Origin of the sequence: Chitinophaga sp. RCC_12, from assembly GCF_041360695.1 — a bacterium.
Lineage (GTDB): Bacteria > Bacteroidota > Bacteroidia > Chitinophagales > Chitinophagaceae > Chitinophaga.
In genome coordinates, this window is sequence record NZ_JBFUPS010000009.1 from 115,344 (window position 1) to 230,686 (window position 115,343).

General features: G+C 48.0%; 90 protein-coding genes and 1 riboswitch (2 of these 91 cut by a window edge). Of the genes, 66 read left to right on the plus strand and 24 right to left on the minus strand.

All coding sequences use genetic code 11. The annotated features are described in order from the left end of the window. On the minus strand, positions 1-779 hold the 5' portion of the coding sequence (locus AB6805_RS23900) for an SDR family NAD(P)-dependent oxidoreductase (protein ID WP_370911975.1). It extends 244 nt beyond the left edge of the window; the window shows 779 of its 1,023 coding nt (coding positions 1-779); the start codon lies at positions 777-779; the stop codon falls past the left edge of the window. A 379-nt stretch (positions 780-1,158) separates the two neighbouring features. On the opposite strand from AB6805_RS23900, the gene AB6805_RS23905 reads away from it, so the two are divergent. Then, positions 1,159-1,911 (plus strand): DUF2314 domain-containing protein, encoded by a 753-nt coding sequence (locus AB6805_RS23905; protein WP_370911976.1) that lies wholly within the window; start codon positions 1,159-1,161, stop codon positions 1,909-1,911. Positions 1,912-1,931: 20 nt separating this feature from the next. After that, positions 1,932-2,564, plus strand: a complete 633-nt coding sequence (locus AB6805_RS23910; protein WP_370911977.1) for an ankyrin repeat domain-containing protein — start codon at positions 1,932-1,934, stop codon at positions 2,562-2,564. 6 nt (positions 2,565-2,570) lie between these two features. On the opposite strand, the gene AB6805_RS23915 is transcribed toward AB6805_RS23910, so the two are convergent. Then, positions 2,571-3,380, minus strand: coding sequence for a class I SAM-dependent methyltransferase (locus tag AB6805_RS23915; RefSeq protein WP_370911978.1), 810 nt, complete (start codon positions 3,378-3,380; stop codon positions 2,571-2,573). 141 nt (positions 3,381-3,521) lie between these two features. Between AB6805_RS23915 and AB6805_RS23920 the strand changes: the two genes are divergently transcribed. From AB6805_RS23920 to AB6805_RS23950, 7 genes are all read left to right on the plus strand, one after another. After that, positions 3,522-4,058: an RNA polymerase sigma factor gene (locus tag AB6805_RS23920; RefSeq protein ID WP_370912162.1), complete on the plus strand. Its 537-nt coding sequence runs from the start codon at positions 3,522-3,524 to the stop codon at positions 4,056-4,058. A 78-nt stretch (positions 4,059-4,136) separates the two neighbouring features. Further along, entirely contained in the window at positions 4,137-5,309 is a 1,173-nt protein-coding gene (locus tag AB6805_RS23925) for a FecR family protein (RefSeq protein WP_370911979.1), read from the plus strand. Between the two features lie 401 nt (positions 5,310-5,710). Continuing rightward, positions 5,711-8,941: a SusC/RagA family TonB-linked outer membrane protein gene (locus AB6805_RS23930; RefSeq protein ID WP_370911980.1), complete on the plus strand. Its 3,231-nt coding sequence runs from the start codon at positions 5,711-5,713 to the stop codon at positions 8,939-8,941. Positions 8,942-8,954: 13 nt separating this feature from the next. Beyond that, positions 8,955-10,367 carry a RagB/SusD family nutrient uptake outer membrane protein gene (locus AB6805_RS23935; protein ID WP_370911981.1) on the plus strand — a complete coding sequence of 471 codons (1,413 nt, stop codon included), beginning with the start codon at positions 8,955-8,957 and terminating at the stop codon, positions 10,365-10,367. A gap of 92 nt (positions 10,368-10,459) precedes the next feature. Beyond that, the gene (locus tag AB6805_RS23940; protein WP_370911982.1) at positions 10,460-11,392 is read left to right on the plus strand and encodes an ABC transporter ATP-binding protein; all 933 of its coding nucleotides are present in this window, start codon (positions 10,460-10,462) and stop codon (positions 11,390-11,392) included. A 9-nt stretch (positions 11,393-11,401) separates the two neighbouring features. Continuing rightward, positions 11,402-13,690, plus strand: a complete 2,289-nt coding sequence (locus tag AB6805_RS23945) for a Gldg family protein (RefSeq protein ID WP_370911983.1) — start codon at positions 11,402-11,404, stop codon at positions 13,688-13,690. Between the two features lie 242 nt (positions 13,691-13,932). Continuing rightward, on the plus strand, positions 13,933-15,801 hold the full coding sequence (locus AB6805_RS23950; protein ID WP_370911984.1) for a tetratricopeptide repeat protein: 1,869 nt from the start codon (positions 13,933-13,935) through the stop codon (positions 15,799-15,801). A 30-nt stretch (positions 15,802-15,831) separates the two neighbouring features. On the opposite strand, the gene AB6805_RS23955 is transcribed toward AB6805_RS23950, so the two are convergent. Then, complete coding sequence (locus AB6805_RS23955) at positions 15,832-16,677, minus strand: class I SAM-dependent methyltransferase (protein WP_370911985.1); 846 nt, start codon at positions 16,675-16,677, stop codon at positions 15,832-15,834. 340 nt (positions 16,678-17,017) lie between these two features. On the opposite strand from AB6805_RS23955, the gene AB6805_RS23960 reads away from it, so the two are divergent. The 6 genes from AB6805_RS23960 to AB6805_RS23985 all read left to right on the plus strand — a co-directional run bounded on the left by AB6805_RS23960 (position 17,018) and on the right by AB6805_RS23985 (position 23,747). Next, complete coding sequence (locus AB6805_RS23960; RefSeq protein WP_370911986.1) at positions 17,018-19,366, plus strand: TonB-dependent siderophore receptor; 2,349 nt, start codon at positions 17,018-17,020, stop codon at positions 19,364-19,366. Positions 19,367-19,566: 200 nt separating this feature from the next. Continuing rightward, entirely contained in the window at positions 19,567-20,346 is a 780-nt protein-coding gene (locus AB6805_RS23965; protein ID WP_370911987.1) for a pseudouridylate synthase, read from the plus strand. Between the two features lie 26 nt (positions 20,347-20,372). Further along, complete coding sequence (locus AB6805_RS23970) at positions 20,373-21,221, plus strand: oxaloacetate decarboxylase (protein ID WP_370911988.1); 849 nt, start codon at positions 20,373-20,375, stop codon at positions 21,219-21,221. Between the two features lie 55 nt (positions 21,222-21,276). Then, positions 21,277-22,362: an NADH:flavin oxidoreductase gene (locus tag AB6805_RS23975; RefSeq protein WP_370911989.1), complete on the plus strand. Its 1,086-nt coding sequence runs from the start codon at positions 21,277-21,279 to the stop codon at positions 22,360-22,362. A 147-nt stretch (positions 22,363-22,509) separates the two neighbouring features. Further along, positions 22,510-22,641 carry a hypothetical protein gene (locus AB6805_RS23980; protein WP_370911990.1) on the plus strand — a complete coding sequence of 44 codons (132 nt, stop codon included), beginning with the start codon at positions 22,510-22,512 and terminating at the stop codon, positions 22,639-22,641. A 98-nt stretch (positions 22,642-22,739) separates the two neighbouring features. Further along, a complete protein-coding gene (locus tag AB6805_RS23985; protein ID WP_370911991.1) occupies positions 22,740-23,747 on the plus strand; it encodes a cyclase family protein in 1,008 nt (335 codons plus the stop codon). Here the strand turns inward: AB6805_RS23985 and AB6805_RS23990 are convergent. The 3 genes from AB6805_RS23990 to AB6805_RS24000 all read right to left on the minus strand — a co-directional run bounded on the left by AB6805_RS23990 (position 23,697) and on the right by AB6805_RS24000 (position 29,757). Next, positions 23,697-24,518 (minus strand): nuclear transport factor 2 family protein, encoded by an 822-nt coding sequence (locus AB6805_RS23990; RefSeq protein WP_370911992.1) that lies wholly within the window; start codon positions 24,516-24,518, stop codon positions 23,697-23,699. The two genes, AB6805_RS23985 and AB6805_RS23990, sit on opposite strands and share 51 nt — an antisense overlap. Before the next feature lie 170 nt (positions 24,519-24,688). Then, on the minus strand, positions 24,689-28,453 hold the full coding sequence (locus AB6805_RS23995) for a glycosyltransferase family 2 protein (RefSeq protein WP_370911993.1): 3,765 nt from the start codon (positions 28,451-28,453) through the stop codon (positions 24,689-24,691). Further along, entirely contained in the window at positions 28,453-29,757 is a 1,305-nt protein-coding gene (locus AB6805_RS24000; RefSeq protein ID WP_370911994.1) for a glycoside hydrolase family 2 TIM barrel-domain containing protein, read from the minus strand. Before AB6805_RS24000 ends, AB6805_RS23995 begins: the two co-directional genes overlap by 1 nt. 139 nt (positions 29,758-29,896) lie before the next feature. On the opposite strand from AB6805_RS24000, the gene AB6805_RS24005 reads away from it, so the two are divergent. Further along, the gene (locus tag AB6805_RS24005; RefSeq protein WP_370911995.1) at positions 29,897-30,490 is read left to right on the plus strand and encodes a hypothetical protein; all 594 of its coding nucleotides are present in this window, start codon (positions 29,897-29,899) and stop codon (positions 30,488-30,490) included. Positions 30,491-30,493: 3 nt separating this feature from the next. Here AB6805_RS24005 and AB6805_RS24010 read toward each other — a convergent pair whose 3' ends face one another. Further along, the gene (locus AB6805_RS24010; RefSeq protein WP_370911996.1) at positions 30,494-31,096 is read right to left on the minus strand and encodes a DNA-3-methyladenine glycosylase; all 603 of its coding nucleotides are present in this window, start codon (positions 31,094-31,096) and stop codon (positions 30,494-30,496) included. 63 nt (positions 31,097-31,159) lie between these two features. On the opposite strand from AB6805_RS24010, the gene AB6805_RS24015 reads away from it, so the two are divergent. The 3 genes from AB6805_RS24015 (at position 31,160) to AB6805_RS24025 (ending at position 37,206) form a co-directional block, all read left to right on the plus strand. Then, positions 31,160-32,155 (plus strand): Gfo/Idh/MocA family protein, encoded by a 996-nt coding sequence (locus tag AB6805_RS24015; RefSeq protein ID WP_370911997.1) that lies wholly within the window; start codon positions 31,160-31,162, stop codon positions 32,153-32,155. A gap of 974 nt (positions 32,156-33,129) precedes the next feature. After that, positions 33,130-36,297, plus strand: coding sequence for a carboxypeptidase regulatory-like domain-containing protein (locus AB6805_RS24020; RefSeq protein WP_370911998.1), 3,168 nt, complete (start codon positions 33,130-33,132; stop codon positions 36,295-36,297). A 147-nt stretch (positions 36,298-36,444) separates the two neighbouring features. After that, on the plus strand, positions 36,445-37,206 hold the full coding sequence (locus AB6805_RS24025; protein WP_370911999.1) for a MerR family transcriptional regulator: 762 nt from the start codon (positions 36,445-36,447) through the stop codon (positions 37,204-37,206). Positions 37,207-37,263: 57 nt separating this feature from the next. Here the strand turns inward: AB6805_RS24025 and AB6805_RS24030 are convergent, their stop codons facing one another. Next, entirely contained in the window at positions 37,264-38,832 is a 1,569-nt protein-coding gene (locus AB6805_RS24030) for a discoidin domain-containing protein (protein ID WP_370912000.1), read from the minus strand. Between the two features lie 204 nt (positions 38,833-39,036). Between AB6805_RS24030 and AB6805_RS24035 the strand changes: the two genes are divergently transcribed. From AB6805_RS24035 to AB6805_RS24065, 7 genes are all read left to right on the plus strand, one after another. Beyond that, positions 39,037-40,089, plus strand: coding sequence for a DUF2167 domain-containing protein (locus AB6805_RS24035; RefSeq protein ID WP_370912001.1), 1,053 nt, complete (start codon positions 39,037-39,039; stop codon positions 40,087-40,089). A 259-nt stretch (positions 40,090-40,348) separates the two neighbouring features. Beyond that, entirely contained in the window at positions 40,349-40,879 is a 531-nt protein-coding gene (locus tag AB6805_RS24040) for an RNA polymerase sigma-70 factor (protein ID WP_370912002.1), read from the plus strand. Between the two features lie 79 nt (positions 40,880-40,958). Further along, the gene (locus AB6805_RS24045) at positions 40,959-42,149 is read left to right on the plus strand and encodes a FecR domain-containing protein (RefSeq protein ID WP_370912003.1); all 1,191 of its coding nucleotides are present in this window, start codon (positions 40,959-40,961) and stop codon (positions 42,147-42,149) included. A 102-nt stretch (positions 42,150-42,251) separates the two neighbouring features. Continuing rightward, the gene (locus tag AB6805_RS24050) at positions 42,252-45,830 is read left to right on the plus strand and encodes a SusC/RagA family TonB-linked outer membrane protein (RefSeq protein ID WP_370912004.1); all 3,579 of its coding nucleotides are present in this window, start codon (positions 42,252-42,254) and stop codon (positions 45,828-45,830) included. A gap of 18 nt (positions 45,831-45,848) precedes the next feature. Further along, the gene (locus AB6805_RS24055; RefSeq protein ID WP_370912005.1) at positions 45,849-47,363 is read left to right on the plus strand and encodes a SusD/RagB family nutrient-binding outer membrane lipoprotein; all 1,515 of its coding nucleotides are present in this window, start codon (positions 45,849-45,851) and stop codon (positions 47,361-47,363) included. Positions 47,364-47,539: 176 nt separating this feature from the next. After that, positions 47,540-47,992: an SgcJ/EcaC family oxidoreductase gene (locus tag AB6805_RS24060; RefSeq protein WP_370912006.1), complete on the plus strand. Its 453-nt coding sequence runs from the start codon at positions 47,540-47,542 to the stop codon at positions 47,990-47,992. Between the two features lie 121 nt (positions 47,993-48,113). After that, positions 48,114-48,332: a DUF4287 domain-containing protein gene (locus AB6805_RS24065; protein WP_370912007.1), complete on the plus strand. Its 219-nt coding sequence runs from the start codon at positions 48,114-48,116 to the stop codon at positions 48,330-48,332. On the opposite strand, the gene AB6805_RS24070 is transcribed toward AB6805_RS24065, so the two are convergent. Next, a complete protein-coding gene (locus tag AB6805_RS24070) occupies positions 48,313-48,768 on the minus strand; it encodes a DoxX family protein (protein WP_370912008.1) in 456 nt (151 codons plus the stop codon). The genes AB6805_RS24065 and AB6805_RS24070 overlap by 20 nt on opposite strands. Positions 48,769-48,900: 132 nt before the next feature. On the opposite strand from AB6805_RS24070, the gene AB6805_RS24075 reads away from it, so the two are divergent. The 11 genes from AB6805_RS24075 (at position 48,901) to AB6805_RS24125 (ending at position 58,435) form a co-directional block, all read left to right on the plus strand. Then, positions 48,901-49,731 (plus strand): SGNH/GDSL hydrolase family protein, encoded by an 831-nt coding sequence (locus AB6805_RS24075; RefSeq protein WP_370912009.1) that lies wholly within the window; start codon positions 48,901-48,903, stop codon positions 49,729-49,731. 64 nt (positions 49,732-49,795) lie between these two features. After that, the gene (locus tag AB6805_RS24080) at positions 49,796-50,233 is read left to right on the plus strand and encodes a PepSY-like domain-containing protein (protein WP_370912010.1); all 438 of its coding nucleotides are present in this window, start codon (positions 49,796-49,798) and stop codon (positions 50,231-50,233) included. A gap of 76 nt (positions 50,234-50,309) precedes the next feature. Beyond that, positions 50,310-50,885: a TerD family protein gene (locus AB6805_RS24085; RefSeq protein WP_370912011.1), complete on the plus strand. Its 576-nt coding sequence runs from the start codon at positions 50,310-50,312 to the stop codon at positions 50,883-50,885. A 20-nt stretch (positions 50,886-50,905) separates the two neighbouring features. Continuing rightward, positions 50,906-51,589, plus strand: coding sequence for a TerD family protein (locus AB6805_RS24090; RefSeq protein WP_370912012.1), 684 nt, complete (start codon positions 50,906-50,908; stop codon positions 51,587-51,589). Between the two features lie 102 nt (positions 51,590-51,691). Next, a complete protein-coding gene (locus AB6805_RS24095; RefSeq protein ID WP_370912013.1) occupies positions 51,692-52,330 on the plus strand; it encodes a VWA domain-containing protein in 639 nt (212 codons plus the stop codon). A 17-nt stretch (positions 52,331-52,347) separates the two neighbouring features. Further along, positions 52,348-52,983: a VWA domain-containing protein gene (locus tag AB6805_RS24100; protein ID WP_370912014.1), complete on the plus strand. Its 636-nt coding sequence runs from the start codon at positions 52,348-52,350 to the stop codon at positions 52,981-52,983. 11 nt (positions 52,984-52,994) lie between these two features. Next, positions 52,995-53,624, plus strand: coding sequence for an AIM24 family protein (locus AB6805_RS24105; RefSeq protein WP_370912015.1), 630 nt, complete (start codon positions 52,995-52,997; stop codon positions 53,622-53,624). Continuing rightward, a complete protein-coding gene (locus AB6805_RS24110) occupies positions 53,624-54,679 on the plus strand; it encodes a TerY-C metal binding domain-containing protein (protein WP_370912016.1) in 1,056 nt (351 codons plus the stop codon). The genes AB6805_RS24105 and AB6805_RS24110 overlap by 1 nt, the downstream gene beginning before the upstream one ends. A 16-nt stretch (positions 54,680-54,695) precedes the next feature. After that, the gene (locus AB6805_RS24115) at positions 54,696-56,099 is read left to right on the plus strand and encodes a PP2C family serine/threonine-protein phosphatase (protein ID WP_370912017.1); all 1,404 of its coding nucleotides are present in this window, start codon (positions 54,696-54,698) and stop codon (positions 56,097-56,099) included. 13 nt (positions 56,100-56,112) lie between these two features. Further along, complete coding sequence (locus tag AB6805_RS24120; RefSeq protein WP_370912018.1) at positions 56,113-57,621, plus strand: helix-hairpin-helix domain-containing protein; 1,509 nt, start codon at positions 56,113-56,115, stop codon at positions 57,619-57,621. Positions 57,622-57,646: 25 nt separating this feature from the next. Continuing rightward, positions 57,647-58,435 carry a DUF475 domain-containing protein gene (locus AB6805_RS24125; protein WP_370912019.1) on the plus strand — a complete coding sequence of 263 codons (789 nt, stop codon included), beginning with the start codon at positions 57,647-57,649 and terminating at the stop codon, positions 58,433-58,435. 74 nt (positions 58,436-58,509) lie between these two features. Here the strand turns inward: AB6805_RS24125 and AB6805_RS24130 are convergent, their stop codons facing one another. From AB6805_RS24130 to AB6805_RS24160, 7 genes are all read right to left on the minus strand, one after another. Next, positions 58,510-59,418 carry a hypothetical protein gene (locus AB6805_RS24130; RefSeq protein ID WP_370912020.1) on the minus strand — a complete coding sequence of 303 codons (909 nt, stop codon included), beginning with the start codon at positions 59,416-59,418 and terminating at the stop codon, positions 58,510-58,512. 67 nt (positions 59,419-59,485) lie between these two features. After that, a complete protein-coding gene (locus AB6805_RS24135; RefSeq protein ID WP_370912021.1) occupies positions 59,486-60,586 on the minus strand; it encodes a toxic anion resistance protein in 1,101 nt (366 codons plus the stop codon). Between the two features lie 44 nt (positions 60,587-60,630). Then, entirely contained in the window at positions 60,631-61,245 is a 615-nt protein-coding gene (locus AB6805_RS24140) for a TerD family protein (protein ID WP_370912022.1), read from the minus strand. A 36-nt stretch (positions 61,246-61,281) separates the two neighbouring features. Next, complete coding sequence (locus tag AB6805_RS24145) at positions 61,282-61,836, minus strand: TerD family protein (protein ID WP_370912023.1); 555 nt, start codon at positions 61,834-61,836, stop codon at positions 61,282-61,284. Further along, positions 61,826-62,668 carry a phosphoribosyltransferase family protein gene (locus tag AB6805_RS24150; protein WP_370912024.1) on the minus strand — a complete coding sequence of 281 codons (843 nt, stop codon included), beginning with the start codon at positions 62,666-62,668 and terminating at the stop codon, positions 61,826-61,828. The genes AB6805_RS24145 and AB6805_RS24150 overlap by 11 nt, the downstream gene beginning before the upstream one ends. Beyond that, positions 62,668-63,366 (minus strand): HAD family hydrolase, encoded by a 699-nt coding sequence (locus AB6805_RS24155; RefSeq protein ID WP_370912025.1) that lies wholly within the window; start codon positions 63,364-63,366, stop codon positions 62,668-62,670. The genes AB6805_RS24150 and AB6805_RS24155 overlap by 1 nt, the downstream gene beginning before the upstream one ends. Positions 63,367-63,842: 476 nt before the next feature. Then, a complete protein-coding gene (locus tag AB6805_RS24160; RefSeq protein WP_370912026.1) occupies positions 63,843-66,266 on the minus strand; it encodes a TonB-dependent receptor domain-containing protein in 2,424 nt (807 codons plus the stop codon). Between the two features lie 152 nt (positions 66,267-66,418). Between AB6805_RS24160 and AB6805_RS24165 the strand changes: the two genes are divergently transcribed. Together AB6805_RS24165 and AB6805_RS24170 are read left to right on the plus strand one after the other, a co-directional pair. Then, on the plus strand, positions 66,419-67,261 hold the full coding sequence (locus AB6805_RS24165; protein WP_370912027.1) for an ester cyclase: 843 nt from the start codon (positions 66,419-66,421) through the stop codon (positions 67,259-67,261). A gap of 236 nt (positions 67,262-67,497) precedes the next feature. Then, entirely contained in the window at positions 67,498-68,898 is a 1,401-nt protein-coding gene (locus tag AB6805_RS24170) for a hypothetical protein (protein ID WP_370912028.1), read from the plus strand. A gap of 59 nt (positions 68,899-68,957) precedes the next feature. On the opposite strand, the gene AB6805_RS24175 is transcribed toward AB6805_RS24170, so the two are convergent. Then, entirely contained in the window at positions 68,958-69,611 is a 654-nt protein-coding gene (locus tag AB6805_RS24175) for a Crp/Fnr family transcriptional regulator (RefSeq protein ID WP_370912029.1), read from the minus strand. Positions 69,612-69,692: 81 nt separating this feature from the next. Here AB6805_RS24175 and AB6805_RS24180 point away from each other — a divergent pair, with 81 nt between their 5' ends. From AB6805_RS24180 to AB6805_RS24195, 4 genes are all read left to right on the plus strand, one after another. After that, entirely contained in the window at positions 69,693-70,388 is a 696-nt protein-coding gene (locus tag AB6805_RS24180) for an HAD family hydrolase (protein WP_370912030.1), read from the plus strand. After that, positions 70,385-71,017 carry a CatA-like O-acetyltransferase gene (locus AB6805_RS24185; RefSeq protein WP_370912031.1) on the plus strand — a complete coding sequence of 211 codons (633 nt, stop codon included), beginning with the start codon at positions 70,385-70,387 and terminating at the stop codon, positions 71,015-71,017. Before AB6805_RS24180 ends, AB6805_RS24185 begins: the two co-directional genes overlap by 4 nt. A 175-nt stretch (positions 71,018-71,192) precedes the next feature. After that, entirely contained in the window at positions 71,193-71,750 is a 558-nt protein-coding gene (locus tag AB6805_RS24190; protein ID WP_370912032.1) for a lipocalin family protein, read from the plus strand. 175 nt (positions 71,751-71,925) lie between these two features. After that, positions 71,926-72,417, plus strand: coding sequence for a hypothetical protein (locus tag AB6805_RS24195; protein ID WP_370912033.1), 492 nt, complete (start codon positions 71,926-71,928; stop codon positions 72,415-72,417). A gap of 45 nt (positions 72,418-72,462) precedes the next feature. On the opposite strand, the gene AB6805_RS24200 is transcribed toward AB6805_RS24195, so the two are convergent. Together AB6805_RS24200 and AB6805_RS24205 are read right to left on the minus strand one after the other, a co-directional pair. After that, entirely contained in the window at positions 72,463-72,603 is a 141-nt protein-coding gene (locus tag AB6805_RS24200; protein ID WP_370912034.1) for a hypothetical protein, read from the minus strand. Positions 72,604-72,615: 12 nt separating this feature from the next. Further along, on the minus strand, positions 72,616-75,729 hold the full coding sequence (locus AB6805_RS24205) for a lantibiotic dehydratase (RefSeq protein ID WP_370912035.1): 3,114 nt from the start codon (positions 75,727-75,729) through the stop codon (positions 72,616-72,618). A gap of 256 nt (positions 75,730-75,985) precedes the next feature. Here AB6805_RS24205 and AB6805_RS24210 point away from each other — a divergent pair, with 256 nt between their 5' ends. From AB6805_RS24210 to AB6805_RS24230, 5 genes are all read left to right on the plus strand, one after another. Beyond that, positions 75,986-76,147: a hypothetical protein gene (locus AB6805_RS24210; protein WP_159454461.1), complete on the plus strand. Its 162-nt coding sequence runs from the start codon at positions 75,986-75,988 to the stop codon at positions 76,145-76,147. Between the two features lie 15 nt (positions 76,148-76,162). Then, on the plus strand, positions 76,163-76,345 hold the full coding sequence (locus AB6805_RS24215) for a hypothetical protein (RefSeq protein ID WP_370912036.1): 183 nt from the start codon (positions 76,163-76,165) through the stop codon (positions 76,343-76,345). Between the two features lie 32 nt (positions 76,346-76,377). Continuing rightward, positions 76,378-76,563, plus strand: coding sequence for a hypothetical protein (locus tag AB6805_RS24220; RefSeq protein WP_370912037.1), 186 nt, complete (start codon positions 76,378-76,380; stop codon positions 76,561-76,563). A gap of 109 nt (positions 76,564-76,672) precedes the next feature. Next, positions 76,673-77,887, plus strand: coding sequence for a lanthionine synthetase C family protein (locus AB6805_RS24225; protein WP_370912038.1), 1,215 nt, complete (start codon positions 76,673-76,675; stop codon positions 77,885-77,887). A 111-nt stretch (positions 77,888-77,998) separates the two neighbouring features. After that, on the plus strand, positions 77,999-78,610 hold the full coding sequence (locus tag AB6805_RS24230) for a response regulator (RefSeq protein ID WP_370912039.1): 612 nt from the start codon (positions 77,999-78,001) through the stop codon (positions 78,608-78,610). 138 nt (positions 78,611-78,748) lie between these two features. Next, positions 78,749-78,845, plus strand: a riboswitch (TPP riboswitch). A gap of 25 nt (positions 78,846-78,870) precedes the next feature. On the opposite strand, the gene AB6805_RS24235 is transcribed toward AB6805_RS24230, so the two are convergent. Then, positions 78,871-79,713, minus strand: coding sequence for a universal stress protein (locus tag AB6805_RS24235; protein ID WP_370912040.1), 843 nt, complete (start codon positions 79,711-79,713; stop codon positions 78,871-78,873). 304 nt (positions 79,714-80,017) lie between these two features. Here AB6805_RS24235 and AB6805_RS24240 point away from each other — a divergent pair, with 304 nt between their 5' ends. Continuing rightward, positions 80,018-82,375, plus strand: a complete 2,358-nt coding sequence (locus tag AB6805_RS24240) for an ABC transporter permease (RefSeq protein WP_370912163.1) — start codon at positions 80,018-80,020, stop codon at positions 82,373-82,375. 9 nt (positions 82,376-82,384) lie between these two features. On the opposite strand, the gene AB6805_RS24245 is transcribed toward AB6805_RS24240, so the two are convergent. Next, positions 82,385-83,266, minus strand: coding sequence for a hypothetical protein (locus AB6805_RS24245; protein ID WP_370912041.1), 882 nt, complete (start codon positions 83,264-83,266; stop codon positions 82,385-82,387). 198 nt (positions 83,267-83,464) lie between these two features. Between AB6805_RS24245 and AB6805_RS24250 the strand changes: the two genes are divergently transcribed. The 6 genes from AB6805_RS24250 to AB6805_RS24275 all read left to right on the plus strand — a co-directional run bounded on the left by AB6805_RS24250 (position 83,465) and on the right by AB6805_RS24275 (position 89,206). After that, on the plus strand, positions 83,465-84,040 hold the full coding sequence (locus AB6805_RS24250) for a Crp/Fnr family transcriptional regulator (RefSeq protein WP_370912042.1): 576 nt from the start codon (positions 83,465-83,467) through the stop codon (positions 84,038-84,040). A gap of 450 nt (positions 84,041-84,490) precedes the next feature. Further along, positions 84,491-85,441, plus strand: a complete 951-nt coding sequence (locus tag AB6805_RS24255) for a DUF6515 family protein (RefSeq protein ID WP_370912043.1) — start codon at positions 84,491-84,493, stop codon at positions 85,439-85,441. Next, positions 85,438-86,028: a hypothetical protein gene (locus AB6805_RS24260; RefSeq protein ID WP_370912044.1), complete on the plus strand. Its 591-nt coding sequence runs from the start codon at positions 85,438-85,440 to the stop codon at positions 86,026-86,028. Before AB6805_RS24255 ends, AB6805_RS24260 begins: the two co-directional genes overlap by 4 nt. An 86-nt stretch (positions 86,029-86,114) precedes the next feature. Beyond that, positions 86,115-87,002, plus strand: coding sequence for an oxidoreductase (locus AB6805_RS24265; RefSeq protein WP_370912045.1), 888 nt, complete (start codon positions 86,115-86,117; stop codon positions 87,000-87,002). A gap of 1 nt (position 87,003) precedes the next feature. After that, entirely contained in the window at positions 87,004-88,419 is a 1,416-nt protein-coding gene (locus AB6805_RS24270) for an aldehyde dehydrogenase family protein (RefSeq protein ID WP_370912046.1), read from the plus strand. A 1-nt stretch (position 88,420) separates the two neighbouring features. After that, positions 88,421-89,206 carry a helix-turn-helix domain-containing protein gene (locus AB6805_RS24275; RefSeq protein WP_370912047.1) on the plus strand — a complete coding sequence of 262 codons (786 nt, stop codon included), beginning with the start codon at positions 88,421-88,423 and terminating at the stop codon, positions 89,204-89,206. A gap of 34 nt (positions 89,207-89,240) precedes the next feature. Here AB6805_RS24275 and AB6805_RS24280 read toward each other — a convergent pair whose 3' ends face one another. Further along, complete coding sequence (locus tag AB6805_RS24280) at positions 89,241-90,026, minus strand: SDR family NAD(P)-dependent oxidoreductase (protein WP_370912048.1); 786 nt, start codon at positions 90,024-90,026, stop codon at positions 89,241-89,243. A 69-nt stretch (positions 90,027-90,095) separates the two neighbouring features. Then, complete coding sequence (locus AB6805_RS24285; RefSeq protein ID WP_370912049.1) at positions 90,096-90,998, minus strand: helix-turn-helix domain-containing protein; 903 nt, start codon at positions 90,996-90,998, stop codon at positions 90,096-90,098. Between the two features lie 171 nt (positions 90,999-91,169). On the opposite strand from AB6805_RS24285, the gene AB6805_RS24290 reads away from it, so the two are divergent. The 11 genes from AB6805_RS24290 to AB6805_RS24340 all read left to right on the plus strand — a co-directional run bounded on the left by AB6805_RS24290 (position 91,170) and on the right by AB6805_RS24340 (position 115,253). Next, positions 91,170-91,775, plus strand: coding sequence for a sterol desaturase family protein (locus AB6805_RS24290; RefSeq protein WP_370912050.1), 606 nt, complete (start codon positions 91,170-91,172; stop codon positions 91,773-91,775). 164 nt (positions 91,776-91,939) lie between these two features. Continuing rightward, positions 91,940-95,962 carry a two-component regulator propeller domain-containing protein gene (locus tag AB6805_RS24295; protein ID WP_370912164.1) on the plus strand — a complete coding sequence of 1,341 codons (4,023 nt, stop codon included), beginning with the start codon at positions 91,940-91,942 and terminating at the stop codon, positions 95,960-95,962. 201 nt (positions 95,963-96,163) lie between these two features. After that, positions 96,164-99,289: a SusC/RagA family TonB-linked outer membrane protein gene (locus AB6805_RS24300; protein WP_370912051.1), complete on the plus strand. Its 3,126-nt coding sequence runs from the start codon at positions 96,164-96,166 to the stop codon at positions 99,287-99,289. 12 nt (positions 99,290-99,301) lie between these two features. Then, positions 99,302-101,029: a RagB/SusD family nutrient uptake outer membrane protein gene (locus tag AB6805_RS24305; protein ID WP_370912052.1), complete on the plus strand. Its 1,728-nt coding sequence runs from the start codon at positions 99,302-99,304 to the stop codon at positions 101,027-101,029. Positions 101,030-101,063: 34 nt separating this feature from the next. Then, on the plus strand, positions 101,064-103,859 hold the full coding sequence (locus AB6805_RS24310; protein ID WP_370912053.1) for a SusC/RagA family TonB-linked outer membrane protein: 2,796 nt from the start codon (positions 101,064-101,066) through the stop codon (positions 103,857-103,859). Positions 103,860-103,887: 28 nt separating this feature from the next. Beyond that, on the plus strand, positions 103,888-105,558 hold the full coding sequence (locus AB6805_RS24315; protein WP_370912054.1) for a RagB/SusD family nutrient uptake outer membrane protein: 1,671 nt from the start codon (positions 103,888-103,890) through the stop codon (positions 105,556-105,558). 23 nt (positions 105,559-105,581) lie between these two features. Next, positions 105,582-107,135, plus strand: coding sequence for a right-handed parallel beta-helix repeat-containing protein (locus tag AB6805_RS24320; RefSeq protein WP_370912055.1), 1,554 nt, complete (start codon positions 105,582-105,584; stop codon positions 107,133-107,135). Between the two features lie 37 nt (positions 107,136-107,172). Further along, complete coding sequence (locus AB6805_RS24325; RefSeq protein WP_370912056.1) at positions 107,173-108,018, plus strand: glycoside hydrolase; 846 nt, start codon at positions 107,173-107,175, stop codon at positions 108,016-108,018. Between the two features lie 72 nt (positions 108,019-108,090). Continuing rightward, positions 108,091-109,248, plus strand: coding sequence for a DUF4185 domain-containing protein (locus AB6805_RS24330; protein WP_370912057.1), 1,158 nt, complete (start codon positions 108,091-108,093; stop codon positions 109,246-109,248). Between the two features lie 99 nt (positions 109,249-109,347). Then, on the plus strand, positions 109,348-112,578 hold the full coding sequence (locus AB6805_RS24335) for a S41 family peptidase (RefSeq protein ID WP_370912058.1): 3,231 nt from the start codon (positions 109,348-109,350) through the stop codon (positions 112,576-112,578). 287 nt (positions 112,579-112,865) lie between these two features. After that, on the plus strand, positions 112,866-115,253 hold the full coding sequence (locus AB6805_RS24340; protein ID WP_370912059.1) for an ABC transporter permease: 2,388 nt from the start codon (positions 112,866-112,868) through the stop codon (positions 115,251-115,253). 46 nt (positions 115,254-115,299) lie between these two features. On the opposite strand, the gene AB6805_RS24345 is transcribed toward AB6805_RS24340, so the two are convergent. Further along, positions 115,300-115,343, minus strand: partial view of an RloB domain-containing protein gene (locus tag AB6805_RS24345; RefSeq protein ID WP_370912060.1) — the 3' end only. It continues 400 nt past the right edge of the window; the window shows 44 of its 444 coding nt (coding positions 401-444); the start codon falls outside the window, past its right edge; it ends in the stop codon at positions 115,300-115,302.

The following is a 115,343-nucleotide window of genomic DNA, read 5'->3' on the forward strand; positions in this document are numbered from 1 at the left end:
TTGAGTGTGGCCGCAACCTCCGGCCGGATATTTCCCGCTTCATCATGCGTGCCCATTTGCTGGAACAGGGCCATGGGCGCAACACGACCGAGGTCCGTCCCATTTACCGATCCGGGATGCACGGAAAAAGCGCGTACGCCAAACGCTTTGCTGCGATGATCAAGTTCCACCGTGAAAAGATTATTGGCAGTTTTTGATTGTCCATAGCCCTGCAATGTTTCATACTCACGGGCAATAAAATTCGGATCTTCAAAATTGAACGGCGCCATCTGGTGACCGTATGATGATACGTTCACCACACGCGTACCCCTGCTTCTTTTCAGGGCAGGCCAGAGTTTCGCTGTTAGCTGAAAATGGCCTAAGTGGTTGGTGGAAAGCTGTGATTCATAACCCCGTTTATCGCGCTGTAAAGGTACCCACATAATACCGGCGTTATTAACCAGTATATCGAGGGGCGCATTTGTAGCAAGGAATTTTTCGGCAAAAGCATTGATAGACGCAGGGCCCATAAGATCCATTGCTTCGATGGTTACGTTACTGATCCCTTGTAGATTATTGGCCGCTTTGCGGATATCACGGGCGGGTACTGTCACCTTTGCGCCGGCGGCAACAAATGTTTTAACGGTTTCTAGTCCTATGCCTGCATAGCCGCCGGTAACAATAGCTGTTTTACCGCTGAGGTCAATACCTTTGATCACGTCATGTACGGTGGAGGTGGCGTTAAACCCGGAGTGGATTGGTTGCTGAAGGGCGCCGTTATAATTGTCTTTTAAATTCATAGCTTTAAATTTTATGAAACAAAGCTAGCGACAGCCCGATGAAACCGTTTTGTTTAAAACGTCAAAGTACTTTGTTTAAAACGTCATTTATTATCCGATTTGGCAACAGTCATTAAGCATCTGCTCCGCAGTCTGATCATCGCGGAATTTCGGAATTAGTTCAAATCAATCTTTTCCTATATTGCAGTATGAAAATATTATTGATAGCCATAACGCTAACCGGTTTCTGCAGCTGCTACAATAGTAAGGAAGGTTATGATGAAAGCCGCGAATTGGTGCCCAATCCTGAGGGATATAAGAAAGATACCTTTATTCAATCATCCGCGGACACCGTTGCCCTAAAAGATACTGTTAGCAAGAAAAAATAAATATTTTAAATATGGCAGAGAAGACCATCTTTTATTCCGAATCAGATAATCCGGAAATGATTAAAGCCTTTCATAAAGCACAGGAAACATTTAAGTATTTCTGGAGAGAACTTTCCTGGGAGTACCGGAGAATTGTTCCTGCATTAGACCTGGCTTGTGTGAAAATAGCCTTCATGCAAAATGTGGCGCATCAAACAACTCCGCTGGTAGAGCATATGTGGATTAATGAAGTGGAATTTGATGGCGATATGATTAGCGGTGTACTTATAAATGATCCGACTGAGCTGACGAATGTCAAGAATGGGGACTTTGTGGAAGTACCGCTAAGTCAGGTCAGCGACTGGTTATTCAGTAGCCAGGGAGACACCTATGGAGGATTTACCATACAGCTGTTAAGGTCCACCATGGGCAAGGCGGAACGTAAGCAACATGATGAGGCCTGGGGATTGAATTTTGGAGACTACCAGGATATTCAGCTCGTTTATGGACAAAAGGGACACCCGGAACATCTTATTGAGCACCCTATGAGTATTAATATGAAGGATAGCTTAGTAAAATTTTTACATGAACATCCGGAGGAAATAACTAATCAGAACGAAGCCGGGTATACGCTTTTGCACAGGGAAACAATATCAGGCAACCGGAGTTCTGTTGAAATTTTGTTGCAGCTGGGGGCGGATAAAACCATTAAAACCGGTAAAGGAAAAACAGCATTGGATTTTGCAAAGCAGCTCGGTTGGGAACACCTGGTTCCATTGCTTTAGTAACCTTTATTTAAACTCCCATGAAAGAACTGATCAGCAATAAAGACTATGAAGGAATCGAAAAGGCGCTCTCTCAAAATCCTTCACTGGCTAATGAAGGGATTCCTTTTGATGAAAAAAACACCACCAAAGCCCATCCGTTGCATCGGATCTGCGATGGCGTATTTGCCCACACTTATACTGATAAAGAAGCGGTGGAGATGGCCCGGATATTTTTAGCGCATGGCGCAAACGTGAATGGCGATGCGTTGACCGAAGGACGCGACACGCCGCTGATTGCAGCGGCCAGTTTGCATGCGGAGGAAGTAGGTATCTTATACATAGAAAATGGCGCCGCTATTGACCATGCCGGTTGTCATGGCGGAACGGCTTTGCACTGGGCTGCCTGGACGGGGCAGGATAAGCTGGTAGCAAGACTGATCAGGGAAAACGCAGACATTCATAAACGGTGTATAGATTTTAAAGGAACCCCGCTTTTGTGGGCTGTTCACGGGCTCAAACATGGAGGCCCGGAAAACCGGCATCACCAGGTTGAATGCGTGCGGTTGCTGATAGCAGCGGGTGCCGACAAAACTGTTCCAAATATAGACGGCACCACCCCATTGGAATTTCTTGAGGAAGCCGATAAGGACTTAATTGACCTGTTAAAATAAACGGACTTACTTTTGCCCGATGCCTGCCAGCGCGCTTAATTCAAATTCAAAAGCCGCTGGTCCGAACCGTTGAATAAGCTGTTGCTCCAGTTCATTTGCCACGCGATCGTAGGAAGCAGGCGCCTTTTCCTTTGCCTGCCGGCCCAGCGGATGCTGGTGAAAATAACTGTTTACGACATATTTGGCAGAAGGGGCATGTCCTTTAATTTTCAGATACACGGCTTTATGGCTGGTAAAACCGGCTTCTTTAAGGTAGTTGTCCAGCACTTGCGGATCATGCAGCGCGAACGGTGTATGGAAGCGGCTTGTATCTTCTCCTTCAAATAAGGGAATAATTGTTTCGTCGATCAGCAGTTTAAACAATTCCATGCTGCCCGTATGATCCCAGGTGGTGAACACAAAATGACCGCCGGGCTTTAGTACACGGAATGCTTCATTTACGCCGCCCTGCTTATCCGGCAGGAACATTAATCCAAACTGGTTTACTACCAGGTCGAAAGACTGATCTCCGAAAGGTAATGCCTGCGCATCGGCCAGTTGAAATGTGATAGCAAAATGATTTAATTGCTGCTGCGCCAACTCCAGCATATCAGGATTAATATCGGTAGCCGTGATATGAGTAGATGCAGGAAAGTTTTCCCGGAGGTGTTTGGTGAGCCTGCCGCTTCCGGATGCTATTTCCAGGATAGCTGTTGCGGGAAGGGTAACAACATGTGGCAGCAACGCTTTGGCCGATGGTTCAAAAATGAGGGGACCCAGGTGTTCCTCATAGTTGGAAGCGTCGTTTCTTGTAATTTTATATACTTCTTTATTCATAACTGTGTATTTAAAAAGATGCCTGTTGAGGTTTTGAAGTAGTAAAATAACATTTTTTCTTACTTTTACCTTCTTACCTAGCTAAAGAAGGAAATCGCAGCCAACATCTACATAGAGCACGAAGCCGTTTATCTTCGGCGTATCGCCAATGGTGACCACCTGGCATTTGAAGTGGTGTTCCGTTTTTACCGCGACAAGGTATTCAACATTGCTTATAAGCTCACCGGTTCCCGAGGGATGGCGGATGACATTGTGCAGGATATCTTTTTGCAGGTATGGCTGAAACGGAGTATCATGGCAGATGTACAGCATTTTAAGGCTTATCTGTTTACGCTTTCCCGGAACTATATTGCCCGCTATATGAAACGCAATGCCCGTCTCATTTTTACCCAGGCGTCTGAAAACGATGGGGTAGCAGAGGAACCGGCCGACAGGCTGCTTCGTGAAAAAGAATATGATGGCATCCTGCAGCAGGCCATTGCAAAACTTCCGGCACAACAGGCGGAAGTATACCGCCTGAGCAAACAGGAAGGACTAAAAAGGGAAGAAGTAGCCGCCATCATGGGGATTTCCCCTGAAACGGTGAAAGCCTACCTGGCGCTGGCTATGCGCAGCATCAGGGCTTATTGCATGGTACGCCTTGGCATTCCCGTTCTGGTATACCTGCTTATTTCATAAATTTTTTTACACCTATACCCCCTTCTTTCTTTTTCCGGCCTCTCATATAGCAGAAGCACTAACGCTGCTCCTTTTTATATGAACGAAACCAGGTTATCATATCTGTTTAAAAAATTATTAGATCAGTCTTTGTCGCCGGCGGAAAAGCAGGAGTTGGGCATACTGATAGAGCAGCAACACGACGATGCGCCGCTCGGAGAGCTGATCGGGCAGGCATTGGAAGATGCCCCGGTAGAACACCGGATGGATGACCAGTCGACCCGGCAGGTGCTGGATGCTATCAGGTTTGCAGACAGTGAACCGGCGTTATACGTCCGCAGCAGGCGTGGCTGGCTGCGCACCGCAGTAGCCGCAGCTGTATTTACAGCCGTAGCGGCTACCGCATACTATTACTGGCCGGTGCGTACCGGCAGAACGCCGTTGGTGAAAGTGGAAGATGTACGGCCCGGCGGCAATAAAGCACTGCTTACACTGGCCGATGGCAGGGTAGTAGCGCTGGACAGCAACAGCACCCAAACCATGCAGCAAGGCGCCGCCTCCATACGGAAACAGGGCGGGCAGCTGGTATATACAGCCGGTAAGCATACCAGCCAGCCGGAATTTAATACACTCCGCACACCCCGTGGCGGACAGTTTAAAGTACAATTGCCGGATGGCACCAATGTATGGCTCAACGCCGCCAGCTCACTCAGGTACCCGACAGATTTCAACGGAACGGAACGACTGGTACAGGTATCGGGAGAAGCTTTTTTTGAAGTGGCAAAAGATGCCACCCGGCCATTCCGGGTTACAGTGAGTAAGCATCATTCCATTATAGTACTGGGTACAAGTTTTAATGTGAAAGCTTATGACGATGACCTGATCGCAAAAACCACTTTGCTTGATGGCGCCGTGAAGGTAATGTTCAGCGCGGGCAAGGTATCCGAAGTGCAGTTAAGGCCCGGGCAGCAGGCGCAGGTAAGCGCTGCGGAAGAAACGATGCAGCTGGTGAAACAGGTGAACCTCGACCAGGAAATGGCATGGCGTTCGGATGCCTTCAGTTTCGAGGGACAAACACTGGAAGAGATCATGAAAGAGATTTCCCGGTGGTATGACATCGATGTGGTTTTTCCCGGCAAAGTACCCGATATCACTTTTGGAGGTGGCATGAGCAGGGATGTAAATCTGAAAGAGGTACTCGACTTTCTCCGGGATTCGCGGGTACATTATAAGCTGGAAAGCAACGGAAAAAAACTAATCATCACACAATAGCCTATACTATTATTTATCAGATACCAACCATTATTTTTTTCAAACACTATCAACCAGATCTATGTATGATGAATGCAACGTAGTTAAAAGAATGCACCGGGATTTCCAATAAAAAACGGCGGCGATTGGACCCGCCACCGTTTAAAGAGATTGGGATTCAGTATCACAACAATTGGCTTAATCATTATTTACATCAACCCAAACATTGCAAATCTATGCAAATTAAACCACATTGCTACCAATGTGAGAAGGGGACTGCTCATGCCCATAGCGAGGCAACTCCGCCCCTTTTGTACAGGTGCTCAACCAAAATCGGATGCTCCACTGCAAGGCTTTTCCAAACAGTTCAGGGCCCGGCGAATAAAACAATAGGTAACGCAATGAAGTTAACTTTTGTACTCATGACTGTTGTCATCCTGAATGTTGCGGCAAAAGGTTATGGTCAGCTGGTTACATTGTCCGGTAAAAATATACCGGTAGAAAAGGTGTTAAACGCGGTGAGAAAGCAAACCAGCTTTATAGCGGCTTACTCCAGGGAAGTGCTGGCCGCAGCAAAGCCGGTTACCATAGATGTGCGTAATATGCCGCTGGAACAATTTATGCAGCTGCTGGTAAAGGACCAGCCATTGAAATTTAAGATACAGAATAACACCATCTTCATTACAGAAAATCCGCTTCCTGTTCCCGTAACCGCAGCAGCACCCGTAAACGTAGCAACGGAAATATCCGGTACGCTGGTACATGCACATACCAACCAGCCGCTGGAAGGCGCAACGGTGCATATTGTAGGGCAAAGGATCATTGTAACGGCGGATGTTAACGGAAGGTTTTCCATCAAAGCGGAAATAGGGGATGTGCTGATGATCACCTTCGTTGGATTTACTACCAAAGAAGTAAAGGTCACCAGCACCAACATGGGCATCATCGTGCTGGAACCATTTACCAGCAGGCTTTCCGAAGTTGTGATCAATAAAGGCTATTACACAGAATCACAGCGTTTATCTACCGGCAGCGTAACAAGGGTAACGTCTAAAATCATTGAGCAACAGCCGGTCACCAACGTATTACAGGCTTTGCAGGGCCGCATGCCCGGCGTATCCATTGTACAGAATAATGGTTACCCCGGCGCATCGATCGATGTACAGGTAAGGGGCGTAAACTCCCTGCTGCGTACTTCGCAGCCATTGTACATTGTAGACGGCGTACCGTTTTTATCTGATGCCATCAATGCACAAACGGGTAATGTGCTCAATGGCGCCAACGGGCCTACCAGTCCGTTAAACAGTATTAACCCGGCAGATCTGGAAAGCGTGGAAGTATTGAAGGATGGCGATGCCACCGCTATTTACGGTTCGCGTGGCGCTAACGGGGTGATATTGATCACCACAAAAAAAGGACGTGCAGGTAAAACCAGGATCGACATGAATCTCAATACCGGGATGTCGCAGGTAGCGCATTTCGTACCTACTTTAAATACAGAAGAGTTTCTGGCGCTTCGTAAACAGGGCTTTAAAAATTCCAATATTACGCCCACCACCGCCAATGCACAGGATTTGCTGGTATGGGACCAGCATGCTTATACAAATTTCCAGAAGCTGCTGATTGGGAACACCGCGAATTTTACAGATGCGAGTATGAGTATATCCGGTGGCGACGACAGAACAAACTTTCTGCTGGGAGGTACCTACCACAAGGAAACCACGGTGTATTACCTGGATAAATCTTACAAACGTGGTGCCGCTAACCTGAGCATTAACCACAGCAGTTTGGATAGAAAATTTAAACTTGGATTTTCAGCGATGTATGTGGCAGATAATAATACATTGGCGATAGAAGATCTTACGAGCCGTGCGTACCAGTTAGCGCCTAACTTTCCTTTATACAAGCCTGATGGCAGCCTGTACTGGTCCACCGATTTCTTTTCGCAAAACCCACTCGGTGTGATGATGCGGACCAACCGTAATAAATCGTCTAACCTGAACAGCGCCCTGAATCTGAGTTATACGCCGGTGAAGGGACTGGAGTTTAAAACACTGCTTGGTTTTGGCCGTTCCGATATGGACCAGGTACAGCTCACGCCGCAGTCGTCGCAGGATCAGACAAATGCCACCAACGCTGCCCGTGCTGCTTTTGTATATAGTTATACCAATAACTACATTATAGAGCCGCAGGTAAGCTATACTAAAATAGCAGGCGCCCACCATTTTTCCGGCCTAATAGGTGGCTCCTGGCAATACCGTATGTCACGCCAGCCTTATTATACCATTGCATCGGATTTTACTTCGGATGATTTTATCGAGAACCTGGCGTCTGCGGCGAGTATCTTTACCCGCTCCAGTTCTACCGATTATAAGTTTGCATCGGTTTTTGCCCGCCTGAATTATGTGTACAACGACCGCTACGTGATCAACGGTATCTTCCGCCGCGATGGCTCGTCCCGTTTTGGACCCAGCAGCCGCTTTGGTAACTTTGGTTCACTGGGCGCCGCCTGGTTGTTTACAGAAGAATCATTTTTCAAAAACCGCCTGAAATGGTTAAGCAGTGGTAAACTGCGCGGCAGTTATGGTATCACCGGCAGCGATAATATCGGCAACTATGCTTATCTCGATTCCTACAGCACCACCGGCTATGTATTTAACGGCGTTACAGGCCTGGTGCCTTCACGGATCGCCAACAGCGACTATCGCTGGGAGCAAACGGATAAACTGGAAGGGGCGCTGGAACTGGGTTTCCTGGACGACAAACTGCAGTTAACAGCCGCTTACTATAATAATATTACCAGTAACCAGCTTATCAGCTATACTATCAGTACACAGGCAGGCTTCAGCAACTACCAGGCAAATCTGCCGGCAGATGTGCAGAACAAAGGATGGGAGATCTCGTTGAATACCGTGAATATCCGGAACAAATATTTCAGCTGGACATCTAACTTTAATTTCTCCGCCAACAAAAATAAACTGAAAGCATTCCCCAATCTTCAGAAAACTTCCTACTACACCAGTTACGTAGTGGGCAACCCGGTAAGCAGTGTATACCTGTATAAATACGCCGGGTATGATCCTGCTACCGATCTTCCTATTGTAGCAGATTTAAATAATGATAAAGCCATCACCTTTGGGCTGCAGGCAATTGGCAGGGGAGACAGATATTATGTTGGTACCAGCTATCCCGACTTTTTCGGTGGCCTCACCAATACGCTCAGTTATAAAAACTTTACACTGGATTTCACTTTTCAGTTTGTAAAACAGAAAGGCCGCAGTCTCGGATCTTCTATGACGTATCCGCCTGGATTTAGTTATAATCTTTCCAGGGATGTACTGGATGATTACCTGGCCGATGGAGGCCCGGGTCAACGCCACGTGCTGGCTGCCTATAGCCCTGTTGCCAATAACTATTTTGGCTCCGATGCTACCTGGGTAGACGCATCTTTTGTGAGGTTGAAGAACCTTTCCTTTTCCTACGATTTTTCACCGTCACTGCTGAAACGTGCGCGGATTAATCAGGCCAGGTTGTTTATGCAGGCGCAGAACCTCTTTACGCTTACATCTTACAAAGGCTTCGACCCGGAATCAAGAGGTACTTCGCTGCCTCCTTTGCGCACGCTGTCTGCTGGTTTTAAACTTTCGCTTTAAAAAGATTGATGACATGTTAAGGAAAATACATTCTATAAAAATAATCGCAGGTTTGGTAACAACGTTGGCAATGGCTGGCTGTGAAAAGCTGATAGACATTCCTGCCCCGGTAACGGAGATTTCTTCTGCACGTGTTTTTACGTCTGATAAGCTGGCGCTGTCGGCTTTATCCGGCGCATTCAGCAGCACCTTCGGTTCACAAACGCTGGCTATTAACCTTACGTCCATGACGTCACTGGCATCCGACGATATGGTCTATCTCGCCAACACCAATTATGACGAGCTTACCAACAATACCTATGTACCCGCTTCCAGCACATCGGCGGTGAGTACGCTCAATGGGATCTGGATAGATCTGTACGCGGGTATTTACCGTTTTAACAGCCTCATAGAAGGAGCGGCGGCGAGTGCCGCTTTATCCGATTCGGTTAAACAACGGGTGGTGGCGGAATCGAAATTCATGCGCGCTTACTGTTACTTTTATCTTGTAAATCTTTATGGTGAAGTACCGTTGGTACTGCAAACAGATGTGAGCAAAACTGCGCTGCTGCCTAAAACCAATGTGGCGGCTATCAATACGCAGCTCATCACCGACCTGCTGGACGCCCGCGATCATTTGCCGCTTGATTACAGCGCAGCAGCAGGCTTCCGCACCAGTGTAACCCGGTGGGCCGCAAGCGCTTTGCTGGCAAGGGTTTACCTGTACAATAAACAGTGGGGCCTGGCAGAACAGGAAGCATCCAAAGTAATAGACAATGCCGGTTCGCTTTATGCGATGACACCCGCCGCTTCTTTGGAGAATACCTTTCTGAAAGCTTCCGCCGAAGCTATTTTCCAGTTCGGGCCTTATCTCAGTATCACCAGTGGTTATACTTACGAAGGCTACACTTTCGTTGCCAATACTTCTCAATATTCACTCACAGATGACCTGGCAGGTATTTTCGATGCTGCAGATGCACGCAGAACAAAATGGATAAGGGATACTACTTTCAGTGGCGTTTTAAATCACCAGTCCTATAAATACCGCCTGACGTCGATCGCTGCAGCAACAGCGGCCGGCAAACAGGAGGCGCCCACCGCATTACGGCTGGCAGAGCAATACCTGATCCGTGCAGAAGCCCGGCTTAATCAGCAGAACCTGTCTGATGCAAGGGCCGATCTGAACGTGGTGCGTGTACGCGCTAATACTGCTGCCAGTATTTCCACCGCAGAAAACGTACTCCGGCTTGAAATCGAAGACGAAAACCGGCGCGAGTTTTTTAATGAATTCGGTCACCGCTGGATGGACTTACGCCGCACCGGCCGGATCAATGCGGTGCTGGGCGCCAAAAAGAGTACCTGGCAGGCGCGCGCCGCTTATTTCCCGTTGCCGCAATCTGCCGTGGATGCCAATCCTAACCTGGTGCAAAACCCGGATTACAACTAACACCTGATACTGATCACTCCAAAGTATGTGCCTGTGGGCGGTTCCGGCCGCCCCTGTCCATACTTTGCCTTTACCATGCTAAGCAATCATTTATGAATACAAGTATTGTTAAAATCGAGCATTTATCGCACAGGTACAGTACCGCCTGGGCGATAAAAGACATTAACCTGGACATCAGGCATAAAGGAATAACGGGTTTGCTCGGCTCTAACGGCGCGGGGAAATCCACCACCATGAACATCCTTTGCGGTGTGCTCAATCAAACAGAAGGATCGGTGCTCATTGATAATATCAATCTGCGCGAACACCCGATCGCCGCCAAGAAGTTGATCGGTTTCCTGCCGCAGAATGCGCCGCTCTACCTGGATCTCACCGTAGATGAGTACCTCACACACTGCGCGCATATGCGGTTGATCCCCAAAGACCGTATCAAAGCGGCTATGACAGAGGCTAAGGAACGATGCGGGATTGCGCACTTCAGCAAACGGCTGATCAAAAACCTTTCCGGTGGGTATAAACAACGGGTGGGCATTGCACAGGCCATCATTCATAAACCCAAACTGGTGGTGCTGGATGAACCCACCAATGGCCTGGACCCTAACCAGATTGCGGAAGTACGCCTGCTCATCAAAGAAATCGGGGAGGAACGCTCGGTTATTTTTTCGTCGCACATTTTATCGGAGGTGCAGGCTACCTGCGATACCATCAAAATGATTGAGCAGGGCAGGGTGGTTTTTACCGGTACCGTAAACGACTTCAATAATTATATCGCTCCCAACTCCATGCTGCTGTACTTCAGCAATGCACCGGAGCTGTCTGTACTCAAAGCGATACCTGGTATTACCGGCGCATTGCCAACAGACAACGGCTGGTGGCGTTTGCATTTTGATACAGCGCCTGAAATCGCGGAAACAGTAGTGGAACTCAGCGCCCGCAACGGATGGAAGCTGCGGGAAATCCAGCTGGAAAGAAGTTCGCTGGAAGAAATCTTTGCAAAATTATCAAACAAGGTTAAATCATTATAATCAGTACTTATGAAACTTACATTCAGGATTGCAAAACTGGAACTAAGCAATCTGTTTTATTCCCCCGTTGCATGGGTTGTGCTGGTCATTTTTATGGTGCAGTCGGGGTGGGAGTTCACCAGCATGGTAGAACGTTTCGAAAGGGTACAGCAGTTGGGAATGAACCGCAGTGGGTTGACCCACACCTTTTTTGCAGGGTTTTCAGGTTTGTTTACAAAGATGCAGGAAAACCTGTACCTGTACATCCCGCTTTTAACGATGGGCCTTATCAGCCGGGAAACGGGCAGCGGCTCTATCAAACTGGTATATTCATCGCCCGTAAAATTAAGTGCAGTCGTATGGGGTAAGTACCTCGCCATGGTATTTTATTGTGTATTGCTGATGTGCTGTTTCGTGATCTTAGGTATTGTTGCTTCCTATATCGTGAAAGACGCGGACGGGTCATTTATTACTTCCGGTATCATTGGGCTGTTCCTGCTCATCTGCGCTTATTCGGCTATTGGACTGTTTATGTCGTCGCTGACTACCTACCAGGTGGTGGCGGCTATTAGTACGCTCGCGCTTTTAGGTGGATTGAACTATATAGGTAAGTTATGGCAGGACATGGATTTTATCCGCGACCTGACCTACTTCCTGTCCATCTCCGGCAGGGCAGAAAACTTTGTAGAAGGGTTAATTACCAGCAGGGATGTTTTCTATTTTATTATCGTGATACTTTTATTTGTGGGGTTAACGATATTAAAACTCCGCGCCGGTAAGGAATCGAAACCGCTGCTGGTGAAAGTGGCGCGCTATACCGCCCTGGTAGTATGCGCCTTGCTGGCCGGCTATGTTACCAGCCGCCCGGGTGTAGTGGCGTATAAGGACATGACCGCCAACAATGGCCGCACGTTAACAAAAGGCAGCCAGGATGTACTGAAACAGATGAAAGGCCCGCTGACGATCACGGCATATGTGAACCTGCTGGATGCCAACTACTTTTCTTTGGCGCCCATTTTCCGTAATTCGGACCTGGAAAGATTTGATAAGTACTTCCGTTTCAGACCGGATATCCGCATGAAATATATTTACTACTACGATAGCACCAGCAATCCTGACCTTTACAGCAGGAATAAAGGACTGAACACCGAACAGTTGGCCCAACGCGTAGCTTCGTCGTATAAACTGGATATCAACGATTTCCTTACGCCGGCGCAAATCCATAAAAAAATCGATCTGTCGGGAGAGGGGAACAGGACCCTGCGCCTGCTGGAATACAACGGTAAAACCACTTTCCTTAGAATTTATGAAGACCTGATGCGTCAGCCCGATGAAAAAGAAATTACCGCCGCTATAAAAAGGCTGGTAACAGAGCCGGCTAAAGTAGCTTTTGTAACAGGGCATAATGAAAGAAGCATTAAGCGCATGGCAGATAATGATTACAAACTTTCTACCATCGAAAAAACTTTCCGGTATGCCTTGCTGAACCAGGGCTTCTCTGTACAGGAAATTTACCTGGGAAAAGATAGTATCCCGTCAGATATAGCGGTGCTGGTAATTGCAGATCCCGGGATGCCTTATTCACCGGAGCAGCTGCAACAGGTAACAACGTTTATAAATGGCGGTGGTAACCTGCTGATTGCAGGGGAGCCTTCCAGGCGGGAATACCTCAATCCGCTGCTGTCAACACTGGGCATGAGCATTGAACCCGGCACTATATTGCAGAAAACAGAAGATCTGTCACCGCGGTTTGTTCAATGCGCGCTCTCCGCACCGGGATTGAAACTGTTAGGTAATTCACCTGCCTTCCAACAGGATGATATCGTTATTAGCTTTTCGGGTGCAGGCAGTATTGCCGGCAATGCCAACAATGATTATCACATCACGCCGCTGATTGTAAGCAACACCGCCAATACATTCAAACGCACGGCGCCTATCGACGACAGCCTGCGTACTGCGGTATTCACGCCTGAACTGAACGATGAGCGGGGCGCTTTCCCGATGACAGTCGCTTTAACAAGAGAACATAATGGCCGTCAGCAACGGATCATTGTTTCGGCAGATGCTGACTTTATGAGTAATGCCGAACTGCTGAGAAATAATATCCGCACCGCCAATTTTCTGTTTACCACGGAGTTGTTCCGTTGGTTCACTTATGGATTGTTCCCGGTGGATACTTCCCGCCCGCCGTTAACAGATAGCGACCTGCGGATCAGTGCCACCGGCGTTAATTATCTCAAAATAGGCCTGGTAGGATTCCTGCCGGCGCTGATTGTAGCAGGAGTAGTGATAATGATGATAAGAAGGAAAAGAAGATAATTGGTTTTTTAAGGGGGCCATCAGGTCCCCTTAATTTTTATTTTAATAATCAGTTAGTGCTTTCCAGGTACTTAAATATACCTGGTTCACGGTAGCCGCTTGTGGGTACTTTGGCGTTTAAGATTATGCATTATATTTGCCGGCAAAATGCCGTGCATTTTTGTTAATCATCGAACAACATTTATGTTATCATCACAACATGGTATTGTTGTTACCTACATACGTTACTTAAGCCAATGTATATGATCCGTTATTTCGTGAAAGGAATACCAGCCATCGTCTTTATTATCAGTGGAATGCTGTCCACCGCTTCCGGTCAGAATAGCTCAACAGCAGATAATGCGTTAACCCTGCTCATGGAAGGAAACTTTGCAAAAGCAAAAATCCTGGCTGGTGAAGCCATCAGCTCAGGGAAGAGCACTGGCCTGGCCTATGCCGTTCGCGGGCGGGCAAAGATTGCTACAAATGATGCGACTTCCGCACTGCAGGATATTAATGAAGCCATCAAACTTAGCCCGGATAACGGCGTCTATTACACTTTCCAGGCAATCGGTTATCAGCTTCAGAAGAATGACGGCCTGTCGGCAAAAACATTTGAAAAGGCACTGAGGTTACTGGCTTCACCAAAATCTGCTATTGAATACTATGCCCGCGCAATTGTTTATGAAAACACAAAGAATGAGGAAGCCGCGCTGGCAGATTATAGCAAGTCCATTGAGCTGAACCCGCGTTTTGCCCTTTCCTATGTAAAGCGGGGTTGGATTTATTCCGACAGGAAACAGCCAGATGCTGCTATCGCAGAGTTTACAAAAGCTATTACGGTGAACCCCACTTATACCAGCTGTTATTTTACACGCGGCAATGCCTATTACGGGCAGCAGCAGTACGATCAGGCAATAGCCGACTTCACAAAAGTAATTGAACTGGACCCTAAAGATGATAATGCCTATTTCAACCGGGGGGTGATGTATAAGAAGAAAGGAAAGTACGAAGAAGCGTTGGCCGACTACGCTAAAGTAATTGAGCTTTCCCCTAAAGATGCCTCCCTGTACGGCAATCGGGGGAATATTTATTTTATCCTGGAAAAAGGAGACCTGGCATTCAGCGATTACAACAAAGCAATTGAGCTGGACCCTAAGAATGCGCTTTACTACGTGAACCGCGGTAATACCTATGTTCGCTGGGAGCAATGGGATTCCGCACTGAACGACTATAACAAGGCCATTTCGCTGGATCCGAAATATGCCGATGCGTACCTGGAACGGGGTAATATTTATCTGAACAATAAAAAACAAAGTGACCTGGCCCTGGCCGATTTCAATAAGGTGGTTGAAATTAACCCGGGGTATTCCAATGGGTATCTGAATATTGGCGTTGTTCACCACGACAAACAAGCATATAGCCTGGCAATAGCCAGTTATACAAAAGCTATAGAAGCCGATCCGGCAAATCTCCTCGCTTACCTCAACCGCGCGGATGCTTACGATGCCATCGGCAGCAGGAAGCAGGCGGACCTCGACCGGAAGAAGTATGCTGACCTGGGTGGAAAGATCACGGCGTCTGCCGGGAAAACGCGGAGCGAAATATTTCCACAGGGAACGTTTGATGCTAAGCTGGCAGAAGCCGCACTAGGCCGGGGTTTATCAAGGATTGTAGGGAAAGCCTGCACCAAAAAAGACGGGCTGATATTCCCTGCTGCCGGGGTGATTGTAAAACTGTTCCCGGTTACGCCATACCTGGAAGAATGGCATAAGTTGCGCGACCAGAAAGAAGGCAAGAAAACGGGTGTTTATATGTCGAAAGAAGCAAACAAATACTCCATCGAAGCCGTTGCCAACTCAGACGGGAAGTTTGCTTTCGAGGGACTTAAACCCGGTAAATACTTCGTACAGCTGATCCACAGTTTCAATCAACGGAAAACCGCGCGGGTATATACTGGGTCTTATACCTCGCAGAACGGCCCTGTGCGAGAAACCACCAACTACTACTATGACGAGGATTATATAGTAGGCCGTTCACAACGACTCGAAAAGTTTATTGAAATTAAAGAGGACGGCGAAACAAAAAAGTTTACACTGGCCAATGGCTTGATTAAAACTTGCGAGTTTTAATAATTTTTTCATCAATATAAAAAAATACCATTATTTCTCTCCATAAATCACCAGCGCACTGGATTCAATCATCACCTCCCCGGAAGGATATTTCTGATCTACGGCAGCAAATACTTCTCTCTTTATTTTTTCTTTCATGGCCTCATCGCATTTGCTGAGCGCTGCCACAATGGGAGCGCCTATTTCGGTCATCATACTCCAATACACCTCCGTTGTTTTACAGTTCAGTTTTCCTGTAATTTCTTTTTGGGAGATGTTTTTTAATCCTGCCTGTGCAAACAAGCCGGCGATCAGCTGATCTTTCGCGCAGCGGAACATCCCCGGTGCGTCCGGAGGTGGCGGCGGCAATTCCATATTCCTGTTAATGGTGCCCATAATGGCGGTGATCCAGAAGTTTTTCTCCGGAACATTCCATACTGCGGTGGCTAATCTGCCGCCGGGTTTAAGTACCCGTACCATTTCATTCGCGGCCAGCCGCATGTCGGGAAAGAACATAAATCCAAACCGGCAGCTGATCGCATCAAATGTGTTGTCGGCAAAGGGAAGTTCACAAACATCGCAGGCAATTGTTTCCACGTTTTTGATGCCTCTTTTGGCGGCATTTTCCCGGGCTATTTCCAGCATGTGTTCAGCAAGATCGGTGATCACTACCTTGCCGTTCTTCAATTTTGAGGCAATGGTGAGCCCTGGCTCACCGGTTCCCGCGGCTATGTCCAGCACTGTATCGTCGTCTTTAAGTTGGAGCGCACGGATGATTTCATCGCCCATTGGCTGCAGGAAGTCCATGGTAAGTTCATCCCATTTTTTCCAGCCGGGAGAGAACTTATTCCAGGCGTCCTTTTGCTGATCACGGATTTGTTCAAGTACTTGTTCCATAATGTGGGGTTTAATTAAAAGATTACAATCATTCGCCTTAACTCCTTGTGACATTGATAGTGAAAGTGCCTGACGCCCGGCGTTTGCCGGCAATCAGTGTTTTGGGGTGCTGTGGCCTGGCGGTTGATTTGTTTACCAAAAGTAAGCTCTTTTGACGGGAATGTCCCGGACTTTTTTTTCTGATTTGAGCATTTGCAGTTTCCGGTTTCCGGCAAGGAATACCTTTACAGCATTGGTTTTCCGGCTATCTGTTCCCTCAAAGCTGTTCAGCTGTAAAATTCCGGATTACATAAACACATTGGCGCCACATGTATTCTCTTTGCAATACTAAATTTTAAATATGAAGCAACGCTACCAACCTTATATCTTTTTTTATATTTCCACCTTTCTTTTATTCCTGTTGCCGTTGTTCCTGCGGGCAGAAAATGGTGTTACCGGCATAAAGGGACAGGTGCTGTCGGCCGACGGCAAACCCGCGCCCGGCGTAACAGTGGGGTTAAAGTCCACCCGGTATTATACCGTTACCAACGAAAAAGGACATTTTGAAATAAAGGCGCCTGCCGGGAGTTATACATTAACTGTTTCTTTTATCGGCGCTAAAAGCCTGGAACAGCCGGTGGTGATCACCGATGCAGCGGTTACCGGTATTCCTGCTATAAAGCTGGAAGAAACAGCTTCGTCGCTGGGGGAAGTGGTAGTGGTGGGAAACCAGTACCGCGTAGCCGATAAGGAAAGTGAGTACGTAGCCAAAATGCAGCTGCGCAACCTTGAAAACCCACAGGTATATTCAGTGGCATCCAGGGCTTTATTGCAGGAGCAGGCCATCGTGGACTATGTATCTGCACTGAGAGCTATTCCCGGCGTTAGCGGTGCGTTAATAAGACCCGGATATAACAGCTGGGTATATCTCCGTGGATTTGTTGCCAGCGATAACTTCAGGGATGGCATGTATGTGGACCAGGGAGTGAACGCTGATCCGGTGAACACAGAACGAATAGAAGTGATCAAAGGCCCTTCCGGCACGCTGTTTGGCGCTAACGGGGTTTCTTATGGCGGGTTGATCAACCGCGTTACCAAAAAACCTTTCGACAGAAGAGCCGGCGAGATAGATGCCAATCTTGGCAGCTATGGTTACAGCCGCTTAACCGTGGATGTGAACACGCCGCTGAATGAAGATAAAACAGCACTCTTCCGCGTTAATGCCGCCGGCAGCTGGGACAACGGTTTCCAGGACTACGGGTTTAAAAAATCCTATACGATTGCACCGTCGTTTTCCTATAAACTGGATGACCGCACAGATGTTCTCTTCAGCACAGAATTCCTCAACATGAAAGCCAATTCACCGGTGCGGGTAAGCGGTATCGATGTGCCGGGTGTTACAAACATCAACCAGTTACAACGCGATTACTTTAAATCCTATGGCTCCAATAAGCTGAGTGGTACATTTAATATCCGGAGCTTTTATACAAAGATCACCCACCGCTTTTCGGATGACTGGAAGCTGGATGTGAATGTAAACTACTCCGACTACAATTACGAAATCGGTAACGTTTTCCTGAATTTTAAGAAAGATAGCCTCTGGCGCTATTACGGCGCTTTTTCCAACGCCACCAAATCACTGGCTATACAACCTAACCTGACGGGCGATTTTAAAATTGGTAAGCTGCGTAACCGCCTGCTGGTAGGCCTGGATTACCTGCACCGCGACACCCGTTATTCGCCCCTGGGAAATACAGTACTGGTAGACGGACTGGATTACACAAAATCCTTTGTGCCGCCGATCAATGCCGCCAAAGTGCTGGCAGATGGCGAAGCGGCAGCAGTAACCACCCTCAGCAAGCCGGTGAGTTATGCCGCCTATGTAACGGATGTTATTTCCCTGACCGACAGGTTAAATGTATTGCTCAGCTTACGGATCAACTACTTCGATAACAAAAAAGGAACAGAAGTACTGGAAACGGGTGAAACATCGGGCGATTACGACCAAACGTCGCTGTCGCCGAAGTTTGGCGCCACCTACGAGGTGATAAAAGACAAAGTTTCCCTGTTTGCCAACTACCAGACCGGGTTTAATAATGTGTATGGACAGGATATTTTTGGGATCAGTTTCAAACCGGAAAATGCACGGCAGGCAGAAGGCGGGGTGAAAATGGAGTTGTTGAACGGACGGCTCAGTAGTACCGTTAACTATTATAATATACTCGTGGAGAATGTGGTGCGCCAGGACCCTGGTAACCCGGCGGCGAGTATCCAGGATGGTACTAAAAAAAGCCGTGGAGTGGAAGCCGAAGTTACCGGCACCATATTGCCTGGTTTAAATGTAGTGGCAGGATATGCTTACAATGATATTTATTTCCTGAAAACCAACAAGGGATATGAGGGCAAGCGGCCGGCCGGCCCACCGGCGCATGCAGCCAACCTGTGGGTGAGCTATAGCTTTGTAAAAGGGCGTTTAAACGGCCTTGGTGCAGGTTTTGGCGGTAATTACAGCAGCAGTGCTTTCTGGAATGATCTTAACACCATTACAGTGCCGGGATACACCATTTTAAACGCCGTGGTGTTTTATAATACAAAACGTTACCGTTTTTCTGTGAAGGCAGATAACCTCTCGGATCAGCGCTACTGGGATGCCAGTGGTAACCCGCAGATGCCACGGCGGTTGATGCTTGGCATTGCCTTTAAATTTTAAAGAATCCATGTAGCCCGGCAGCCTGTATTTTTGTACCTTTGCGGCGATTAAAAGTTTTTTCAGGTCTGACCAGGTGACACTGGTCCGGGAGGCGATCCCGGAATGTTGCATTTAAGACATATATTATCCCGTAAGGGTCATAGATAAAAAAGCTTCAGATTATACTGAAGCTTTTTTTATTAAATTTTACAACGTTGGTAATGGATAGTGTGGGTTATGAGCCGTCGGCATTCAGCCCTTTCGACGAATCAACAACCGTTAGTGAATTAGCCGCAGGGCTTACTTTTTCATTGAACGATGCGCCGCACCCGCTTTGCCTGCTGGCAGCGGAGCATTTGCAGGCGCATTTGGAGCAGCAGGAGTGGGAGCATAACTTCGGTTTGCCGGGTAATGCGGCGGGTACCGTTATTGGCAAGATGTTCGGCGTATTGATCGTTAGGACCAAGGATAATGAGCTGGGTTACCTGGCGGCATTTTCAGGGAAACTGGCAGGTGGCAACCACCACGCGAAGTTTGTGCCGCCGGTTTTCGATGGACTGGAGCCAGGCGGGTTTGTGAATACCGGCATGTTAAAGCTCACCACCATCAACAAAGAAATCAGCCTCCTGGAATCGTTTACCGACGACGAAAGCGCAGCGCAGGTCCGTCTGCTCAAAATATTACGGAAAAACCATTCTACTGCACTGCAGCATAAAATTTTTGAACAGTATCACTTTCTGAACAAAGCCGGGACATCTAAAAGTTTAACAGAGATTTTTGCGCATACGCCTTCCGGAAAGCCACCGGCGGGCGCCGGCGAATGCGCCGCCCCGAAGTTGCTGCAATATGCTTTTCAGCATGGGATGGAGCCATTGGCACTGGCCGAATTCTGGTGGGGACAATCACCCAAATCCGACTATTGGCAACATGGCCATTTTTATGCTCCCTGCCGCGAAAAATGCGCAGCCATATTGGCGCATATGTTGGGAGAGCAGGAGTGATTATATTTACCGGGTAAATACCCGATATGAAACCATCAGCAGAAAACTCATTACGCGCCCGGGCCGAAGCATTTCAGGCACTCCACCAGCGCCCCGGTATTTTTATTGCGCCCAACCCCTGGGACGCAGGTTCCGCAAGGATACTGGAAACGCTTGGATTTAAAGCACTGGCTACTACAAGCGCCGGCCTCGCCTTTTCTTTGGGTAAACCCGATGGCCATGCGGCTGTTACCCGCGAAGAAACGCTGCAAAACGTCCGGGACATTATCAGCGCTACTGCTTTGCCGGTAGCTGCCGATCTGGAAAATGGATTTGGCGATGATCCCGCGGCATGTGCCGAAACAATATTGCTCGCCGCAAAAGCCGGGTTGGCCGGAGGTTCTATAGAGGATGCCACCGGTAAACCGGGAGATCCGATATATCCTTTTGATGTTGCTGTGGCGCGCGTGAAAGCCGCTGTAGCGGCAGCGCGGAGCTTACCTCATCCTTTTATGCTCACTGCGCGGGCGGAGAATCTCATTTATGGCCGCCCCGATCTGAAAGATACCATCAGGCGGCTGGAAGCTTTTGCAGACGCCGGCGCCGATGTGCTGTTTGCACCGGGACTGAAAACGCCGGAGGAAATAGCCGCTGTGGTAAAAGCGGTAGCACCCCGTCCTGTAAACGTGGTGATGGGACTTTCCGGCGGTAACTTTTCATTGCAGCAACTGGAAGACCTGGGCGTAAAACGTGTAAGCATTGGCTCCTCGCTGATAAGAGCGGCATATGGCGCCATTTTCCGGGCGGCGGAGGAAATACTCCACCAGGGCACCTTCAGCTATGCAGAGGAGGCAAAACCTTATGGAGAGATCAATAAAATGTTCGGCGAATATTAACATGCGTTGTCCCCCTTTGGCGATGCCGGTCGTCATAGGGTATAAACAACGCAATATGAATACCAGCAGCTTATTCAGGCCATTTGCCCTGAAATCATTGCATACAAAGAACCGCTTTGTAATGTCTCCTATGACCCGGTCCTGCTCTCCGGGCGGCGTTCCCACCGGCGACGTAGCAAATTATTATACACGACGGGCCGAAGGAGAAGTAGGTCTGATTATATCTGAAGGAACGGTGATCGACCGGCCTTCTTCCGCGAATGAAGCAAATGTTCCTAAATTTTATGGCGGGGAGTCGCTGGCCGGCTGGCAGCAGGTGATCAACCGCGTGCTGGCTGCCGGCGGCCAGATGGCGCCACAGCTCTGGCACTGCGGCATCCAGGAAAACCATGTTTCCGGATGGCTGCCGCCGGCGCCGTTTGAAGGTCCTTCCGCAATAGGCAACGGTGTGGCCATGACCGACGCCGCTATTGCGGATACGATCCTGGCCTTTGGCCGTGCCGCCGCCGATGCAAAACGCATGGGATTTAACAGCGTGGAAATACAGGGCGCCCACGGTTATTTAATCGACCAGTTTTTCCGCGATAACACCAATAAGCGGACAGATTTTTTCGGTGGTAAAACACTGGCAGAACGCAGCCGGTTTGCCGTTGCTATCACCAAAGAAATACGGCGGCAGGTAGGTGAGGACTTTGCCATCATGATGCGATTGTCGCAATGGAAACTCACCGACCTGCATAGTAAACTCGCCACTACGCCGGCGGAAATGGAAGCGTGGTTAACGCCACTGGCAGATGCAGGCATCGATATCTTCCATTGTTCCACACGCCGCTTCTGGGAACCGGAGTTTGAAGGATCTGGATTAAACTTCGCCGGCTGGGCAAAAAAACTGACCGGGAAAGCTACTATCACAGTGGGTTCCGTAGGTTTGGATAAAGATATTATTTCATTGCACAAGGGGGAGGACTCCGCGCCCGCATCTCTTGAAAACCTGGTGCGCAGGATGGACGATAACGAATTTGACCTGGTGGCAGTTGGGCGGTCTATTCTTACAGATCCTCACTGGGTGCAAAAGGTGAAAGAAAACCGGTTGGGTGAATTGCGGGGATTCAACAGGGAAGCGCTGTACAGTCTCGTGTAACCCGGTATCAGCAACGCGTTAACAATAGATAACAGTTCTCATTTCACTCTGGCATAGTTTTATCATTTATGTAGATGAACAAGAAGCTTAAACCGCCTGCAGTCGCTAAACTTCCATCTATTCATCACACATTCAAATTTTGCCATCATGAGAACGTTAAAATATCTTATCGTTACCATTTTACTTATAGCCGGATTAAGCAGTTGCCTGGTTGTGCGCGACAGGCCCGGGTATTATCCGCGTCATCATCATCATTATTATCATGGATATTACCGGTAAAACCAACCCCGGAAATTACAGCACAATCCCCGCATTGTACCTGCGGCGTGGTCACCTTCCCCTTTAATTTTGTGTGCGTAACATAAAAATTAACGAAGATGAATACACGAAACAGGTACAGCTGGTATAAGCGGTTACTGCTGGCGATGCCATTGGCAGGAACTATCACCGCAACAGGACAAAGCACGCATGCATCGGAACAGGCAGGGGTGAGCCCCTGGGGAAAATCAGACGAAATAGGCACGCTGAATATGATGAGCGACAGTAATAACCTTTCCCTGTTCTCCAACATCAGAACGGGAAAGGTTTATGATCTTGGGGTGGAATATTTTACGGGAATGCCGGGATTCACGGCACTGGGCGATCCTCCTTATCAATACTGGCTTACGCATACACCCCGCGGTACTGTTGTGGGCAACGTCACCAAACTGGGTGATGACATGAACAAAAAAGTAAGCTATACCGGTGATGCCATCTCCATGTACACGCATACCGGTACGCACATCGATGCGCTTTCCCACTTTGGTTTGAATGGTAAGATCTGGAACGGATACACCGCAGATGAACACCTGGGCGACCGTGGCTGGGATAAAGGCGGGGCAGAGAATATTCCGCCCATTATCGGAAGGGCTGTGCTGATCGACGTTCCCGCCTGGAAAGGAGTAGAGGTGCTTCCCGGAAATTATGTGATCACATTGGCCGAACTGCAGCAACTGGTACAGGCGCAGCACCTCGATATTCACAAAGGCGATATTGTGCTGATCAGAACAGGGCTCATGAAATATTTCTACAGCGATACCGAACGGTTTATGAGCAACACGCCGGGTATGAGTATGGAAGCCATAAAGTGGCTGATAGAAGAAAAAGGTGTGATGACGCTGGGCGCCGATAACCTGAGCGTAGAGGTGATGCCCTCCGGCAATAATCATAACTGGCTGCCGGGGCATACCTACCTGCTGGCCCAAAAAGGGGTAATGTTTATAGAGTTGTTATATCTCGAAGAATTATCTGCCGCAAAAATAAACACGTTCGTTTTTATCGGGCTGCCGCTGAAGTTAAGAGGCGCCAGCGGGGCGCCCGTCCGTCCCCTGGCTATCCCGTTGTAATTCTTCCGTTACGTCGTCACGTTCACGCACAATGAGCTTTATCACTTCATTTCCTTTTTTTATAAACTCAAAGGTGAGGTCCCGTTCTTTCGAAAAGAAAAGATTTTCTTTCTCCGCGTAAAGCGAAAACTTTTTATCGCCTATCAACATGATGAGTAAACCATTTTCCGTTTTTATTTCGGATGTGGTTTGAGGTCCCTTATATTTACCAACGTAGCTACGCAGTACATCCGCCGGTAATGTAAGGGCCTTTCTTTTATTGACATACGGCGCCGGACCGTGGTCGTAACTCAGTACCCGTGTCATTTTCCAGCTACCGTTTTTGAGCAGCCAGAGATGGGTGAACTTTGCCAACCCATCTGCATATTCTTTCTTTCCTTTATTGTGTATATAAAACAGGTGCGAACCTGTAAGTATAGCGCCGTATATCACGCCGTCTTTTTTGAGCGGGAATACTTTGATGCTGCTGTCGACCACCTCTCTTCTCAAAGTGAATTGCTCCTTGTTGCCGCAAACGCCCTTTTCAAATGATTGGGCCATAGCCGGTATTCCCAGGGTGATGCCGCCTTTGTCGTGATAGAACTCTATATCTTCTGAGAAATATTCCATCATCTTTGTTATATCACAGCTATTATACGCCTGCCAGAAAAGGCTATCGTTGTGCAGGATCACCGCAGATAGTTGCTGGTCGTTGTGCTGCGCTATGGAAATGCTGCGGAACGACAGCAGGCATGTTAATACCATAGTGGCAGTTATGAGTAGTTTTTTCATTAGAGTAATTGTTAATGTGATGAAATAATGGCTGATCTGGTACGAAGATAGATCATTGCATGGTACTATCCTATACATAGTACTATGTTATTTATAATAAACTTTACAAGTAGGGTGTTTTGAACCGGCTAAACCGGATGTATCTTATAAAACCATATGAAGGTGGAAGTCTATAGCGGGATATTCAGCTGCGATTGTACGGTAGCCACCTGATCATCTTTTGTTGCTTCCAGGTATAACCTGTAGTGTTCCGGGTTTTCAGGTATGGAGATAGTAACGTTGGCGCCGGCGCCCAGTTTCTTTAGAAAAATACTGTTGCCATAACTATCCGTTTTTACCAGGTACCATTCAAACTTTAAAGGGGTATCATTGGTAGCTGGTATCCATTCATTGTTGCTGTAAAGAAGCGCATGATACGTGAGCCGGCTGCCGGGATAATTAGTCCGGGCCGGCCGGAGTATATGAATACGCGGAATAGCAGGTTCACGGAAGGAATGCTGCCAGTAGCGTCCCAGCTGGTAAAAAGAGGATTTATATCTTCCCTGGTGGTCCGTGAGGCCATCAAATGTTACGTAGTCCCGTGTTTCCAGGTCCTGCCAGCTGGTAATGAAAGCAGATTGCCGGCGACCGGGTAAATGGGTGTAAGCGGTTACAGGTATCTGGCTGAAATAATGCGGAACGTTTACGGTGACCAGCTGCGATAAACCCGTGGTGTCGTTGCCTGTTACGATGCCAAAAGCGTCCACCTGCGGTAGTTGCTGGTGCAGTATTTCCAGTGTGCCGGCGATGTTGCTGTTAATGGCTACATCCATGGTCAGCGGCCGGGTAGTATCTATCGCTTTTATGGCGGCCATCAGGCTGCCTAACCAGGTAAGAAAGCTTTGTTGCTGATAGAGCAGCTCCGGTTTAAAATAATCTTTTGACAGCTGCTGCCATACCGTATCACCAATGTTCCAGGCTACTATGCTCCGGTCGTGTTTCAATTCTTCTACCCGTTTAAGAATAGTTTTCCGGAGATCCGAAAGCATGGTAGCATCTTTATCCATATCTGTTATGGCAGGTATCCAGAAGCCGTAATGGATGTGCAGATCCATTTCTTTTGCCACATGCAGGATGTTCCGGTCGTACACACCAGGGCCAAAGCGGCGGATGGTATTTACGCCAACGGCTTTCATCCCGGTGAAATCTTTAATGATTTCCCGCCGGGTAAGGGCATGTAAATTCCTGAACCAGTTTTCTCCTTTTTGGTAATTGATTCCCCTGATGGTATCCGGCAGCGGTATGGCTGCCGCCATCCGCCCGGCTGCAGGGGCGGTGATCATGCTGGCGTAAGCAATGGGTTTTTCAGACTCACGGATACGGATATACTTTTTTGCGGCGGCAAATACTTTCCCCGGTTCCTGTAATTTCCAGCGGAGCACATCTCCTGCAACAGGACGCAGTATGTTTTTATCCTGGTCGCTGTTAAATAATACGAAGGCATGTATTTCACTGAATGAATGGTCGATGGCGTTAAATGCATCATCCAGCCATAGTTGCTGGTTACCGGCAGCGGCCAGTGAGCCTATTTCTGCCACCATCACGGGCAGGCCTGAACGGAATACCGGCAGCTGATGGAACGGCGCATATAACTCCCGGAAAGCATAGGATTGCCCGTTCTCATTTTGTGGTCCGTAGTTAAGGCAGGTTACCCCGATCCAGTCGACATACGGCGTGCCCGGGAAGTATTGTTCCGCCGCGGCGGCACGCCACGGGTTCCACACCCAGATAACATTGCCGGCCCCGTTACGCCGGAAGAGGGCATGTACATATTTCCAGGCGGCCTTGAATTCTTCCGGCGTGTTGTTGCCGGCTGGTGACCATGGATAGGCGGGGTTATCCGCCTCATGCGCAAAGCGGAGGAACACCGGGCGGTTCAACGATTTCATCTGCGCAGCAAAATGCGCCAGGTATTGATCAAAGTCCCCTGCGCTGATGCGGGCAAAGACTTTTTGTTCTTTACTGGCTGCCGCGTTTTCAAACAATGAAGTCCAGGGCTCCCAGGTGATCATGGGCATTGATCCGTTGCGGTAAATGGTTGCTATCAGCGAGTCGGGCAGGTTGCATTGCGGCGCATCTCCCCAGGGCAGGTATAACGATATGATGTTGAAGCGGGTGTTAAACTGTTGCTGGTAATCCTTTACCTGTTGAATCGCCGTGAGGCCGTTTGTGTCAGCCGGACTGAATATCCCCGTATAAAATGTGGTTTGTTTATGTGTGGGCGGATGCATAACGACAGCCGGTTCCGGGTTGTTTGTCATCATGTACCCGGTTAATAACACCACCACGAGCAGTAAAGGCAACCCCAGTTTACGGAAACCGGCATACAAATGAAGATGCCGGAAAAGCCATAATTGTTTCTTTAACAGTAACGGGTATACGAGCACGATCCTCAGCCAGTGATATTTTACGGATAAGCGCCGGAGCCGGAGACTGGCAATAATATTAAAGCTCATGATCAGGCAGTTCACGCCTGCTATGCCGGCCATCACAAGGGAATAGGGGTTCCAGTCGTACGACAGCCCATAAACAATCGCCGTCAGCGAAGTAAGCAACACCAGCATATTAGGGATGTTCAGTTGCCAGTTGTCCTGCCCGGTATCATCTTTAGGGGTGGGAATATACGGCACCTTCTTCCGGATCATGGTATATACAAGTCCGAGGATATAGATCCACCAGGTACCGATCAGTAGCAGTCCGCCCACCACATGAAAGCCTCTTTCGGTTTCTTCCATCACCCATCGCTGCACAAAATGACGGATAAGGATAATCGCGGTAACAGCCGGTAATCCCAGCCATGCAAAGTTGATAAAGTCGACCCGCAACGGTATCAATCCGGTGAACAGGGAGAGAACGGGGATGAGAAAATTGATGAAGAAAACAATGCCGGACAAATAATGAAAGGGAATAGTGCCGTAATGCAGGCGTTGCCGCCAGGTAAAAGACCGGAACAATTTCGGGTAGGAAGTAACCAGTAATTCCAGGGTACCACGCGCCCATTTGAGCTGTTGCGCGTAATAGGCCGACATGGTGGCAGGCACCAGCCCCCTGCTGAGTACCGCCGGCACATACACCGATTTCCAACCTTTGGCATGCAGCTGCATGGCGGTATGCATGTCTTCCGCAAGACCGCTGGCATGTCCTCCGATAGCATCCAGCGCGCTTCTCCGGAAGGTGCAGTTGGCGCCTATGGCCAGTACGGTGCCATAACTATTCATGGTGGCCATAATAGGACCATAGAACTGAAACGTTTGCTGGGCGGCGCCTTTCGCTACGAGGCTGTCACCCAGGTTGCTGTACGCCTGAACAATCTGTACAAACCCCACTTCCGGGTTATTGAAATGTGATACGATCACGTCGAGGAAATCCGGCGAAGGAACGTGATCCGGGTCCATGACCACGCACAGCTCCCCGGTGGCCTGTCGCAATGCATTGTTGATGTTGCCGGCCTTGGCATTTTCACGTGTAAATCTTGTTACATGTTTTACCCCCAGTTGTTTACATACTTCTACCAGGTAAGGGTCATTGGCTTCGTCGCACAGGTAAGTGGTGTGCGGGTAGGTAATGGCTTGCATAGCCGTTAACGTTTCCACGATCATGGGATAGGGTTCACCTGCGCAAAAGGTAGTAAAGATGTCAACCGTAAATGGGTGTTCCATTTCCGGCGTTTCCGGTACTGAAATGGAAAAATAGTGATACCACTCATGGAGTACCGTGAGGCAGTTGAAAAAAAGACCCGCCATCAGGATCCAGTAAAAAGGAGCATACCCTATCTGCGCCCTGTTTAAAAGGCAAAACAGCAGATAAGCCATGCTGCATACACCCAGCAGGATCATCAGCCGTAGCGTAAAGCGTTCACGCCGGGAGGGTGGTAAAATAGGTGATGGACTACTCATTATTGACTGACTACGTAAAATGGTGTATTAGCAGTAGCAAAATGTCCTTTATTATCGGAAACAGTTGCAAAGATCCTGTAAGGTCCTTCTTTTAGGGGAGAACGGAATGCGATTTTATTTCCCTGGGCAGGCAGCAGCAGGTTGTTGTAAGCAACGGGTGGCTGCTGGTTGGACGCATCGTTATTGCTGGTGTACCAGTCTTCCGCCAGAATTTCCCAGGTGATATGTAACGGGCCGGTGGCGGTATCCTGCAACAGTATCTCCGCGGTTTGCAGGCTGTTGGGATTTAATAAGATGTTGTCCCCGGCTCCTTTGCCGTTCAGCAGCATATATTTTAACGCGGGCGCCCTGTTGGCCGGCCATTTGCCGGTCCACAGGTACTCCATAACGGATACCGTTTCCGAAGCGCTGCCTTCTTTTGAAAATAAGCTGAACCAGGTATGTGTTACCTCCTGTTTCTGGCCCCAGTAAAAAACGCAGGCGCCCAGGAACCGCGGGTCTTTCACCGGCATATATTGCCGGTATTGCTCCAGGTATTGTTGCGCCTTTTTGGTACTGGTTACCTCAATGGGCGCTCCCCAATTGGTGAACTGCGACTCCCACGGACCGTTAATCCCCCATTCTGTCACCAGGAAAGGACCATCCCAGTACCACGAAAATTTTTCGAGGTTATGTTGCAGGTCGTGCAGCTCGCCAAAAATATTCATGGAGATCAGGTCGAGCCCCTGCACCTTTAACCGGATATTATAAAGACACCGCCTGTTAAAGTTTATCAGCGCGGTAGTCACCGGGTGATCGGGATCATCCGTATGGATCATTTTCAGCAGGTGGTTATAGGCATTGTAAAAGCTGCTGTATGCCGGTTTGTAGGGAAAGTCGATTTCGTTGCCCAGGCACCACATCAGCAATGCAGGATGCGATTTATACCGGTTTACTACATTTTTGAAGGCTGTGTATTGCGCCGCTACTTTAGCGGTATCATTATAGTAGGGTAAGAATCCGCTCACCGGCATGGGGAAACCCGCTATCACCGCTATATGATTGGCATATGCGTCGTCCAGTATTTTATCCAGGTGTAAAGTATCCCAGGTACGGATGGTATTGCCACCTGCTGCATGTAGTTCCCGGAGATTTTCAAAACCGGCAGCGCCCTTTATGGCAAAGGGTTGTCCCTCGCGGTACAGCAGGTATTGCCCGCCCTCTTTGCTGACATAAACCTTGCCCTGATGCACGGGGGCAGGGGACGACAGGCAACCGGTAAGAACAATAAACAATGCGGCACGAAAACAGATCTTCTTGAACATTCACCAGGTATATTATATTACTCGCAACACGTGGCCGAATATAGCATAAAATCAGAAACTTATATGGTGGATGCGCTATCTCACTACAAATAATAAAAAATTGCTTATTTTCAGTGGCACAGGCTATTAACTCACTATAATGAAACTACGTAAAGTACTTGCGGGATCAGCACTTTGCTGTATGCTGTTCTTTTCCTTCAGCGCATTGGCACAATCAGAAAAACCGGGCGTTACAGATATCACTTTTCATATGCTCACCTGGGTGAAACACCTGGATAGTGATGTCGATAAATATTTCAAACGTGAAAAAGGAGAACAGCTGAATCAACAGTTGGAATCCCTGAAACAGGAACTGGATAATTACCGGAAAGCCCGGAAAACATTGTCGGATAGCTTGTTCAGGAACAATATTGCTCCCGGGAAAAAGGACGATTACAACCTGGAAGCGCTTAAAGTGAGGATGAGTGCAGTAATGGAAAAGCTGCGCGGGGTAACCGACCTGGTGAATCCTGCACTCCAGGCGGAAGGGGATAAGCTCAACGAAGAAATTTACAACGCGTTATACGGCGATCAGCCAAAGTATTTATCATACCTGGAAGCATTCCTCGGCGGTTTGGAGGTTACTAAAAAGGACCTGGCGCTGGATGGCAGCACGGCTTATTCGCGCCTGGGAGATTGTGTAAATATCATTTCATCGCTGGAAGGAAAAATTAATAAGAAGATGGGGCAATAATCTTTACAGCCCTTTTCCTTTGCTTACCCAATCATTATTTTTAATGCTGAAACGGTAGGGGAGATAAGCATCTTCCCCGGCGTATTGCACGCCCACACGGGTTGACACGGTCATCGCTTCCTCCGGGATGTCTTCGCCGGGTTCTATCCATACTTTCGTTCCCGTGAGGCTCTCGCCATTCAGGCTGGCATCAATACCCATGGCCTTGCAGAGACTACCGGGTCCTGCTGTGAGTTTGGCGGAGGGCTTGTTGTTGTACCGCTGCTTCATGACTTCTATACCATCTACAGGTTGCAGCGCCCTGATCAATACTGCATGGGGCGTATCTTCGATGTTAGTCACCACATTAAAGAGATAGTGAATGCCATAGCATAAGTATACATAGGCAAATCCTCCCGGCTTGTAGATCACTTCCGTACGTTTGGTACGGCGGTTATTCCACGCATGCGATGCCCTGTCCCCGGCGCCGGCATAGGCTTCTGTTTCCACAATCATACCGGCGGTGCGAACGCCATTGATACGCGTCACCAGTATTTTGCCCAGCAATTGTTTCGCGATAGTAGTTACCTCATGCTGCTGATAAAATTCCTTCTTTAGCTTGGCCATTGAAATAAATATCCCTGTTTTAAAAAATGAATTTATGTTATTTGCATAATTATAAGCACCATTATGGAAGAAATAAAATGGGGAATTATAGGTTGTGGAGATGTGACAGAAGTCAAAAGTGGCCCGGCTTTTAATAAAGTGCCGCATTCCTCCCTGGTGGCGGTCATGCGCAGGGACGCCGCAAAGGCGCAGGACTATGCCCTGCGGCATGGCGTACCCAAATGGTACGATAACGCGGAGCAACTGATCAACGACCCGGAGATCAACGCCATATACATTGCCACACCACCTTTGCAGCATGAGGAATACACCCTGCTGGCTTTATCGAAGGGCAAGCCGGTATACGTGGAAAAGCCAATGACGCTGAACGCAGTGTCGGCCATCAGGATGAAAGCCGCAGCAGATAAATACCATGTAAAATTAAGCGTGGCACACTACCGGCGCGAGCAGCCCGTATTTCTGAAAGTAAAAGAGCTGTTGTCGGAGAACGCCATCGGGGATATCCGTTTTGTATCCCTGCAGATGCTGCAACCGCCGGCCTCTGCCCTTATTGCAGATTCAGCGGTTAACTGGCGGATAGATCCCGCCATTTCCGGAGGCGGCCTGTTTCACGACCTGGCCCCGCATCAGCTGGACCTGATGATCTATTTCTTCGGCCAACCAAAACATGCTGCCGGCATTGCCGTAAACCAGGCCGGTGTAAACCAGGCAGACGACCTCGTTACCGGCCACATCTTATTTGAAAACGGGGTGGTGTTCAACGGCATGTGGTGCTTCACGGTATCGCCCGCTGATCAGCAGGACCGCTGCGAGATAACCGGATCATCCGGCACAATCAGCTTCCCCGTATTTGGCAGTAAAATAACCCTGCGCAAAGACGGACATACGGAAGAATTCATTTTTGATCCGCTGCAGCATGTGCAGCAACCCATGATAGAAAAGGTGACCGCCTTTTTCCTTGGTAAAGGCGCCAATCCCTGCTCTGCGGAGCAGGCTATACTCTCAATGGAGCTGATGGACCGGTTCACGCGGAGGTTGTCTTACTCAGGATTACGCTGATTACATTGATTACTTTGATTTGATCACTTTTGATTTTAATGGATTTGGGGAGATATAAGCGGAGGTTGTCTTACTCAGGATTAAACTTATTACACTGATTACGCTGATTTGACCACTTTTTGATTTTAATGGATTTGGGGAGATATAAGCGGAGGTTGTCTTTCTGCCTGATTAAACTTATTTCACTGATTACGCTGATTTGATCACTTTTGATTTTAAAGGATTTTACTTTTTGTGGGATATCTAAAAGATGACGCGAGATGGGATAGCCCCCGCTTTACACATACCTTACATATGCTTTACACCTGCTTTGCACCTGCTTTATACGTGCTTATAACCCGCTGTTGATGTGGAGATGACGTGGACTTGATCCGTAATGTATTGTGTATCAATTCGCTAGAGTGGGTTTTACAATATTGTTTAGACGCGTTGCATCAAAGAAGGGGTCTGGATATCAATGCTTTATGCACATCATAAAGATAAACATAATCAAGCAAAAAGACAACGGTTAAAAAACTCAGAAAATAAAATCAACCTCCGCTTACGTCTCCCCAAATCCTTTAAAATCAAAAGTGATCAAATCAGCGTAATCAATGTAATAAGTTTAATCAGGCAGAAAGACAACCTCCGTTTACGTCTCCCCAAATCTATTAAAATCAAAAGTGGTCAAATCAGCGTAATCAGTGAAATAAGTTTAATCAGGCAGTAAGACAACCTCCGCTTATATCTCCCCAAATCTATTAAAATCAAAAAGTGATCAAATCAGCGTAATCAGTGAAATAAGTTTAATCCTGAGTAAGACAAACTCCGCGTTGTGAATACCCAACTATTTGCGTATCTTAATATCAGCAGAGAGCAGCATTCAACCATATCGCTCGTAGTGTGACGCAGACATATCCTCCCGGATATGAACTTTATGTTACGAATGCAGTGAACACTTAATATTCAAATTATCCTGTAATATTTTCGCGCTCATGAAACCTATCTTCACACTTCTGTCAGTACTGTTATTATGCTGCATCATCAGGCAGCCATTGCTTGCACAAACAACGCAGGCTTCGATTTCAGGGATTGTCTCTGATAATGCCAAACAACTCATTCCCGGGGCATCCGTATTGGTGCGCAACGAATCAACCGGCTTTAGCAGCCGCACTATTTCAAACGCCAAAGGGGAATACCTTATTAAAGAGTTGCCACTCGGCGGACCATACACTATCCAGGTAACAGCGATGGGATATGCGGAACAAAGACGTACCGGCTACTCACTCAACCAGGGCGATGTAATCCGCGCTAACTTCCAGATGCAAACATCCGCGGTGGATATCAAGGAGATCACCGTGTCCGGCGCTGCACTCCGCAACAAAACGGAGAACTTTGGTGCAGCCACGACGGTATCGGCAAGGGATATCGCCCGCCTGCCGGTGAATGGCCGTAACTTCAGCAGCCTTATAGACCTTTCGCCGCTGAGCAGCGGAAGCAACCTGGCAGGACAGCTCGGTTCTTCTACCAACATCACCATTGATGGAACCTCTGCGAAGAATCCAACTTCCAGCAGTGGCACCAACACCCGTATCGGCGGCCCATATGCTATTTCAATGGAAGCCATCCGGGAATTTAAAGTGGTCACCAACCAGTATGATGTTACCTTTGGCCGCAGCGGCGGCGGTACCATCAGCACCGTAACCAAATCAGGTACCAACACCTTTTCAGGTAGCGCCTTCACCTTCGTAAGGGCCGATGCGTTGTCCAGTAAATACGACGCCCGCGGCAACAGGCGCCAGAACGACTTCTCCACCTATCAATATGGCTTCTCCCTGGGAGGTCCTATCATTAAAAATAAACTGCACTTCTTCCTGGCATGGGATCACCAGGCCGACTCACGCCCCTTGCAACTGGCGGATATCAAAACGCCGGCGGATGAAAAACGGTTCAACGTTACACAGTCTACGCTGGATACCTACCTCGATATTGCCCGCAGTAAATATGGAGTAGCCTCCACGCCGCAGTTTGGGTCGTTTAATAAGAAACGCGGTACAGATGCGGCTTTTGCACGTATCGACTGGCAGCTCAACGAGCGGAACCTCCTCACTATCCGCGATAACTATGTAAACGACCGCGCACCATTAGGCCGTGACGATAACACTGCCATCAACCTCTACGAGGTATATGCGGATGCCCATGCCGTTAACAACAGCTTGCTGGCTACGCTCCGTACGGTGGTGAATCCACGGATTACCAATGAGCTGAAATTGCAGCACCTGTATACTTTTGAAGAGAGTTCACCCGGCGATCAGCTGCCGGCGCAGAATATTCCACGCGCCATCGTGGAAAGAGTACAGTCGACCATTGACAACAAACCGGTATTTACCTCTATCCAGCTCGGCGGACAACGCTATTCACCGGAACACTTCTATAATAACGTATTCCAGCTGGTAGATAATCTTTATTATAATACCAATAAAGCCAACTATACATTCGGCGCAGATATAATGTACAGCCACATGAACTCACTGTATGGCAGTGAAATGAACGGGCGTTATTATTTCACCGGTATGGATAATTTCAATAACCTGAAACCATACCGTTATGCCCGCGAAGTAGCGCTGGCAGATGATCCCAGCGTGAACCAGAATATTCTCAGCGGTGCGTTGTACGCGCAGATGCAAACCTACCTGTTCCCGGGTTTTGAAATGATCGCCGGTATCCGTGCCGATTATACCACTTACCTGAACAAGCCAAACTTTAACCAAACGGTGTATGATGAGCTTGGACTGAGCACCGACAACTCGCTGAAAACTTTCCAGCTGCAGCCACGTATCCAGTTCAACTGGGATATCAAAGAAAAGCATACGGATTACCTGCGCTTCGGTGCAGCCATCTTTGGGTCAGACATAAACAACTATGCCATGATCAACAACATGCTGTTTGATGGCACCAAAGTACTCACCGTTGATATCCAGGGCGCCGGTGTGCCCGTTCCCGATTTCCCGGCATACCGTAAAGATCCCTCAACCGCACCAGGCAAGGAAATGTTCGACAAGCTCGGGCTGCCGCGCCAGGGTACCATTAATATGAACGGTAAGGATGCCAGGATCCCGGTAGTGTATAAAGCGAATATCTCCTATAATCACTTGTTCTCCGACCGCTTTAAAATGGGGGTGACTTTCTTCACCACTATTGCGCGTCACAATTATATGTATGTAGACAGGAACATGGCTGATCAGCCTTTCTTCCGTTTGTCGAATGAAGATAACCGCGGTGTATATGTACCCGCATCTACTATCAATGTAACCAATGGCGCTACCGACTGGACCAAAGGCCGTAAAACCACCAATGTGGGACGCGTGCTGGAACTGAACAGCGATGGTAAAGTGAACCAGTTTGCATTTGTGGTGGATGGTACCTTCCGTTATTTCAGAGACGGAGAGGTGTCTGTTAGCTATACCTGGAACGATGCAAAAGACAATACCTCTTACAACGGCGACGTGGCCAATACTGCTACGTTGTCGCTGATGGTAAAAGACGATCCGCGTAATCTCAGCACTATGAGTTATTCCGATAACCAGTTCCGTCATAAGGTAGTGGTATATGGTACCCTGCCTACTTTCTGGGGCATTAATGTGGGCGTGCGCTATTCCGGCATAGGCGGTACACGTTATTCGCTGGCAGTAGGTGGTAACGTGAATGGCGACTTTGTAAACTCAAACGACCTGGCCTACGTATTTGATGTGAATAATCCCAGCGTGCCGGAAAAGATGCGCACGGATCTCCAGGCGATTTTAGATAATCCCCTGGCGGATGAAAGCGTAAAAGATTATATCCACAAAAGCAGCGGGAAAGTAGCCGAAAGAAATGGCGGTGTAAATGGTTTCTATGGCGTATGGGATCTGAGGATTGCTACAAAGATCCGGTTTGGCAAGAAGCAATATCTTGAACCATCCTGCGATATCTTTAACCTCGCCAATGTGTTTAATAAAGAATGGGGTACCAGTAAATTACTGGGAAAACAGAATATTTATTCTTTAGGTGGTTTTGATCCCGTTACGTCTACTTACAAGTATAACGTAAACGTGAACTCGGGCGTGGTGGTACCAGGTGGTAACCCATGGCAGATCCAGCTGGGGCTCCGTTACGGGTTCTAGTAAAAAGAGGTAAGATATAATGAAAAGATAAAACAGCCGGCCAATGTGCCGGCTGTTTTTTTTGTCTCCCAAAAAAAATCCGGAAAAAGATTTGACTCTAACGCTACGTCATACCCTAACTTCGTTTTCAATCTAATAGTAACCAGGATGATGAAGCAATATGCGGTAAATAAACTGGCAAAACTGGCAGGTGTGAGTGTGCGCACGCTCCACTACTATGACCAGATTGGTTTGCTGACGCCCTCTGTGCGGACCTCCGCGGGGTACCGGGTGTATGGTGAAGCGGAATTGCTCCGGTTGCAGCAGATCCTGTTTTACCGTGAACTGGATGTAGAGCTGAAGGATATCGCCAGCATACTGGATGATCCCGGCTTTGACCTGATCCATGCATTGGAAGGGCACCGGCAAATGCTTTTGTCGAAGAAAGACCGCCTCCAAACCCTGGTGGCTACAGTAGAGAAAACCATCTCTCATCTAAAAAACAATGTAAACATGAACGTAGAAGATCTATATGCAGGACTGCCCAAAGAACAGGCAGCAGCCTGGCGGCGGGAAGCACAGGAAAAATGGCCCGGTCAGGTAGCGCATGCAGAAAAGCAATTACTGGAAATGGACAAAGACAGCTATGAACAGCTACAGGAAGGCTTTAAGGCCAACTGGGAAAAGCTGGCATCGCTCTCTCACCTGGACCCTGCCAGCCAACAGGTGCAACAGGAAATAGATTTGCATTACAGGTATATCCTGCAATTCTGGGGTAAAACCGGTAATCAGGCAGCAGCCTACAACGGGCTGGGCGATCTGCTTGCCACCGATGAACGGTATATGCAGGTGAATGGCCTGGCCAATCCGGCTTTTGGCAGTTTTATGCAACAGGCCATCCGGATATATGTGGAACGCCAACTGAAATAAAACAAACAGGGTACGGAAGTGATACCGTACCCTGTTTAAATTTTTCGGGAGATGTGATTACCACGCACCCAACTCTGACAGCACTGCATAGTGTGAGCCTGAGTAATTGGAAGCGGTCACGATTTTGATATATTTTGCAGAAACAGCTGCCCCGAAAGAGATATACTGCTTACTGTTTACATTCGCCAGTGTATAGTTTCCCCTCGATGTATACGTTACATTATCGGTACTGGTAAACACCGAAATGTCTTTCAGAGAACCATTGAGATTGGCCCGTTGAAGGAATGCCAGTCCCTGTATGGATCTGATGGCATTCATATTTACAATCACTGTATGCGGATGCGCCGGCTGTACTGTTTTCCACTGGGTATGCCATACGGTAGCCTGGTTGTTGTCGAGCAGGTTAGTGGCGGGGCCGTCGTCTTCCTGGCTGCTTACATACGTGATGCTCCAGGAGGATTTATTCAATTCATCTTTGGTGCTGATATCCAGTACGGGTTCATTATTTACAAAAGAATACGGGTAAGAGATTTCAGTAGAGGAGCCGTTGGTATACAGGAAGCGGATACGCAGGGCGTAGTTGCCTGTCTTCGTATGAAGTTCACTGATGGGCATACTCAGCTGGAAACTATCGCCGGAAGGCGCAGCCACCCATGGCACGGCATCATAATCATTTCCTCCTTCCGGATCATTATATACGTTTACGTTATTCACGGTTTGTGTGGAAGAGAATTTCACTTTCAGCACAATGTTGCCTCCGGTATAACTGGCTTTGATGATATCGATAGTGGTATTTCCACCGCCGTAAATACCTGTGGCGGTGCTGGTGCGGAATACCTGCGAGTTGTTGAGGATAGCAGCGCTGGCGGCAGTAAGGAAAGTAGGGTTTTTGCCGTAGGTATAATTACCGCTGCCCATGAGCGCCGTGCCCTTAGCCGGATCAGCGGCTTCCGATACTTTCTCTTTGTTATGCGGCAGGTTAAGTCCATGGCCCAGTTCGTGCATGAGGCCACCTATCCATTTGGTAGCGCGGTTGCCCAGCGTGGTGTTCTGACCGAGGTAACTGGTATCCATTTCGGCATAGTCCAGTGCAAAGCACCAGCGGCCCAAGCCGTAAAAGGGTACGCCACCGGGATCGCCATCGGAAGCATAGGTGCTGGCGGGCATAATAACAAGCGTGTGTTCACTGTGCTTATCTGCCGAATGCGCAGCAAACCAGGTGTTCAGTTCACCGATAGCAGTGTTGCCGCCTCCTTCATAAGGATAACCGGTTTTTGGCAGCGCGCCTTTTACTACGGTGATCTTTACTTTACCTGCGGAATCGAGCGCCAGGCCAAAGGAGCGGTCGCCATAACCGTAGTAGCTCATCCACTTTCCATAGAAGCGCTGCCCCTGCTGTAAAATACCGTTTAGCCGTGCCCGGTAGTTTGTGATGGTATCGCCATCGGAAGGCACAAAGTAAACAACGTTTAAAGCATACGCGCTGGGTACAAAATTTTCCAGACCGGATTTGGTTTTATCTTTCATGGGCTGCAATTCCCCGCCGGGAGATCGTTTACAGGCCATAAAAAGGGTAGGCAGCAATAGCATACCTGCTAACAGGGAATGAAGGTTTTTCATTTTCATTGTTCAGATTTATGATTAACAAAGACAGTAAGAATCGACAGATTTTGGTTTAAGGTTTTCCAGGTTACGCTGTTGGCGTTTCACATATTCAGGTGAACTAAATTAAGTAATTGTTTTATAAAGCAGAAAAATAATAATATTCCTCCCTTTCTTCCGGATATGGAATATTTATCGCAAATTGGTCCCCGTAAATATTAATAACTTATGTTCAAGTACCTGTACCTGTCAGGGTTGCTCTTTGCAGCCCTGGGTTTGTATGCAACCCCGGCTGTCCCTAAAGCCGTCCCCATTGAAGATTCAACGGAGCTTTATCAAAAAGAGCTTGATAATTATGTTGATTCTGTCAATAAGTCTTTTAAATATGAAACCGGCACTATTGTATTGCCGGGTGGAAAGGTGGAGATTAATGTGCCTGCGGGTTTCAAATTCCTGAACAAGGAAAAAAGCCAGTATGTGCTCACTACGCTTTGGGGCAATCCGCCGGAAAACGCCAACAATACGTTGGGAATGATTTTCCCGGCAAATTCTGATCCTTTTGCGGATAGCAGTTATGCCTTTATTATTGAATTCGAAGACATTGGTTATGTCAAGGATGATGACGCCGAAAAGATTGACTACAATGAAATGATGAAAAACATGCAGGAAGGCGAGAAGGAAACCAATGAGGAACGTGCCAAACAGGGTTACTCCGGTATTCACCTGATTGGATGGGCGCAACAACCTTTCTACGACAAAAAGAATAAGGTGCTGCACTGGGCAAAGGAAATCCGTTTCGATGACCAGGAAGGCGGTCATACGCTGAATTACGAGATCCGTATACTGGGGCGCCATGGTGTATTATCGCTGAATGCTGTTTGCAAGATGAGTGAACTCCCGCTGGTAAAGGCGGATATCGGCAAGGTGTTACACATGGCTACTTTCACACAGGGGAATACCTATTTCGATTTCGATCCGAAGGTGGATAACGTGGCAGCATGGTCTATTGGTGGTCTTGTAGCTGGTAAATTGCTGGCGAAAGTTGGGTTCTTTGCCATCCTGGTAAAATACCTTGCCGCCGGCTGGAAATTCATTGCCATTGGGTTTGTAGCGCTCATCGGATTCTTCAGACGCCTGTTCAGCCGCAAAAAAGCAGAGAAGGAAAATGTTGTTTTTAATACTGGTATAAACGAACCGGATACTGCAACACCCATGGCTGACGAAAACACAGATAACCATACTCCTCCCGCAGCAGAAAACAATCCTGAAAATAATCCCTAATAAAAAATCTTTTAAAATCAAAAAATAAAAGTTAATCAAATCAGCGTAATCAGCATAATCCGCCTAATCAGGCAGAAAGACAATTTCCATCGCCGAAGGCGATCCCCGATACCAGAAAGCCTGCGCACCCCGCAGGCTTTCTTTCTGCCCGAAATTTTGTTTTCCTATTTTTTTCCGAATAAATGTCTTATTTTTTCAAGTGAGATGCCATTATCTATGGTTTCCGGATTGTCAGAATTGATCACGAAAGGTATATTTTATGTCAACGCCATCCGACGCACTGGAGCCAGCCATACTTTTCAAAACTTACTATACCAGGCTTTGCTACTTTGCCTTTCAGTTTACCGGCGATAAGGACGCTGCCAGGGATATTGCCCAGGAAGCCTTTGTAAGCTACCTGGGGCAACAGGGGCAGGTGACTGCGCATCCGGTGGCCATCAAAAATTTCCTGTATACTACCGTCCGTAATGCCTGTTTAAATGCCATCCGGCATGAGAAAGTGGTGGAGAAATTTGCCGCCGCACAGGAAGGCGCGTCAGAAAACGATCCTTCTGTAATTTTAACGATGATCCGGTCGGAAGTGATCGGCGAAATTAACCGCGCACTGGAAACATTGCCCGAAGCCTGCCAGGTGATTATCAGGATGGGCTACATCTCCGGGCTTAAAAACCAGGAAATTGCCGACCAGCTGAACATCAGCATTAATACGGTTAAAACCCAGAAGAAAAGAGGACTGCACCTGTTAAGACAACGGCTTAACCCCGAAATTTACGCCGTATTATTCCTGTAAATCCTGCTCTCAAAAAAATATTCTTATTTCTTTCACCCTTTTTTCCGTCCCGCGTTTCTTTACCTGGTAAGCAACCTTTATGGAGCAAAACCAGGATCTGTATAAATACGCCGGCTTAATTTTAAAATATCTCCGGGAACAGGCTACGGCGGCCGAACGGCAAGAGCTGGAAGCCTGGCTGGAACACGATGTGCGGCATCAGCAGCTGCTGGAATCCCTGAAAGACCAGGAAACCCTGCGCGATGCGATCGCCTTTCATGATACCATTGATGTGGATGCCGACTGGCAGGCCGTACTGGCCCGCTCCACCCAGGCAACTCCGGGCAGGAGGGTAACATGGCGCCGGATCGCTGCATGGACGGCCGCCGCTGCCGCAGTATTAGGAGGCGTGATCGTCGCCTATAATTGGCGCACACCGGATACCAGGCCCGGAAAAATGATGGCCGGCACTTCTCCACAAATAAAAAATGATGTACTCCCCGGCAGCAACAGCGCCACCCTGCAACTGGGCAACGGGAAAACCGTACACCTGGGCAATCAGCCGGAAGGTGCCATTAAAGAGGCAGATGGAACCACTATTGCGCAGCAACCAGGCGGACTTGTATACAATAAATCAAATGAACCGCACGCGGCTGCGCTATTCAATACTTTGTCCACCGCAAAGGCGGGGCAATACCAGCTCACACTGGAAGACGGTACACGCGTATGGCTCAATGCCGCCTCCTCCCTGCGTTTCCCCGTACACTTTACTAATGGCGAACGCCGGGTGGAACTCACCGGGGAAGGATATTTTGAAGTAGCTGCCAGTCCTGGCAAACCTTTCCGGGTAATGGTGCAGCAGATGGAAGTACTGGTGCTGGGCACCCATTTTAATGTAGGCGCCTACAGTAAAGTGGTGAAAACCACGCTGATCACCGGCGCTGTAAAAATCCAGGTAAAGGATAATCGTTCCTGGCAGCTGGCGCCGGGCCAGCAAGCCAATGTGCAGGGCGACCAGGTACGTATCGCCGCAGCAGATACCGAAAAAGCTATCGCCTGGAAAGAAGGCATCTTCTTTTTTAAAGATGATGATTTCCGGGAAATTATGGAACAGGTAGCCCGCTGGTACGACCTGGACATTCATTACGAAGGCCCGCTGCCCGTAAAACGCATCAGCGGCAATATCAGCCGCCAGGCGAAGTTGTCGCAGGTGCTGGAAATGCTCAACTTCGTAAGCGGCGCCAACTTCAGGGTAAATGGAAAAGACGTCACTGTAACACTGTCGAAATGAAACAAGTATAACTGGAACGGATGCACGAAAGTAAATAAGTACCTGTAATAAACAAAGACCAGAATTTAAACGAATCAATCGCTATTAATTAAAAATTAACCGATGATGAAAAGATTTATTTCCGCTTCCGGGCGGGGTATACTACTCCCATTGCCTGTAAAAATGAAGGTGGCCCTGAAGCTGACCACCCTGCTGCTTTTTCTTTTTGCATTAAGTGCAGCAGCCACTGCTTATGCGCAGAAAGTTACGTTGTCGGTAAAGAAAGTGCCGCTGCAGCAGGTGTTTGACGCTATCAAACAACAAACCGGCTACTACTTTTTATACAACAACGATATCCTGAAAAACACCACTCCCGTTTCTTTGAACGTAAAGGACGCGGAAATAACGGCGGTGTTGAATCAATGCCTGGCAGGCCAGCCGCTGGAATATAAAATCATCGACCGCACCATCACCCTAAAGGAGGTGCCGGTGAAAAAAGCCGTTACGGAACTGGCCGCCGATACCTTGATCACCGGCAGGGTGACCGATGAAAAAGGTGTGCCGCTGCCTGGTGTAACCGTTACAGTGGAAGGCTCTGCGAGAGGCGCCGTAACAGATGCCACGGGAAAATACACCATCCAGCTGCCATCCGGCGCCAGCGCATTGTTGTTCTCCTTTATCGGGTTTAACAAACAGCGGGTGGAAACTGCCGGCAGCACCACGCTCGATGTAAAGTTAACGGAAAGCTCAAAGGGTTTGTCTGAAGTAGTGGTAACGGCACTTGGTATTAAGCGCGAAAGCAAATCGCTCGGATACACGGTAGCAGAGCTGAAAGGCGCGGACCTGTCGGAAGGAAAGGAAGTGAATGTGGCTAATGCGCTATCCGGTAAAGTGGCCGGCGTACAGGTAAGTCAGCCTGCCTCCGGCGCCGGCGGGTCTTCCAAGATCCTGATCCGCGGAAATAACTCCCTGCAGGGTAACAGTCAACCGCTATATGTAGTTGACGGAGTGCCCCTCGATAACCAGAACATCGGCGCTGCCGGCAGCACCGGCGGTGTGGACTATGGCGATGGCATCTCCAATATTAACCAGGAAGATATTGAAAGCATATCCATCCTGAAAGGCCCTAATGCCGCAGCATTGTACGGCCAGCGCGGCAGTAACGGTGTAGTGCTTATCACCACCAAATCGGGCAGCTCACGCAAAGGCATCGGGCTGAAGTTCAGCAGCGATTACGCCATCGGCAACGCACTGGTAACCCCCGATTTCCAGGATGAATACGGCCAGGGATTAAACGGTGATTTCACGCACTTCCGCGCCACCGACGGTAAAGTATATACGATGGCGCAAGCCAAAGCACAAGGGCTGCAGGGCATGCCTAAAATGAGCGCCGGCCGCGACAGGATTGCCCGCAGCAGCTGGGGCCCAAAAATGGAAGGGCAGGAGTATGAAGACCAGTGGGGAAATATTTTGAAGCTGACGCCGCAACCCAATACCTATAAAGACTTTTTCGACCAGGAAAAACAGTTCGTAAATAATATTGCCGCAGATGGTGGAAATGATAAAGTGAACTACCGCTTCTCTTATTCCAACACGCATGTAAACGGGTATGTGCCCACTAACACGCTTGACAGGAACACTTTTACCCTTCGCACACAGGCGTCTATTACGCCCAAATTACAGCTGGATGCGAAGCTCAACTACATCTCCCAGAAAGGTAAAAACAGGCCCACACTCTCCGATGCATCCGATAACCCGGCTTACCTGTTTATCAGTCAGCCGCGGAGCATGCCACTGAGCATCCTCGCAGATTACACCTGGACCGCCCAGGATGTGGCCCGGCAATTTGGCTACAGCGGCGTAACACCCGGACTGGAGAAAACATACGCTACCAACAGTTCTACCGCCAATCCTTACTGGACCATCCATAAAACGCAAAACACCGATCACCGCGACCGGCTCCTGGGGATGCTGCGGCTGTCGTACGATTTTAATAAATGGTTGAAATTAACTGCCCGCGGCGGTACCGATTTTTATACAGAAGAACGCCTGCGCTGGAGAGCCAAAGGCACGTACCAGAGCCAGAACAGGAATGGTGATATTGAAGACCGGATAATAAGGGTCCGGGAAGATAACTATGATGTATTGCTGGCCGGCAACCTGGAGCTGAGCAAGGACTTCACCCTGGGGCTGAATGCAGGCGCCAGTCACCAGAAAAAGTTTATGCGCATGACCGGCAATACCGGGAAAGAGTTTATTGTGCCGGACCTGCATGTGATCAATAACACGCTTACCAATTCCTATCTTTTCGATTTACAGGAATCTGAGATCAACTCCGTATACGGCTTCGGGCAGCTGGCTTTCCGGAACTACTGGTTCGTGGATTTCTCCGCACGGAACGACTGGTCATCTACCTTGTCTGCAAGTAACAATTCTTTCTTTTATCCTTCTGTAAGCACCAGTTTAATCATGACCGACCTGCTGAAGATGAACAGCAACATCGTTAGTTTCTGGAAGCTGCGCGGATCGCTGGCGCAGGCTGGCAGCTCTGGTAATCCTTACCAGCTCACCGGCGCCTACAGCCTGGATCAGTTCACACATGGGGGTCAGCCGCTGGCATCTTTTACTTCTATTATTCCCGATCCTAACCTGAAAAATGAACTGACTACCTCGGTGGAATTTGGTACCGACGTACGTCTCCTGAACAACCGCCTGGGCATCAGCTTTACTTACTATAACGCCGCTACGAAAAACCAGATCCTGGATGTGCCCTTACCGCCTTCCAGCAAATTTGAAGCGCGCAGGATCAATGCCGGCGAAATCCGCAACAAGGGAATTGAACTGTCGTTAAACGGAACACCCGTGAAGCTGGCCAATGGATTTACCTGGGAAAGCACCTTTACATTTTCCCGCAACAAAAATGAAGTGGTATCACTCACCGAAGGTGTGGAAACATTTGTATTGGGAAGTGATAGGGGGATCAACGTAATAGCTGCACCAGGTAAGCCTTTCGGCACTATGATCGGAACAGGCTTCGCCTGGCTGAAAGATGAAGCCGGCAACCGGCTGATAGATCCTGCTACGGGCTTGCCATTGCGCACACAGGGGCGTCAGCTCACAGAGCTGGGAAATGCCATGCCCGACTGGACCGGCGGTTTTGCCAATACCTTCCGTTACAAAGGTTTTGCTTTAGCCGCATTAGTGGATATCCGCCAGGGCGGCCTGGTATATTCCCAAAGTAACCGGGAAGAACTGATTTATGGTACCACAACAAAAACACTGGCAGGCAGGGACGGCAGCTACGTAGCCTCCGGTATGATTGCGGAAAAAAACAGCAGTGGCAACTGGGTTAGCACCGGTAAAGAAAATACGATGAAAGTATTGGCGCAGGACTACTGGAACGTAGTCGCCAGCGATAAAGAAAATGTGGTATCGGAAGAAATGATGAATGACGCCAGCTACGTAGCCATGCGTGAAATCAGTTTGAGTTACGCGCTGCCATCGAAATTATTCTCCGGTAAAATTATCCGCAGAATGAATGTAGGCATCTATGGCAGGAACCTTTTTTACTTCCAGCGGAAAACGGATGGCTTCTCTCCCGAAGCGTCTTCCTTCAACGTAAACAACTCCTCTCTCGGCCTGGAATCAACGGCGCTGCCGATGATGCGGAGCTTTGGTGTGAACGTAAGCCTGGATCTTTAATCTGTAAAAACGAAGCATATGAAAAACAAATCATCGATATATAGAAAAGTGCTGGTGTTAACGGCGGGGTTGTTATTGGGTGGCTGTACCAAAGACTTCAGCGATCTGAACACGCCGCCAACAACGGTAACAAACATTGATCCCGCCCTGTTGTTATCAAAAGTACAAAAAGATGCGGCCTTTGCTGAAGGCACAGAAACCGCCAATATACAGGTAGGTTCCTGGGTGCAATACTGGGCCGGTGGCCTGGTGGCGCCTACTTCCCGTTATATCCAGCAGCCGGATAATAACATGTGGGCCGCACATTATACCTTGTTGAGAAACCTGGGCCAGATCCGGAACCAGGCATTGAAAGGAAAAGAAAATGATCCAACCGGGAGAACAAAGCTTGCCATTGCCCGCATCCTCGAAATATTTATATGGCAACGGTTAACGGATCTCTTTGGCGCCGTACCGTTTTCACAAACAACAGAAGATGCAACCGACGTAAATAACAAACCGGTGTACGACAGCCAGCAGTCGATCTATGAACACCTCATTGCCGACCTGGATGCCGCTATCGCCAATATCAACGCCAGCGATGTATCGTACGGCAACGCGGACTTCTACTACAAAGGCGCTACCGACAACTGGAAGAAATTCGGCAACTCACTGAAACTGCGTTTAGGCATGCGCATTAAGTATGCCGCGCCGCAGCTGGCGGAAAAAACCGTGCGGGAGGCGATGAGTCAGCCGCTTTTTTCAGATAATAAAGACAATGCGGCGGTACCTACTTTCAACGATGCACAAACCACCAACGCAAATCCTATCCTGGCGCAGTTTATCAGCGGCAGTCCCGATCTGCGTTACCTGGCATCGGCTTTTGTGGCCACACTGAATGATAAGCATGATCCCCGCCTTACGTTCATTGCCGCGCCCACGGTGAATTCAAAAAACAGCGGCACGCCTGTGTACAAAGGTATTGGTGTGGCATTAACGGATGCGTTGTTGTCCGGTATCATCAAAGATGATTATTCCACCGCTTCTATGACCACCTACTTTAATAAAACATTGGCTACGCCTATCCCTGCTTATGTATTTACCTATGCAGATGTATGTTTCTTTAAAGCAGAAGCGGCGTTGATGGGATGGGGTGCTACGCCGGCAGAAGCGGAGAAATTTTACCAGGATGGCATCAGGGCAGCAATGGCCATGCAGCCGTATAACATTACCACCGTTCCGCAGGCGTACATTGATGCGGAGTTTTCACTCGCCGGACTTACATCAGAAAAGCAGCTGGAGAAGATCATGACCCAGAAATGGATCCTGCTGTTTGGCCGCGACTATGAAGCATATGCAGAATGGCGCCGCACCGGCTACCCCGTTTTAACGCCGGGCCCTAACCAGGGATCTACCAACGGTACCATTCCCCGCAGGGCGGTATACTCATCACTGGAAGCCCTGCTGAATACAGAAAATTATAAGACGGCCGTATCCGGCTTAACCAACGGGGATTCTTACCTTTCGAAGGTTTGGTGGGATCAAAAGAAATAGATGCTGAATAATGGAGAAAGGGTCGTCTTTTACAGGCGGCCCTTTTTTATTTCGCCCCGGTGCTTTACCGGTAAAAATGTTGTTTTTACCGGCATGATCGTGTCATTAACCCATTTGTACTATGCTGCCGTAGCGCGGCTCCCTATTTTCGTATTCATTCCTAAAACAACTATCGTATGAACCAGGTACATGAAATTAATGCGATCAGGCAGGCGAACAACGCCATCTATCATTCATTCCGGACACTGGATTTCCGCGGCGCTGCTGTTTATCTCACGGAAGATTGTGATTACATTACGTTTAACGGCATGCACTTAAAAGGGCGGGAGGAGTACATCACCCTGCACGAGCAGCTGATGAACAACTTTATGTTCAAAGGCGCACGGCTGCACGGACAGATTGAACAGGTACGTTTCCTGAATGAGAATGTAGCCATCGTGGTAGCCACCGGCGCTATCCGTTTCCGCTGGCAGAAAAAAGTGCCTGAAAGCCGTCAGTCGGTGAACACCACGGTTTGGGTAAAAAGCCCGGAAGGCCAATGGCAGATGTCTGCCTTTCACAATTGCCGCGTAAAGAAAATGAACTGGCTGGCCAGGTGGATCATGGGGTCTGTGAAAAAAGCCGCCTGAAAGAAGCCGCAAACCGCCCCTTAGTTTGTCGGAACCACCCCCCAGGAGTGTTCCCCGGAATGAATAATTTTGTTTTAAGAGATACATCTTACAAGATCATTCAAAATAAAAAACAAGTATTATGTCATTCCAGGCTTATTTAGACAATATCAAAGCGAAAACCGGCAAAACAGGTGAAGACTTTAAAAAGCTGGCAGAGAAGAAAAAGTTCTTACAAAACGGCGAGCTGGCCCCCAAGGTAAAAGCCGGCGACATTGTAAGCTGGCTGAAAGAAGAATATGAACTGGGCCACGGTCATGCAATGGCGATATTCGCGTATTTTAAAGGGAAGCGGGATTAGTTTTTTTCCGCCACTGGTCGGCACTCCAGCGATAGGCAGGTAAAGCAGACAATAAAAAGCTGCCGGCACTGGCAGTGAAAACAGAATAGTTCAATGGTGCGGCTATGCCCAGCGCCACGGTCATGGCCAGTGCAAAACCAAGTAGCAAAACACCGCTGCCGATGGCTGCCCACCGGGTCCAAAAGCCCGTGATAAGCATTACGGCAAAAAGTATTTCTGCACCCGACGCCAATGCAGCAAAAACTTCCGCCACTGCATAGGGGAAAAAGAACATCAGTTTATGTGCATACTGCATGAAATGTTGCCAGTCGCCCCACCCGATATTCGCTCCACCCGGAGGACCCCACACGCCGAACCGGTCGAGCCCCGCACACAGATAACTGGCGCCTAACGCCACCCGCAGAAAAAGCTGGATGATATCCTGTTTAATATTCATTGCCTGGTATTTTTGACAGGCAAAAATAGTACAGATATAGCTACTGCCGGTAGTCCAGTTTATAATCAGGAGATAGTCCAGCTTTGTTATTATCTATGCTATTTATTACTTTCATGAGCAAAATATTTTATCATGAAGAAATGGTTGTTGGGCCTGCTCATCGCCGCAATAGTGGCTGCTACGGCCTTTGCGCCCCGGAAAATCACCTGGGTGGCCATCGGGGATTCTATTACCTACCTGAATGATCATCCCGGTGAAACCGGCAACAGGATCACCAAAGGATACCTGACACGCGTAACCGAAAAGCTCCCGCACCTACAGTATATCAATAGAGGCTATAACGGCTGGACTTCCGGCGGTATCGCTGATGCCATAGAAAAACTGGATCTTGTAAAAGCGGATGTGTATTCTGTGTTTCTTGGTACCAACGACTGGTGGGGCGGGCGCCCTGTTGGTAATTTCTCCGACTATCTCCATAAAACGGGGAACAGCACCGTGTACGGCGCGTTCCGGACTATCATTGACAAGTTGAAATCACTGAATAAAAAGGCGCATATCATCCTGGTCACCCCGCTGCAACGTGGTGATTTTGTATACATCGCCGATATGAACAACAACGCCTGGGGCTCTTATAAAGAAAGAAAAGGGCAACAGCTTTCACAGGTGGTGGCCGCCATCGATTCTATTGCGGACTATGAACACTTCGATAAATTAGACCTGTATCATAACAGCGGCATCACCCTGGAAAATATGGTGAAGTATAAACGCCTGAAAGACCCTGCCACCGGTGAATACAAGGACTATCGCTGGCCGGATTATAAAGATATTCCTTTCCATCCGGACACAGATGAATACCCTTATCCGGTGTCAGCGATCGATATGACGTACGATGGCCTGCATCCCTCTGATAAAGGCTTTGCGGTTATTGCGGATATGTTGGTGGAGATCATGAAACGTTATTAAACGGGCCGTAGCCTAACAATAGGGACAGTGGAATTGTTATCATTATTCACTCAAATCCTGTTGTATGAAACTGCGTTTATTATTTGCCGCTATCTTTATTCCTGCTGCCGCCCTCGCACAGGACATTCCTGCGAGCCAGGTGCCCGCTGCTGTAACCACCGCCTTTAAAGCCAAATTTCCTAACACCAGCCACCTGGAGTGGGAGAAGAAGGGAACTCTTTATGAGGCAGAGTTCCATGTAAACAATGTGGACCATAAAGCGTTGCTGAGCGAACAGGGCCAGTTACAGCAATTTAAAGAAGATATCCCCGTTACAGATCTGCCGCAGGCAGTAAAACAAGCCATTAAAACAAATTACAAAGCATTCCGGATCGATGATGCGGAGAAAGTTACCAGGGGATCAGCGTCGTATTACCAGGTAGAGCTGGATGGTGAGCCGCATGACCAGAAAATAGTGATGACACCGGCAGGTAAAGTGGTGCAGGATATGCAGTACTGGTGACTTGAAAAGTTGAAGTTATCGCCATATATCCTCTGAAATAAATATGCTATATTACCCCTGGTTTAAATTCTGAATAATGGCGATTAACTTACAAAAGGGACAAAGGATCGATATCGGCCTCTCAAAAATCAGTATTGGTTTAGGCTGGCATCCTAATGAAGGAACAGGCTCCGCTTTCGACCTGGATGCTTCTGCATTTATGATCGATGAGAGCCGGCATATCCTCCAGGAAGAATATTTTATTTTCTACGGAAATACAGATTCTCCGGACGGCGCACTGCATCACACCGGCGATGACCCTACCGGCGGCAACAGCGCCGATGGCGATGATGAAACCATCCAGGTAGACCTCACCAAAATAGATCCCCGCATAAGGGAAATATTATTCGTGGTAACCATCCACGAAGCCATTAGTAGAAGACAAAACTTCGGACAGGTAAGAGATTCGTATATCCGTATCGTTGATGAAGGCACCGGCAACGAAATTGCAAAGTATGAACTGGGAGAAGATTTCTCCATTGAAACCGGCGTGGAGTTTGGCCGCCTTTACCTGAAAGATGGCAAATGGAAATTTGAAGCATCCGGGATTGGCTACAGGGAAGATCTGGCTTACTTCTTATCCAAATATTTCAAAGGTCAGATTATTAAATAACCCCTGATAAACCACTACCTATGGCTATCAATTTAGTAAAAGGTCAGACGATCGACCTCCGTAAAAACGACAAAGGAGAAGAATTCGATTTATCCACGGTCACGATTGGTTTGGGCTGGGATGTACGGCAAACCAAAAGCAACGAAGGCTTCTTTGGAAAATTATTCGGCGGAGAAAAAAAAGAAGCAGAATACGACCTCGATGCCGTAGCCATGCTGCTCGACAGCAGCGGCAAAGTGGCCAACCTCGGCAGAACCGTACAAACAAAGGATGGCAGATCAGTAGGATTGTTTGAGGGAGATGTGATCTTCTTCAATTCCATGCGCCACCCTTCCGGCAATATCTGGTTAACCGGCGACAACCGCACCGGCGCTGGGGATGGCGATGATGAACAAATCATCATCAAGCTGGATCAGCTGGAAAATAAATACGAAAAGATCCTGTTTATGGTCACCATTTACAATGGCCGCGCCACCAACCAGCATTTCGGTATGATCGATAATGCGTTCATCCGGGCGGTCGACAGCCGCGGAAAAGAGATCGCTAAATTCAGCCTGTCGGGCGACAGCACCTACAACGGGATGTGCTCCATGACATTTGCGGAAATTTATCGTAAAGATGGCGCCTGGAAGTTCAGGGCCATTGGTATTCCACATCAATCCGATAGCTTTGTGGATGAATTGAAAAAGTTAACCTATTCCTGATCACAAAAAACCTATATTCAGCATAACCTCATCCGGCGGAAAACGCTGGATGAAATGTTACCCATTTTCAACATGCCAACACTGGTATTAAATTAATGCAGTATGAGAAGATTACCCGTGTATCTTTTATTAGATACTTCCGGTTCTATGAATGGAGAACCTATTGAGGCAGTGAAAAATGGCGTACAGATAATGATTAACTCATTACGTCAGAATCCGCAGGCCATTGAAACCGCATTTATCAGCATCATCACTTTCGATAGCTCCGCACGGCAGGTAGTACCCCTTACCGACCTCGCGTCTTTCCAGATGGTGGATATAAAAGCTACCGGCACCACCGCACTGGGAGAAGCGCTGCAGCTGGTAAGCAACTGCATCGATCACGAAGTGGCCAAAACAACTACGGAGAAGAAAGGCGATTGGAAACCACTCGTGTTCATCATGACAGATGGCATTCCCACCGATAACTGGCAAAGTGGATTGACCGCATTTAAACAACGCAAAGTGGCTTATACGATCGCCTGTGCTGCCGGCTCTGGTGCAGATACCGCCATACTGAAACAAATCACCGAAAATGTACTCAGTCTTGATACCGCCGATAGTCAGAGTATCGCCCGCTTCTTTGCATGGGTAACCGCTTCCATTGGCGTTACTTCCACAAAAGTGGAAGATGCCGGCAAAGAATTAATAGGCTTAAACGAGCTGCCGCCACCACCGGCAGAACTGAATATCGTGGTGTAAGAAATTAAAATATTGATATGCGACGATTACCGGTATTTTTTTTATTGGATACCTCCGGATCTATGTACGGTGAACCTATTCAGGCGCTCAACAACGCCCTGAGCGGCATGGTAAACACTTTGCGGATGGACCCCCAGGCAATGGATTCGTTGTGGCTCAGCATCATCACTTTCGACCGGGAAGTAAAAGAACTGACCCCGCTGGTGGAACTGGCCAATTTCCAGCTGCCGGAAATTACCTGTCCGCAGAGTGGCCCCACACACACCGGCTATGCCCTGGAATTTCTCCATGCAAAAGTAAACAGCGAAGTACGCAAAGGTACGCCCACGCAAAAAGGCGACTGGCGCCCGTTGCTGTTCCTTTTCACTGATGGTAAACCCTCGGATCTGCAGCTGTACCGCAAAATGATCCCGCTGATAAAAGACCTGAACTTCGCCACCATTGTAGGTTGCGCGGCAGGAAAAGCAGCAGACAACGGCATGCTCAAGGAACTGACGGATACCGTGGTGCATCTCGATACGGCCGACAGTGCCACATTGAAACAATTTTTTAAGTGGGTATCCGACACCATAGAACAGGGAAATAAAAGTATGGGCACTACCGAACAGGTAGCACTGCCGCCGCCTCCCAACGAAGTGAATTTAGTCATCTGATAATAAAAAGAATGAACGTAAAATTGATCGGACACGATTTTAAATGCCTGGAAGTAGAATTATCCCAACAGGAAAAATTCTTCTGTGAAAAAGGCGCATTGATCTATCATGAAGAAGGAATCACTTCAAAGGTCAATGTATTCGATAAAGGCGTAGCCGGACTGATAAAAAGAAAACTCACCGGCGAAAGCATTTTCCAGGTAGAACTGTGCAATACCCATTTAAATCCGCGCAAACTGGTGGTAGCCGGCAAAGTAGGGCTGTTGCCCGTTAACCTCAAGCAGCTTACCTCTGGCATCGTTTGTAAAGCAGGCGCTTTTGTAGCCTCCTCCGACAAAATTGATATTGATGTGAAAATGAACCTGACCTCCCTCATCGGTGGTACAGGGCTGATCATGCAGAAAATAACAGGATTTTGTACGGTATTTTTAGATGTGGTAGGCACACCCCTTACGCTGGACCTCACACCCGGGCAAACCGTTTTTGTGGATGAAAAAAGCTTCATCTGCATGAATGCAGATATGGTAAACCGGATGTCATCCCATTTCTCCGGAAATAATCTCCTTGGAGGAGAAGGATTAAGTATGCTGAAAATTACCGGTCCGGGAACCGTATATATCACTTCTGTAAATTTTGGATAATGAGAAGACTACCGGTTTATTTCCTGATAGACGTCTCCGAATCAATGGTGGGAGAACCCATTCAACAGGTGGAAGAAGGCCTCGGACAAATCATACAGGCACTCAAAACAGATCCTTACGCTATTGAAACAGCATGGATCTCTATTATTGTTTTTGCCGGTCAGGCGAAAACACTGGTACCGCTGCAGGAAATCATCAACTTTTATCCGCCGCGTTTTCCTATTGGCGGAGGCACCTCTTTAAGCCGGGGACTGGGACACCTCATGTATGAACTGAGAAAAAACCAGGTGAAAACCACCTATGAAATAAAAGGCGACTGGAAACCAATCATCTTTCTTTTCACGGATGGCGTACCTACAGACGATACCAGCGCCGCCATCGCAGAATGGAAACAGAACTGGCAACGCACCGCCAATATGGTAGCCGTTTCCTTCGGCAATGAAGCAGATACCAACCTGCTGAAAGAACTGACGGAAAACGTAGTGCATTTTAAAAACAGCTCTCCCGCAGCCTATAAGCAGTTCTTCAAATGGATTACCGACTCTATCAAAACCAGCAGTGAAAGCGTAGAGAAAAACGCTTCCGGATTTGAACTGTCGAAAATACACGATACCGATACGTTGTCGAAAATAGATCTCTCAAAACCATCACCACCCCGCAGTTACACCGATAGCAACTACGTGGTAATGGTAGGGAAATGCCAGCACCTGCAACGCGACTACCTCATGAAATACCGCCGCGCGGAACAGGACGCAGAAATATACGGCCTGAACCTGAACAGGCTGTATTACCGGTTGGTAGGGGCCTTCCAGGTAGATAAAACCTATCACGAACTGTCCGATAGCAACACCAAACCGGCCGTTATCAACAGTGAAGAACTGATAGGCAATCCCACCTGCCCCTGCTGCGGCAACCAATGGGGATTCGCCCTGTGCTCCTGTGGCCAGATTCATTGCATCGGTGAAGAAAAGCTCAGTACCTGCCCCACCTGCGGAAACACCGCGGCATACGGCGCCAGCGACGGCGGTTTTGATGTAAACCGGGCACAAGGCTAACCGACAAAAGATAAACATGGACAAATCCTTTATCCGGGAATTATTTAAAGCAAATAATATTACGATCGGCACTAACCGGCAGCACCTGTTCGACGCTTTTGTGAATGAAGAGAAAAACAGGCAGGCGGTAAAGCAGATTATGGACAATAAAAAGCTACTAATGGATACCTGGCAGTTTAAAAACCGGTTGGCCGACATTCAGCAACAACCCGTCAGCATCCCGAATGCCACTGCAGGAAAGCCTTACGAGGTGGCGCTGGATTTCGGGCTGCTGCAATGGAACGACTTCACCTATTTTGATATCGAGGGGCTCGAAGAATCCGGTCTGCAATACGATCCGGAAACAAAAGTGATCCGGGGTACCCCCGTTAAAAGCGGCGATTTTAAACTAACATTGAAATACCGCATCAACGGCGAAGATGACGCCACCGCGCCCAACGAAAAAAAGGTGCCGCTGGTCATCAACCCCAATCCCAGATCGCTCTGGAAAAATATTGACAGCGATAAAAACGATCCTTACTGGAAAGAAGACAACGTAGCCGAATATGCTCCACTGGGTGACCGGCACCTGCTGGTAGCCTCCAAAAGAGGCCGCTCGCACGCTAATACCGGTGGCTTCCGGGAAGATGATTTCGCCTTTAAACATTTCGGTGACACCGGATGGAGCGTCATGGCCGTTTCTGACGGCGCCGGCAGCGCAAGGCTGTCCCGCGCAGGGTCAAGGATGGCGTGCACCGGCATCGTGGAATACTTTGAACAGCACTTTACACCAGCGCTAAGAAGCGCATTTGATGCGCTGATTGCTGCACATGCCACCGCCGGAAGCGACAAAACACAAAAAGAACTCACCCGCTTTGTATATGATAACCTCGGCAAAGCAGCATTCACCGTACATAAAAAGCTGGAAGAATTTGCTGCCGCCTGCGCAGCACCAGTAAAAGATCTTCATTCCACACTTATATTTGTACTTTTAAAAAAGTACGAATCCGGCTATGTAGTCATGAGCTTTGGCGTAGGCGACTGCCCCATTGCTTTGATTAATAAGGATTTTACAGACATTGCACTGCTGAACCGGCTGGATGTAGGAGAATTTAGCGGGGGAACCCGGTTTATTACCATGCAGGAAATCTTTAAAAGTGATACATTTGCAACCCGCTTCGGGTTCAGGCTGGTGCCTGATTTCTCGTACCTGATGCTGATGACCGACGGTATTTACGATCCCAAGTTTGAAGTAGAAGCCAACCTGGAGAAGCTGACAGCCTGGAAAGCACTGCTGGAAGACCTCGGCGGTAAAAATGATGACAATGCAAAAGTAGACCTGGCCAGCCATACATTGGAAACCGCCAACCAGCTATCTGCCTGGATGGACTTCTGGAGCCCCGGGAATCATGACGACAGAACTTTAATGATCATCAGTTAAGTATGCGGACTATATGAGTACAAAAACGGTGAATTCCGTCATCAATGCAGGGAAAAGTTATCAATACGTTGATAACGGAGAACCTATGCGGGGCGGCATGAAGGACGTTTACTTCAGTCCGGATAAATCATACGTGGTGGCATTTTACCGGGACACACAGGACTACGCTTCGAAAGAGCGGTTGCGGAAAATTGTGACGGACTACTACAACAGCTTCTTTAACCGGGAAGGCGGCGACTACTACCGGGATCTTTATTGCTGGCCAACAGACATGGTGGAAGCAGATAAAAAGGTAGGCCTCGTAGTACCGTGTTACCATGCTAACTTTTTTTTCAAGAAGGGATACGCATCAAACGACCTGATTAAAGGAAAGGAGAAGGAAGGGAAATGGTTTGCTTCACCCAAATTCAGGAACAGGCAGTTTACCCTGCGCCTGGATGAAGCAGAACTGGGCAACTGGTTAAGCTATTTCCAGATCTGTGTAAATATTTCAAGAGGTGTGAAACGCCTCCATGCAGCCGGACTCGCTCATTCCGACTTGTCGTATAAAAATGTGCTGGTAGACCCGGTAAGTAAATCGGCGACCATCATCGATATAGATGGCCTCGTGGTACCGGGCCTGTTTCCACCGGATGTAATTGGCACCGCCGATTTCATCGCACCGGAAGTACTGGCTACCAAACACCTGGGCCTGAAAGATCCGGGCAGAAAGCTGCCCAACCGTCTTACCGACCTGCATGCACTGGCGGTAATGATCTACATGTATCTTTTATACCGTCATCCCTTAAAAGGAGGGAAGATCCATGATCTCGATGCAGAAAAAGACGACCTGCTGGCAATGGGAGAGAAGGCGCTGTTTATTGAACATCCGCAGGATACTTCCAACCGGCCAAAACTGAATCACATTAATCCGAAGGAATTGCCCTGGGCAGATGTAAATAAGTTACCATACACCATTACAGGGCCTTACCTGAAGGAACTGTTCTACCAGGCGTTTGTAACCGGTTTGCACCAGCCAACGGAGCGGCCGCCGGCAGAAATGTGGGAGCAGGCGTTATTAAAAACAACAGACCTCATGCAGCCCTGCAGCAATGCCGCCTGCGAACAGAAATGGTACGTTTTTGATAACACCCATTCTCCCAAATGCCCTTTCTGTGGTACGCCGCATAAAGGCACCCTGCCGGTGCTGGACCTGTATTACGAGTTTAAGCCAACCGTATGGAAACCGGAAAACCACCGGCTGATGGTGTATAATAATCAATACCTGTTCCAATGGCATGTAAACAGGAATATTATCCGCAATGAACGGATCACCGCCGCGCAAAAAGTGCCGGTCGGGTATTTTGTTTTTCACCAGGGTAAATGGGTGCTGGTCAACCAGCAGCTCACTTCTTTAAAAGATCTTACAGAAGATAAAGAAATTCCCATCGGTGAGATGGTGGAACTAACGGATGGAAAAAGACTATTGCTGTCAAGGGAAGAGGGCGGAAGAGTAGTAATTATAACGATTGCCAACAAGTAGAAACCTATATAAAAAATAAAGTGAAATGAATGAATTAATCCAACAAATTATTGACAACCCAATACCTTCGGCCATCATTGTCGGGAATCTCGTTATTATTGAAAGTTTATTGTCAGTAGATAACGCCGCTGTACTGGCTACCATGGTAATGGACCTGCCCGAAAAACAACGTGACCGCGCCCTTAAATACGGGATTTTCGGCGCTTACCTGTTCCGTGGTCTGGCTATGGTGTTCGCGTCTTTCCTGATCAAGATCTGGTGGCTGAAACCATTGGGCGGTTTATATCTCCTGTACCTGGTATTCAGCTGGTGGAAAAATAAGAAAACAGAAGGAGAGAAAGAAGAAGAGAGCATCGACAAAGGCCAGAACTGGCTATACAAGGCCACAGTGGGGGCTATCGGGCCTTTCTGGGCTACGGTGGCACTGGTGGAATTAATGGATATGGCTTTCTCTATAGATAATATTTTTGCCGCGGTAGCTTTTACCGATAATATACTGCTGGTTTGCCTGGGTGTGTTTATCGGTATCCTCGCCATGCGTTTTGTGGCACAGGCTTTCGTGAAACTGATGACGAAGTTTACCTTCCTGGAAGCAGCGGCGTACATCGTTATTGCGATCCTGGGTATTAAACTGACGTTGTCTATCTACGAACATTTCTTCCCGGAATCACCTGTTACCCATTTCCTGGAAAGTTCAAAAGCAGACATCATTACGTCGATCATCACCGTGGGCGTGTTTATCGTTCCGATCATTACATCGGCGCTGTTAAATGTTCCTAAAAGAACCTCTACTGCAGAGTTGGAGAAAAAATGATGCCGGTAACAAACCGGCTCAGCTTAATAAAGGTTTCTATGGCGCCAGTTTGCGGACTGGCGTCTTTTTTATGCCTAAATCACATTGGTGTTCAGCATAGTTTTGAGGATGTTGGTCTGCACATCAAAGCGACCAATCTGTTGCAGGAAATCGACGTCGGAAATTTTTTCATAGTATTCTTTCAGGAGGGCATGCACGTTATCCGGGATCACCGTTTTCAGTACGTTGGCGCGGCTCATCAGGTTATCATTCTTATCTGTTAACTCCTGTACAATCCTTGTTTTTTTGGAGAGGGTATTGGACCAGTCAACGTCTGTGATTTTTGAAAGATCGCAGAACAGGAATAAATTTTTAGCGGGGAAGAAGAGAAAATAACGGTCCATGTTAAGGAAGCGGTACACTTCCAGGATCAGGTTACCGGCACTGAGTCCGCAAAAGAACTCGGTTTTAAAATCCATTTTGCACAACAATCCCATCAGCTTGCGCTGTATGATGGCGGAGTTGTTGCGGTACACTTCTGCCGGGTTGAATTTAATCAGTTCATTGAGCGCTTCGGTGGAAATATCGAAATAAAAATCCTGGGAGAAGCGTGCGCTGAAAGCGTTGATGTTTTTGGAAAAGGGGTAGTCTTCGGAGTTGTCAGACAGCACCTGGTATAGCTTCCGCAAAGATAAATTGATCTTCAGGGACTGCTTTTGTTTATCCTGCTGGTAATTTTTTTCTGAAAAAACGGAGTCGTTGATATTGGCGATCAGGTCTTTGTTGATCTGTATTTCGTCGTATAAAATACTCACGTTCCTTTCGTTGCTGGCTTTTATTTTCCGCAACAGGTCAATCACCGTGGCAGTGTATTGCAGGTGAAAGAGTTCCAGCTTATTGACATCGAGTTCCGGATTGGTTTCAAATAATTTATGGACAACCTGGCTTCGGAGATAAATCTTGTATATTATCTCTTCTTCAAAAAAAGTGGACAGCAATTGCAACTTGCTGATAGTTTTATTTGAGTCATTTAATATTATTGCCAGGTTATCCTCCATTACTTATCCTCCGTTAGCTAACGTTTGTTACATTTTTCTTCAACTCTGTTTCCAGCGTCTGCAATTCACCATTCAGCACTTTCCGGCTTTCGGTGCCCTGATCGTGGATCTTCTTCACTTCATGTAAAGTTTCAATCAGCGACTGGGTAGTTCTCTTCAATGTTTCAATAGATACTACTGTTTTCTCATTCTCTTTCGCTACCTCGATGCTGTTTTGTTTCAGCAGGTCGGCATTTTTCTGGAGAATGGTATTAGTGGTATCAGAAATCTTCTTTTGCATTTCCACGTTGGCTTTCTGTCTTTGCAGCGCTACCGCAATGGTGAGCTGGTTTTTCCAGACAGGGATCGTGGTGGAAATGATCGACTGCGCCTTTTCCGCAATGGAAGTATTGTTGTTTTGTACCAGCCTGATCTGGGCTAAAGACTGCAGCATAATAAAGCGCACAATCTTCATGTCCGCCAGTCTTTTATCCAGGCGGGTAATGAAATCCCTTAAATCAGCGATTTCATAGTCGTTGTAATTGGCGGCATTCACTTCCATTTCGGCCAGCTTCTGGCTGAGCTCATTGAATTTCAGCTGACCTGAAATAATGAGATCTTCCATTTGTTTGATGTAAGATACGTTACTATCAAACATGGTTTGCAAAGAACTGTTGTCTTTCAGTGAATTGATGCGGCCCGCTTTGATCTTGTTGGTGATCTTATCAATGTTACTGATAACGGTATCGTACTTCTGGAAAAGCTTCTTGGCATCAAATACCAGTTTTTTCAGGAAAGGTATTTTGGAGATAAAGCTCTGTACGGCGCCCTGGTTCAGTTCATCTACGTCGATATAATTCAGTTCTGTAAGCAGATCGTTGATCAGCCCGCCTACTTCGCCTGAGTTATAGGTACGTACAGAAGTGAGGAACTCATTACTGTATTTTTCCATTGAATTCTGTACATCGGTACCATAATTCAGGATGGAATTTACATCGGTGGTTACCAATGTTTTACTTATTTCCCCGTATTTCTTTGCATCGTCCGGCGTAATAACTGCCAGATCCACATTTCCCTCTTTGTCGAGCCTTACCGCGGGAAGGGTTTGGTCGGTGATATTTGGGTTTGCTTCCATAAGGTATCTGATTATAAATTGATATTATCTTATCAAAAGTGATCCTACAGGTAGTTCTGCGCAACGGTGCTTACGGTTTCCTGCAGTTTTTTATCTTTTGTAGGTTCACCGATCGCATTAAATTTCCATTCGCCGTTCTTTTTGTAGAAAACGCCCATCACCATAGATACGTGTCCTGCAAAGCCGGGGCCGCTGGCGATATCATAGGTGGCAAATACTTCGTTCACACGGGCAGGGGTACCTTCATAAATGCGGATAGACGCAAAAGGAATTGTACCAAAGTCGTGTCCGCGGAAGCTGTTCAGCACAAACGCTACGTAGTTTGTGTTAGCGTCCAGCCTTGAGAAATCGAGCGTGATCACTTCATTGTCCAGGCCGTCGTTGCCGTTCAGGTCACCGGTCAGATCATCGCCGCTGTGTTTTACCGCGTTGTCTTTTGATTTCAGGTTACCGAAGTAAACCACTTCCTGCAGTTGTTTCTGTTCGGTGAACATTGCGCAGCTGCCGTCCAGGTCTACCGCTTCTTTGGTTTTAGACAGGCCAAACAGGCCTTTCTTTTCAATAGCGCCCCAGTTGATCCCTACACAGATATTCTGAAGTTTGGCGCCATTGCTTTTTTCGAGATTTATACGCTGACCTTTTTGAAGATTGATTGCCATGTTGATCTTATATTTTTAGATATAGTGGTGTATAGATTAGTTGTATTTGTTCAGGTAGTCCTGCAGGCCGCCTTTCATGCCAACGCCTACTGCTTCAAACTTCCATTCGTCGTTGCGTTTGTAAATTCTTCCGAATTCCACCGCTGTTTCAATGGAGAAATCTTCTTCCAGCTCGTATTTCAGCAGCACTTCGTTGGTAACCGGGTCGAATATACGCACAAAGGAATTCCTTACCTGGCCAAAGTTCTGGCGGCGTGCTTCCGCGTCATGGATGGTTACCACCACGCATATTTCGGTAATTTTAGGATCTGCTTTGGACAGGTCAATTTTAATCTGTTCGTCGTCGCCGCCGCCATCGCCGGTGAGGTTATCGCCGGTATGCTCTACGCTGCCATCGGGTGATACGAGGTTATTATAAAAAATAAAGTGCTGCTCAGATAATATCTTTTTATTCTCTCCCATTACGAACAGGGAAGCATCCAGATCGAAGCTGGTGCCGGTAGATGAAGCATTAGCGTCCCAGCCCAGGCCAATTACGAATTTGGGCGCATTAATCGTTTGCCGCTGACCTTTTTGCAAATTAATTGCCATGTTGTATGCTTTTATGTTTTCTGTTAAATAAGTAATTATTAATAAAATTCAGATTTTTCTGGTAAACTTCTATCGTATGATAACCGTTTCCCAGGGCCATATTATACAAAAGATTCACAAATTTATCGGATTGATTTTGCAGGAAAATACAAAATGAATCGAAATCGTAATTCAAGATATACTTTACAATCCGTGTATTAATGAAAAATTGTTCCCCCTGGATGATTTTTTCCAGGTGGAAGATGGACTTTACAAAATGATAGTTCAGGTGGTTTTCAATGTTGGGATGAATGCTTTTATTCTGCAGTTCTGCATAATAGAGCAGGTACACATCATTAGACAGGTCGTAGGCATCCACCATTTTCAGGATCATTCTTTCATGGCCTCCCGTAATTTTGATGTCATCCAGGAAAATCACTTTCTTCCCGGTCAGGAAGTGGCGGTCGATATGGAAGCTGTCGTTGCCGATCAGCTTTAACCGTTGCTCCGCATCCAGTTCGCCGTAATCCTCCTTGTAAGTAATGGTACGGTGTACTTTGGTTTCCTGTAAAACCGGGTGCCCGTGCGCCGCCAGCCACCTGTTCAAATGAAAAACGAAATAGTTTTTCATCGCAAAGGTAGCCGTGGGGATAAAGGAATACGGACTGGACACTACCACAAACTGCGGCACTTCCTGTCCTTTGAGGTGATGCTCAATAAATCCTTCCGCCAGGCTGGTCCCGAATTTTTCGGCAACGGCGTCGTCCCCGAACTTGAAACGGCTGTAGTCATCGGGGCTAAACCCGAAATGGCCGGCATGGGTGATCTTATGAAGTGAATAGGTTGTTGTCATCAGTTAAGTAAACTTGAAATACATTGATTATTGGAGTTGACCAGTAAAGTACGAATGCCTGTCACCTGCGCCCCGTTGATATCTGCTTTTACATTATCGCCAATATGTATGATGTTACTTAGCGGGATTGCCGTATCATTTCTAACCATCGCCACGTTTTCCAGCATCAGGCGAAACATTTTTTCATTGGGTTTCGACATGCCGGTTTCATCTGAATACAGCTGGAAATCGAAAAAATGCTCCAGCTCCAGCTCCTGTAGTACCCGTCTTAATGTGCTGCCTTTTATAAAAGCGGTGTTACTGAGTAAACTGATGGTACTATCGGACGATGCTTTTATCCTGCGCAATGTTTTCACTGTTTCCGAACAATAAATAACCGGGAGGTATTTGAGCACCAGGGCATCCATTTCCTGGTAAAGTCCTGCCAGATCAATGCTCCCGAAGGCATTGTCATCATCATTTATTTCACTGATCACCATGAGGTACATTTCTTCCGCATCAATATTACCGCCTGTTTTTTCATTGATGGCATTGCATAGCAGATCTGTTTTGCGGAATATGCGGCCTACCTCTTCCAGTGTTTTTTGGTGTTGATTGAAATGGTTGTAAAAAAAGCGCGTCCTTTCCTGTTTAAATAAAGGATTCGATTTTATTAAAGTTAACCATAGATCAAAAGAATAATGTTGGTATATGTTCATGTACTTTTTAATCATTTACGTCACTCCGGCAATTGTTAGTCGGCCCGGTTCCCTGTACCAGCATACCTGTAAGGGTTAATATAAGTAATATTTAGCAGCTCCTGTTTAATCTTTTTGTTACCAAAATCAGTTTGTTATGGGTTAATACTAAAAAAGCCTGCATCCCGCTTTTTTTCAAGGTCCTAATATAGGATTTTATCTTTCATATAAACCCAAAACCACCTGTTAATGTATTGGTAATAAAGTAAGTTGGTTTTTTAACTTATCTAGCTTTCCTGCCCGGGTGTTACAAGCCCGGATATGCAGTTCCCGGCCGCTAAGCTACCAAAAAGCAGCCATTCTGCACCTGTGGAAATTCTCAGGTTGCAAGTGCTGTTTCTGGCATGCTCTATGCGCTGGCCCGCAGGCCAGCGCTGAATCGGTGTAGGAATCTGTGCAAAAAAGGGATGCGTATAAATTTCCGGTTTTATCATCATTTAATGAACCCGGCCTCTCTCTTCCTGGTTGCCGGTGTCACCGGCCGGCTGTTTAGTGGCCCTGCTGCCAAAGCGGTAACTGATGCCCAGCTGCAGGTAACGGTTCAACTGGAAGTTGCTCAGCTGCTGCCGCGCGCCGTTGATGGTGGAGTTAATGGTCATGGCGCTGCTCTGGCAAATATCATTCATGGTTAACACGATGTCTACTTTCTTCTTCATCACCGACGCCTTCAGCCCTATATCCAGTTTAAAATAAGCATCTGATCTGCCAATATGATTTATTTCGGGAAACTGGTACCAGCAGTTGATGGCCCCTGCAAAAGTTTTATCGCGGTTGAAATAGATATTATTATTTGTGGCAAGATACATTCCCCAGCCACGGATACTACTCACCTGCGGAATGTCGGAATGTGCGTCGGTATGGTAAAGGGTTACCTGGTTATTGTTGTCGAGCCAGTCAAAAACAGTAAACGACACACTTTCCGAGATGCCATACCGGTAAGTCCGGATAAAGTTTAACGGAACCGTATACACGAGGTTGGTGTCTGCACTGGCGATGGTAACGTTGTTAAATCCATCATCTGTTTTATTAAAAAATAAGGAAGAAGTAAACCTGTTCCTGAAAGTATGTGATAATTCGATATTGGTGTTATACTCCGGGTTTAACGCAGGATTCCCTTCGCCATAACTATAAGCGGTATACAACGATTTGAAAGGGTTCAGGTTCCAGAACGACGGGCGGTTAATACGCCGGCCTGCTGTAAAAGCCAGGCTGTTGTCTTTATTGGCCTGCCATGATACCGACAGCGACGGGAATAACCGGAAATATTTATGTTGAGTGCGCTGATCCAGCGTATAGGAGTAACCGGTAGTTTGCGTAAGTTCCCCTCTCAAACCAGCTTCATACTTCCAGTTGTCCTGTTCCTTGTTCATGCTCACATACAGCGCCTGCGTGTTTTCCTGGTAATCAAACTCGTTGCTGAGATTTTTGTCGTATTCCAATCCGCCGGAAGAATCCTTGTTATAATAAAAAGCATTGCTGTAGTTATCGATAAAGCTCAGCTTGCCGCCTACCAGGAACTTTGCAAAACGGGTAGGGAGTTCCATATCTGCTTTCAGCGTGTAAATATGAATGCGTTGCTTGTTATCGTCGTAGTAACGGGTGGTGCCGGAAGGGTGGGTGGTGTTATCACCCAGGTAGTTATTGCTTTCAAAATCGGACCGGTCGGTGCGGTAGTAGCTGAAGTAGTCTGCATTCAGCAGCAGCCTGCGGCCGGTGGTATCAAAGTTGATCGCGGAATGCAGGTTGATAGAATGATTATCGGCGATAGGGCGGTAGGTGGCGTGTGTTTTCATGATAGAATCCTGTTTGCCGGTGGCATTGTCAAATACCGGGTTGTTCACGCGGTCGCCGCCATCATACACATTTTTACCGCCCTGGTAATTCAGCCCGATGGTGGCCTTCCGGCTGATCCTGTAATCAGCGCCGGCGATTACATTCGCATTGAGATAGGTATATTTACCGGTGTCCGACTGTATCCAGGTTTGCTTCGGGTAATAGATGGTGGTCCGGAAGCCTTCCAGGTGCTGATCCTGGTCGAGGTTAATACTCCCGTAAGCCGACCACCGCGCGGCGTTGTAGTTCAGCGTGGCGTTTACATTCAACGCCTCATAGTTACGGGTGCCATACACTACGGCGGGGTTGTGAAGCCATCCTTTGGCATTGGCCTGCACGGTGCCGGAGTAGCCTTCGTTTTTACGCTGACGGGTAGTGATATTGATTAGTCCTGCATTTCCTTCTGCGTCATACTGTGCGGAAGGATTTTTGATCAGCTCAATTTTCGAGATCTGGCTGGCAGACATAGATTTTAAGTAGCGTACCAGGTCGATGCCGGCCAGTTGCACCAGGCGGTCATTTACCATCACTTTTACCGCTCCCTTACCGGTAATGCTGATTTCATTGTCGTTCACTTTTATGCCGGGCACTTTGCCAATGGCTTCCAGCACATTGCTGCCGGCAGCGGTAATGTTAGACGCCACATTGTACACCAGTTTATCCGGGTTGTTTTCAATAGCGGGTTTGCCGGCCGTAACGGTCACTTCACCCAACCGGGTATTGGAAGGTTGTAAGGTGATGTTTACCACTGTATCACGGCGAATGCTGAAATGCAGCGTGGCGGCCTGGTAGCCGGTAACAACGGCATTCAGCGTGTATTCGCCTGCAGACAGCCTGGTAAAGCGGAAGCTGCCGCTGCTGTCTGTTTGCAATACCTGCTGCGGATCCCCGGGTAACCGTTGAAGGCGTACAATGGCATAAGCAGCGGGCGTATGAGATGAATTGTTCACTGTGCCTGTAAGTACCGCCTGCGCATAAACGCCGCTGCTGATAATACTTATCAGGAAAAAATTAATCAGAAATTTCAAAGACGTGGGTTTTATTGGTAATAGATCGGGGCTAAGATAGAAAAACTGGCCGTAATGAAAAACATGAATAAGGACAAGTGGTTTTGGTAAATCAATGATTTTTTACAATTCCGGGTTTTGGGGGAGAGATACTTTTGTAAAAAGAAAAACAAATGAAAACCGTTCATCTTACGATATACCTGGTCACTACACTGCTACCAGCGATGTCATTTTCACAGGGAAAAAGTATTCATCAACAAAAGGAATTTAAAATAACAGATATGGAAAAGAACAAAGCCATTATACAGGAACTATATGAAAATGTCATGAACAAAAAAGACATGCGCCTGTTGCCGTCCATTGTATCCGAAGCGTATACCGGTCCGGAAGGACACAAGGGCGTGGCGGGGTTTACTGCGCCCATTGCACCACTCATCGCCGCCTTCCCGGACATTCAGTGGAAATTATCGTCACTGGTATCAGATGGGAATAAGGTAGTGGCGAAATGGACCTGGTATGGCACACAAACAGGGCCGTACAAAAACATTCCTGCTACCGGCAAAGCTATTCATATCAACGGCGTAGCCATCTATGAATTTAAAGATGGAAAAATCATCGCATCAGAAGTACAGACCGACCGCCTCGGGTTTTTAACCTCGCTGGGCGTATTACCCGCGGATATTGCCACGGCGCCGGTAAAAGAACAGGTACAGTTCATTGATAAATTTCTGGTGCCTGCTGCGGGCATCGCGGAATTCAAGCAGCGGGTGGCGGTGAACCGGCGCCTCATTAAAACGCTCCCCGGCTTTATTTCAGATGCTGCCTATGAATATTTTGATGAGCAGGGCAACCTGGTGTATGTTACCATTGCACAGTGGGAAAACAAAGCGGCGGTAGCCAGCGCCAAAGAACAGGTGCAGGCGGAATACAAAAAAGAAGGGTTTGATATGCCGGGCATGATGAAACGCCTGGGGGTGACTATGGACAGGGGATTGTACACCCGCGCAACAGAATAGCCGCGGCAATAAAAAGTAAAAAAGGTGTGCAGCGTACTGCGCACCTTTTTTTATGTGTCCTTTAATATCTGTTTACAATTGTTTAAAATCCGTTGACAGGTTACTGTAAAAAGATGTGTTAACTTATCTACCTGAACAACCAAAACTGCATTGATTAGTAACTGCTTCACCAGGAGCAGTTGCGCATGATTGAAAACCCGAAACCCCCTTCATTCACTCATCTTAAAAAAAAACGTATGAAAACTTCATTGTTTGCTGCGGCATTTATTGTGCTGGGCATACTGCCGGGATGCGAAAAGAAAAGCACTTCCGGCGGTGATCTTCAACCCGTTGCCGGAAAAAATAACCTGCAGGTGTTAGCCACGCCACCCGCCACCTGGCAGGAACATTGGTTTGAACACCAACAGCTGCTTAACCGCGTTTTTTATGATACCAGCGTAGCAGTGTATTTTGATAATGATGTAAACAGCAGCATTACCTGGCCCAACACCTACCTCGCGCAGGTATGGAACTATACCAAAAGCACTTACGGCGCTTTTGGCGACGATTCCCGCCTCTTTGTAATCCTGCACTCCGGCAAATATTCCGGTGGGCATCCTTCTACGTATATGGATGCCAGTCATGATTACCGCAACGTAATAGATGTAGGCTCCTCTGATCCCAATGCTTGGATCTCCGGCGCCGGCAACGACATTGACCTGACTACCCATGAAGTGGGGCATATTGTGGAAGGCGCTTCCAAAGGCGTACACGGCTCCCCGGCGTTTGGCATCTGGCACGACAGCAAATGGATGGAAATCTACCAGTACGACGTGTACCTGGCCCTGGGCCGCAGTGCCGATGTAACCCGCTGGTATAACATGAAGATCACCCAAACAGATGCTTATCCCCGCGCAGGCACTTACTGGTTCCGGGATTGGTTTTATCCAATCTATCACAACTACGGCGGTGTGGCAGCACTGAATAAATTCTTCGCACTGCTGGCGCAGCATTTCCCCAAACAAACGTACAACAACGGCATCACTACTTATCCCGAATACACCCGCGGCCTTAACTTCGGGGAATTTGTACATTACTGGAGCGGTGCTGCCAATAAAGATCTGAAGCAATTAGCCCTCACTGCCTTTGGCAATAAAGATGAAGGGGGCAACGACTGGACAGCACAGCTGAAGCAGGCAAAAACGGATTTCCCGGGTATCACTTATCCGTCGGACGACATCACCGGTTCAGGCACTATTACGGTGAGTAAAGAGAATAATGGCGGCGCCTCCGCGGCAGAAGGCTCCTTGAAGCTCACCGATAATGTATACAGCACCAAACTGTTTGTAAATGCGGTGCCTGCTGATTTTAAAATGCAGCTGCAGTTTGCCACCGCGCAAACCGTGAAATCATATACCCTCACTTCCGGTAACGACGCTGTAGACCGCGATCCTAAAAACTGGCAGCTGAAAGGCTCCAATAATGGTACTACGTGGACGGTACTCGATACGCAAACAAACCAGGTGTTTGGCGCCAGGAATCAGACCAGGCAGTTTGCCATTTCCAATACTACGGCGTATAAATACTATGCCGTGTATGTAACCGCCACCAATGGCAGTGCGGATTTCCAGCTAAGTGAGTGGAGATTATTTAAATAGATAAATTGGGCTGTTGCTGTAAAAAGGAACAGCCTTTTATTTTCGTATGCTGATGGCCGTTATCCCATATCCTCAAACCGGCGCAATATTTCTTCCAGTTGCTTCCTGCTGAGATCAATGTTCATCCCCTGCGGATCCAGGATATTTTTGGATCTCAGTTCTTTCAAGGTCCTGTTAAAACTCCGGATCGTAATACCCAGGTAAGATGCCATATCCTTTTTGGGAATCACAATGTCCTGTTCTGCTTCCAGCGCCAGTAACCGGAGCAATGCATATTCCACCGGGTATAGTTGCTGGTAAGACGCGCGGATACAGGTTTGGCGGATACGGATCACCAGTTCTTCCAACATCAGCCTGTTAAACTCCGTATTGTTGACCAGCAGCCAGCTAAACAAGGTATGCGGAATGGCATATGCTGTTACGGGCGTAATGGCTTCAATATTACACAGGCATTTTTCTTTCCTGATGCCTTCCAGGTCGCCGGTAATTTCACCCTTTCCCAGGAATTCGAAAATATAGTCTTTCCCGTTATCTTCTTCAATATAACATTTTGTAATACCTTCCCGGATAATATAAACATGACTGATGGTATCGCCCTGGCGGATGAGCCGCGTGCCGGCAGCAAAGGTTTTAATGGCCACTGCTTCGCCCTCCGCGCTGCTGGCGGTGAATTGTTCCATGAAATGAAGAAAAGCAGGATTGGTCCGTAACATACTTTTAAGAAGTGGGACAAATGTCCCGTTTTATAAACTGCCGGGTTCTATTTTTGCATCCGGAAAAACGTAAAAATAACAATGATCTCTGACATTAGCGTGATTGCATTCGATGCCGACGACACCCTTTGGGTAAATGAGCCTTACTTCCAGGAAACAGAAGCCCTTTTTTGCAGCCTGCTGGAAGATTACCTGCCGCATCATACCGTATCGCAGGAGCTGTTTAAAACGGAGATGGCCAACCTGGAACTCTATGGTTATGGCATAAAATCTTTTATGCTTTGCATGATAGAAACCGTGTTGCGCGTATCCGAAAATACGGCCAGCCCGGAAGTTTTGCATAAGGTGCTCCAGTATGGAAAAGAAATGCTGGATAAGCCTATTGTGCTGCTCGATGGGGTAGAAGAGGTGCTGCAGGCGCTCTCCGGCAAGTATCGCCTGGTAGTGGCCACAAAAGGCGACTTGCTGGACCAGGAACGCAAACTGCGAAAATCGGGCCTGGAGCATTATTTCCATCATATTGAAATAATGAGCGATAAAAAGGAACGCGACTATCTTAAATTAATAAAGCACCTCGACTGCAAGCCGGAAGAATTCCTCATGATGGGCAATTCCCTGAAATCGGATGTATTGCCGGTGCTGGCACTGGGCGGTCATGCTATCCATATTCCGTATCATACCACCTGGCAGCATGAACACATCGATCATACGATCGAAGATCCCCGTTTTTATGAGTTTACAACAATGGCAGATATCCTGCCGCACCTGATATTATGAAACAATTATTAGATCTGGACACCTGGGCGAGAAAGGAACACTTTAACTTCTTCCGCCAGTTCGAAGAACCTTTTTTCGGGATCACCACCGACATCGACTGCACTGCTGCCTTTAACAACGCCAAAGCCAGCGGGGATTCCTTCTTTTTAAGCTACCTGCATAAGTCGCTGGCAGCCGCCAATGAGGTTACCCCTTTCCGTTACCGTATCGCCGGCGATGAAGTATGGGTGTATGACCAGGTACATGCGTCACCTACCATTAACCGGCCCGACGGTACTTTTGGTTTTGCATATATGAATTTTTATGAAGATGCAGCGGCGTTTGAAGCCAGCAGCAAAGCGGAAATTGAAAGGGTCCGTCAGAGTACGGGGCTGATACCGGCTGTGTCGGGCGAGAATGTGATCCATTATTCCTCACTGCCCTGGATTAACTTTACCGCCGTATCCCATGCGCGGAGTTTTTCATTTAAAGATAGCTGCCCTAAAATTACTTTCGGCAAGGTGAAAGAGGCGGGCGACCGGAAAATGATGCCTGTATCTGTGCATGTGCATCATGCGCTGATGGATGGGTTCCATGTGGCGCAGTTCCTGGAAGGGTTTCAGCGAAGGATGGAAATGTCTGCCCCGTAGGCGGGCTCATTTTCCTTGCCTTCTCAATTTCTTACCTCTATTTGTAGCAATTTAGCAACACTCCCGGTCCATCTTTTATTTTAAAACTCCCTGCCAGCAGTCACTTCCGGTCAGGCAGCCTTTTTGCGGTACCTCCCGCAAAATTCAGACACATCATTTTGAAAAATCATGCTTTATGAATAAAAAATTGCTGGTCCTGGGAGCAGCTGCGTCTGCTGCCGCCGCATATTTGTTGTATAATAATACCAAAGTGTCCATTCCCAAAGGGGCCAAAGCCGTTTCTCCTTTTGACATACAAAAATTCCTGGGCACCTGGTATGAAATTGCCCGGCTGGATTACCGGTTTGAACATTATCTCAGCAATGTTTCTGCCACCTATTCATTAAAGGAAAACGGGGAAATAAAAGTGGACAACAAGGGTTATGATACTAAGAAATACCGTTGGAAAGAAAGTGAAGGTAAAGCTGTGTTTGTGAGTACACCGGATGAAGCCCGGTTAAAAGTATCTTTCTCAAGACCGTTTTACGCCGGGTATAATGTCATTGATATCGATGAAAAATATCAATATGCCCTGGTGGCCGGCAACAACCTGAACTATATCTGGATTTTATCGCGTACCCGGACTATCCCCGAAGATATTAAAATCCGTTTCCTGGCAACGGCCGCCGCGCTGGGATATGATACCGGTGCACTCATATGGACCAAACATGATAGTTATGTGGGACCCAGTTGAGGCCGTGGATAAAATAAATTAGGATTTACTAAAAATATTAGTATTTTTGTTTCAGAAAGCAAATGAATAATGTAAAAAAGCCTTGAGAACCATGCTGTAGTGGCCATCAGGGCTTTTTTATTTTATATAGGTACTAACTATCTTAGTATCTTTCCTGGAATGTTAAATTCAGTTCATGCATAATCCCCTGGCGCTGCTCTCTCCGGAATTAGTGATGTCTTTGGCAAAGCATGGTTTTGTTGCTTTTGTAAGACAAAGCTATCCGCGTGGAAAAGATCATTTTGATACGGATACCATTGAAACTTTTCTCATTACCCCCTATAAGCAACTTGCACTGGCAAATGAGCACCTGCAACATATTTCAGCGGATTATAGAAAAAGCATTTACCATACCGCTAACCAGGAAGAGATGATGAAACTGATGACTGCCGCTTCACAACCTAAAGGATATAAAGTGTATGTAGCGTTACTGAAAGTCCGGAAATGGAAAGGAACCGCGCAGCTGGAGGAGAAATTAAAACGCTACCTGCAAACAAACACCAAATGGAAAGTAAAAGATGGCGCCATAGTGGCCGATCTCTACCTGCATTATGGAGAACTGATGCTGAAGGTGGTAAACCCGGTCGGGGAAATCAGGTTGCCCTTGAGTGAAGTAGAAAGACTTTAAAAGAGGGTACCGGTGTAAAAAATAGCCGGCACCCCGGTGAAACAGCTAGCAGTCGAAAGTCCTGATTACCGTAGTGGTAGGATGAGTGATCTTTTTCTGCTGTTGATCTGTGGATGTAATACCAGCACTTAACCTGGCCACTTTAATAGTGCCGAGCTTCATTTTTTGCTCATTCTTCTTTTTCATACCAATATGTATTTAGTGAGTAATTGCCTTGAGCTGTTTTTTAGAGATGGCCACCATGGATTCATAGTACCTGCTGAGGAAATGATAGATCACCAGTTCATGTTTACGCTGATTGGATAACAGGATCCTGTTAAGGAACATATGGATGTAGCTGCAAAGGAGATCGTCGCGGTTGGCGAGCTGTATGCCCGCAAGCTGTTCCTGTATATGAGTTGAGCGGGTTTGAAAGCAAGCCACGGCCGCTTCAATACCATGTTCGCTGTCCTGCATAGGATCAAGAATACTGCTCACTTTCCGCATTTCTTCCCGGTATTTGTCGTTGAGTTGTACCAGTAAGGGTTTTTCACCGCCAAATTCTTCGAAGAAGCTTTTCTGAAGCATTTTCAATAAGGCCGATTTAGCTGGCAGCGTATACCCGAAATCGTTCAGCAGCATGTCCACACCTCTCAACGCCAGCATCCAGCGGTAGTTTTCACCTTCTTCTTCTTCCAGGAGATCCAGGATACTGATAACGCATGTACTGTCGTAATGAAACACCGCTTCGCTAAACAGCATGGTATCCGCGCCATAGCGTTCAATTTCCCTTTCGTAGGTATCTGTTTGAAGCCGGTGTATGCTATCGGTGGGTAGTGCGGCGTGCAATCTTTCCAATACGGTACTCCAGAAATGCGGATTAGTGCTGTGGTGGAACCTGATCCGCAGGTGATGTTCGGGATCGGTGTACCGGATAAAAAACCATTGGTCAATGATGTTTTCCTGCATCAGTTCCTGTGTTAACGGGAGGATCTTTTCTTTCAGGATATTTTCTGCACTCCGCGTACCTGCGTATAGTTTCACATACAGCCATTCACTGCCGGTACTGAATTTTCGTACAGGCGTAGTGGTAGGTGTGGTAATTATTTCGTTTGTTTGTTTTTTCTCTTTTTCGGAAGATATATTCCTGAGTGGAATAATAAATTCGTTGGTATGTGCGCCATCGGGGCCGTTGATCCAGCAGTTTCCGGGGGTATGGAGGAACTCCTGCAGGGTTACCTGTTCTTTTTTCAGCAGGGTGGTTACCAGCAGATGCACCGCCACTTCGTTTTCAAGATCGGCCGGCAGTTCATTGTCGCCTTCCTTTACCACTACATAACGGGGAAGCCCCAGCTGCGCGCTGATCTCCCGGAAAATTTCCATATACTTTTCCGGGGTTGCTTTAGCCAGTGCCGGGTATGTTTTTTTGTGCAGCATCCAGGTTCCTTTGCTGAGGATGATGTTGCCATACTGTATGCGTGGATAAAAGGATACCTCGCCGGGTACCTGCCAGTGCCAGCCAATGCCGGTATGGTAGTCCTGGAATTGCAGATCACAGAGGAATTTATAAACCGGTAGTCCCTGCCGGTAATTATGCGCGGTGCTGAGGCGCGGGACAATAATTTTATTCAGTTTCCTGGAACGCAGCACTACCTTATTACGTTGCACACTCACCATCAGATCGGAAAGGTGCAGCTGGTACGCTTCCGGGGCGAGGCTATTGGCCAGGTACACAATTTCGTACTCCCGTAACCGTGGCCGCATAAGAATGTTGCCTGTCCGTGATTCCGGGAGGTGAATAATTTCTGCATAGATTTTTTCCGGGTCGCTGGCTTCCTCTGCTTTTAAACAGGCTTTTACATGGGTGGCCAGTTCTTCATCACCGTGACAAAACCTTCCCAGCAGGTTGGCGGCGGAAGGGCCGCTGCAGCCATTCATATCGAAGAGGTAGTCGCCGTTATCGATGGCTTCGGCGCTGTTGCTCAGTATACTCCCCATGAGGTACATGCTGTGGGGAAGGGAAGGCGTTTCTTTTTCCCGGAAGCTTTCCAGGTGCTCACGGGTGAGGGTGATCACCTTTTTGTTTTCCTTGAGGCACTGGTGTAGCTGTTGCAGCTGAAAGTCCTGCAACTTACTGCGGGTGCCCGCAGCCACGGTATTACGTGGTGGAAGGTGTAAATTATCAACCAGCGGCGTATGGTCTGTATTGCTCTGGCTGTGGGCGCCGTAGCCGATACCGGCTTCACTGTCCAGGGCCAGGCTGAGCGGAATTTCCTGCTCTTCGTACCGTTGCCGGAAGGCATCGCAAAACTGCCGCAGGTCGCTGTTGTTATCGTTGCTGGCCAGTTTCCACAGCTGCGCTACCTGGGCGGACAATTCATTGATAACGGTATGGCTCAGGGTATTTTTTGCGGTTGAAAGAAACAGATCTGTTTGTACCAGGTCTTTGTTACTGGTTTCCGTGAGCAGCGACTGCACCAGCTCATGGGTGGTGGTATACTTGCCGGTGCCTGTCTGTTGCAGGTTAAGCATACTTTGTATGGTCGTCAGCAGTGCGGTTGTTTCGGTGGTATGCTCCAGGTTTTTTAACCGGTTCACCAGGTGGCTAAAAAACTCTTCGCCTGCAACGGTGGGCTCCAGTTCACTTACCAGCAGCTGGTTCTGCAATAGTTCTTCGGTGAAAACTTCAGCATCTTCTGCACTGATATCTTCTTCTTCGCTTACAATGCTGTTGCGTATGTCCGCCAGCGTGGCGCCGTTGCGGGCTGTTTCCAGCATTTTTTCCAGGTAGCTGCTATAATTTACGGCGGTGAGATAATAATTGCGGATCTTATTTTTAACGCTGTAGGCCGCATAGCGATATTGGTTACCGGCAGCATACAAGGAGTTGTTGGGATAATACAGCAGTTGTTCCCGGATGGCCGGTATGGCAGTAATGGCGGCGGTAAGCTCTGCCACATAGTTCATGTCGAGACGGCAATGTTTTTTATGCAACTGTTTATCATTCAGTTCAATAGCCGTGTGATCTGATAACCCGCCGGTGGCACAGCCCGCAAAGAGACCGTAAGGTGTGCATCTGCTGCTCATCCGCAGCAGGTAGCGGTACAGCGCTGATGCCAGTTTCTGGTTTTCGCTGTCGGTGGCCAGCCACTTCTGCAACTCCTGGTATAGTTCCGGGGAAGCAATATAAATAGCTTCCTGGAGAAATTCATCCCGGAAAATAGCTTTGATAACAGGAGCGAGGGAGGCTTGGGAGATATGGTGTAACTGAGTGACAATATTCACCGGTAATAGCGGTGTTCTTACCACATAGAAGTTTTCAGCTCTGATCATGGCGCAAGGTCAACATTAAAAAAATGAAGGTAATTTTTTCTGCCACAGTATAGTATCACGTAAAACCGGTAAAAAAGATGTTTAAACATCTTTATGTGAAAAATCACGTTTTTACGTGATCCCTATATTCTCACTTTCTACCTACATTTATCATCAATCCTGTAATCTTATAAAAACCTGTATTTCGAATGACCCTATTATATTGAACCTGCCAAACTTATTGTCTATTTATTTTTCAACCATAAACATTTGCGAAATGAGAAAAACACCTGTAAAAAAATTGGCCCTCGGTAAATTAAAAGTGGCTAAACTCAGTATCAGCAGCCAGGAACAGGCCGATGGTAAAGCACCTACATATACCGGCTGCAGCCTGTTTATGAAATGTACTCCACCTATTTCCAAAGATCCTTGCTTCTAATTAAACTGAACAACCATGAAAAAATCCGGTAAGAAACTGAGTCTCGGTAAAATTAAAGTGGCCGACCTCAGCAAAGTCAATAATGACAGCAGGGGAGCTGCTCAATTCATTCCATCACTGGCCTGTGTTCCAAGCGTTAAGATCACCTGTCTTAGCCAGGGCGCACCTGTATGTAGTGAAGACTCCTGCATTTTCTAATTTCATCATTGTACTGTTAAAAAAATTGTGTCATGAAAAAATCATCAGGCAAAAAACTCAGTCTGGGTAAAATAAAAGTGGCCAGTCTTTCCAATGCAACAGGACAACAGATGGCGGCAACTGTCGGCACCTGTTCCGTTTTATGTTCGCTCCGGATTTGTACTGACAACATCAGTCAGGGTGCTCCCATTTGCAGCCTCGACTCCTGTCGCTACTGATCAGTAACAGATCGATAATTTTTCACAGCAACCTGACTGTATGGCAAAACATGTATTGCAGTATGCATACGTGTTTTGCCATTATATATTTATAACGGCAATTTATTATATGGATCAACTGCAAGAGGCTACTTCCGCGCTGCAAAGGATCTGCGCAGCGCTGGACCCATTTATCCTGGAAGATACCAATACCAGCCTGCTGGGGGGATATACCGGCGTGGCCTTGTTTTATGCCTACTATTATCAGCTCACCGGTAAGGAAGAACACCTGGACAAAGTTCATTACATCATAGAGAAATGCCTGCAGGCATTATCTGAAGAGCCCATGAATGGCTCACACTGCAGTGGAATTGCAGGCGTATCCTGGTGTATTCAGCACCTGGGCGCCATGGGATTTATTGAAGCCGACGATACGGAAGATACCTTTGCAGACATCGATCTGCTGGTAGCAGATTTTATGGCATCGGAGTTAGCGGAAGGCAGAAATGATTTCCTGCATCACGGCCTCGGCACAGCACTTTATTTCCTGGAGCGGCTGCCGGCTGCGACTGCCGTTACCCAACTGGAAAATCTCGTGGCTCACCTGGAAGACAGCGCCATCCCGTTACCCGGCGGCATTGCCTGGAAAGACCATTTCTCCAGCAGAAGCCAGCAGCATCCTGATGAAGACCTGTTTAACCTCGGATTGGCGCATGGCGTTCCTGCGATTATCTCGGTGTTGGCGAGGTGCTATGAAAACGGGATTGCAAAGGAACGCGCCGGCAGGCTAATCAACAACAGTGTTCAATGGCTGCTGCACACAAAAAATAACGCGGCAGAAGCCACGCATTCACGCTATCCTACTATTGTAAATGCGGCCAATAAAGTAATGGGAGACGCGCACAGCAGGCTTGGGTGGTGCTATGGAGATCTTGGCATTGCTATCACGTTGCAGGGAGCCGGTAAACGGTTAAACAGAGCCGATTACCAGGAGGAAGCGCAACAGTTGTTTAAACATATTGCCACGCACCGGAACGTAAAAAATGGCGCCGTGCATGACGGTTGTTTATGTCATGGCAGCGCAGGCATTGCCCATATCCTGCAACAGGCCGGACTGGCCGGGGGTGATACCGCTTTATTGAATGCCTCCCGCTACTGGCTGCAAAATACCCTGCAAATGAATACCTGGGATGATGGGCCTGCCGGGTATAAATTTTATCATCATCCCGATTATATTAACAGTCATAATGTATTGGAAGGTATTGCGGGCATCGGGCTGTCGCTGATCAGTTTTGCGGATACCTCTATCAAACCGGCATGGGGAGAATGTATGCTGATAGATTAAACTTGTCTTGATTTTTTTACTATATTACATACATAGTAAATGAGCATTTCAGTTGTTCGCCCGATATTATTTATGCCATCGCATACAGACGTTACAGCAAACAGAAAAACCATGATCCGTTTATATTTCGTTGATGATCATCCATTGATACTCGAAGGATTGCGATCTTTACTCAGTATGGAAAAAGATATTCACTTAGCAGGTGAAACCAGGAACGGAATTTCCTGTCTTCGTTTCTTAGATCAGCACACTGCTGATGTTGTATTACTGGATACCCTGCTGCCCGATATCAGTGGAGCAGAACTTTGCGCCAGCATTAAAAAGCGGTACCCGGATATTGCGGTATTGGGATTAAGTTACCATAAAAACGACAGCGGCATTGCCGGGATGCTGGACAGCGGCGCAAGCGGCTGCCTGATGAAAAATGCCGATAAGGAAGAATTGCTGCGGGCAATACACGACGTATATTCCGGGCGCACCTATCTATCGGCAGAATTAAAACAGTCGCTTAAAAAAGACCTGCTGCCGTTGCATATTACCAAAAGGGAAAAGGAAGTATTGTGGCTCATTGCCAACGGTCATACCAATCATGAAATTGCAGAGAAGCTGTTTATCAGTTCAGATACGGTGGATAGTCACCGCCGGAACCTGCTGGGTAAATTCAATGCACGGAATACCGCGATGCTCATAAAATGTGCCGTGGATAATAAAGTGCTGATTTAAGCCAGGCTCGTGCATATACCAGGGATTTTCGTCACAGCAGTGGCGCGTAATTTTTACATCCTGTAGAGATTTTTACCAGAAAAATAGCTAAAAACCGCCCTTTTTCACTGGCACGATTTTTCGACATTTATTATCAGATGTTTCAGAATGGGGTGGTCTGGTAAAACAGATCTGAGATCATACCCAAGCACCTGATCTGGGTAATGCCAGCGTAGGGAAAACGAAACAACTAACAGCTCCGGCCACAACCGGAGCTTTTTTTATGCCTTTACGGCTGGTAATGACAACAGCGGAATATTGGAATCGTACGTCAGCTTTTTGGAAACGCTACTATGGAAGAAAGAGGCTACTGCGCCCAGTTTTTTAGGCACCACAATGATCATGGAAGCATGGTGGCTATTGGCGTATGATAAGATACCTTCTACGGTATTATCTGTATTAATATAATCGAAGGCTGCATTGTACTTATCAAAAATTTCATGCAAACTGGCAATGGATTCTTTTGTTTCTACAGTATAGCTGTTACCGGCTGATTTATCTACGTTGATGACTTGCACAGCGGCTCCGGGAAAGGCATCCAGGAATTCATACAGCTGATGCGCCGGTATGGATGCATGGTCTTTCAGGTCGGTAGTAAATACCACAGAATTTATGGGTTTACCAATCAGCGTGCTGTTGGGGACAATAAGTACCGGCACACTGCTTTCCTGTATCATCATGGAAGTAGTGCTGCCGAGTAATAATTTCTCCAGCCCGGAACGGCCGGAAACACCCATCACCACAATATCTATTTCTTCACTCTTACATAGCCCGCTGATGTGTACGGGAAGTGAAACATCTTCCGCCATCAGGTCGATCCTTACATTTTTTACGAGCGCTGACAGGCGATCCTGTTGCAGGCCCAGGTTTTCCATACTTTCGAGATATATCTGCTGATCATTGGTGGTATTTGCTACAGGTAAATCAGTACCTATAATAGTGCTTTGGTAAGCATGATACAAAACGATCCGGCTGATTTGAAGAGGATTTACCAGCTGCGCTGCATATTCTGTAGCCCGGAAGGCATTTTCTGAAAAATCCGTCAGGATGAGCATTGTTTTCATATGCATGTGTTTTGGTACAAACAGATTAGTACGAAATTACTGCCAATAACTGGATGAACAATTTAAGCAGGCTTATGTTCAGCGAAAATTAATAATCGGGATGTTCATTTTTACAGAAAAGTGTTCATTTTTGAACAAAAAGGAGCTGGCTGGCTTCTTAAAATCCGCTATGGTACGGGCTCTGCTATGTGGCATCTATTTTGGGCGCCAGGTATAGCTATTTAAATAATATATCGTCGTTATTCACGCAATTATGATCTGCAACTATTTTAAAATTGCCTGGCGGAGCCTTTCCCGGAGTAAAATGTACTCTTTGATCAATATCATTGGCCTGACCGTTGGTATTGCCTGTTGTATCCTGATTGTGTTATATGTGAAAGATGAATTGTCGTACGACCGATATCATAAAAATTACCATCAAATTTACCGGGTACTGCATGCGTACCGCGAAAAATCTGCTCAGAAGTTGCCCCCGCCAACAGCCGAGGAGTACCAGGTATGGGGCAATGCGCCAGTAGCGCCAGCTTTACAGGCGGATTTCCCGGAAATAAGAACGACAGCCAGGTTCACCAGCCCGGTTACCTTGTTACTGCAACATGGCGATAAACGGTTCCAGGAAAGCAACCTGACATTCGCTGATTCTACCATGTTTGATATCTTTAGCTGGAAGCTGATATACGGTAACCGGGAAACAGCGTTAAAAGCGCCTAACAGTATTGTGCTTACCGAGCGTACTGCAAAGAAATATTTTGGAGATAGTAACCCGGTAGGGCAGGTGTTTAAAACCGATCAGGATAATCCGTTAACAGTTACGGGGGTGATGGAAGATGTGCCTTCCAATTCTCACTTTACGTTTTCAGGATTATTGTCGATGAGTACTTTTTATCGCATCAGGCCCGAGATCTTTAATGAATGGGGATATATTGATTTCTACACTTATTTCTTACTGAATGAAAATGCTGATATCGACATGATGCGGGGAAAGTTGCCTGAATTTTTAAAACGGCATATTCCTAATGAAACTAACTATGCTATTGCTTTTGAACCGTTGAAAAACGCTTATCTGCGTTCGGAGGCAATGCGGCAGCCCGGAGCTACCGGGAGTTTGTCAAATGTGTGTATTTTTTCGCTGGTAGCCGCTTTCATTCTTTTCATTGCGGCTATTAACTTCATCAATCTTACTACGGCGCGGTCTATGGAAAGGGCAAAGGAGATCGGCGTACGAAAGGCTGTGGGAGCGCATCCGCAGAGTTTAATCCTGCAATACCTTGTAGAAGCTGTGGTGATTTCCATGTTGGCTACTGTGCTGGCATTTGCGCTGGTATTTGTTTTATTGCCGATGGTGCGTAATATATCCGGAAAGCCGTTGCCATTTGTTGACCTGCTGTCGTGGCAGATGATAACTGTTTTAATACTGGCGCCTTTTTTTGTAGGGATTCCCGCCGGTATTTACCCGGCATTGGTGCTGTCGCGTTTTAAGCCGGCCCTTGTGTTAAAAGGAAAATTTTATTCCTCGGGGAAGGGTATCCAGCTGAGAAAGGGGCTGGTGGTATTCCAGTTTACTTTATCCATTGCACTGATTGCCTGTACGGCCATCGTGTTTTCCCAGCTCGATCACTTGCGGTCGCATAACCTGGGTTTCCGGCAGGACCAGATGCTGGTAATTGACTATGGTGGCGATAATGAAGTGAATAAGAACATAGAAGCCGTAAAGGCCACACTAGCCAATAATCCGGCGGTGATAGCCATAACAGCTTCCCGTGCAGTGCCAGGAGAATTTTTTCCCAACGCACATACCGTTATTGCTTCGCCCAGTGGTGAAATGCAGCCTTTTGGTCCGGGGCTGTATGAAATAGATGCAGATTTTATACCGGCATATGAAATAAAGATGGCCGCAGGCAGGGCATACTCCCGCGATTTCCCGGCAGACCTGGAGCAGTCGATGATCATTAATGAAGCTGCTGCGAAACAATGGGGCTATGCCAGCCCGCAGGAAATTATCGGGAAGAACTTTGAGCAATGGGGCCGTAAAGGTACCGTTATCGGCGTTGTAAAAGATTTCAATTATCAGTCGCTGCATAAAAAAGTAGAGCCGCTGGCGTTAAGAATGGCGCCCTCCAATGAATTGAACCGGCTTTCCCTGCGTATTAAAACGGCGGAGATAAACAAGACTATTTCAGCGTTGGAACAAACATGGAATCAGCTGGAGCCACAAAGGCCATTCAAATACAGCTTCCTGGACCAGGCTTTCAATGAACAATATCTGAAAGACCTCCGCTTCGGAGAAATTTTTGCGGCTTTTGGCACACTCACTATATTCATTGCCTGTCTTGGTTTATTTGGCCTGGCCACTTTCTCCACCGAAAAACGGCTGAAAGAAATCGGCATCCGCAAAGTGCTGGGTGCGTCCATCACGAGTATCGTCGGCCTGCTATCCGGCGACTTTATTAGACTGGTATTAATTGCCATCCTGATAGCTACACCGCTGGGCTGGTGGGGCATGCACCGCTGGCTGAATGGATTCGCCTACCGGGTGGATATCCATTGGTGGACGTTCGGCCTGGCAGGACTGGGGGCGGTGATTATCGCTTTACTTACCGTAGGTGTGCTGGCGCTGAAGGCCGCGAGGATGAACCCTGTGAGGTCGTTGAAGGCGGAGTAGGGGTATAAATTAATGATAGCTGACCCATTGAATTTCAAACAGGCCGCGGTGTTCTTCTTTATTCAGATAGTCTCCATCTTTAAACCGCTTGTATAAGCTGAAGGGAACAGTTTGCCGTACAGGCAATACATTTGTAGGGAGTAATTCGAGCTGGAAACGCTCCCTGAAAGCCACTGCTGCGCTGTCACGTCCCTTCCACTTATCCATTACGAGATAGTTTACACTATCCTTACCTTTGTAAGGACCATAGTCTTTAACGCCATAGTAGTCATTAGCGGGAACGGTCTGCCAACGAGTGGGGCCGGTCATACTTTCCGCGGGCAACAGGTAAAAGTAATAGATGTCTATTTCGCTAATATCCGGATCGTTAAAGACATGGGTTGTATGATCGCTGCGGGTGATGTAATATTTTGTAACCGTGGGCGTGGAGAAGTCGAATGCATAATTAACGGCAAAGAAAAAGGGAATGATGTAAAAGGCCAATGTCCGTAACAATGCCCGTTTGTTATGTCCATGCATTTCTGTTGGAGCAGGATCCTTACCAAACAAAAGATACCAGCCTATCGCAGGTGCAATGATGATGAGTATCCACCAGAAATAGGAGGTAGTGTAAATCTCAAGTACATGCGCTAACACCAATACATACAACACTGCTATGCCGGCAAGGATAAAAAAATGACTTACTACTCCCAGCTTCGGGTAGCCGGTGAAAAAAACGTCCATTTCCGTTTGCTGCCACGCATGAAGAATATACCTGATCACCGGTAATAAAAAAATGACAACAATAAGGCATCTGAACGCCACAGACAAAGGGTCTGTGAACAAAAGAGCGATACCCAATGCCATCCGGGTGATGGCAGAAAAGCTGACCCGGTACAAAAGGTCTTTCATTTAAGATTATTTTCTGCTATTCTCTGTTTGTGGAATAGCACAGGGCTAACGTGTCAATCTGTATTTTTTTTGGTGGTAAAATTACAGGATTATATTGTAAATGAGTAGATTTTATGGGTTGATGGAATAGGTGCGTTGCTCTGATTTTTATTATATTTATAATCCAAATTATTATTCACCTCAAAATAACTGACCACAATGGAGGCCTTATTCGCTTTACTTTCACGGCTAGGTCCTATTTCTGACGACTTGAAAGTTGAAATATCAGGTAGGCTACAGTTTGCTGAGTTTAAAAAGAAACAAACAATATTAGAGCAAGGGAAGGTTTGTGATCATCTGTTCTTCGTATCAAAAGGGCTGTTAAGGGCTTACTATGACAAGGACGGAGAGGATGTTACGAGTTGGTTCATGATGGACAACGATTTTATCGTATCGGTTTTGTCTTTCTTTGAAAGAACTAAAAGTCATGAAGCAATTGAGGCGCTGGAAGATTGTGAACTGGCGTACATTCATTATGATGATCTCATGTATCTTTACGCGCACTCCCTCGAGTTTAATATTATCGGACGAAAGCTTACTGAATATTATTACTGTAGAAGTGAAGAACGTTTACTCGCAATGAGAAAGCAGAAGGCTTCTGACAGATATGACTTCCTGCTGCAGAATCATCCGCAATTGATCAAGAGAGTTCCATCGGCGTATATTGCCTCTTATCTTGGGATTTCAAGGGAAACTCTCTCAAGAATAAAATCTTCATCAAAAATAATTTATTGACATTTGTCACACGACCGTTCAAAACAAATCCCCTAATTTTGATCCCGAAGCGCTAAATCATAACCAAACATTATCAAAGCAACAAATCCATTATCTTTTAAAAAACGAAATCCCGTAGTCGCTACATTCATTATTTATTTCCGGTTGACAGGACATTGATTCAATACCATATATTGAAGGAGGCAATCGCATGGAATAAGAATTTCATTCATCCATTAAATAACCCAACCAACCAAACACCCACTTTGCCACTTCCGGTTGCATGGGCGCGCAATCAAGTGGTAGGCTCTCCCTTTCCTCCATCCGTTTCAGGGTGGGGGAAAACGGGAAGCTGTTCTTCTCCCCAATTTACATCCCCCCGCAAAACCTCGTTAACAAATTGATCACTTCCGGTGTTATAAAAGGACGGTACCCTGAAAATAACATTTCCCTCATTATTAAACCACACATATGAAAGCTATCAGGAACTTTACCATATGGTTATTGTTTATTTCCTTTACTGCCATACAACCATTTGAGGGCTTTGCTCAGGAAAGGAGACGGGGAGGAGCTGCACCGGCAAGGAACAGGCCCGCACGTACACCTCAGAAAGCACCCGCCAGAACCCGCCCTGCACAAACAGCAAGACCTGCACAAACAGCAAGACCCGCCCAAACGGCAAGGCCCACGCGGCAGCAAACACGACCGGCCAATCGCCCGCAAAACAACACCGTTAACCGGAATAACATTAACCGGAATAATAACTCCGGCAACCGTGTCAATAACTCCGGTAACCGCGTAAATAATAGTCGCAGAAACGTAAACATCAATGTCGATAACAGCAGGGATATCAATGCACATAACAACCGCAATACGGTCGTAAGGCGCAACAATATCAACACCTACCGCAGACCGCCATATGCTTACGGCGGACGAAGATATTATTCCTACCATCCTTACTATTACCACCCCTACAGGCCCTATGCATGGGGACCAGTATGGCATCCATGGGGATTCTTTATCGCCACACTGGCTACTACCGCCATCATCGTGAGCATCAATAATGCAAAGTATCATTATGACCAGGGCGTGTGGTATCAGCAGGCCAATAATGGCTACACTGTTGTACAGGCGCCGGTGGGAGCTACTATCACTACGGTGCCTTCAGGCGCACAACCGGTAGTAGTAAATAATGTCACTAACTATTATTATGGCGGGGCATATTACGAGAAGGATGGCAGCAAGTATACCGTTGTATCTCCACCTGCCGGAGCCGTTGTGCAAAACCTGCCCGCCGGTGGCGAAGAAGTAAAAGTAGGAGATCAAACCTACGTCAAAGTAGGAGAAACTTACTACCAGCCGGTAAATCTCGACGGCAAAAGCCAGTATGAAGTGGTACAGGTAGAAGATGGTGCACAATGAAAAATTTCTTCCACTATATAAAAATAACCATTGTAGGAGGGTTGTTATTACTGATCCCCCTGTTTGTGCTGATAGCAGTAATTGTGAAAGCAGGTAGCCTCATAAAGCGGGTGGTGGTCCCCATTGCACACAAGCTACCTGTTCAGGTCCCCGGCATCGGGAAAGAAACGCTGCTAACCATCCTCATTCTCCTGCTGCTTTGTTTCCTGGCAGGGATCTTTATGCACACCGGCATTGCCCGGCGTTTTAAAAGGATCCTGGAAGATGATATCCTGGTACATATTCCAGGATATTCTTATCTGCAGGCACTCTCCACCGACAAACTTACCAGTAGCCAGGCTTCTAACTGGAAGCCGGCTGCTGTGCTGATAGATGGTAATGAAGTAATTTGTTTTGTGGTAGATGAAACAGAACACTACTGCTCTATATTCTTTCCTTCGGCGCCCACTCCCTCTTCAGGTACTATCTGCGCCCGGGAGAAGCAGGATGTCCGTTACCTGCCAATCAGTGTATCGGAAACCATTATTATTATAAGGCGACTGGGAAAAGGCAGCGCCGCAGTACTGGAAAAAATAAGAAATACCTGAGCTTCCTGGCAAACTATATTTGAGCCCTGCAACAAAATCCGGCAGTAATTTCCACCCGACCTTTGTCTAAACAAAAAACAATACCCATGACAAAAGTTTGGTTTATCACAGGAAGCTCCCGGGGCCTCGGCCGCAGTCTTACAGCAGCAGTGCTCGCCCAGGGCGATCAGGTTGCCGCTGCCGCCCGCACCCCCGCACAACTAAATGACCTCGCCGCACAATACCCCGGCCAGCTCCTTCCCATACAACTCGATGTAACAAACAACCAACAGATCGAAGAGGCAATAGATACAGCCATCGCACACTTCGGTAAAATTGATGTGCTGGTAAACAATGCCGGCTTTGGTATCACCGGCGCGGCAGAAGCCTTCACAGAAGAACAGGTACGCAGCCAGCTGGAAACAAACCTCTACGCACCCATCGCTATCACCAGGGCGGTACTTCCGCACATGCGTAAACAACGCGCGGGCCGCATCCTCCAGATCAGCTCCATAGGCGGCCGTGTAGGAAACCCCGGCCTCACCATCTACCAGGCGGCTAAGTTCGGCCTCGGCGGATTCACCGAAGCCCTGGCCAAAGAAGTAGCGCCGCTGGGCATCTTCGTTACCTCCGTGGAGCCAGGCGGATTCCGTACCGACTGGGGAGGCGCATCCATGACCTTCGCAACACCCATCGAAGATTATGAACCTACCGTTGGCTGGATGATAAAATACCTCCGCGAAGGCAACTATGTGCCGGTAGGGGATCCTGAAAAAGCCGCCAAAGTAATGGTGGATCTGGCAAACCATCCCGCCCCACCTGTGCATCTCATCCTGGGCAGCGAAGCCGCAGGAATTTTAAAACAGGCGGATGCCGCGCGACAGGCGGAATTTGAAAAGTGGCTGCCCGTTAGTACTTCCACTGATCACGATGATGCCGTCGACTTCTTCGGAACAACCGCAGCAGATAAATTCGCCACAAAAACAGCCGAATAACATGAAAACAATAAACCAGATATATATCAACGGCGCCTTCGTAACACCACATGGCGCCACTACCTTCGATCTCATCAACCCCACTACCAATCAACAAATAGGAACGGTAACACTGGGCGATGAAACGGATGTCAACAGGGCCGTTGCCGCCGCAAAAGCCGCCTTTACTATCTTTTCAAAAACGACGGTGCAACAACGGAGCAACTACCTCCAACGCCTACACGACGCCATGCAGAAAAGAGTGCCCGACCTGGTGGAAGCCTCCATCACCGAATACGGCGCTCCTGCGCAACGGGCCCTCGCCAGCAATCAACTGGCCGCAGATAGTTTTCTTCACTATAAAAAAGTATTGGAAGATTTCTCCTTCACCCGCAAAGCAGGCACCTCGGATGTGGTCATGGAACCATTGGGTGTTGTTGGAATTATTACGCCCTGGAATGCGAATGCCAGCTATATTTGCAATAAACTGGCTACCGCTATCGCGGCAGGTTGTACTGCTGTTATCAAGCCCAGTGAAATGAGCGCCATTCAAACGCAGATCGTGGCAGAAGCGCTTCATGAAGCAGGACTGCCGCCGGGAGTATTCAATATCGTCAATGGCCTGGGCAATGTAGTAGGCGCAGAAATCACGCGGCATCCCGGTATCGCAAAGATCTCTTTCACCGGCTCTACAGCAGTAGGAAAAATGATCGCACGCGGCGCCGTAGATACCATGAAACGGGTCACACTGGAACTAGGTGGCAAGTCGGCCAATATCATCCTCGATGATGCCGATTTCAGTACAGCCATTCCGATGGCAGTAGCTGCCTGCTTTATGAACAACGGGCAGGCATGCATCGCAGGCACCAGGCTGCTGATACCGGAAGCCAGGCTGGAAGAAGTAAAAGCCCTGCTGAAATCAGCGGTGGCAAACGTGAAAGTTGGCGACCCTATGGACAAAACAACGACCATAGGCCCGCTCGTAAGCAGGAAACAATACGACCGCGTGCAGCAGTATATTCAACTGGGCATCGACCAGGGCGCAGAACTGCTCACAGGCGGTACAGGACATCCCGAAGGATTGGAAGCGGGTAACTTCGTGCAGCCAACCGTGTTTACCGGCGTTACCCGGAACATGCGGATCGCCAGCGAAGAAATATTCGGACCGGTGATGTCGGTGATGACTTACAAAACAATCGAAGAAGCCATCGATATCGCTAATGATACGGCATACGGCCTGATGGCGTACATCAGCTCATCCAACGAAAAGACAGCAAAGGATATCGCAGGAAAAATTGTAGCAGGACGGGTGCTGATTAATACGCTGCATCATGATCCACTGGCGCCCTTCGGAGGATTTAAACAGTCAGGTATCGGAAGGGAATTTGGCGCATATGGATTGGAAGAATATGTAGAACCGAAAACCATCATTCTATAATATGTCGAAGGAAATTGTTTATTCCTGTTACGTAAACAGGAGCAGGGAAGGAGAACAGTTTGTTCCGGTACACGTTTTTAGTTACCAGATCGCGGGGGCTATCACATTCAACGATGGACAACGCAATCAAACTTTTGATGAGGGAACTTTCCGTTTCTGCAGACGGAATAAACTGCTCAAATTCTTCAAACAGCCACCGGAAGATGGTGAGTTTAAAACAATCTCCGTTTATCTCGATGAAACCACGCTGCGCAATTTCAGTATGGAATATGGCTATGCAGCCGATAAACAGGTGGACAGCGAAACCGTGATGGAGCTGAAAGCCCATCCGCTGCTGCAAAGTTATGTAGCCTCCTTACAGCCTTACGAAAAGCTGAATGAACCCGGCAACGATCACCTGTTTGCGCTGAAGATGAAAGAGGCCATCCTCATCCTGCTGAAAGTAGATCCGGCACTCAAAAATATCCTCTTCGATTTTACAGAACCAGGCAAAATAGACCTGGAGGCTTTTATGCAGCAAAACTATCACTTCAATGTAGAAATGAAACGCTTTGCCTATTTAACCGGCAGAAGCCTGGCTACCTTTAAGCGCGATTTTGAAAAGATCTTTCATACCTCGCCCAGCCGCTGGTTGCAACAGAAACGACTCCAGGAAGCCTACTATCTCATCAAGGAAAAAGGAAGAAAGATATCGGATGTATACCTGGAAGTAGGATTTGAAGACCTGTCACATTTTTCTTTTGCTTTTAAAAAGACGTTTGGCGTGGCGCCGTCGATGCTGGTATAACAAGGGGCTGCCGGTAAAGACAGCCCCCTGACGCTTATAACCGTTGACCGCCAATAGCCAAACCACCATCCACCAGGATACTTTCCCCGGTAACAAATGAGGCTGCCGGGCTGCTCAGCCACAACACCAGTTCAGCCACCTCTTCAGGTTTCGCAAAACGGCCCATGGGCGCATGTTTCTTAAAAGGCTCCTGTAAAGCTTCCGCATTCTCCGTAGGGAAAAACCGGTCGAACATCGGCGTGTGGATATAACCCGGCTGAATATTATTTACCCGGATACCCGCTGCCGCAGTCTCAATAGCCAGCGCCCGGATCAGGCCATCGGTACCCGCTTTGCTGGCGGAATATACACCCGAACCAGCTCCCGCTCCGCGGGCCAGCCAGGACGAGGTATTTACAATTGCACCGCCGGTACCCTGTTTTTTGAATTGCTCAATTTCATATTTGCAGGATAACCACACACCCTTTAAATTGATGCCGATCACCTTATCAAATTCTTCTTCCGGCGTATCTTCAATCAACCCAAACCGGCCTTCAATACCCGCATTATTAAAAGCAATATCCAGTTGCCCGAAACGCGCCACGGTATCAGCTACCAGCTTTTGCACAACAGTACTCTGCGATACATCGGCCGCAATAAAATGTACATCGGAACTGATTTGTTGTAAATGCTGTAAAGCTTTTTGCCCTTCCGTTTCCCGGCGTCCTGCAATCACCACTTTTGCGCCATTGCGCAGAAATAATTCAGCCGTTGCCAAACCTATACCGGTAGTGCCTCCTGTAATCAGGGCTACTTTGTCTTTTAATGCTTCCTGTGCCATATATTTTTTATTTATGACACAAAGATAGCCGGCACCGTACTCCCGGAATTATGCGAATCAAACAGGTAGTTATGAAATGGAAACAGTTGCCTTCCGGAACTGGTTAGGCGTTTGACCAGCTTGTTTTTTAAAGAAGATGTTGAAGTTGGAAGCATGCTCGAAGCCCAGGCAGTAACCGATTTCCGCAATATCGCAGTTGCTGTGCAGCAGCAACGCTTTTGCTTCGGCGGTTATTTTCTCCGAAATCCACTCGGTAGTGGTTTTCCCGGTGGTTTCCTTTAACGCCCGGTTTAAGTGATTGGTATGAACAGATAAATGTTCGGCAAACTCATTGGCATTTTTTAGCCGGATCACCTGGTGGGGCGGATCAATAGGGAACTGCCTTTCCAGCAAAGCGATAAATAATTCACTGATCCGCTGGGAGGCATTGCCCGCCTGGTAATAGCTTTCAGGTGGCTGCATTTTCAGCGCTTCATGCATAATGATCTGCACATAGCTTTTCTGCAATTCCTGCCTGTTGGCATAACCGGAATTCATCTCCCGCAGCATGTTCTCAAATATCTGCCGCAAAAAATCCACTTTCTCTTTATCAGGAAAAAAGATGTGATTGCCGCCGGTTTTAAACAACGGCGACTGCGCAAGGCTCCCGTTCTTCAAATGCGCATCTATAAAGTCTTCCCGGAACAGGCAGAAATAGCCGGTTTGCACGTTGGTAGTGGGTTCCCAGGAATAAGGGATCATTGGGTTCATGAAAGAAAGACAGGCGCCTTCTATCCGGATACTTTTATCTGAATAAGATAAAATACCACCGCCCTGTATAATGAGCGAGATCTTATAAAAATCCCTCCTGTTGGAAGGCAAATTGGTAGCACTGCAGCCAAATTCCTCCAGCCGGTTTACACTGAACTGCCCGCTTGGATATTCCTTTCCATGTAATTCAAAAAAGGAGGCTACACTTTCTTTTGCTTTCATAGCGCCAAAGTTATGAAATTCAAACGTAACAATAGCCGGCTGTGCTCCTCCGGGTAAACCCCTTTTTTCAACAATTCAACCCCTTAGATCTGCAGCTCATGATAAAATAGATGGCCGTAAACCTTTGCTGTTGCATTTTTACGGCGGATGCTACGCATAAAACAGCCGCATATGAAATTTGAAAAAGTACACAACAAAGGTCAGGCGCAGATTTTCAGTAACAGGTACCTGGAGTTCCTTACAAAAACCCATCCCATCATTATCTTCGGGATGTATCTGCCCGTAATCAGCTACATGATATACTACAGCCGTATTTCATTACATTATTCCTGGTGGGAAATTGGCGCAATTTACCTGGTCGCCGTAACCGGCTGGACACTCTTTGAATACCTCGCTCACCGGTTTATCTTTCACTGGGTCAGCGAACATCCGCTGGCCAAAAAAGTCACCTATACCATGCATGGCAATCATCATGTATATCCGCGCGACCGCCAACGGCTGTTTATGCCGCCCGTGCCAAGCCTTATCATTTCTTCCTTTCTTTTTGCTGTCTTTTATTTATTGATGCACAACGCCGCCTGGGTATTTTTCCCGGGCTTCATTTCCGGGTACCTCGCCTACGGAAGCATGCATTACGCCATCCACGCCTGGGCGCCACCTTTCAAATGGCTGAAGCCCTTGTGGCGTAACCATCACCTGCACCACTATAAAAACGAGGAACTGGGTTTTGGCGTAAGCTCTACGCTGTGGGACCACGTGTTTGGTACCATGTTCTGATGCGGCATCGCCGGAAATAGGTGACCTGATTATTGTCAGGTTTACATTTAATTGCTACCTTAGTTGAAGAGGCCTATTAAACAGCATCTTCAAAGAAGAAAGCAGTGATCTATACCAATTCACGTACTCATATTCTCGGTAGCGTAATATCCCTGGTCGTGGCAATGCTGCTCATACGCAGTGAAGCGCGGGCACAGCAACAGCCTATCAGTCATCTCGGCATTGAGCGGGGACTGTCCAATAACTCCGTTACCTGCATACATAAAGACCGGTATGGTTTTATGTGGTTTGGAACTTACGATGGACTAAACCGCTTCGACGGCTATAGCTTCAAAGTAAGCCGGCAACAGCTCAAAGTGCCGAACTCCCTGATCAATAACCGCATCGTTGCCATCGCGGAAGATTCTACAGGCTATATGTGGGTAGGTACCAAACATGGCGCGAACCGGTTGAATAGTCCGACAGGCGTATTTCAGCCGGTGTATTACCGCAGCTGGACAAAAGGCGACACCCTGCCCGTTTCTTCAGAAGTATATACCATCGTCACCAACCGGAAAGGAGTGGTGCTGATGGGTACCGCCAACCATGGTTTCCTTGTTTACCCGCCAGCCGGCAACCTCGCCCGGCAAATTCCATTGACAGGCGTCAACACCATTGTCAACACCAACGTTCCCGCTATTGTGAATGATGCCCACGGCCAGTGCTGGCTCATTGTACAAAACGTAGGACTTTGCCGCTACGATGAAGATAAACAGCAGATCATATTAGTAAACGGACAACAGAAAAGAGGAAATTGCCTGATCGCCGATGCCTCCGGGCAATTATGGATGGGCACCGACGAAGGTGTTTACCTTTACAATCCAGCCACCAATAACCTTTCACGGTCGTTAGCGGCCACCCGACAGCAGGATAGTAAAGTGATCAGCTTAACGATTGACGCCAGCCGGCAGCTATGGGTCGCCACCGATGGAGATGGTATTTTTGTAATGCCCGCACAAAAAGATACTGCCTGGCAACTTCAAACCGGTAAAGATAAATCTTCCCTTACCAGCAACGCGGTATACGCAGTGTATGAAGATCGTGACCAACGCAAATGGATCGGTACCCTGCGCGGAGGCATTAATATTATTGATAAACAGAAATCCCGGTTTACTACCATCACCCCTAATCCCTTACCGGGTAATAGTCCCGCAGCGAATTTTGCTTTTTCATTTTGTGAAGATGATAATAAAGATATCTGGATAGGATCCGACGGCGGCGGGATCTCTGTATGGAACCGGAAACAAAACTCCTATGCCGCCTTTGTCCACAAAGCCAACAGCCCCGGTTCACTCAGTAATAATAATGTTACCAGTATCGTAAAAGACCAGGATAATAATATCTGGGTGGCCACCTTCGGCGGCGGCATCAACCGCTACAACAGGTCAACACATACCTTTGAAAAATACCCGTGCAGTCTTAATGGTTATGAAGATAAGTTCATCTGGAAACTCTATCTCGACAGCCAAAACAACCTATGGGCGGGCGCCTGCATGGGAGGCACCATCTACCGTCTGAACAAAACCGCCAACCGCTTCGAGTGTTTTGATCCCGGCCTTCGCGATATTATCACCATCGCGGAAGATAAAGCCGGCGACCTTTGGCTCGGCACTTTCAACAGGCTCATAAAAGCGGATACGAAAAACCGGCAGCACCAGTATTATAATATGGACTTCAACGTCCGGGCAATCTGTGAAGACAATGCCCACCATTTCTGGATAGGTACCGAAGGAGGTGGACTCGTGCAGTTTGACCGCCGTACGGGTAAAACCACTACCATCGCGGAACAGGAAGGGCTGCCCAATAACGCGGTGCTGAACATTGAAGAAGATAACAAAGGAAACCTGTGGATGAGTACCTACAACGGCATCTGCCGCTACAGCCCATCCACCGGGCAATGTAAAAACTTTTATGAGTCCGACGGATTGCAAAGCAACCAGTTCAACTACAACGCATCATTGCGCCTGTCGTCCGGAGAACTGCTTTTTGGCGGCATCAAAGGGTTTAACATTTTTGACCCCGCCACCATCGCGGAGAAAAACGATTTCCCGCCGCTGCTCATCGCAGGGCTCCGTATTTCCAATACGCCCTATGATCCGGAACATACCAAAAGCAGCCACCAGTCGCTAAGTTATCTTGATGAACTGGTGCTGCCCTATGATAAGGCCGTATTCTCCCTCGACTATGTAGCGCTGGAATACTCTTCCCCCGATAAGATTGCCTATGCATATTATATGGAGGGCTGGGATAACGACTGGAACTATGTGAACGCACAACGAACCGCCAACTATACCCGCCTGCATGAAGGCAATTACACCTTCCGTATAAAAAGCACCAACGCAGATGGCATCTGGAACCCGCAGGAACGCATCATAAAAATTAAAGTGCTGCCTCCCTGGTACCGCACCTGGCTGGCATACGTCATATATGCATTGCTCACCGGTGGCCTTTTATACGCCTATCGCTTTTACCAGCGCAGGCAGGCTCGCCTCCGGTATGAAATAGAACTGTCGCATATCCGGTCGGAAAAAGAAAAAGAAGTGCATGAGAAAAGGCTCTCGTTCTTTACCAATGTGTCGCATGAATTCCGGACCCCGCTCACGCTGATCATCAATCCCGTAAAAGAACTCCTTTACAGTGATGGCCGGCAGATCGAAAGCAAGGACCTCACCATCGTATACCGCAATGCCCGCCGCTTACTGAGCCTGGTAGACCAGCTCCTGCTGTTCAGAAAAGCCGACCAGGAAGAAGATCAGCTGAAAATTGTACCGCTGGACATGGCCGCTATCTGCCGGGAAGTATATCTCTGCTTTACTCACCAGGCCGGCATGAAGAAACTGCAGTTCGACTTCACCTGTAACGCAGAACAGGTAATGGCATATGCCGACCGCGAGAAAATAGAAGTGGCCTTGTTTAACCTGTTGTCTAACGCCTTTAAATATACGCCCGACGGCGGCAGCATCCATTTTTCGCTGTCGGATCTCCCCGAAGGTATTGTCATCCGCGTTGCAGACAGCGGTTGCGGCATCCCCGGCCAGGTAGGCAATCAACTCTTTGAACGCTTTTACCAGGTATCAGAAAAAGATACCTCCCTGAAAAATGGCTTCGGTATAGGATTATATCTCGTGAAAAAATTTGTACAGGCGCATAAAGGTACCGTGGCATATGAAAGTGAGCCGGGCAACGGTACCACCTTTACGATTACCCTGCAAAAGGGCAGGGATCACCTGCAGGGCTATACGATTTTCGAAGAAACCGCCGGGATGGAATCCCTGTTGGAAGAACTGGTGGAAGAAGATGACCTGGCACTGATGGAAGCAGAAGAAGCTGCTGCCGAAGATACCCTGGACGTGTTGTTGTCGCCCCGCCCCAGCATGCTCATTGTAGACGACAATGGCCAGATACGCGATTACATCAAAAGTATTTTCAAGGCTACCTTCAATATTTATGAAGCATCAGAAGGAGGGGAAGGCTACCAGCTGGCCAGCCGTCACCTGCCGGATATCATTATCAGCGATGTGCTGATGGAAGGACAAAGCGGTATTGAATTGTGCCGCCAGATAAAGTCGGATCCGGCGTTGGGTCATATCCCCGTGGTATTGCTTACGGCCAGTTCTTCTCCCGAAATAAAATTAAAAGGCATCGAAGGCGGGGCCGACGACTATCTCAGCAAGCCATTTGATAAAGACCTCTTCGTGGCGCGCATTACCAATATTATCCGCAGCCGCAACACCCTGCAGCAATATTTTTACAAGGAAATCACGCTGAATACCGGCAACCAGAAAATATCAGCAGAATACAAGGAGTTCCTGCACCGTTGTATTGCTGTTACCGAGAAGCATCTCGATAACCCCGACTTCAACATCAAACTGTTCGCGCTCGAAATAGGGATCAGTCACTCCACCCTTTATAAAAAGGTGAAATCCATTTCCGGCCACTCCGTAAATGAGTTTATCCGTTTCATCCGGTTGAGGAAAGCGGCAGAACTGCTCATTAATACCGGGTGCAATGTAAATGAGGCCGCCTTCCAGGTAGGATTTAATGACGTGAAGTATTTCCGGGAGCAATTTTGTAAGGTGTTCGAGATGAACCCATCTGCCTATATCCGGAAATACCGTAAAAAGTTTGATAACCAGAAGCAGGTATGAATTTCGGGAGATAGAAATGCGAATTGCTATCTCCCGGAATCAAAATCCCTTGAATATTAGCACCTTATTCCCAATTTCTCCCCCTAAATAGGCGAATCTCTCCCCCATGATTCAGGATGATTCATCCGAATTTTACCCCTGTCAACCAATGTAATGCGGGGCATACAGCCACGTCATTCTCAAAAGTCAATACCCAACGTTATGAAAAAAAGCTACTGTAGTGTGCGGTCTTTTTTACGGATAACTTATGTTGTCCTCCTGTCCCTGACCTCATTACCTCTCTTTACCTTTGCCGCCGTTAAACCGGCCGGCGTCATCATTACCGGTAAGGTAACCGATGAAAAAGGCAGCGCCCTGATAGGCACTACCATCGTGGTGGAGGGCACCCAGAAATCCACTTCGGCCGATTCGGATGGCAATTACCGCATCGATGTGCCGGAAGGCAAACGGGTGCTGGTCTTCTCCTGTATCGGGTACATTACCCGCAAAGTGTCGCTGGGCAGCGGAGCAGTTTTAAATGTAAAGATGCAGCCGGACGAAAAGAACCTCGGGGAAGTGGTGGTAGTGGGATACGGCGTGCAGAAAAAGGTAACCGTTACCGGCGCTGTGGCGTCCATCGGTACAAAAGACCTGTTACAATCCCCTGTTGCCAACGTATCCAATATGCTGGTGGGCCGCCTGCCGGGCCTTATTGCGGTACAACGCAGCGGTGAACCGGGCCAGGATGGTTCCAGCCTGAAGATCCGCGGTATCGGTACACTGGATGCCGGCTCCGGGTCGGATCCGCTTATCATGGTGGATGGAATTGAACGCTCCAACATTAACCAGATAGATCCCAACGAAATAGAAACCATCAATATCCTGAAAGATGCCTCTTCCACAGCGGTATATGGGGTGAGGGGCGCCAACGGCGTAATCCTGATCACCACCCGCCGCGGCAAAATGGGGCCTCCCAAGCTGAGCTTAACTTCCAACCTGGGCCGGCAAAGCCCTACCCAGTTGCCCAAAATGGTGAGCAGCTATGAGTATGCCACCCTGAAAAATGAAGCGCTCAAAAACGACGGAAAGGAGCCTTATTTTACAGAAGAGGACCTGGAATTGTTTAAATCCGGCAAGGACCCGGTGTTTCATCCCAGCATCGACTGGTTCGATATGATGCTGAAACCTTATTCCCTTCAATCACAGCACAACCTGAATATCAGTGGCGGTACCTCGCTGGCGAGATACTTTATTTCAGGCGGCTATTTTGAACAGAACGGGGCTTACCGCTATGCCGACTATAACCCCGAGTTCAGTGCCAACCCAAAATACAAACGGTATAACTTCCGCTCTAATTTCGATTTTGATGTAACCCCGCTGTTCACCGTAAAAGTAAACCTCGGCGGACAAGTAGAGAACCAGAACTACCCGGCCAAATCTGCCGGCGATATCTTCTTTGATGTGCTGTCGGCCAATCCTTTCAGCAGCCCCGGTATTGTGGATGGTAAGCTGGTCACGATTTCCGGCGCCGTAAATGGCAGGAACCCGTTGTTGACCATGCTGAACGCAGGCTACCAGCAATTGTTTAAAAGCAATGTGAATTCTTCCGTTATCCTGAACCACAAACTGGATTTTATAACGGCTGGATTATCGGCCCGTGGTACCATCGCTTACGATAGCTGGTACAGCCACTCTATCAGGCGCTCTAAAAACAATGTTACCTACCTCGCCGTAAAAGACCCGGCCAACGCCGGTAATATCCTCTATGTGCCGCAGGGCGAAGAAACCACCCTCGGCTTCAGCGAAGGATACGATAAACGCCGCAAAATATATGGTGAGCTGGCAGTGGATTATAACCGCAGTTTCGGATCGCATAACGTTACCGGCTTACTGCTGTATAATCAGAGTAAAGCCTATGCGCCTACGCTCACCTATAAAGTGCCCAACGCCTACCTCGGAATGGCGGCACGTGTGACCTATAACTTCAAAAGCCGCTACCTGGTGGAGTTTAATATGGGTTATAACGGCTCTGAAAACTTCCCTGAGGGCAAAAGATTTGGTTGGTTCCCTGCTTACTCCCTGGGTTGGGTGGCTTCTGATGAACCCTTCTTTCCAAAAAATAAATACCTCACCTTCCTGAAAGTACGAGGATCTTATGGAGAAGTGGGTAATGATAAACTCTCCGATATCTTCAATGGCGGCTCACGGTTCCTCTACCTTCCTTCTTCTTTCGCATACGGCGGTGGATACAATTTCGGCGAAGTAGGTTCCTCCTACCAATGGTATGGCGGTTCTTACGAAGGCAAACTCGGTAACCCGGATATCACCTGGGAAAGAGCAAAGAAGTCCAACATCGGCCTTGAAATGAAATTGCTGAATAACCGGTTGTCTTTCACCGGCGACTATTTCCAGGAAAAGCGTAATAATATCCTGGCTATGCGCGGCGCCGTGCCGGGCATTGTAGGGGTGAGCGACCTGCCGGCGTATAACCTGGGAAGGGTTAGCAACAAAGGGTTTGAACTGGATGCCGGCTACAACGACTATGTTGGCAAAGTGAACTACTGGGTAAAAGCGAACTACTCTTTTGCCCGTAATAAAATAGAATTTAAAGATGAAGCGCCGCGCTTATACGCCTATCAAAACGAAACCGGTAACCCGGTAGGTCAGTATTTTGGCCTGGTGGCAGAAGGGCTGTTCAATTCCTGGGACGAGATCAATGATACAAAAAGACCACAGTCGTCCTATGCGCCCGGCGCCAACGGCAGGGATGCCCTCCAGCCCGGCGACATCCGCTATAAAGATGTAAACGGCGATGGCGTCATCAACAACGACGACCAGATGCCCATCGGTTACTCGCAGCTCCCGCAAATCATTTATGGTTTCTCCTTCGGCGCAGCCTATAAAGGATTCGATTGCTCGGTGCTGTTCCAGGGAGCCGGCAAAGCTTCCGTATACCTGGAGCAAATGGCGGCATGGCCATTTGACACCGACTGGCGCAATGCAATGTCGGTACACATGGAGCGCTGGAACGAAGAACGGTATAAGGCTGGTGAAAACATCACGTTTCCCCGCTTGTCGCAAAGCCCTGCCGGCAACAACTATCAGCGTTCCAGCTACTGGCTGAAAGATGCCAGCTACCTGCGACTCAAGAACGTGGAAGTGGGTTACACCTTTACGGAGGGCATCCTGAAACGCGCGAAGATCGGCAGCGTACGGGTATATGCCAATGGCATGAACCTCGTTACCTGGTCGTCCCTGAAAACATACGACCCGGAAGCGCCGGATGGCCGCGGCCAGTTTTATCCGCAACAAAAGGTATACAACGTGGGGTTGAATCTGCAGTTCTAAAAAATACAAACTATGCAACAAGTAAAATACTATATCATATTAAGTCTGCTGCTGGGCGCATTCTTTTCCTGCACAAGGGATTTTCTTGAGAAGCCGCCATCAGTGGATATTACAGAAGATACTATCTTTTCAAAGATCAGGAATGCAGAAACATTTCTGTATGATGTATATGGCAACAGCATGCCTTCGGGGTTACCTACCGGCTGGAGTATTTCCAGCAGCGGCGGCATTGTAGCCGGTGTGCTGGCGGCGGCCTGTGATGAAGGCGATATTGCGGACAGCTGGCCAGGCGCCAACCGCTTTAACGAAGGGCAATGGAACGCCAACGATAACCCGGAAGATGATTTCAATACGCACTATAAAGCCATCCGCAAGGCCAATATTTTTATGGAGCGCATCGACGGCGTGCCAGATGCCTCCGCGGAATATAAAACACAACTGAAAGCGGAAGCGCGTTTCCTGCGCGCCCTGCAGTACTTTGAACTGGTGAAGCGTTATGGCGGCGTACCTATTGTAGACAGGCGTTTGCTCAACAGCGATGATCTGAAACTGCCGCGTAACAAACTGGAAGATTGTATCAATTTCATCGTGGCCGATTGTGATGCTGCTGTAACCGGTCTGCCACCTGCGCAGGAAGGTTTCCTCCGGGGCCGCATCAGCAAAGGCGCGGTGCTGTCACTGAAATCGCGCGTGCTGTTGTATGCAGCAAGCCCGTTGTTCAACAGTGCCACCCCGTATGTAGCTACTACCGACGCCACCGCTACATTGGTGGGCTATCATAACTACGACGCTGCCCGCTGGCAGAAAGCTGCAGATGCCGCCAAAGCGGTGCTCGACTGGGCGCCCACCGGCAGCTGCCGCCTGATCACCGAGTTTGGCGCGGATAAGAATTATGAGTACGTGTGGTCGCAACCGGATAATGCGGAAATCATTCTCGCGAATAAATCGAGCGGCTGGTGGGGCATTTATGGCGACTATTTCAACTTCACCATGCCCGTGAATATGTACGGAGGTTGGTATGGTATTTCTGTGCCAATGAACTTCGTGAAACTGTATGAAAAGAAAACCGGTGGCGCCCAAACCTGGCCGGAATCCGGCGATAACGCCAATGCCATGTACGCTTCGCTGGACCCCCGCTTTGCACAATCAATAGGATACAACGGCGCCAACTGGAACAGTGAAATAGGAGCCGTGCAGATGTACATCAAATCAGATGGCAAACCTGCCCTGCATGGCGGCGACCGCGGCGGCGGACAGTGGCTGCATAAGTTCCTGCCCCGCAGCGTTACCTGGTCTACCTACGGCGCTACCATCAACTGGCCCGTATTCCGCCTCGCCGAATTTTATCTCAACTATGCAGAGGCGCTGAACGAAGCGCAAGGCCCCGTTACGGAAGTGTATACCGCCATCAACACGGTACGCGCCCGCTCCGGCATGCCTGCACTTTCGGGTAAAACAAAAGAAGAAATGAGAACGGCTATACGAAATGAGCGCGCTGTGGAACTGGCATTTGAAGAGCATCGCTTCTGGGATGTACGCCGCTGGAAAATTGCCGGCGACGAAGGGGTGATGAATGGAAAGATGTATGGCCTGAGATTAAAACCTATTACGGGCAGCAGTGAATTTCATTTCGACCAGGTAGTGTTTGAACAAAGGGTGTGGAACGATAAAATGTACCTGTATCCTTTCCCCAATGTGGAAATCTACAAACAATACATGATCCAGAACCCAGGCTGGTAAACCGTGCCCGATTGTAAACTTCAATACTGAAACAATGAACTGCATATATAAAATAAAAAGAACAGCTTTGCTAACGGCAACGGGCACACTATTATCCGTTGCAGCATTGGCACAATCTGCTGCCGACTCTACCTCGGCAACAGCGGATACCTCCCGGCAGGTGCCTGTGGCATATGGAGAACAGGCGTGGTGGAAAGTAACCGGCGCCTATGGACGGGTTAACGGCAACGTGTTACGGAAATCAGCCGCCGCCACCCTGAGCAATGGCCTGTATGGCCGTATACCAGGGCTCACCGTTATGCAGGGCAGCGGTGAACCAGGTTATGATGCGCCGTCTATGACCATACGCGGCGTTAGCTCGTACAGAGGGTCAGGACTCCTTACTTTTGTAGATGGATTTGAAAGTCCTTTCGATCAGCTGGCAGCAGACGAAATAGAAAGTATCACCGTGCTGAAAGATGCCACCGCCACTGCTATGTATGGTATCCGGGGCGCCAATGGCGTATTGCTGGTGACCACCAAAAGAGGCTTCAACGGCAAACCTAAAATCTCCTTCCGCGCGCAAACCGGTTTTCAGCGCCCGCAGCGGCTGCCGGATTTTCTCGGGTCATACGACTACGCCACTCTCTACAACGAGGCATTACGGAATGAAAGCAAAACAGATAAGTACTCACCCGCAGACCTGGATGCTTACAAAAGCGGCAACGATAAATACTTTCATCCGGATGTAAACTGGTATGATGAAGTGCTGAAGAAGTCCGCGCCCATGTCGGAGTACAACCTGAACCTCACCGGCGGCAACAGCAACGCTACCTACTTTGTATCACTGAATGTACTGAAGAATACCGGCCTGTATAAGAACACAGATAAAAAAAGAGAAGAAAGCTCCAACGCCAATTTCCTGCGTTATAACTTCCGCTCCAACGTGGATATTAAAGTAACGCGGCGCTTAAGCACTTCGCTGGACCTGGCCGGAAGGGTGGAGGATCGCAGCTACCCCGGCGTTGGCGCCCCGGACATATGGAACAATATGATGCTGATACCACCTAATGCATTCCCTGTACGCAATCCCGATAACTCTTACGGCGGCACCTCGGTATACCGCGGCAACCCTGTAGGACTGGTGCTGGGCCGTGGCGTAGCTACTACACATGCCCGCAGCCTGCAGGCGACCATGCGCCTCAGCTATGTCCTGGATCAGATTACACCGGGATTAAAAGCCGGTGCAGCAGTATCTTTCAATAACTGGTTCCAGGGAAATGACGATAAAACCAAGCAGTTCGCCGTATTTCAGCTACTCAGAAACCCGGCAGGAGACACCATCTACAACAAGTTTGGTGATAACACCACTATCGTGGAAAACGATGGGGTGAACGACCAGTGGAGACGCACCAACACCCAGTATAATCTTACCTATAACCGTACGTTCGGTGATCATAGCATCGATGCGTTGTTGCTTTACCAGCAGGATGTTTATACCATATCCGGTAATAACGTTCCCTATGCACATCAGGGTACCGCCGGCAGGATAACGTATGCGTATAAACGAAAATACATCGGCGATTTTTCCTTTGGCTACAACGGTTCCGAAAATTTCCCCAAAGGCAAACGCTTTGGCTTTTTCCCTGCCATATCCGCCGGATGGATCTTGTCTGAAGAACACTTCCTGCAACAGGCAGATTGGATCAGCTTCCTGAAACTACGGGCCTCTTACGGCCAGGTGGGCAACGACCAGGTGGGCGGACGCCGGTTTCCTTACAGCCAGTATTACAACAGCGGAGGAGGATATTACTTTGGCACGGATAATCACTATGCCGGTGGTATGGATGAAGGGAGTCTCGCTAATCCCGGTATTACCTGGGAAAAAGACCGCAGGGCCAATATTGGTATAGATGCCTCGCTGCTGAATAATAAAGTTAGCCTGATGCTCGATATCTTCGACGAGAAAAGAACAGATATCCTGGCGGAAAGATATGGCGCTGTTCCCGGCTATATAGGCGTGGGACTGCCAGCCGAAAACGTAGGCAGCGTACAGAACAGGGGCTTTGAATTGCAACTGGGATACCAGAGCGAAGTAAAACGCAGCTTCAGTTATTTCGCTACTGCCTCCGCCGCCTTTGCCCGGAATAAAATATTGTATATGGCAGAAGCGCAACAGCCCTATGCCTATCTTAACCGCACCGGTCAAAGCATCGGGCAGCCTTTTGGCTTACAGGCTATCGGGTTCTTTAAAGATGAGGCAGATGTAAACAACAGCCCGCAACAGATCTTTGCACCGGTAAAACCCGGCGATATCAAATACAAAGACCAGAACGGCGACCACATCATCGATATTTATGATGAAGTAGCTATTGGTAAACCCGTATTGCCGGAGTGGACTTTCGGTTTGCACCTAGGCGTACAATACAAAGGGTTTGACCTGGATGCATTTTTCCAGGGCGTTACCAACCGCAGCATTATGTTATCCGGTCCGCTGGTATGGGCTTTTGTAAATGATGCAAAAGCAGCGCCCATTGCGATGGGCCGGTGGACGCCGGAAACTGCCGCTACCGCTACCTATCCGCGGCTTACTACTGCAGCCAATGATAACAACTACCGCTCCACAGACTTCTGGCAGCGCAACGGCAGCTTTATAAAACTGCGCAACATTGAACTGGGATACACTTTCCCGGCCTCGCTGTTGTCGCGCATCAGGATGCAGCAACTGCGGCTGTATGTGAACGCTACCAATGTGTTTTCACTGGACCATATTCATTTTGCTGATCCTGAAACACTCAGCGGATATCCTGCTATGCGTTCCATGAACGCTGGTGTACGGGTGCAATTATGATCATCATCTCAACAAAAAATTTCAAGTTATGAAATATAAGTTTTGGTTATTTCTTACAGGAGTAGTTACACTCATCACCGCATCCTGTAAGAAAGATTTCCTGGACAGGCAGATAAGCACAGAGCTGACGAAAGATGAAGTATTTTCTTCTTATGCCAGAACCCGCGATTTCCTTATTGGTACCTACGGCTTTCTGCCAGATGGCTTTAACCGGTTGGATAATGCCATGCTCGATGCCGCTACCGATGACGCAGAATTTACCTGGGAAGGCAGCGCCATTCAACGTTACAATAACGGCAGCTGGAACCCCTACATAAATCCGGATGATAACTGGAATACCACTTATACGGCTATACGCCGCACCAATCTTTACCTGGAGCAATCCGGTAATGTGGACCTCAACATGTATAAGCTGAACCCTGACGCCACCGCGCAGCAAACCTACCGCAACATGACAGCCGACCTGGAGCGCTGGCGTTATGAGAACCGCTTTTTGCGCGCCTACTTTTATTTTGAACTGGTAACCCGCTATGGCGGCGTACCGCTCATTACTAAAACACTAGCCTTGTCGGACAGCCTCAACCTGCCCCGCAATACCTATGATGAATGCGTGCAGTTTATCACGTCGGAATGTGATTCTGCTGCTGCGCACCTGGCGGTAACAGTGCCCGATAACGATCTGGGAAGGGCTACCAAAGGCGCGGCACTGGCCCTGAAAAGCCGTATGCTGCTTTATTATGCGAGCAGTCTCAATAACAAAGGACATTTACAGGAGCGATGGATAGCCGCTGCAAAGGCAGCAAAAGAGGTGATTGACCTGAATGCGTATCAGCTGGAAAATGATTACCGTGGACTGTTCCGCAGCACCACCAGCAAAGAGATCATTTTTGCACACCGCTATGCACCTGGCAATGGCTTTGAACGGGCCAACTATCCCATCGGTTACGATGGCGGCGGCAGTGGCACCACGCCCACGCAAAACCTGGTAGATGCCTATGAAATGACCGACGGCAGCACTTTTAACTGGAGTAATCCGGATCAGGCGGCGCATCCGTACGATAACCGTGATCCGCGTTTAGCCATGACCGTGATCCTTAATAACTCGCAGTGGAAAGGCCGCGCCGTGGAAGCATTTACCGGCGGCCGCGAAGGCAGGGGAGTAGACCGTGCCACCAAAACAGGTTATTACCTGAAAAAGTATGTGGATGAAAACCTTGACCTGGTACAGAATAAAACCAGCGTGCACACCTGGATCCTATTCCGCCTTGGTGAAATCTATCTCAATTATGCGGAAGCCATGAACGAGGCATACGGCCCGGATCAGGATCCGCAGGGTTTTGGCTTAACAGCCCTTGAAGCCATCAACAAGGTACGTGACCGGGCGTCCGTTAAGATGCCGCTGTTGCTGGCAGGTCAATGGAACACCGCCACCCTGCGTGATAAGGTGCGCAATGAAAGAAGGGTGGAGCTGGCCTTTGAAGAACACCGCTATTGGGACGTGCGCCGCTGGGAACTCGGCGTGGCACTGTTCAATACACCGGTGTATGGTGTAAACATCACCCGTGTGAACGCTAATACTTTTACCTATGAAAAAGCAGAAGTGGAAGGACGGGTGTTTCAACCAAAGATGTACTGGTACCCGATACCACAGGCGGAGAAAATGAAATCGTCTGCCCTCGCGCAAACACCGGGCTGGTAAATGTATTTTAAAAGATAACTGAAATGAATATTAGAAAGGTTTTTCAGGGCGCCGTATTAATTGCCATGATGGCGGGTTTACCTGCTGTTGCTGCGGTGCCCAACACGTATTATATAGATGCGCTTACGGGGAAAGATACCAATAGTGGGTTGTCGGAACAACAAGCCTGGCGCAGTTTACAGCAGGTGAATAGCCACGTTTTTGAGCCGGGCGATCAGATCCGCTTCCGCGCGGGCCGTATTTATGAAGGGCAGCTGAAGCCGCAAGGGAGCGGCCACGCGCAACAGCTGATCACCATCGACCAATATGGAGAAGGATACAAACCACGCATCCAGGGCAATGGCGTAATGCCGGCAACATTATACCTGTTGAACGCAGAAGGCTGGGAAATCCGTAACCTGGATATTTCCAACTACGGCCCGGATGTGAAGGCACATCGCGCGGGCGTACTGGTGCAGTTATCAGACTATGGTATTGCTTCCAACATCTATCTCAAAAATATAGATGTACATGATGTAAACGGCAGCCTGGTGAAGAAAGACGGCGGCGGTGCAGGCATCATTTTCAGTAACGGCGGCCGGCATACCCGCTCGAAATTCGACAGCATCCTGGTGGCAGATTGTACCATCAAACGTTGTCAGCGCAACGGTATCCTGGTAAATGGCAACTGGTCCAGGACGGACTGGTTTCCCAACGAGCATGTGGTGATCCGCGGCAACCTGATAGAAGGCGTGCCCGGCGACGGAATTGTGCCTACCGGCTGCGATGGCGTGCTGGTGGAGCATAACATCATGCGGGACTGCCCCCGCTTATTGCCCGATACAGAATCAGCTGCCGGCATATGGCCCTGGAGCTGCGATAATGCACTGATTCAATACAATGAAGTAAGCGATCATAAAGCGCCGTGGGACGGACAAGGATTCGACTCCGACTGGAATTGTAATAATACCGTGATTCAGTATAATTACAGTCATGATAACGATGGTGGCTTTGTACTGGTATGTGACGACGGAAGTGCCAAAGCTCCGCAAAGCTGCGGTAATAAAGGAACCATCATCCGTTACAATGTAAGCATGAACGATGGTTTGCGAACTACCGGTAAACACGCAGGCTTTGCGCCGGTTTTTCATATAACCGGCCCCGTAGTAAACACGCGTATATACAACAACGTTATTTATCTGCCTGAAAGAGATATTAAAATGGATAGCACACTGGTAGAAATGGGCAACTGGTTTGGTTATGCCGACAGCACCTATTTTGCCAACAATATTTTTTATACCCTCGGCACGGCAGACTACATCACGAATAAAAGCAAACGGAATGTGTACAGCAACAACCTTTATTTCGGCAGGCATCTTAACCGGCCGGCCGATAAAGCGGCGGTTACAAAAGATCCGCAGTTCCGGGCAGCCCCGTTAACCGGCATGCACGGTATGGAAGCGCTGGAAGCATTTCGTTTGCAACCGGGTTCGCCTGCCCTGCACAAGGGCGCCGCACTGCCGGATAAAACAGTAAAAGATCTATATGGGACCCCATTGTTGTTAACACCTCCCAATATAGGCGTGGATGGAAAATAGGGAAGTATTTTATTATTCACCATAAAAACTCCACTTTATGAAAACAAGTATGAAAATCCTATTGGCGCTTAGCAGCTCCTTGATCCTGTCGTGCGGCAAACAGGCATCCGACAAACTTCAGCCGGTTGAAAATGCAGCCCTGGCCAAAACAGAGGCTGCTGCTGATCTCACCTGGGAAACCGTACTGGACAACAGTTCGTTTGCCAGCTACAGCGCCTTTGAAGCGGCCTGGAACTATCTCTATCCCTGGGGATCGGATCATAACGGTACCGCACGTATGTATGGCAGCAGTTCAGATCACAACCATATTTACCTGAATGCAGGAGTCCTTACTATTAAGGCCGCCCGTATCAACTGGAATGAAGGTAACAGCAGCAGTGACCCTTATCTGCCCATTCACTACCATAGTGGTGCGGTGCATGCTAAAGCACAGGTGTTGATCAACGACCAGTTCCCCGAATGGGAAGTAAAGGGAGATTTTCAGGCGCCCTCTGTAGCTGGTTCCTGGCCTGCCTTCTGGCTTACCGGCGTTAACAGTTGGCCTCCGGAAAGCGATATCCTGGAGTTTAAAGGGAATGCCACCAACTGGCAGAATACTTTCAGAACCTGGCAGGATGTGTCCAGTATCTTAACCAATGTATCATCTCCCGGCAACTGGCACAACTACCGCGTTTGGATCACTAAGGTGAGCGCTACCGATGTGAATATTCATTATTACATCGACAACGTATGGACGGGGATGCATGTGGCTAATTTTGTAGGCAAGCCCATGTATATTATCATTAACATGCAGATGGAAGGCTCCAGCGGCAGCAGTGGCCCCGCCGGAGATACCTATTATAATGCGAAGAATATTTATGTAGGCCGTAACCGCGCCTGGTAGTAATAAATAACCTGACTAAAGCCCTTGCAGCATATTGTACTGCAAGGGCTTTTTTTATTAAATTTACGGGAGATGATAACGCTACTGACATTACTGATCAGCAACTGTTGCGCGGAAAGCCGCCTGGACACTGTGCCCCTGCAAAGCAGGGATACTGTGCACCTGTCTTATACCGTGGCGCCGGCAAACGACTGGAATGCACTCTTTATCCGCCAATCCGGCTGGTTTGGCGGCGATGGCATTTTCAGCATTCCGGTGAATGGGGTGGATACCGTCGGCGCGGCAGACAGTACCCTGTTGCTTTTCAGCGACACCATGACCGGTACCATCCGGGATGGCAAGCTCCAGCCGGATGTAACCATGATCCACAATTCCGTAGCGATGCTGAAAGGTAATGAGCCGCTGGAGAAAAATATCCGTTTTTATTCGGATGCAACGATGTTTGAACCCCACACACCCGCTGCTGTAAAAGGCGACTATTACTGGCTGGGCGACGGTTTTGTTAATCATGAAAAAGGAAACAGCACTTACATTGTAGCTTACCGTATCCGCAATATTGGCAGCGAAGTGTTCGGTTTTGCTGAAACAGGCAATGCCCTTATTGTATTGCCGCCCGGTAGCCGGCCTCCTTTTGCCAACCACCGGCAACTGGATACGCCGTTGTTTCAGCCGGTGGATAGCAGTCAGCATATCACTTTTGGGGTGGGCATCTTCGTAAATACCCGCCGGGCGGGCGCCCCCAACCCGGATGGCTACGTGTACGTTTATGGGGTAAAGGGATTACAGAAAGAAGTGCTCGTAGCCCGTGTGTTGCCAGCAGATATCGAGGATTTTGGAAGATGGCGCTACTGGAACGGGCAGCAATGGACGGCGAACATTCAGCAGGCGGCGGCGGTAACCGCACATGCCTCCAATGAACTAAGCCTAACGCCGTTGAAGGATGGCCGTTATGCCCTCATCTTCCAGGTGGATGGCATAAGTCCTGTAGTGGGGCTGCGCCTGGGTCTCAGTCCTGCCGGGCCTTTCGGACCGGTCATCAAAATATGGGAATGCCCGGAAGCAAAGGAAAACAAGCATTTCCTTGTATATAACGCCAAGGCGCACCCCAACTTATCAAAGCCGGGCGAACTGCTCATCAGCTACAATGTCAATGCGTTCGATTTCCTTCATGAGCTGGCCGCCCAGCCACAATTGTACCGCCCGCGGTTTATCCGTCTTACCTTTAAATAACCACTGGTCACTATCCTGCTTGATAAAAAGCGGTTATTTTTATACATTGGCGCGTCAGCTTTCTTTAGCTGCTTAACAACAGATATCTAATCAGCGCTTATGAAGAGATTATTATTCGGATGTGCAGCCATCCTCATGGCCGCCACTGCCTATGCCCAGGAAAATGCCCTATGGCTCAGGAACCCTTCTATCTCTCCCGACGGTAACACCATTGCCTTTGGCTATAAAGGAGATATTTACCGGGTAGATACCAAAGGGGGAGTGGCCGTTCCACTCACTATTCATGAAGCCCACGACATGCTCCCGGTATGGAGCCACGATGGCAAATACATTGCGTTTGCGAGCGATCGTTATGGCAACTTCGACGTGTTTGTAATGCCAGCCGCAGGCGGTACGCCGGTACGTGTTACCAGCAACAGCGCCGGCGATTTTCCGTACGACTTCACCACCGACAACAAACAGGTACTTTTCGGAAGTGCACGCAACGCGCCTGCTGCCAGCGTAAGATTTCCGTACCGCCTGTTCCGGAACATGTATACCGTTCCGGTAACCGGTGGCCGCGCCACACTGCTTAGCGCCGCAGGAGCCGACGTAGCGCATTATAACAAAGCAGGCGATAAAGTCATCTTCCAGGACCGGAAAGGATATGAAGATCCGATGCGTAAACACCACGTGTCTTCTGTTACCCGCGATATCTGGGTAATGAATATTGCAAAAGGCAGTTATGAAAAGGTATCGGAGTATGTTGGGGAAGACAGGGAGCCTGTATTCGGCAATGGCAACGATATTTATTATCTCAGCGAAAAAGGCGGTATCTCACAGAACCTCTTCAAAGGTTCTCTCACAGATAAAGCCAGCATGCAGCAGCTTACCACCTTTACCAAACACCCGGTGCGTAACCTGTCCAAAGCAGATAACAACACCCTTTGTTTCACCTATAACGGTGAAATATATACGCTGAAAGAAGGTGAGCAACCGCGTAAGCTGGAAGTAAGCATCTTTAATGATGGACGGGCCGGTATTGTGAAAAATGTACCGGTGAGCGGTAACACCACCGAGTTCGCCATGAGTCCCGACGGTAAGGAAATGGCATTTATAGCCAGGGGAGAAGTGTTTGTTACCAGCGTGGAAGGCAATCTTACCAAACGTATTACTAATACGCCCCAGCAGGAAAGAATGGTGCAGTGGAGTCCCGATGGCAAAAGTATTATCTATGCAGCAGAACGCAACGGCAACTGGGACATCTTTCAAACTACCAAAGTACGCAAAGAAGAACCTTACTTTTTTGCTGCCACCCTGCTGAAGGAAGAACCGGTGATCGCCACCTCAGCAGAAGAATTCCAGCCGCTGTACTCTCCGGATGGAAAAGAAATTGCCTATATAGAAAACCGCAATGTCCTGAAGGTATTCAACATCGCCTCCGGTAAAAGCCGCACGCTGTTGCCCGCAGGCCGCAACCATTCCTACTCGGATGGCGACTGGAGCTTTGAATGGAGCCCCGATGGCAAATGGATAGCTGCAGATGACCAGCAGGGTTATTTCACCACGAAAAATGCTACGCTTATTCCCGCCGATGGTAAAGGAGCATTCGTTTACCCCGTGAACAGCGGTTTCGGCGAAGGCGGTACCAAATGGGGCGCCGGTGGGAAAATGCTCACCTGGGCCAGCAGTCGCGAAGGACGTAAATCACTTGCCAAACAAGGCAGCCGCGAAGTAGATATCTTCGCCGTATTCTTCGACCAGGAAGCTTATGATAACTATAAGCTGTCGAAAGACGAATTTAATCTCCTGAAAGAAAAAGAAGCCACCGGCGGCAAAGCAGCCAAAGACTCCACGCTGAAAGCCAAGGATTCTGCTGACGCGAAAAAAGTATTTCATCCCGATTTCAATAACCTTGAAAACAGGAAAGTAAAACTTACTATCAATAGCGCCTCCATCAGCGACTACGTGCTGAGCAAAGATGCCAGCAAACTATATTACATGGCCTCTTTTGAGAAGGGCTACGACCTGTGGATGACTGAGCCGAGAACCGGTGAAACAAAGATCCTCGCTAAGTTAGCCGGTACACCCGGCAGCATCGAGTTAAGTAAAGATGGCAACACCCTCTTTGTCGGTAATCGTGGCAGCGTGGTAAAGGTAGACGCTAACAGCGGCAAAATTACGCCGGTGTCTATCAGCACAGAGCTGTCGCTGAACCAGGATGAAGAACGTAAATACATTTTCTGGCACGCATGGAAACAGGTGAAAGAGAAATTTTATGATCCTACCATTCGTAACATCGACTGGAAAATGTATGGCGATAACTACGCCCGCTTCCTCCCGCATATCAGCAACAACTATGATTTCGAAGAGCTGCTGAGTGAACTGCTCGGAGAACTGAATGGCTCCCACACCGGTGGCCGGTATTCGCCGCAACAAATGAATGGCGATGCCACCGCATCTTTAGGCTTGCTGTATGATGAAACCTCCACCGGCGACGGCCTCAAAGTAGATGACATCATCGCCGGCGGTCCCTTCGACAAAGCCGCCAGCAAACTGAAGAAAGGTAACATCATCGAGAAAATAGACGGCGAAAGCATCACCGCTAAAACCGACTGGGCATTGCTACTGAACCGCAAAGCAGGTAACAACGTACTGGTAAGCATCTACAACCCCGACACCAAAGCCCGCTGGGATGAAACCGTAAAACCAATATCCGCCGGCGAAGAAAGCACGCTCATGTATAAACGCTGGGTGGAAAATACCCGCGGAATGGTGGATAAACTCAGCAACGGAAAAGTAGGCTACGTACACGTACAAGGCATGAACGACGCCAGCTACCGTTCTGTATACGATGAGGTGATGGGCCGCAACCGCGATAAGAAAGCCCTGATTGTAGATACCCGCTTCAACGGCGGCGGATGGCTGCACGACGACCTGTACAACTTCCTCAGCGGTAAAAAATACCTTGAGTTTGCACCACAGGGCGAAAAGCTCAAAGGCGGTGAACCCTCCGGCCAATGGCAGGAGCCGAGCTGCGTACTCATGAGCGAAGGGAACTACAGCGATGCGTTCATCTTCCCCTACATCTATAAACAAGGTAACCTCGGTAAACTGATCGGTATGCCGGTACCCGGCACCGGTACCGCCGTTTGGTGGGAAACACAGATCGATCCAACAATGGTATTCGGTATTCCAATGGTAGGCACTATCGGTAAGGAAGGCCGCCCTACGGAGAACCTCCAGCTGGAACCGGACATCAGGGTGCCGCTTCGCTATGAAGAGTTCCTGGCGGGGAAAGATGCCCAGTTGGAAGCTGCGGTGAAGGAGATGTTACAGGAGATTAAATAAAATGGGTTAATGAAAAGGAAAGCCCCCGTAGCGTGTGCTGCGGGGGCTTTTGTTTATTGAGCGCTTCGTTTGATCATTAAAACTGAACAGGTATGTCCGTATCCGTACATATTACTTATTAGACTATCCGCCACAGAAAGGCAAACATAGCCACCACAGCGGGGCGAGGAGATAAGTAACAAGTGGTATGGTAGTTGTTGCCCAGGTAAAATACCGGCGCCGACTTCAATATTTCCCGGTTGGCGCTATGGAACTAAACTGTTTAACAGTCTTTTTAAATTAACCTTATGTTCTCGAACTACTTGAAGATCGCTTTACGTGTTCTTTGGCGCAACAAGATTTATGTGGTCCTCAACGTAGTAGGCTTAGGCTTTGCTATTGCCTGTTGTATCCTGGCATATCTCAACTATAACTACAGAGCTAACTTTGATCTGAATCACGTTCACACCGAGCAAATTTACCGGCTGAACAGTGTGCGTCTGGTTGATGGAAGCAGGCAGCCCTGGGCCGTTGTACCCTTACCTTTAGCCCAGGCTATGCAGAAAGAACCTGCCGGGGCGGAACAGGTGGCCCGGTTCAGTAGCGCTGCAGTTGTGGTGAAAATTAAGGAGAATACTTTTGATGAGCATATTCATTATGCTGACAAAACGTTATTCGATTTTTTTACTTTCCCCCTGAAATCTGGTAACCTGTCCGGTTTTGGTCAACCGGACCAGGTAATCATCAGCGAAGATTTTGCAGACAAATACTTTCCAAAGCAAATTCCGGTGGGGCAGTCATTGACAATCATTGGATCGGAAGGCCGGTCTAAGATATATACGGTTGCTGCTGTAACGCAGAAGATCCCGGCAAATTCAAGTATCCAGTTCGATATCATCACTTCATTTGATAATGGATTTGTGAATGGACAGGTGGCCCCCGACGACTGGGCCAATCCGGATCTCATTACAACATTTGTAAAATTAAAAGATAAACAGGCGGCCCGTTTTGTAATGGCTGATCTTAATAACTATGTAGCGGTTCATAACCGTAATCGTTCCAATTGGCCCATAGCAGGCTTTTCCCTCCAACCTTTCTCTGAGTTGGCGACCACCTCGGATATTGACATGCCGGGATACGTATATGGCAACCAATTAACGGTTAATCCACGTGGTGTGCTCGTTATAGTTCCGGCCATCATGTCGCTGTTTATTTTAATTATCACCTGTTTCAATTTCACCAATATTTCCATCGCATTTGCCAGTGGACGGTTAAAAGAGATTGGTATCCGTAAGGTAATGGGAGGTTTCAGGAGCCAGCTAATCCGTCAATTCTTAACGGAGAATATTGTTTTATGCCTGTTGGCATCTGTATTGGCGTTGTTGTTTGTCCATCTGTTATTGCCGGCTGTTAGTCAACTTACAAACGTTGAACTTTCACCTGACTATAGCAGGGACTATGGATTTTGGTTATTCCTGGTATCAATTCCCATAGTCAGTGCCATTTTTTCTGGTCTGTACCCGGCAATGTACGTTAGCTCTTTTCAGCCGGTTCAGATTCTCAAAGGCAAAACTTCACTTGCGGCCTCCAACCGTTTTACACGTTTCCTGTTGATCTCACAATTTAGCTTGTCGTGCTTCGCATTGGTGGTTGGCATTGTGATGTCTCAAAACGCCATATTTCAAAAGAAAGTAGATTTTGGTTATGCTGTCAATGAAGTGGCCGTTGTAGAGATCAACAATCCCCGGGAGTACGGTGTTTTTACCCAGGCCATTCAGCAGTATCCGGAAATTAAAAGCGTGGCCGGATGTGTGCAGCAAATTGGTGACGGCACCTACACCCAAACGGCAAAGGCTGAAAATGGGCAAACCCAGGTACAGGTTGCGCAGGTCGGAGGGGAGGCCTATCTTAACACGATGGGAATCCGTTTGCTTCAGGGGCGTCATTTTTACGATAATGGCGCTGATGCCGATGAATCCATCCTGGTCAATCAGACCTTTCTGCAACGGTTACAGATAAAGGAACCGCTTGGTCACCGGGTCACCCTGGATAGCATCAATTACACGATTGTTGGAGTTGTGAACGATTACAAAGAATACGGCTTACATGGTCTTGTACCACCTTGTGCGTTACGTATGGCCAAACCAGCGGAGTATAAGTTTGTGGTTGTTCGCTCAGATAAAGATAGATTGTCCCAGGTAACTCAGCACTTGCAGGCAGCCTGGCATAAATTGATACCCAATGTACCCTACCGGGGATATTTGCAATCAGATTTAATTGAAAAGGAGCTCCGGATGACGCAGGCATTTAAGTTGATTGCATTTTTCCTGGCCATAGTTACGTTGCTTTTGTCAGCATCGGGCTTATTTGCACAAATTTCATTGAACATAGACAAGCGAAGTAAAGAAATCGGGATCCGGAAAGTACTGGGGGCATCGGTGCTGCAAATTATAGGATTAGTCAACCGGGAGTTTATACGTATTCTCCTGATTGCATTTGTAGTTGGTTCAGCGCTGGGCTACTTGTTTACAAACAAGTTTATTTTTGGAGTTATTTACCGGTATCATGCTGATATCGGAGCAACGCCTTACATCGGTACATTCCTGATTGTATTGCTCTGCTGCAGTGCTGTTATTGGAACAAAGGTATACCGGGCTGCTAATGCAAATCCAATAAAAAGATTGCGTACTGAATAGTTATGTTTTTTGAGAGAATGGAGTGGGGGATTGCCTGTGGGTATTCTTAAAAAAGCTGCTCCAACTTATTTGCTTCAAAAAATAATGGCA

Coding starts and splice junctions, on each gene's coding strand:
- AB6805_RS24290 (WP_370912050.1), top strand. CDS start 91,170: ATGAAATTTGAAAAAGTACACAACAAAGGTCAGGCGCAGATTTTCAGT.
- AB6805_RS24015 (WP_370911997.1), top strand. CDS start 31,160: ATGGAAGAAATAAAATGGGGAATTATAGGTTGTGGAGATGTGACAGAA.
- AB6805_RS24060 (WP_370912006.1), top strand. CDS start 47,540: ATGAACCAGGTACATGAAATTAATGCGATCAGGCAGGCGAACAACGCC.
- AB6805_RS24215 (WP_370912036.1), top strand. CDS start 76,163: ATGAAAAAATCCGGTAAGAAACTGAGTCTCGGTAAAATTAAAGTGGCC.
- AB6805_RS24280 (WP_370912048.1), bottom strand. CDS start 90,026: ATGGCACAGGAAGCATTAAAAGACAAAGTAGCCCTGATTACAGGAGGC.
- AB6805_RS23950 (WP_370911984.1), top strand. CDS start 13,933: ATGATCCGTTATTTCGTGAAAGGAATACCAGCCATCGTCTTTATTATC.
- AB6805_RS24045 (WP_370912003.1), top strand. CDS start 40,959: ATGGAGCAAAACCAGGATCTGTATAAATACGCCGGCTTAATTTTAAAA.
- AB6805_RS24115 (WP_370912017.1), top strand. CDS start 54,696: ATGGACAAATCCTTTATCCGGGAATTATTTAAAGCAAATAATATTACG.
- AB6805_RS24170 (WP_370912028.1), top strand. CDS start 67,498: ATGAAAACTTCATTGTTTGCTGCGGCATTTATTGTGCTGGGCATACTG.
- AB6805_RS24150 (WP_370912024.1), bottom strand. CDS start 62,668: ATGACAACAACCTATTCACTTCATAAGATCACCCATGCCGGCCATTTC.
- AB6805_RS24255 (WP_370912043.1), top strand. CDS start 84,491: ATGAAAGCTATCAGGAACTTTACCATATGGTTATTGTTTATTTCCTTT.
- AB6805_RS23905 (WP_370911976.1), top strand. CDS start 1,159: ATGGCAGAGAAGACCATCTTTTATTCCGAATCAGATAATCCGGAAATG.
- AB6805_RS23945 (WP_370911983.1), top strand. CDS start 11,402: ATGAAACTTACATTCAGGATTGCAAAACTGGAACTAAGCAATCTGTTT.
- AB6805_RS23990 (WP_370911992.1), bottom strand. CDS start 24,518: ATGAAAAAACTACTCATAACTGCCACTATGGTATTAACATGCCTGCTG.
- AB6805_RS24240 (WP_370912163.1), top strand. CDS start 80,018: ATGTACTCTTTGATCAATATCATTGGCCTGACCGTTGGTATTGCCTGT.
- AB6805_RS24260 (WP_370912044.1), top strand. CDS start 85,438: ATGAAAAATTTCTTCCACTATATAAAAATAACCATTGTAGGAGGGTTG.
- AB6805_RS23925 (WP_370911979.1), top strand. CDS start 4,137: ATGAACGAAACCAGGTTATCATATCTGTTTAAAAAATTATTAGATCAG.
- AB6805_RS24125 (WP_370912019.1), top strand. CDS start 57,647: ATGAATGAATTAATCCAACAAATTATTGACAACCCAATACCTTCGGCC.
- AB6805_RS24025 (WP_370911999.1), top strand. CDS start 36,445: ATGATGAAGCAATATGCGGTAAATAAACTGGCAAAACTGGCAGGTGTG.
- AB6805_RS23975 (WP_370911989.1), top strand. CDS start 21,277: ATGAATACCAGCAGCTTATTCAGGCCATTTGCCCTGAAATCATTGCAT.
- AB6805_RS24175 (WP_370912029.1), bottom strand. CDS start 69,611: ATGTTACGGACCAATCCTGCTTTTCTTCATTTCATGGAACAATTCACC.
- AB6805_RS24205 (WP_370912035.1), bottom strand. CDS start 75,729: ATGATCAGAGCTGAAAACTTCTATGTGGTAAGAACACCGCTATTACCG.
- AB6805_RS24180 (WP_370912030.1), top strand. CDS start 69,693: ATGATCTCTGACATTAGCGTGATTGCATTCGATGCCGACGACACCCTT.
- AB6805_RS24295 (WP_370912164.1), top strand. CDS start 91,940: ATGCTGCTCATACGCAGTGAAGCGCGGGCACAGCAACAGCCTATCAGT.
- AB6805_RS24250 (WP_370912042.1), top strand. CDS start 83,465: ATGGAGGCCTTATTCGCTTTACTTTCACGGCTAGGTCCTATTTCTGAC.
- AB6805_RS24320 (WP_370912055.1), top strand. CDS start 105,582: ATGAATATTAGAAAGGTTTTTCAGGGCGCCGTATTAATTGCCATGATG.
- AB6805_RS24155 (WP_370912025.1), bottom strand. CDS start 63,366: ATGAACATATACCAACATTATTCTTTTGATCTATGGTTAACTTTAATA.
- AB6805_RS24225 (WP_370912038.1), top strand. CDS start 76,673: ATGGATCAACTGCAAGAGGCTACTTCCGCGCTGCAAAGGATCTGCGCA.
- AB6805_RS24265 (WP_370912045.1), top strand. CDS start 86,115: ATGACAAAAGTTTGGTTTATCACAGGAAGCTCCCGGGGCCTCGGCCGC.
- AB6805_RS24100 (WP_370912014.1), top strand. CDS start 52,348: ATGCGACGATTACCGGTATTTTTTTTATTGGATACCTCCGGATCTATG.
- AB6805_RS24095 (WP_370912013.1), top strand. CDS start 51,692: ATGAGAAGATTACCCGTGTATCTTTTATTAGATACTTCCGGTTCTATG.
- AB6805_RS24235 (WP_370912040.1), bottom strand. CDS start 79,713: ATGAAAACAATGCTCATCCTGACGGATTTTTCAGAAAATGCCTTCCGG.
- AB6805_RS23980 (WP_370911990.1), top strand. CDS start 22,510: ATGAGAACGTTAAAATATCTTATCGTTACCATTTTACTTATAGCCGGA.
- AB6805_RS24245 (WP_370912041.1), bottom strand. CDS start 83,266: ATGAAAGACCTTTTGTACCGGGTCAGCTTTTCTGCCATCACCCGGATG.
- AB6805_RS23970 (WP_370911988.1), top strand. CDS start 20,373: ATGAAACCATCAGCAGAAAACTCATTACGCGCCCGGGCCGAAGCATTT.
- AB6805_RS24040 (WP_370912002.1), top strand. CDS start 40,349: ATGTCAACGCCATCCGACGCACTGGAGCCAGCCATACTTTTCAAAACT.
- AB6805_RS24165 (WP_370912027.1), top strand. CDS start 66,419: ATGAAAACCGTTCATCTTACGATATACCTGGTCACTACACTGCTACCA.
- AB6805_RS24020 (WP_370911998.1), top strand. CDS start 33,130: ATGAAACCTATCTTCACACTTCTGTCAGTACTGTTATTATGCTGCATC.
- AB6805_RS24120 (WP_370912018.1), top strand. CDS start 56,113: ATGAGTACAAAAACGGTGAATTCCGTCATCAATGCAGGGAAAAGTTAT.
- AB6805_RS24110 (WP_370912016.1), top strand. CDS start 53,624: ATGAGAAGACTACCGGTTTATTTCCTGATAGACGTCTCCGAATCAATG.
- AB6805_RS24230 (WP_370912039.1), top strand. CDS start 77,999: ATGATCCGTTTATATTTCGTTGATGATCATCCATTGATACTCGAAGGA.
- AB6805_RS24195 (WP_370912033.1), top strand. CDS start 71,926: ATGCATAATCCCCTGGCGCTGCTCTCTCCGGAATTAGTGATGTCTTTG.
- AB6805_RS24270 (WP_370912046.1), top strand. CDS start 87,004: ATGAAAACAATAAACCAGATATATATCAACGGCGCCTTCGTAACACCA.
- AB6805_RS24055 (WP_370912005.1), top strand. CDS start 45,849: ATGAAAAACAAATCATCGATATATAGAAAAGTGCTGGTGTTAACGGCG.
- AB6805_RS24330 (WP_370912057.1), top strand. CDS start 108,091: ATGATAACGCTACTGACATTACTGATCAGCAACTGTTGCGCGGAAAGC.
- AB6805_RS24105 (WP_370912015.1), top strand. CDS start 52,995: ATGAACGTAAAATTGATCGGACACGATTTTAAATGCCTGGAAGTAGAA.
- AB6805_RS24010 (WP_370911996.1), bottom strand. CDS start 31,096: ATGGCCAAGCTAAAGAAGGAATTTTATCAGCAGCATGAGGTAACTACT.
- AB6805_RS23995 (WP_370911993.1), bottom strand. CDS start 28,453: ATGAGTAGTCCATCACCTATTTTACCACCCTCCCGGCGTGAACGCTTT.
- AB6805_RS24275 (WP_370912047.1), top strand. CDS start 88,421: ATGTCGAAGGAAATTGTTTATTCCTGTTACGTAAACAGGAGCAGGGAA.
- AB6805_RS23915 (WP_370911978.1), bottom strand. CDS start 3,380: ATGAATAAAGAAGTATATAAAATTACAAGAAACGACGCTTCCAACTAT.
- AB6805_RS23960 (WP_370911986.1), top strand. CDS start 17,018: ATGAAGCAACGCTACCAACCTTATATCTTTTTTTATATTTCCACCTTT.
- AB6805_RS23935 (WP_370911981.1), top strand. CDS start 8,955: ATGTTAAGGAAAATACATTCTATAAAAATAATCGCAGGTTTGGTAACA.
- AB6805_RS24325 (WP_370912056.1), top strand. CDS start 107,173: ATGAAAACAAGTATGAAAATCCTATTGGCGCTTAGCAGCTCCTTGATC.
- AB6805_RS24140 (WP_370912022.1), bottom strand. CDS start 61,245: ATGGCAATCAATCTTCAAAAAGGTCAGCGTATAAATCTCGAAAAAAGC.
- AB6805_RS24090 (WP_370912012.1), top strand. CDS start 50,906: ATGGCTATCAATTTAGTAAAAGGTCAGACGATCGACCTCCGTAAAAAC.
- AB6805_RS24285 (WP_370912049.1), bottom strand. CDS start 90,998: ATGAAAGCAAAAGAAAGTGTAGCCTCCTTTTTTGAATTACATGGAAAG.
- AB6805_RS24305 (WP_370912052.1), top strand. CDS start 99,302: ATGCAACAAGTAAAATACTATATCATATTAAGTCTGCTGCTGGGCGCA.
- AB6805_RS24190 (WP_370912032.1), top strand. CDS start 71,193: ATGAATAAAAAATTGCTGGTCCTGGGAGCAGCTGCGTCTGCTGCCGCC.
- AB6805_RS24080 (WP_370912010.1), top strand. CDS start 49,796: ATGAAACTGCGTTTATTATTTGCCGCTATCTTTATTCCTGCTGCCGCC.
- AB6805_RS24000 (WP_370911994.1), bottom strand. CDS start 29,757: ATGTTCAAGAAGATCTGTTTTCGTGCCGCATTGTTTATTGTTCTTACC.
- AB6805_RS24050 (WP_370912004.1), top strand. CDS start 42,252: ATGATGAAAAGATTTATTTCCGCTTCCGGGCGGGGTATACTACTCCCA.
- AB6805_RS24200 (WP_370912034.1), bottom strand. CDS start 72,603: ATGAAAAAGAAGAATGAGCAAAAAATGAAGCTCGGCACTATTAAAGTG.
- AB6805_RS24035 (WP_370912001.1), top strand. CDS start 39,037: ATGTTCAAGTACCTGTACCTGTCAGGGTTGCTCTTTGCAGCCCTGGGT.
- AB6805_RS23985 (WP_370911991.1), top strand. CDS start 22,740: ATGAATACACGAAACAGGTACAGCTGGTATAAGCGGTTACTGCTGGCG.
- AB6805_RS24085 (WP_370912011.1), top strand. CDS start 50,310: ATGGCGATTAACTTACAAAAGGGACAAAGGATCGATATCGGCCTCTCA.
- AB6805_RS24065 (WP_370912007.1), top strand. CDS start 48,114: ATGTCATTCCAGGCTTATTTAGACAATATCAAAGCGAAAACCGGCAAA.
- AB6805_RS23940 (WP_370911982.1), top strand. CDS start 10,460: ATGAATACAAGTATTGTTAAAATCGAGCATTTATCGCACAGGTACAGT.
- AB6805_RS24210 (WP_159454461.1), top strand. CDS start 75,986: ATGAGAAAAACACCTGTAAAAAAATTGGCCCTCGGTAAATTAAAAGTG.
- AB6805_RS24075 (WP_370912009.1), top strand. CDS start 48,901: ATGAAGAAATGGTTGTTGGGCCTGCTCATCGCCGCAATAGTGGCTGCT.
- AB6805_RS24310 (WP_370912053.1), top strand. CDS start 101,064: ATGAACTGCATATATAAAATAAAAAGAACAGCTTTGCTAACGGCAACG.
- AB6805_RS23910 (WP_370911977.1), top strand. CDS start 1,932: ATGAAAGAACTGATCAGCAATAAAGACTATGAAGGAATCGAAAAGGCG.
- AB6805_RS24315 (WP_370912054.1), top strand. CDS start 103,888: ATGAAATATAAGTTTTGGTTATTTCTTACAGGAGTAGTTACACTCATC.
- AB6805_RS24005 (WP_370911995.1), top strand. CDS start 29,897: ATGAAACTACGTAAAGTACTTGCGGGATCAGCACTTTGCTGTATGCTG.
- AB6805_RS24030 (WP_370912000.1), bottom strand. CDS start 38,832: ATGAAAATGAAAAACCTTCATTCCCTGTTAGCAGGTATGCTATTGCTG.
- AB6805_RS23930 (WP_370911980.1), top strand. CDS start 5,711: ATGACTGTTGTCATCCTGAATGTTGCGGCAAAAGGTTATGGTCAGCTG.
- AB6805_RS24335 (WP_370912058.1), top strand. CDS start 109,348: ATGAAGAGATTATTATTCGGATGTGCAGCCATCCTCATGGCCGCCACT.
- AB6805_RS24220 (WP_370912037.1), top strand. CDS start 76,378: ATGAAAAAATCATCAGGCAAAAAACTCAGTCTGGGTAAAATAAAAGTG.
- AB6805_RS23965 (WP_370911987.1), top strand. CDS start 19,567: ATGGATAGTGTGGGTTATGAGCCGTCGGCATTCAGCCCTTTCGACGAA.
- AB6805_RS24300 (WP_370912051.1), top strand. CDS start 96,164: ATGAAAAAAAGCTACTGTAGTGTGCGGTCTTTTTTACGGATAACTTAT.
- AB6805_RS24135 (WP_370912021.1), bottom strand. CDS start 60,586: ATGGAAGCAAACCCAAATATCACCGACCAAACCCTTCCCGCGGTAAGG.
- AB6805_RS24145 (WP_370912023.1), bottom strand. CDS start 61,836: ATGGCAATTAATTTGCAAAAAGGTCAGCGGCAAACGATTAATGCGCCC.
- AB6805_RS23955 (WP_370911985.1), bottom strand. CDS start 16,677: ATGGAACAAGTACTTGAACAAATCCGTGATCAGCAAAAGGACGCCTGG.
- AB6805_RS24070 (WP_370912008.1), bottom strand. CDS start 48,768: ATGAATATTAAACAGGATATCATCCAGCTTTTTCTGCGGGTGGCGTTA.
- AB6805_RS24185 (WP_370912031.1), top strand. CDS start 70,385: ATGAAACAATTATTAGATCTGGACACCTGGGCGAGAAAGGAACACTTT.
- AB6805_RS24340 (WP_370912059.1), top strand. CDS start 112,866: ATGTTCTCGAACTACTTGAAGATCGCTTTACGTGTTCTTTGGCGCAAC.